Consider the following 96230-nt stretch of genomic DNA (forward strand, 5'->3'; position numbering starts at 1 on the left):
CAGAGCGGTGGAATTTTAAGTGAATCAGGTTTACTTAAAACCCGCCAATAAATACTGCTCAAAGGCACCACCGCTCCCCTCGGCCAACAAACGCTCCCGAACTTGGAGATAACTTGCGAAGGTCAGCTTCGAAGCGGAGATATCGACCCACGCCGGCATCTTCGAAGCCTGCGCGAGCATAACGTCGACTATTCCGACCGCAAACGCCCTCACCTCGTCAAGGGTGGTTGCATCCCGGGACTGCCATTCAACGTATTTTTTAAGTGCGCTATTCCTCACCTGGCGAGAGAGATACCCCCCGCGAAAACTTGAAGACTGAAGCGGCCCCTTCGTCGCAGGGATTTGACGTGGCTGAAGTATTTCCCGACAAAGGAAGTCACCAACCGACCGATCACCGTCGAGGCGGCCATTTTCGTTTAGATCTCCGGCGTCCAAGTCAATGACGTTTAAGACCCTGCCCTCCGAAAGTGAAAACTGGGCGATTGATAGCGCCGCCTCAGCCGCCTGGCTAGCCTCAGGCGGCTCGTGCCGTAGCGACCCAGCTACGGAATTGAGAAGACTTCCTAGATTGCCTTCAAGTTCCGGCGCACAGCTTTGGTTCGCACCCACGCGTTCGTCAAAAAGAGCGCGAAGCCCCTCTTTTACCGCCTTATTCCTCGCTGCGGGAGTGGTGAATTTTCCGCCCTGTTCAATCGAATTCATAACACCGCCAATCCACGGGGCTTTATGCTGTCTTCCGTCCGGGCCATTGCCTTGACCAGAGCTGATCCGACTGCCTTGGCCAATGGAACCGGAACAGCATTACCTATCTGGCGATATATGGACGATCGTCCGCCACACCATGACATATCCAAAGAGAACCCCTGGACCATGGCAGCTTCTTGGTAGGTGAGCCTTCTCGCTCCGGCGACAATCCCGCGTCGAGGCGCACCACCCGCGAGCAAATATGCATGGTAATCAGGCACAATATTGCCCCCGTCCAACCACGGAGTCTTATTGCCGCCCATAGACGCGAGCAGCGTAGGTACGAGGCCATCTGGATTAATAGGGCGACCTCCGCCATTCCAAAGGTGCCCATCCCACGGCGAGGGCCGCAAATCCGGGCTCTTCGCGTAGGTAATTATGGCATTGTTGAGATCACCAATCGGTCGCGACGCATCCAAAACTTCTCGCGCAGCAACCCAGGCCCGGGAGGTATCAGCACCATGCGTGGGTTTAGGCCACTTGAAATTAGATTTTCGAGTGCCCACGACGAATAGTCGTTGTCGACGTTGCGATACACCAAAATCCGCTGCGTGGAGAATTTTCCAAGTCACAAGGAACCCCAACTCGCGGAATTTTTCAATCGCCCTCTTCAGGACTGGCAACTGAGTGCCTCGCGCTAACCCCGGTACGTTTTCCATTAGAAACGCTTCTGGCATCACTTCACTAACGACCCTGACGAATTGAGGAATCCCGTCACGATCATCGGCTACTCCTCGACGCAGGCCACCGAGAGAGTATGGCTGACATGGAGGCCCTCCCGCCACCACTGCAATTTCGCCTTTCAAAGAACGAAATGAGTGCCGTCCTACGTCGCCTTCGAATAGCTCAAGTGAGCTCTGAGGAAGGCGTGATAGATGTGATGATTTATACGTTTCGAGAGCATCGTTATCCATCTCTGATGCGCCCACTACCGTCAATCCTGCCGACGCCATCCCTTGACTGAGCCCTCCAGCCCCCGCAAAGAGATCCAGAGTAGGAAAATCAACCACAACAATCACCAGATCCTTCGACATTTCGGCCCCTGGCAGGTCAGGATGCCACAGGGGTACGACAAATACCCGTGCGCACATCTGATCGATGCCTACCTCAAGAGTATGCAGGCGAGACCGACCGATCCAGCCCCCGGGGACCAGCCTAGAATCGACCAAGCATAGTATCGTTAGCTCACAGGCCACCGGGGCCGTTGATCCTGGCGGACGGTGACGTCGATGTTGCGCGGGGACGCGGTGGTGCCGATCGGCGATGCTGAGTCCGTGGCGGAACTGTCGCGCGCGTGGTCTGTGATTGGGCGAGCCGGCTCAAACTGTTGCCCGGCTCGCGTACGTGACGGGTCGGCTTCGTAGTCGTCATTGATTCTTCCCGACGACCGCCACCTACCGTCCCTTTACCTCCGGCCGGCAGCTCACCATCAGGTCGATCCGGCCGCTCTGCACAAGCTTGTCGTCGGCGCCGAAGAGTTCGAAGCGCCGCTCCAGCACGCCCGTCTCCCCCGATGACGTGAGGCGAGTCCCCGTGATGGTGATCTCCGCACGCACCGTGTCCCCCGCCCTGATCGGCAGGTGGAACCTCCAGGCGTCGATCCCGAGCAACGCCACCGAACAGCCGTCGAACACCCCCACCCGCGACGCGAGGCCCAGCAGGACCGACAGGCCCAGCATCCCGTGCGCGATCGGGCCCCCGAAGCGCCCCTCCGCGGTGGAAACGGCGTCCGTGTGCACGGGATTGGTATCCCAGCTCCACCCGGCGAACGTCACCAGGTCGGCCTCGGTGATCGTGCGCCCCTGTGTCCGGAACACCTGCCCCTCGGAGAAGTCCTCGAAGTACCAGTCGGTGGGCATCTTCGGCGTTGTGGTCATGGGTGCGCACCTCTGCTCTGCCCGGCGCCTCGGCTGTCGCGGACGCGAGCGTCGTCGATTGGTTTGGCCGCGAGTGTTCCACGGCGCGCCGCCCGTTACCGCGAAAGTGGGGGCGGCACCTGCTCCCGGGGCTGCGGTGACTCCATGCCCGCGGGGCACGCGCCCGGAACGGCCGGGGCATCGGCGGACCGGTCGCAAACCCACTGGCGGGCTCCTAGCGTGGCTGGTGCTTGAACCGGCTACCCAGGGAGTTCTCCATGATCGACAAGGAACAACTCGATCGTTTCTATGGCACGGTCGTCTACGACAGTTCGGGAGAGAAGATCGGCAAGCTCAACACCGTCTATCTCGACGACCGCACTGATGAGCCCACGTTCGCCACCGTCTCGACCAGCATGCTCGTGACAACCGAGAGCTTCGTGCCGCTGCGGGGCGCCCGCGTCGACGGCAGCGAGATCCACGTGCAATTCACCAAAGAACAGGTGAAGAACGCACCGCGTGTGGAAGTCGGCCGCGATCTCACGCCCGCCGAGGAGAACCGCCTGTACGAGTACTACCAACTCGACGGCGGCGGCACGGACGCGGCCGGATCAGCCCGGCCGGCCGGACCGGCACTGGAGGCCGAACGCGCGCGGTTGCGCAAACACGACCACCGGCGTGGAGACGACTGAGGGCCCGGACGGCCAGCCCGCCTCATCGCGGGCTCATCCACGTAGCAGGAACTCCCGCGCCTGGCGCTCGAAGGCCTCCTTCTGCTCGATCATCACCCAGTGCCCGCAGTCCGGCAGGATGTGCACCTCCGCGTCCGGCATGAGGCGCATCGGCATGATCGCCATGTCCACCGGGGAGACGCGATCGTCACGGCCCCAGAACAGCAGCGTCGGCGCGGTGACGTCGGCCAGGTCGAAGGAGACCTCACCGCGGGAGACCTTGGCGATCGCCGCCGGGTTGTAGAGGGACTTCATCGACTCGATGACACCCGGCTCGTTGACCTGCGCCCACCGTTCTTCCAACAGCTGCTCGGTGACCAGAGCCTGATCGAAGACCATCGACCGCAGCCACCGGCGCAGCGCCGGCTTGTCCGGCTCGGCCAGAAAGTCCATCAGCAGGCGGATCCCCTCCGCCGGGCCCGGGCTGAACAACGTGGTGCCGACACCGCCGATGCAGATGAGTCGATCCACGCGGTCGGGCTGCTTGGCCGCCAAGCCGGCGCCGACGATGCCGCCCATCGAGTTCCCCACGATGCTCGCCCTGTCGATACCCAGGTGGTCGAGGATCTCCACGCAACTGTTCCGGGCGTCGACCACAGGGTGGCCGCCGCGCACGTCACTGATGCCGAATCCGGGAAACTCCAGGACGATGCAGCGGAACTCGTCAGTGAACGCGCCGACGGTCTCCGAGTAGTTCCGCCAGCCCGTGACTCCCGGCCCCGAACCGTGCAGGAACAGCACCGGCCTCCCTTCGGGATCACCCAGAACCCGGTAACCCAGACGGCCTCCGGGGACATCAGCGAACCGGACATCAATGCTGCTCATGAGGACTCCAGTGGATCGGCAACCCGGCCAGCGGATCCGGGCCGGTGGGAGGCATCCTCGTCGTCGTCGTCCCGTCCCCTCCCGGGCGTTTCCGCTCAACGGAAACCCCCACCCCCTCACCTCCCACTCACCGGACTACAGTGACCCTCATCACAGCGCGACGTCCCCGCTTCGCGCGGCGTGAACGGAGAGACACAGTGACAACTGCTACGACCCAGCCGGACTCCCTCACCGGCATTCTCGACAGAGTGGACACGATCCTCGACGCCATCGCGACCGAGGGATCCATGAACCTCACCGAGATCTCCAAGGCCACCGCACTTCCCCGCACCACGGTCCACCGACTCCTCGAGCAGATGGTGGCCCGGCGGTGGGTCCTGCGGATCCGCAACGAGTACGAGATCGGCGTCCGCCCCTTCCACCTGGGCACCCTCGCCCGGCAGGGCCACTGGTACTTCCGCCTGGCCCGTCCCCACCTCGAGGCCATGCACGAACGCACCCGCCTGGTGGTGCACCTCGGCTACCTCGACGGCACCGACGTGGTGTGGTGGGACAAGGTCGGCGACACGCGACTCAGCGTGGTCCCCACCTACGTCGGCGGCCGGCATCCGGCATTCAGAACCGCGGCCGGCAAGGCGCTCCTGGCGTCCGAGGGATCCGACTACCTCGACGAGCACTTCGCCCCGCGGCTCGAGCTCACCACCCCCGAGAGCCTTCACACCCGCGAGGAACTCCGAGCCGAGATCGGCGCTGTACAGGACGACGGCCTGGCCTATTCGCGCGGCGAACTCCTCCCCCACCTCGCCTGCGTGGCCACTCCCGTCACCGTACGACCGGTCGCGACAAGTGACGGGCACCAGACCAACACCGCGGTCTCGGTATGCGGCCCGCTCGACCGGGTCGAATCCGACAAGACGCTCATCCAGGCGCTGCGCACGTGCGCGATGGGCATCCTGGCCGACATCTCCCATTCCCCCAAGGCCCCCAAGGACTAGCCGCTTTCCGACCACCGGAAATCGCCGCCACGTGACGCGGATCACGCTCCTACGGTGTGGCCCACGGTCACAGAACGAAGGGAGCCCCTGATGACCCAGACCCCTGTTTCCCCGAACGCCGATACCGCGATCCGCGAGATCGAGAGCGCCGGCAACCCCACCCGCTTCGCACGTGGCTGGCACTGCCTCGGCCTGATCGACCAGTTCCGCGACGGCAAGCCCCACCAGGTCAAGGTGTTCGGCACCAGCCTCGTCGTCTTTGACACCTCAGACGGGCTCAAGATCCTCGACGGTTACTGCCGACACATGGGCGGCAACCTCGCCAAGGGCACCATCAAAGACGACTCGATCGCCTGCCCGTTCCACGACTGGCGTTGGGGCGGCAACGGCAAGTGCACAGCCATCCCCTACGCCAAGCGCGTACCGGTGGCGGCCAAGACCCGCGCCTGGCCGTCCATGGAACGCAACGGCCAGCTGTTCGTCTGGCACGACCCGCAGAAGTCACAGCCCACCGCGGACGTCACCATCCCCTACATCGAGGGCTGGGACGAGGGAGAGTGGAGCGACTGGTCCTGGCAGACCTTCCTCGTCGAGGGCGCGCACTGCCGCGAGATGATCGACAACCTCGTGGACATGGCGCACTTCTTCTACGTGCACCTGGTGTCCCCCAAGTACTTCCGCAACATCTTCGAGGGCCACATCGCCACCCAGATCATGCACAGCCAGACCCGGCCCGACATCGACCCGGACCAGTCCTATGGCGACTCGGACACCTATCTGAGGTCCGAGGCCAGCTACTACGGGCCGTCGTACATGATCAATCCACAGCAGCTCACCCTCGGCGGCAAGGACGTCGAGGCCGTGCTGATCAACAGCCACTACCCGATCACCGAGAACTCCTTCCTCATCAACTTCGGGATCGCCACCAAGCACCGCCTCGGCGTTGACCCCGTCGAAGCCAAGGCGGCCGCCGACGCCATGACCACCGGGCTCGCCTACGGGTTCGGACAGGACGTGGAGATCTGGCGCGACAAGGCACGGATCGACAACCCGCTGCTCACCGAGCAGGACGGCCCCGTCTACCAACTGCGCAGGTGGTACGAGCAGTTCTACGTGGACGTGGAGGACATCCAGCCCGACATGGTCGAGCGAGTCGAGGTGGAGATCGACACCGACCACGCCGTCGCGCACTGGGAGACCGAGATCGCGGCGAACCTCGCCGCGATGGGCCGCTGATGGCACGCACCACGCCCTTCACGTGCCCCCGATGCTCCACGTGCGTCGAGGTCACCAAGTTCTCCCGAGAACACACCCTCACCCGCTGGATCGACGGGCACGCCAGATGCCCCGAGCTCGACGTCGAGCCGGAGCGCTTCGGCACCGGGCGATGCGAATCCCTGACGCGGGCCGTCCGAGCCGCGTTCGACGACGGGCTGATCGAGGCCCGCGAGAGGGTCGCCGGCACCTGAGCCGTCGCGAAGAGGCGAACGTCCCGCACACATCACCGTGTGCGGGACGTTCGTTCGTCGAGCATGTGTGGCCCTTCGAGCCGCCGATGACGAGAGAAGGTCCGTGCCCGGCCCTCCCGGACACATCATGCGCCGCTTCCAGAGATGGCGGCACCGACGTTCCAGGAGTCGGCCGCTGGCGTCGAGGTGGGCGATGGCGTCGGCGTTCCAATCGACGTGATGATCGAACGCGAGCGCCATGTTCGCCAGGACACCCGGTCCTCTCCTACCTGGGCAACAAGTGCCCGACCGGATTCTCACTCGCGTGCGTGGCCGCGATCCACCCGAACACCATCGCTGGTCCGATGGTGGCGCCGGGGCCGGCGTAGTCGTGGCCCATCACCGCCGCCGAACAGTTGCCCGTCGCGTAGAGGCCGTCGATCACCGAGCCGTCCTCGCGCAGGACCCGCGACGACTCGTCGCACCGGAGCCCGCCCTTGGTACCCAGGTCACCGGCGACAACGCGGATCCCATAGAACGGTCCGTCCGTCACCTCGTCGAGCACCGGGTTGGACAGGCTGTCGTCGCCGTAGTAGCGGTCGTAGGCACTCTCACCGCGTCCGAAGTCCGAGTCGCGCCCGGAGCGGGCCAGCTCGTTGTACCGCGCCAGTGATAGATCCACCTGCTCCGGTGGCAGACCGATCGACCGCGCCAGCGCGGCGGGGGTGTCCGCGCGGTGCACCAGACCACTTCGGTACCACGCCTTGGGGAACGGCTGTCCGGGCATGATCCCGCCGAACTGATATCGACGCTTCGCGGTGGCGTCCATGATGAACCAGACCGGATCATGCCCGCCCTCGATCTGCGTATGGACGAAGTTGACGTACGGCGACGCCTCGTTGGTGAACCTCCGACCGCTGCCGTCGAGGATCAACGCCCGCGGAATGGCCCGCTCCGAGACCAGACAGACCACTGAATCGTCGGGGAGCCGAATGGCGGGCATCCACCACGCGTCGTCCATCAGTGCCAGATCCGCGCCCACCGCCGTGCCCGCGGCATGCCCGTCACCGGTATTCGACGGGGCACCCGCACTGAAGTTCTCCACCCCACCGGCTGGCAGGTGCTGCGACCGCAGGTTGTCATCGAACTCGAAACCGCCCGTCGCCATCACCACTCCGCGGGTCGCCCGGATTCTGTGCGCCACCCCGTGGCGCACGATCTCCGCCCCGATCACGTCGCCGTTATCGCCTGTCACCAGCGCCGAGAGCGGCGACCCAAGCCAGAGTGGTACGCCCTGGTCCCGCAGAGCCAGTCGCAACCGGGTGACGAGCGCCGTGCCGAGCGCCACGATCTTGCGCCGCCGGAACAGCCCCGTCGCCATCCGACACGCGGCCGTCAGCGCCATTCGGCGCCCCTCGCCGGTGCGCATCATCATGGTCATATCCCGGAATTCGCGCTGCGTCATCCACAGTCCCGGCGGAATGGCGAGGTCGGCTTGACGAAGCCTGTCCGCGTCCTCCCCCAGCTCCAGGATGTCGATCGGCTCGGGTTCGACCGACCGTCCATCCGGGCGGCCACCGGGATTCTCCGGGTGGTAGTCGCTGTAACCACTGCACCAGACGAACCGCATGTGCTCGCTGGCCTCCTGCAGGAAGCGGAACGCATCGGGCCCGGTCTCCACGTAGGCGCGCAGTCGCTCCTCCGGCACTACGCCGCCCGTGATGCTTCTGAGGTACTCGAGTACCGAATCCGCGGGGTCGACGATCCCCTCGGCGGCCAGTACCGGGTTGTTGGGGATCCACACTCCACCGCCGGACAGCGCCGTGTTGCCGCCGTACACGTCGGCCTTCTCCACGATCATCGTTGACATTCCCCGCGCCGCTGCTGTGAGAGCGGTCGTCATCCCACCAGCTCCGCTGCCCACCACCAGCAGGTCGACCGTCGTGTCCCATTCCTGATGCGCCATGGCTTCTCCTCATCTCCCGTCGGAACATTCGCAACCTAGGAGAAGTGACGTGAGTCACGCAGGCGTCTATTCCGCTGATCGGAATGGTCAATCGAGTCGGTAGACCCGCCGCGCATTCAGCCCGAACAGCGATTCCTGATCAGCGAGCGCAAACGGGGCCGCGGCGGCGCGATACCCGTCGTAGAGTCGGTCGAACTCGCCGTACATGCGGTCCACCGGAAAATTACTGGCGAACATCGCACGCCGTGGACCGAAAACCTCGAGGCACCGCTGCACCCAGGGCTCCTGAACGGCGGCATCGAGGGTGTGCAGGGTCATCCCGAGCCCCGAAATCTTGCAGTGCACGTTCGGTAACTCGCCGAGTAGGCCCAGGCCGGTCGACCACGATCCGAAATCGTCGACGGAGATCGGCCAACCGGCATGCTCGAGAACCACGGTCAGGTTCTCGTACGCACGCAGGGCCTCCGCCCAAAGAGGCATCGAATGCGGGTGTGCGACGAGGTCGAAGACCAACGAATGCATGGCCAGGTAGGCCAGTAGTCTCGCGGTGCTCCGAGCTGAGGGATCCAGTCCACGCAGAACCCGGATGCCGCGGAAGAGCGGGCTGCGACGCTGACTGTCCAATTCGGTTTCGATCCGTGCCCAGCCCGCGTCGGGAGTGACGGTTCCGATCGCGGCGGCCGGGTGGCCGTCGACGCCGGCCACCCGGTCGAGCCATGTCAGCTCGTCGAGGTGGGAGCCACGGCGGCTGGTCGCCGAGACATGCACGAGCGCGGTCACGTCGAACCCGGCACTGTCGGCCAGGTAATCGGCCGCGGTGTAGTCGTGAGCCATCCGTCGAAGGTCGCCCAGCGTGGACGGCCGGGACGGGTCCGGCTCCTGCATCAACGGGTACCAGCGCCGAGTCGACGGCAACCAGAAGTGGACGTGGGGATCGACAATCGGAATCTCCGTCATTCGAGCGAGCGTCCTGCGCTCAACTCCGACCGGCAAGCCAACCATCCGGTGAGCGGACAGGCACGGGTCGCGTCCGCGGCAGGGACTCTCGAGCCCGGCGCTGCACTCCTGGGGGACTTCCGACGAATTAGCCCGCGTCCACGGGTTCGCTGTTCCATTCCACGATGCGCCAGCCAACGTCCGGCGATCCTTCCAGAGTCACGATCCCAGCGTTGCGCAAGGTGTCTGCTCCCCAGATGTCAAGGTCGTGTCCAGGATCGTTGAGCAACGTTCCGAGCATGATCGACGCGGAGTGCGCATACACGACACTGTTGTTGTTCCCGCTTCGGTAGATCTCCTCCAACGCACCATTGAATCGCGCCCGGAACTCATGTCCGCTCTCACCTGGTTCGTCGAACTCGGCGTTCAAATTGCCGGCACGCCATCCCCCCAGCACCTCGGCCAACACGTCAGTGACCTCGGCCTGCGGAATCCCGTCGAGACCGAACTGGATCTCTTTGACCCCGTCGATGACGTCGACCTTCATGCCCTCCTCCCGTGCGAGATATTCGGCGGTCTGCTGGCTGCGAGGCATCACCGACGCGTAGATCGCCTCGAAGTCGCGGTCGGCGAGGTCGGTCGCCACGTCAGCCGCCTGCCGGTGACCGAGTTCTGTGAGCAAAGGCCCCGGGACCGACGTGTTGATCACCTCGCTGACATTGCCGAACGACTCCGCATGTCGAACGAAGCTGATGGTGATCTCCCGGCCATCGCCCGATGAGCTCCCCGGCGCAGAGCTGCCCAACGATGAGGCCTGCGCGGCACCTCCCCCGGTGACGACAACCACCGCGATGAGGGCGCCTGCGAGGCGCGCCCGGGACCGCCTTGGCCTAACAGGCAATGCAGAAGCAGATTTCATGAGAATTGCACTCCTTATGGAATGGATCGTGGCCGAGAGAAACCGCGGGAACCGACCGCACCTCTCCGTGACGTGGGTCACGTTCGCGACGTTACGGCGGCGGGCACAAACCCGGCTGTTGTGTATCCCGCTGGATGGAAGAGTTGCGTTCCGGTATGCGGTCAGTGCTTTCGCCGAATGTGGTGCGTCGCCACCACGTTTTCCACTCTCCGGGAATCGGCCTCCGTGATCTGCGCCATGGTCGCTACATTCGGGGCCCACTACGCACGGACGGATGTACTCAGACCACAGCAGCTCACGCAGCGCGATAGAGGCGCCGCGGTCAAGGCACCGACATCCGCCGCACGAGTCGGCCGGACTTCCCCGATCGACGCCGCCCCTACCGAGAAGGAAGCCATGCCTGCACCCGACGTCAGGAACGTCATCGAACGCTATCTGGCGACTGTCGCCAACGGTTCGGCCGCCGAGGTGGCTGCGCTGTATGCCGAGGACGCGACCCTGGAAGATCCCGTGGGGTCGGATGTGTACCGGGGCAGAACTGCGATCAAGGAGTTCTATAAGGGTCTCGAAGGCGCTCAGCTCACCACTACATTGCACGTTGCACGCGTGTGCGGACTGGAAGCGACGTTTCATTTCCGCGTGGTCACCGAAGCCGGAGACAAGAAGTACGTCGTGGAACCCATCGACGTCATGACGTTCGACGACACCGGCCAGATCACGTCGATGCGCGCGTTCTGGGCGCCGGAAGACATGACCACCGGTTCCTGACCCCGAACAGCCTGAATTCCCGCAGATGACGAACAGTCATCCGCGGCCATCTACTCAGCGTCCGTTAAATCACGAGGAATGAGATTCGATGCCAGTCAATTGGACGGAAGAATACGACGTGGTGGTCGCCGGCTCCGGCGGCGGAGGAATGTCGGGAACCTACACGGCGGCCCGTGAAGGGCTTTCCGTGCTTCTCCTCGAGGCCTCCGACAAATTCGGTGGCACCACCGCCTACTCCGGCGGCGGCGGAATGTGGTTCCCCTGCAATCCAGTGCTCCAACGCGCCGGCACGGACGACACCATCGACGACGCCCTCACCTACTACAGGGCAGTCGTGGGCGACCGCACGCCGCAGGAACTCCAGGAGACCTATGTCAGGGGTGGTGCCCCACTCATCGAGTATCTCGAGAAAGACGACAATCTCGCGTTCGAGATGCTGCCGTGGCCCGACTACTTCGGTAAAGCCCCGGGAGCGCGGCTCGATGGACAGAGACACACCATGCCTTCTCCGCTTCCGGTCTCAGAGGCCCCGGAGCTGCGCGACATCGTGCGCGGGCCGCTGGATGTGGACCGGCTCGGCGCGAGCACTCCCGACGACTACTTCGTCGGCGACCGTGCTCTCGTGGCGCGTTTCCTCAAAGCCATCTCGGCTTATCCGGACGCGACCCTCAGCCTGAACAGCACGCTCGTCGAGCTGGTCACCGAGGGCGGCCGAGTCACCGGCGCGATCGTCGAACGCGGCGGCGAGACCGTGGCCATCCGCGCCCGCAGGGGAGTACTGCTCGCGGCGGGCGGTTTCGAGGGCAACGAGGAGATGCGCGCGCGCTACGGCGTCCCCGGACTCGCGCGCGACACGATGGGCCCGGCGAGTAACACCGGCAAGGCACATCAGGCAGGAATGGCCGTTGGCGCGGACACCGACCTCATGGACCAGGCGTGGTGGTCTCCGGGGCTCACACATCCCGACGGCCGGTCGGCGTTCGCGCTCTGGTTTACCGGAGGCATCTTCGTCAACCAGAACGGCGAGCGATTCGTCAACGAGTCGGCCCCGTACGACCGTCTCGGCCGAGCCGTCATCGATCAACTCGACGACGACGCTCTCTCACTGCCGTTCTGGATGATCTACGACGACACCGAGGGTGAGATCCCGCCGGTCAAGGCAAGCAACGTCTCGTTCGACGAGACCGAGAAGTACCGCGCTGCCGGACTCTGGCACACCGCGGAGACCCTCGACGAACTCGCCACGAAGATCGACGTGCCCGCTGACGCTCTGATTGCCACGGTCGAGCGCTTCAACTCGATGGTCGACAGAGGCTCCGACGAGGATTTCGGCCGCGGCGACGAAGCCTACGACCGCGCGTTCTCGGGTGGCGAACTCCCCTTGACGGCCATCACGCGCGGCCCGTTCCATGCTGCGGCGTTCGGCATCTCCGACCTGGGCACCAAAGGCGGCCTGAGAACGGATTCGCACGCTCGCGTGCTTGATTCCGCCGGCACGGTTATCCCGGGTCTTTACGCCGCAGGGAACACCATGGCCGCACCGAGTGGCACCACCTATCCCGGCGGCGGCAACCCGATTGGCACGTCGATGCTGTTCAGCCATCTGGCGGTTCGTGACATGGTCGACGAGTAGCGTCAGCAGAGCAGCGCTCGCAGCTGCTCCCACATGTCCTCCTGGGCCTGCCGCGCCACGGTCAACGCCGAGATGGTGGCGAAGCCGTGGAAGGTGCTCGGGTAGCTGCGGTACCAGCACTGGACGCCGGCCCGCTCGAGCGCGCGTGCGTACACGTCGGCGTCATCGTGCAACGGGTCGCAATCCGCACTGACCATCACCACCGGCGCCACGCCCGCGAGGTCGGCGGACACCGGTGAGAAATACGGACTCGGCTCACCGGACGAGCCTTCCGGCAGGTACTGGTCCCAGTACCAGTCGGTGGCCGCGGCGGTGTTCGCGTACCCCTCGCCGAACCGGTGATACGAGTCGCCGTGGTGCCCGGGCACCGTCATCGGATACATCAGCAACTGGGCGCGCACAGCCGCTCCGCCGGTGTCTCGCGCCAGCAGCGACGCACACGCCGCGAGGTTGCCGCCTGCGCTGTCCCCCGCCAGCACCAGCCTCGACGGGTCGACCCCGAACTCATCGGCCCGGTCGGTCACCCACCGCGCCACGGTGTGGACGTCGTGGAGCGCAGCCGGATAGCGGTGTTCCGGTGAAAGCCGGTAGTGCACCGCCACCACCACAGCGCCGAGCCCTCGACACATGCGTCGGCAGAAGTCGTCGTGGCTCTCGAGATCGCCAAAGACGAACCCGCCGCCGTGGGCGAACACCACGACCGGGACCGGCTCCCTGGGGCCGGGAACAGAGCCGACGGGTCGGTATACGCGCACCGGAATCTCGTGGTCGCCCTCGCCGTACTCGGTGGCGGGGACGGCCGTGTTCTCCACCCCACCCACCTCGACGGGCTCAGCCGGGCGCTTCTGCCGCGCCTTGAACGCGGCGCGCACCTCGGCCGCAACCATAGACTCCACCTGCGGATATCCCTTTTCGACCAGCTCAAGTAGTGCGGCCACCTCGGGGTCGGTGATCATGGGTTCGTTCCTCTCATCAGTCGGCACGGTGAGGTCGGCGGGGTGCAGCGTCTACGCCGTCGTGAGACCGGCGTCCACGGCGATCTGCTGCCCGGTGATGAATCGCGATTCGGGCCCGGACAGGAACAGCACCACTTCGCTCACGTCCTCGGGCTCAACCCACGGCACCGGCAGCAGGTTGCGGGCGGCGAGCGCCTCGGCGGCGTCCTCGCGGGTCGGGTTCTCGAGGTCCGGCCGGAGGCGCCGATAGATCTGCTCGTTGAGGATCATCGGCGTGGCCACCGACCCCGGGTGCACCGTGTTGACGCGGATCGACCGCGGCGCCAGTTCCATCGCCAGCGTTCGGGCCAAGCCCACCAGCGCATGTTTGGCCGCGACGTACTGCCCGGCTCCGCGGATGCCCTTGAGCCCCGCGGTCGAGCTCACCAGCACGAGAGACGCGCCGTCGGCGAGGTGCGGTTCGGTGGCGCGAATCGAGTTCCAAGCGCCGGTGAGGTTGACGTCCAACGAGCGGTTCCACACGTCGTCGTCGATCTCCCAGGCCGGCCCGGGGACGTCGTACACACCGGCGTTGGCGACGACCGCGTCCACACGGGGCGCCCGTCCCGGGCCGCCGCCGAGCTCCGCCAGCCCGTCTGTGACGGCAGCGCCCAGCTCGCTGATGTCGCGGATGTCGGCGGTCCGCCACGCCGCGCGCCCGCCGTCCGCGACGATCCCCTCGACGATCTCGGCGAGCCGCGCGGTGGTGGCCGAGGACTCCAGGTCCAACGCCAGGATCCCGGCGCCCTCCCCGGCGAGCCGCCGGCAATGGGCCTCACCCATGCCTCCGGCAGCCCCGGTGACGACGACGACGAGGCCCTCCATCCGCCCCTGTGTACTCATCGCAGCGCGAACCCTTCATAGCCGGCATCGGTGAGTTCCTGCACGACCTTGCGGTAGTTGCCGAATCCGCCCGGGTACAGCATGAACACTCTCGGTTTCCCGGGGATGTTGGCGCCGAGATACCAGGAGTCGGCGCGGGGGAAGAGAGTCTGGTCGGCCAGGCGGGCGCATTCCGCCATCCAGTCGTCCTGCGCGTTCTCGTCGGGTTCGATCGAGCGCCTGCCGTCCGACCTCAACTGCCCGATGGTGTCGGCGATCCAGTCCACATGATGCTCGGAGGCGAGCACCATGTTGGCCAGCACACCCGGGCTGCCGGGTCCGTTGACCAGGAACAGGTTCGGGAAGCCTGCCACCATGAGCCCGAGGTAGCTGCGCACGCCGTCCGACCACGCGGCGGAGAGGCTGCGATGGTCGCGACCGCGGGTGTCGATCGCGTCCATCGCGCCGGTCACCGCGTCGAAGCCGGTGGCGAAGATCAAGACGTCGAGTTCATGTAGCCGCGCCGCCTCGTCGCCTCCCCCGACCGTCACCGGCCCGTCGGCGGTGATCCGATCGATCGGCGTGCGGCGCAGGTTGACCAGCTCCACGTGGTCGAGGTTGTAGGTCTGGAAGTAGCCCGAGTCGGTGACGATCCGCTTGGTGCCGATCGGGTGGTCCGTGGGGATGAGGTGGTCGGCCACCGACTGGTCAGCAATCACCGAGCGGATCTTGCGCTCGGCGAACTCCCTGGCCAGCTGGTTGGCGTGCTCGTCGCGCATCTGGTCGGGGAACGCCTTGGAGAACAAGACGCCACCGAGGTTCCAAGAGTGCTCATACACTCGCTCGCGCTCTGCGGCGTCCACCTCGAGGGTGTTCTTCTCGTGCGGGATGAACGGGGAGCCACCACCGGAGAGCCGCGACTTTCGCCGACGCTCGCCATACGTGGCCTTCTGCTCGCGGCGCTCGACGTCGTCGATCGGCCGGTTGGCGGCGGGGATCGAATAGTTGGGAGTGCGCTGGAAAACCGTCACCGACGCGGCCTCGCGCGCGACCTCCGGTACCAGCTGGATTCCCGACGAGCCGGTTCCGATCACGCCTACGCGGAGGCCGGTGAAGTCGACGGTCTCATGCGGCCACTGCGCGGTGTGCAGGACTCGTCCGGTGAAGTCGCCCAGGCCAGGTATTTCGGGGAAGTTGGCCACGGAGAGCGAGCCGGTCGCGAACACGCAGTGGCGGCAGGTGAGCCTGCGACCCCTGGCAGCGCCGTCGGTCCTGGCGGCCTCGATCGTGACGTTCCACAGGTCGGTCGCCTCGTCGAAGTGCGCCGCGGTGACGCGGGTGCCGAACTCAATGCTCCGGCGTAGGTCGAAGCGGTCAGCCACATGATTGAGGTATTCCAGGATCTCTGGCTGCGTGGCGTATCGCTCGGACCAGTCCCACTCCTGCTGTAGCTCGTCGGCGAACGAGTACGAGTAGTCCACGCTCTCCACGTCGCACCGCGCGCCCGGGTAGCGGTTGTGATACCACGTCCCGCCCACACCGTCGGCGGCCTCGAACGCCTGCACCGTCAGACCGTCGGTGCGGAACCGGTGGACGGCATACAGGCCGCCGATGCCGGCGCCGATCACCACCACGTCTATGTCGGCAGCGCTACCCGCCTGCTCGTCGTCCGCGATGTCAGCCCCCGTGCCAACTGAAATGTCGGCCCTGACGCCCGCACCTGACGTGCGCTCAGGTTCGTTTTCCATCTGTGACTCCCTTTCCACTGGTCGCGCCTACCCCGTCGGGATCACCGCTGACGCGCTGTGATCCACAGCATATGCCTAGTCGGCATATTTGCAAGCTCGCTTGCGCCTAATCGATATGCCGAGTAGGAATATGGCGTGAGTCACAGACGCCGGCCGGCAGATCCGGCCACGGAGAATCGGGAGCCAGCATCCATGAGTTCCACCGACCGGTCCACGATCACGGACAAGGGCCATCGCACGGACGCCGATCGCGCAGGTCGACTGAACGGGAAGGTCGTTCTGGTCACCGGCGCGGCGCGGGGCATCGGCCGCGCCCAAGCCATCCGGTGTGCCCGCGAAGGTGCCGACGTGATCGCTATCGACCTGTGCGGACCCGTCGACTCGACGGTGACGCCCGCGGCCAGCCCGGCCGATCTCGACGAGACAGCGGCACAGGTCGAGGCCCTGGGCCGGACAGCCAGCACGCACATCGCGGACGTCCGGAATGTAGAGGCCCTCCGTGCTGCCGCCGACGAGGGCGCGCGGCAACTGGGCGGGATCGACGCAGTCTGCGCGACTGCCGGGATCACCTCGTCAGGTCCGGCGCTGGAGCTCCCGGAAAGCGCCTGGCAGGACATGCTCGACATCAACCTCACCGGGGTCTGGAACACCATCAGGGCGGCCGCCCCGTACCTCATCGAGCGGGGCGGAGGCTCGATTGTTCTGGTGAGCTCGATCGCCGGCCTGAAGGGCCTGCGCAGCGTCGCGCACTACTCGGCCGCCAAACACGGGGTAGTGGGGCTCATGCGCACCCTTGCGCAGGAGCTGGCCCCGCACTCGATTCGCGTCAACACGGTCCACCCCACCAACGTGAACACGCCGATGATCCAGAACGAGCACGTCCGCAAAACCTTCGTGCCGCACGCGGAGACACCTACACACGAGCAATTCGCCGACGCGGCGAGAAACATGAACCTGCTGGACATCCCGTGGGTCGAGCCAGAAGACGTCGCCAATGCGACCCTGTTCCTCCTCTCGGACGAGGCCCGATACGTCACCTCGGTGGCACTGCCAGTCGATGCGGGCAGCCTCGAACGATGACAGCACCAGCGAAGCGTTGGTCGAATGCCCTCCAAACACGGCCCACGACGACGAGTCCCGGCCATACCGATTGCTAGAGTTGGCCGTGCCCGAAAATAGCGATTCATCTGCAGAGATCGAGCTCCCAGCGCTGCCCGCCACCGCGTGGGCAGTGCTGGGAACGCTGACCTTCGGCGAGGAACTCTCGGGATACGACATCAAGACGTGGGCCGACTGGTCGCTCAACTATTTCTACTGGAGCCCCTCGTTCAGCCAGGTGTACTCCGAGCTCAAGCGGCTCGAGAAGCACGGCTACGTCCGGTCCCGCAGCACCCCTGGCGACACTCGTCGGCGGCGCGCGTACTCGATCACCCCGGAGGGCCTGTCGGCGCTCCGTGAGTGGACCCGGACCGCCGAAGTCGACCGACCGACACTCAAACACTCAACGCTTCTACACCTGTGGCTGGGGCACCTCAACGAGCCTGAGAATCTCAAAGCCCGGGTCAGGAAGCACATCGAGCAGATGGTCGAACTCCGTGACGGAGCCGCGACCCGCGCCGCAAACTCGAGCGACGAACCCTCGTGGGCGTTCGCGAACATGGTCATGCACTGGTCACGCCGACACTACGAGGCAGAGATCACGATGGCCGAGGAGCTACTCGAGTTGATCGACAGCACGGCCGAGCGCTACGAACACGCCGCCAAGCAACTCGGCACGGGACTGCCGGTCCCCATCGACCCCGGCCGCTGGAAGGATCGCACGAACCGGAGCTAGAACCACGTCCCGGGGCCGGTCGCCGTGAGCAGGCCGGACAGATCCGCCGAGACCGGGATGACCGACTCTCCCGCCAACTCGCCGTATCGGCCCCCGTGGAACAGCAACGGTCGGCGCTCACTCTCCGCCGGCCCGGCCTCGACCACCCGGCCGATCAGAAGGGCATGATCGCCCGCCTCCACCTGACGCTCGAGTATGCATGCGAACCATGCCGGGGCATCGGTGAGCACCTGATGCCCACTGCTCGTCGTCGTCATCGGGATGTGCTCGAACTTGTCCTCGGCTTTGCTACCGGCCATCGCCGACACCGCCTCGTCCCCCTCGCCCAACACGCTCACCGCGAACCGACTGTCCGCCACCAGATGCTGCAGAGTGCGGGAGGTCTTCATCACCGAGATGAGCACCAGCGGCGGCTCCAGCGAGACCCCCATGAATGACTGGCAAGCCATCCCCACCGTCGCGCCAGCGGCGTCGCGGCCGGTCACCACGCACACGCCGGTGCCGAAACGGCCCAGCACATCCCGCAGCGCCCGGGTGTCGGAGAGATCAATCGTCGTGTCCATGCCCCAAGGAGTACCGGCGTAAGAACACCAGAGCCGGTCCCGATTTCCGGTCACCGGAAATCCATAGTGATCCACGACACATCCTCGGTAACAGTGGTGCCATCACCCCAAGGCGGTCCGCCGCCACTGCACCGAAAGGCCCCCCGATGACCGGAACACTCCTCACCGCCGACTCGGTCCTCCCAGCGGTCACCGCCGACCGCGACGCCCTCTTCGCCGAAGGTCTCGAGGCCGACGAGCTCGGCAAACTGCCCGACGCCACCGTCGCCCGCATGAAGGACGCCGGGGTAATCCGCATGCTCCAGCCCCTCGAGTACGGCGGGATGGAGGCGACGCCGCGGCAGTTCGCCGAGACCGTCATGGGCATCGCCGCGATCAATCCGAGCGCCGGATGGGTCGCCGGCATCGTGGGCGTGCACCCCTGGCAACTCGCAATGGCCGACAAGAGCGTCCAGGACGACGTCTGGGGCACCGACCCCGACACCTGGATGGCCTCGCCGTACATGCCCAACGGCATCGCCATCCGCGTGGAGGGCGGCTACCGCATGTCCGGTCGCTGGAGCTTCTCGTCCGGCACCGACCACTGCACGTGGGCGTTCCTGGGCGCCATGGCCCACGACGCCGACGGCAACATGGAACTGCCCCCCCGCATGCTGCACGTCGTGATCCCCCGCACCGACTACGAGATCATCGCCGACTCCTGGGACGTCGTGGGCCTCAGAGGCACCGGCTCCAAAGACCTCGTGGTGCAGGATGCCTTCATCCCCGACGAGCGCGTCATGGAGTACGACCACCTCATCGACGGCTCCCAGGTGGCGGGCGCGGGGCTCGAGCAGACGCTGTACCGCATACCGTGGTCCTGCGCGTTCCCCCTCGGCATCACCGCCGCCACCGTCGGCATCAGCGAGGGACTGCTCGCGTGCGCCCGCGAATACCTCGAGGAGCGCGTGGGCGCCCAGGGCACCGCCATCAAGGACGACCCCTACGTCCTCTACCAGCTCGGGGAATCCGAGGCGAAGATCTACCAGGCCCGTCATTCGCTCATCGCCAACGCCGAAGAAATCTGGGACATAGTGGCCCGAGGCGACGAAGTGAGCTTCGCCAGGCGCGCGCAGGGCCGTCGTACGCAGGCCGAGGCCGCATGGACCGCCGTGCGCGCCGTCGACAACATCTACGCCCGGTGTGGCGGCACTGCCCTGCGCATGGACAAGCCGATGCAGCGCTTCTGGCGAGACGCCCACGCCGGCCTCCACCACGCCATCCACGTGCCCAGCACCGTGTTCCACGCATCCGCGCTCTCGAGCCTCGGCGTGGATCCCGAGGGCCCGCTGCGGGCCATGATCTGACGGCTCCGCCGATCCGTCACCACGCCCGCTCCTGTTCCCGCATTTCCCGAAAGGACCCTCTCATGGGAGAAATCCGCGCACTCGGCTACCTCGCCATCGACACCACCGACCTCGACCGCTGGCGCACCCTCGCGTTCGACGTCCTCGACTTGGGCGAGGGCGCCGACTCCGACGAGAACACCCTCTATCTCCGCACCGACGAGCGCGCCCACCGCCTGGTCGTCCGCCGCGGGGAGTCCGACAAGCTCACCGCGATGGGCTGGGAGGTCCGTGATGAACTCGCCCTCGACCGCGTCCGCGCCGCCCTGACCGAGCACGGCGTCGCCTACCGCGACCTGTCCCACGACGAGGCCCGCGCCCGCAACGTCGACGAACTGATCGCCCTCGACGACCCCACCGGGCAGCCGCTCGAGATCTTCCACGGCGCAGGCCTCGACCACTCGGCGGTGTCTACGAAGTTCCGTACGGAGTTCATCACCGACGAGCTGGGGCTCGGCCACATCGTGGTGCCGTCCACCGACCACGAGGCGACCATCGCCTTCTACCGCGACGTCCTGGGCTTCCACACCCGCGGCGCCTTCCCGTTCCCGCCCATGCCCGGTATGCCGCCGCTGCGCATCCAGTTCATGGGCGTCAACCCGCGCCACCACAGCTTCGCGGTGATGCCCGCCCCGCAGATGGGCCCCGGGATCGTGCACATCATGCTCGAGGTGGCCGAGATGGACCAGGTCGCCCAGGCCATGGAGCGCACGCTCGAGCACGGGTTCACGATCTCATCGACCCTCGGCAGGCACACCAACGACAAGATGGTGTCCTACTACCTGCGCGCCCCCGGGGGCTGGGACATCGAGTTCGGCTATGACGGACTCATGGTGGATGAGAACAGCTACCTTCCGCAGCTCATCTCCGCCGACAGTTACTGGGGCCACGACTGGTCCGGCAGTGAGCCGCTCGCCTGCACCATTCCGCTCGACGACTCCGCCGCCGAGACGGTGGCTGACGACCTCGCCGAGCCCGTGGTCGAGAACGCCTGACCCGGCCCCGGGCGACTGCTCGGCCCGGCCCCCTCACCAGCCGCGTCACTCCAGAGCGCTGATGCTGACGAGCTCCCACTGCTTGACCGGGCCGGCCGAGCGGGCCTGGCACATGGTGAAGATCGGCTCGGAGAAGGTCTCCCGCAGTCGCACCCCGATCGGTCCTCGCGGGCCCTGGAGGGTGACGACGACGTGGCCGCCGTCGTCCGCGTCGGTCACGTCCAGCGGGGCCAAGGCGTCGATGCGCTCGTCTCCGAACGCCGCTCGGGCGTGGTGCTGCGCGACCTGCGCCGCCGCCGGGTAGCTGCTGCGACCCCGGAGGTGGCGCGGGTCGACCCGGCCCTCGGTGTACCGGGTGATGATGTCGGCAGGATCCGCCGCCATATCGACGCGGCCGTAGAAAAGGCCGTGCGGCAGCACGATCATCGTCGCCGCGAACCGGTCTCCGCCCAGGTGCGAACACTCCCACGTCGCCTCCGGGTACCGCTCGGCGATCAGCGTCGTGGCGCGTCGGCCACGGACGGCGCAGCACTGATCGTGCTTGCCGTGCGCGCAGATCGCGACCAGGGGCTCGTCGGACGGAGTGCCCGCGGAGCCGTCGAGGGGAATCTCCGCATAACCGTCGGGGCCGTCCGCCTCGCCCCACAGCAGGGACTCCTGTCCGGGCCGGGCATCGGCCAGTGCCCACCGCCAACGCCGCGGTCCGGTTCGCTTACCCGGGCGACGGATCGCGGCCACCCGGATGTCCTCCGACTGGGCACGCCGAGCGATGCGGCGGCCCAGTTCGGGCGAGAGAAGCCCGGGCGATTCCAGCAACGCCGAATGCCCCCACGGGCCGGCGAGCTCGAGCATGAGCCACCGCATCCCCCGAGACCCCGACCCCTCGAGTGGATCGCCGCGGCGCAGCGCGGAATCACTGCACGGCTCCCAGTCCGCAGGCCTGCTCACAGTGCCACCAGTACTGCCTCCCGCAGCAGGCGGCGGAGCACCACGAGGCCGTCGTCCACATCCAGACCCGGTAGCGAGCCGGCGCTGACGGGACCGCCGTCGAGCACCGCGCGCAGAGCGGGGGCGCACTCCGTCGGAAAGGTGATCGACTTGGTGGGCAGCCGCAGGACCACCGTGGCCGAGTCGGCGGCGACGTGATAGCCGGCCGCGACGTCAGAGCCGGCGGGAGCGGGGTCGATCGAGCCGTGGAGGCCGTCGCGCCACCGAAGAACGGTGTGGGCATCGAGCGCGGCAAGTGCGTCGAGGGTGGCCAGCGGGCGGACCGCGGCGGGTCGCGTCAGGTCGAGGTACCGCGTGGCGAGCGCGTCGCCGGCGAGCGCTCCGAGTTCTTCCTGCTTCTCGGCGATCAACCCGGCCAGCACATCGAGGACCCGGCGGGTGTGCTCCTCGGTCCGAGCCGCCTCGACCGGGGCCAGTCCGAGCGGCAGCGACGCGCGCAACTCTTCCTCCGAGGCCAGTGCCTCGATCACCGCCGTGGCGACGTCGTGTCCGGTGAAGGGGGACACGCCCACGGTGAGGTGAATAGAGGTGTCACCCTGCGCCTCGGCCGAGTGGACCCAGCCGCGCGGCAGGTAGAGACAGTCCCCCGGATCGAGCACCGCGTCGATGACCGGGGCCTGCACCGCGCGAGCGGCGATCGCCTCTCGGTGATCGGTCCACGGCTGGTCGGGAAGCGGGTGGCGATGGACGGGCTCGTGCACCCGCCAGCGTTTGGTGCCGGAGATCTGGAGGACAAACACGTCGTGCACGTCGTAATGCGGATCGAATCCCCGGTTGGCTGGCGGGGTGATGTACGCGTTGGTCTGCACCGGGTGGCCGACGTCCGAGGTCATGCCGCGGACGAAGTCGATGATCGGCGGCCAGAACCGGTGCAGACCCTGCAACACGATCGTCGCCCCGGCGGCGAACTCCGTGAGTACGCCGTCGGGGTCGACCTGGTCGGGCATCAGTGCGCCGAACCCGCCGGTACGGGTGAAGCAGGCCCGGTCGACGAGCGTGCCCTCCCGCGCCATCCGGATGAACGGCGTGCGCAACCCACGTTCGGCGATGATCTCGTCGACCATCGTCGGCGTGAGCAGGTCGGAGAAGTCGCGCGGCAGACGGGCCGCAGGACTCAGCAGGGGCTGCTGACCCCAGTAGTCCGCCGCGAACTCATCCCGGCCGCGTGCGACGCACCGCTCGAGCACCTTCGCTCAGGCCGCGCCGTCAGCGCCGCCGTCGTGCCCGTCCGGGTTGGAGCCGCCGTCGGCAGTGCCCTCGCCGGCTGAGCCGTCAGCGCCACCGTCGTGGCCGCCGGGGTTCGAGCCGCCATCGGCAGTGCCCTCGCCCGCTGACGCGGAACCGTCAGCGCCGCCGTCATGCCCGCCCGGGTTGGAGCCGCCGTCCGCGGTGCCCTCTCCCTGCGCGCCGGAGGTGGTGATGTCGTCGTCGTTGATAGCCATCTGCATTCCTCTCTTCGGTGCAGGCCCAGACCCGTACGGGGTCGAGCTGCGCGATGTCGTGCGATGTGGCCACCTGTCGAGGCTGTAAGCCCGGACACGATGGGACGTGCGGTTCCCACTATGGCACCGGTCCGGCATCGGCACGACCGGTCCGGCCGCGGGCGATAGCCCGCGGTGGACATCTCCTCACAGGCCGAGTAGGGACGAGCCATGGCGAACACATCGGCAGAAGTCACTGATCCCGCCGACGGACACTCGGCGATCGAACACGACGTGGTGATCGTGGGTGCCGGATTCGCCGGCCTCTACGCCGCCAAGCAACTGGGACGCTCCGGCGTGGACGTACTGTTGCTCGACCAGAACAACTACCACCAGTTCCAGCCCCTGCTCTACCAGGCGGCGACCGCGCAGATCGCGATCTCCACCGTGGCGCGCCCGCTGCGCGGCATCCTGCATCGCCAACGGGAACACGTGACCATCCGGACCGCGCGCGTGGCCTCCGTCGACGCCGCCACCAAGACCGTCACCACCGACGACGGGCTGACGTACCGCGGCCGGATCCTCGTGCTGGCCACCGGGTCCGAACCCAACTTCTTCGACACCCCGGGAGCGCGCGAGCTGGCGTACCCGCTGTACTCCGTCGACGACGCCACCAGCCTGTCCTCGGCGATGCTCGGCGCGCTCGAGAGAGCCGCCGCCACCCGCGACGCCGCGGAGCGCCGGGGCACATTCGCGGTGGTTGTGGTGGGGGCGGGCCCCAACGGGGTCGAGACCGCCGGCGCGATCGCGGAGAACATCAAGTTCGTGGTGTCGGAGTACTACTCGGACGAGTTCGCCGCCGCGCAGTGCGAGGTGCACCTGGTCGACATGGTCGACACCGTCCTGCCGCCGTTCTCGAAGCGCTCGCAGAAGTACACCCGCCGCAGCCTCGAAGAGCTCGGCGTCCGGATCCACCTGGGCAGAGCGGTCTCCTCGGTCTCCACCAGCGGCGTGGCGCTCGAGGACGGCACCGAGTTACCTGCCGCCATCGTCATCTGGACGGCCGGGCTCAAGGCCTCCGGTCTGCTCGAGCCCGCCGGTCTGACGACCGGCCGCGGCGGGCGCGTGGACGTCGAACCCGACCTCACCGCCCCCGGCCTGCCGGGCGTGTACGTCCTCGGCGACGCCGCGAACATCACCGATGCGAAGGGCCGCGCACTGCCCCAACTGGGCTCGGTGGCCAAACAGTCCGGCACCTGGGCGGCCGACAACATCTGCGCGGACCTCCAAGGCCGGGCACGGAAGCCGTTCCGTTTCCGCGACATGGGCGTGATGGCCATGGTCGGCCGCGGCCACGCGATCGCGGAGATGGGCCCGCGCCGGTTCCAGATCCAGGGCATGCTCGCCTTCCTGGCCTGGCTCGGAGTGCACCTCGTCCTGCTGTCGGGCTGGTCCCAGCGCGCCGCCGCACTCGTGTCGTGGTTCCGCGACTACCTCACCCGGAGGCGCACGCAGGTCGTGGTGCACCAGCCGGACGAGTACGCGCGCGCCCGCAGGCAGGGCACCACCGAGCCCGCCGCACCCACCACCGGCACCAGAACCGGCACCAGCGGCGAATCCACGACCAGCACCACGATAGGCCCCGGGGCCGCCACCCCGGGCGAGAGGAGTCAGTCATGACGGACATCACGAACGTCACCGTGTTCGGAACCGGCGTACTCGGTTCCCAGATCATCATGCAGGCGGCCTACCACGGGAAAACCGTGACGGGCTACGACATCTCCGACGAGCTCCTGGCCAGGCTTCCGGAGCGGTGGGAATGGATGCGCGACTACTACAGGCGCGACCTGCCGGACTTCGACGAGAAGAGATTCGACGAGGCCATCGCCTCCATCCGCACCACCACCGACATCCCCGAGGCCGTCGCCGACGCCGACCTGGTGATCGAGGCCGTGCCGGAGAATCTCGACCTCAAGAAGGACGTGTGGACGAAGATCGGCCAGAGCGCGCCCGAGAAGACCATCTTCGCCACCAACACCTCCACCCTCCGCCCCAGCGACTTCGCGGCCGAGACCGGACGACCCGAGAAGTTCCTCGCCCTGCATTTCGCCAACCTCGTCTGGCGCTACAACACCGGCGAGGTGATGGTCCCGCAGCAGACCGACCGGAAGTATTTCGAGATCGTGCTCGAGTTCGCCGCCGAGATCGGACTCGTGCCGGTGCCCGTCCTCAAGGAGACGCCCGGATACCTGCTCAACGGCCTGCTCGTCCCCTGGCTGAACGCGGGCGCCGAGCTCTACGTCAACGGCATCGCCAACCCCGCCGACATCGACAACGTCTGGCGCACCGCCACCGGCTCGCCCGCCGGCCCGTTCCAGGTCTACGACACCGTCGGCTTCAACGTCGCCGCCAACATCGCCCGCGCCTCCGGCGACCCGGCGCGGATCAAGTTCGCCGACCTGCTCCAGAAGGGCATCGACGCCGGTAAGGCCGGCCTCGGCGACGGCGAGGGCTTCTACACCTACGACTCCGACGGCAACGTGCAGGAGCCGGTCATCAGCTGGAACCACACCTGAGCCGAGGCGGGTCGCGACGCGGGAGAGCTTGGCCACATTTCCTTGCACGGCCGTGCAATCGTGCAGTGTTCCTGCAAAACTCCACGGGTCAGCACGTCCCCCGACCCGAGGATCCTGCAGCATGGCGACATTTCTCTACCGCATCGGACGATCGGCCTATCTGCACAGGTGGAGGTTCATCGCCGCGTGGCTGCTGCTGATCATCGGCATGGGCACCGCTGCGGCCACCCTGTCGCAGCAGACGAGCACCACCTTCTCCATCCCCGGACTCGAATCCATCGAGACCCAGGAGGCCATGCAGGAGCGGTTCGCCGGCTCGGAGGATCAACTGCAGGCGCCCACGGGCACCGTCGTGATCCAGGCCCCCGAGGGCACGACGCTCACCGACCCCGGGGTGAGCGAGGACGTCGACGCCTTCCTCGCCGACGTCCGTGAACTCGACTACCTCACCGCGACGGACGCGATCGTCAACCCCGTCCTGGCGGCCGAGGGCATGACCCACCAGATGACGGAGGCCAAGGCCGCGCAGGGGCTCCCGCCCGAGCAGATCGACGCCGACATCGCGGCCCTGAGCCCGTTGAGCGAGGACGAGACGACCGGCACCGTCCAGGTCGAGTTCGCAGCCGAGAGCACGATGGAGGTCGAGGCCGCCGACCAGGAGGCCTTCGCCGATCTCGTCGCCGAGTACCAGGACTCGCTGACCATCGCCTACTCGGGAAACGCGTTCCAGATGAATGAGATCAGCGCGACCGGCGAGATCATCGGCATCGCCGTCGCCGCGGTCATCCTCACCCTGACCTTCGGCTCGCTGATCGCCGCCGGCATGCCGCTGCTCACCGGTGTCACCGGCGTGGGGATCGGCATCGCGGGCATCTTCGCGGCCACCCGGTTCACGGACACCATCAACACCATGACGCCGACGCTGGCGTCCATGATCGGTCTCGCGGTGGGCATCGACTACGCCCTGTTCATCGTCTCGCGCTACCGCACGGAACTCGTCAAGTACATCGGTGGCAACGACCTCGAGCCGCGGGAGCTGGCCGCCAAACTCAAGGAGATCGACTTCCGCCAGCGGGCCCACCTGGCCGGACTCGCCGTGGGTAAGGCCGGTTCCGCGGTGGTCTTCGCCGGGCTGACCGTCCTCATCGCGCTGGCCGCGCTGTCGATCATCAACATCCCGTTCCTCACCGCGATGGCGCTCTCCGCCGCCGCCACCGTCGCGATCGCGGTTCTCGTCGCGATCACGCTGCTCCCGGCCATCCTCGGCGCCGTCGGCACCAAGGTGTTCGGCGCCCGCATCCGGGGCGTCAAGGCCCCGGACCCGGAGGACGAGAAGCCGACGATGGGCCTCAAGTGGGTCCGCCGGGTGCGCGCGCACCCGATCCTCTTCGGCGCGGCGAGCATCCTCCTGCTGATCCTGCTGGCGCTGCCCGCCGTGAACCTGCGACTGGCCATGCCCTCGGACGGCACCATGGCCCCCGACACCCCCAACCGGATCGCCTACGACATCACCGCGGAGAAGTTCGGCCCCGGGCGCAACGCCCCGATGATCGCCTTCGTCGACACCCTCGCGGTCCCCGAGGAGGAGCGGCCCGCGGCGTGGGCCACCGCCGCGACGGACATCCAGTCGATCGACGGCGTACGGAACGCCCAGATCATCGAGCCGAACGAGGCCGGCGACGCGGCACAGGTGCTCATCACCCCCGAGTACGGTGCCACCGACGAACGCGCCGCGGACGTGTTGGAGAGCATCCGCGGCGGAGTCGGTGACTTCGAGGCGCAGACCGGTGGCACCTACTCGGTCACCGGCGTCACCCCGATCTACGAGGACATCTCCGAACGACTCTCCGAGGTCCTGCTCCCCTACGTCGGCATCGTGCTCGCACTCGCGTTCCTGCTGCTCATGCTCGTCTTCCGGTCCATCTGGGTGCCGTTGATCGCCGCGCTGGGCTTCGCCCTGTCGGTGGCGGCCACCTTCGGGCTCACGGTGGCGATCTGGCAGGAGGGCTGGCTCGGGATCGTCTCCGATCCGCAGCCGGTCATCAGCTTCCTGCCGATCATGCTCATCGGCATCGTGTTCGGACTGGCCATGGACTACCAGGTCTTCCTGGTCACCCGGATGCGCGAGGGCTGGGTCCACGGCAAGACCGCGCACAACGCGGTCTCCAACGGGTTCAAGCACGGCGCCCGCGTGGTCACCGCCGCCGCACTGATCATGATGAGCGTCTTCGCCGCCTTCATGACGATCGACGAGCAGTTCATCAAGGTGATGGGCTTCGCCCTGGCGGTCGCGGTGTTCTTCGACGCCTTCATCGTCCGCATGACCATCATCCCGGCCGTGATGTTCCTGCTCGGCGAGAACGCCTGGAAGATCCCGCGCTGGCTCGATCGGATCCTGCCTTCCGTCGACGTCGAGGGCTCGGCCCTGGAAGAGAAGGACGACGACGACACCGTGACCCGCGGACCGCACGAGTCCCGGGACGCCGTCGCCGCCGGTCGACACTCGTCCATGACGGTGGCCGACCAGTCCCCCGCCGCCGGGAAGCACGAGGACCGTGGCGAGACCTCCGACGGGGGTGCCGGGAGCCGGCAGCGTGACTAGTCTGCGCGAGCGCAAGAAGGCCGACACCCGGACACGGCTCTCGGTGGCGGCGGTGGAACTCCTCGTCAGCCACGGCGTGGAAGGGGCCACCGTCGTCGCCATCGCCGAGCGGGCCGGCGTCTCCACGCGGACGTTCCACAACTACTTCGCCCGCCGCGAGGACGCGTTCCTGCACTTCGTCCGCGAACAGGTCGCGCGGTGGGCGAAGCAGGTGGAGAACGCGCCCTCCGACATGTCTGCGTTGCGCATCCTCCACGGCATCCTCAAGGAGGCCTACACCCGGCCCGAGGACGACATCGTCGCCCTCGGAAACCTCGCCGTACTCGGTGAGCGGATCGGGTTCGTCCTGGGCCCGGAGAGGCGACCCGACATCGAGGACATCCTCGGCCCCCTGTACGAGTCAGTCCGTCAGCGCATACAGAACGGAACCGAGTTCCGCGCCCGACTCACGGTGGATCTGAGCATGGCCGCGTGCGGCGCCGCGCTGAGGAAGCACGCGACACGGCAGCGCGAGAGCGACTCCTCCCTGGCAGATCTGCTCGACGAGGCCTTCGAGGTGCTCGCCCACGGAGTCGACGGTTAGCTCCGAGGAGGCCCGGGCGTCCGGCAGTGAGACGCCGGGCCCGTGATCACGTAAGAGCCGCCGCCCGGTGTGCGATACCGAGCGGCGGCTCTCGTCGTGCGGCCGAATCCGTGTTACCCCGCTTCTCCCTCCGGGCTCTGCCGAAGCGCCTCGGTGACGGAACTGAACATCGTGGCCTTGATGGCCCCGAGAGTCTTGCGGTCTTTGCCGAGGATCGGCCGCAGACGCTCCACCGCAGCCGTGATGACCTCCGACTCCGGCGCCGTCGCGTCCACGAGCCCGGCCTCGCTGGCCTCCGGACCGGGGTAGCGGTGCCCCGTGCTCATCGCGGTGATGGCGGTCTGCGGGGAGGTCTTGGCCTGGATGAGCGCGGCCATACCGACGGTGAACGGGATGTTGATGTCGACCTCCGGGAAGCAGAAGTAGCCCCGGTCGGCCCGCATCACCCGGAAGTCGTGGGCCATGGCGAGCATGGCGCCGGCCCCGAAGGAGTGCCCGTTGACGGCGGCGACCGTCGGCAGGGAGAACGTCAGGACGCGGCTGAACAACTGCTGGACCCGGTCGACGTACCAGTCCAGCCGATCCGGGTTGGCCATGAGCCACTCCAGGTCCAGACCGTTCGAGAAGAACTTGCCGGAACCGGCGGTGACCAGTCCTCTCGCGGAGGTCTCCACCTCGTCCAGTCGGGCGTTCACGGCGTCGAGGAAGTCCGGGGACATACGATTCTCGTCGTCCCCGAGCGTCAGGACGGCGACGTCCTCGTGCCAGCTCAGTGTGGGGGTCATTGGTGGTGGTCCTCTCTGTCGATGAAATCCGATGATCGGGTCGGGCCTACCGGGCCGCCCGCGTCGAGTGGCGGTCCCAGGGCGAGCACGGCGCGCACGCAGGCGGCGATCCGCTGGCGGGCCGACGCGTCCGGGTCCCGGCGTCCGCGGAGCAGCAGTGCTGTCGGCAGTTCCACGACGCAGTCCCTCACGACGTCAACGCAGGCCCGGTCGCCTCGGCCCCACAGATCGCTGGACAGCGCCACGAACAGGTCGGCGAGCTCCTGGTCGAGACCGTCCAGTTCCGCAGCCAGGTCGTCGGGCAGGTCGGCGGACCCGAGCAGCTCCGTCCGGCTGACCGCGAGCAGGAACCGCCCCGATTCCGGGCGCTCCGTAAGGAACCGTGCGGGGGCATCCGCTGCAGCGACCACGGCGTCGATCGCTGCGTCGGCCACCGCGTCGACCACCGCCGTCGACCCCGGGCCCGGGCCCGGATCAGGGGTGGACGCCAGGGCAGACGCCCGGGCGGCCCGCACCATGTCCTGCTGCAGGGCGAGAAAGCGCCGGGCCGCGCGGAGCCAGACACGCCCGACCAGACCCGCCCGCGAGCCGAACGCGTTGTAAATGGCGCCGTTGGAGACCGTCGTCAGATCGGAAATGGCGCGAACCGTGACGGCAGCAGGACCGGACTCCAAGGCCAGTCGCTCCGTGGCGTCGAGCAGCCGGTCGAGATCGTGGACCCGTGGGCGAGGCATGCGTCAGACAGTAACAGAGCGACTGCTCTCAAACGGTCGGTGGCCGGGTTACCGACCGGTCCCCCGGCACGGCACGGCCACCGCGCCGCGGACAGACGAGAGCCGCCGCCCGGTACGGATACCGGGCGGCGGCTCTCTTCACGTGGGGACGGGGACGGCCTCGTCGTCGTCCCCTCGGCCCCTCGTTTCCCCCGTCCTCCCCGTCGGCCCAACGAGAAGAGCGCCCCGCGCACGTGCCTCTCGGGCGATGTGCGCGGAACGCTCTTGGCGACGCTCGAAACGCTACTTGGCCAGCAGCTCCGCGATCTGGATGGTGTTCAGCGCCGCACCCTTACGCAGGTTGTCGCCCGAGACCACCAGGTTGAGCCCCTTGTTGCCCTCGATCGACTGATCCTGACGGATGCGACCGACCAGCGACTCGTCGATGCCCGCGGCCTCGAGCGGCGTCGGCACGTCCACGACCTTCACGCCCGGCGCCTTCGACAGCAACTCGCGCGCCTGCTCCGGCGTGATGTCCTCGGCGAACTCGGCGTTGATGGTCAGCGTGTGGCCCGTGTACACCGGCACGCGCACGCAGGTGCCCGCCACGGGCAGCCCCGGAATATCGAGGATCTTGCGCGACTCGTTGCGCAGCTTCTGCTCCTCGTCGGTCTCCTCGGAACCGTCATCGACGATCGCACCCGCCAGCGGCAGCACGTTGAACGCGATCGGCGCCACGTACGGCCCCGTCTCGCCGGCCTGCAGCGCGCCGCCGTCATGCACCAGCTCGTGCCCGGCCGCCACGTTGTTGGTCACCTGGTCGTTGAGCGTGTCCACGCCGGCCAGCCCCGAACCCGACACCGCCTGGTACGTCGACACCACAAGCCGCTTCAGCCCCGCCGCGTCGTGCAGCACCTTGAGCACCGGCATCGCGGCCATGGTGGTGCAGTTGGGGTTGGCGATGATGCCCTTGGGAGGGTTCTTGGCCGCGCCCGGGTTCACCTCGGCGACCACCAGGGGAACGTCCGGGTCCTTGCGCCAGGCGCTGGAATTGTCGACGACGACGGCGCCGGCAGCCGCGAACCGGGGCGCCTGCTCCTTGGACATCGTGCCGCCAGCCGAGAAGAGGGCGATGTCGATACCCTGGAGCTCCTCATCGGTGGTGGCCGCGGTGTCCTCCACGACGATGTCCTCGCCCCGGAACGGCAGCGTGGTCCCGGCCGACCGGGCGGAAGCGAAGAACCGGACCTTGTCGGCCGGGAAGTCCCGCTCCTCGAGCAGGGCACGCATGACGCGCCCCACCTGGCCCGTGGCTCCGACTACGGCGACAGTGGTCATCTGCGAGGTCAACTCCTGAAAGTCTTGTCGTCCCGGCCCGTCGCGGACGGGTGCTCCGCCCTGCGCTCGACCGACCGGCGAGCCATCATCCTACCGACCCCGCGCCTACCGATCTGAGGCGTGCGTCACGGGGCCCGACGGCGGCGCCGAGCAGCGCCCCGTCAATAAGCGGGTTCGGCCCGTCAATAAGCAGGTTCGGCCCTCATCGCGCGAGAAGGTGGTGCGCCGAACTCTCTTGAGGACGGAGGGGCGTGGGGCGAAGTGACGGGAGTTCGTCCCGCGGACCGAATCATCCACAGGCCCTGCACTCTCCACAGACCATGGCCATTCGGGCCAGCGTGGACGGGGTGGTGGCGTTGTCGTCGTCGATCCTTGTCCCATGCGCGACTTTCGGCCACCACAACGGACCCGCGACCTCATCCCCGACCTCGGGCGGCGGCTCGGCACGAGCGGCTACAACCGACTCCACCGGGGACTCTGGATCCCGCACGGGATCGACGAGACGGATCCGATGGTGCAGATCGCCGCGATCTCGGCGCTCTGCCCCGACGCGGTGGTGACCGGCTGGCTGGCCGCCGAAGCTCACGGGCACAGGGGCGCACCGCGCGACTACATCGACGAGTTCGCTTGTGGCACACGACGTGTCGACAGGCCCGGGATGATCGGACGCCAGTACACGATCCCGCGCGAGCACACCGGGACACTGACGTTCGGCCCCGACAGGCTCGGCCGGATAGCCTCGCCGGCGTGGGCCTTATTCGACATCGCACGGCGGGACAATCTGACCAACGCGGTCATCGCCCTCGACGGATCGCCGAGAATCGGCGTCGATCCCGAGCGAGATGTCAGACCGCTCGCAGAGACCCCACGACGCCTGCCGGGCAAGCGGCGGGCCCTCGCTGCGCTCGAGCTCTGTGACACCGGGGCCATGGACTCTCCCTGGGAGACCCGCACCCGACTCTTCCTGCACAGGCACGGATTCGAGGGTTTCGAGACTCAGGTGTCGATTCCCGGACTCCCCTACAGGCTCGACCTGGGGAATCGGCGACTGAAGATCGCGGTCGAGTACGACGGCGAGTATCACCGGGCGCCCGACCAGCACGCCAGGGATCTGACGCGATGGAATCGGATCCGCAAGCTCGGCTGGCTGCACTACCCGGTGACCACCACGATGATCACCCGCGACGAGCATCAGACCGCCGCCGACATCCGGCAGGGCGTCCGAGCTCGCGAGGGCAATCCGCCGGGCGCGACGGGGTGAGCGACCCGGGCTGCCAGGCAGGGTCAGCCAACTCGGACCTGGCCACACCAACGAGCAGAGGGTTCGGCACACACGCACTCGGGCGATGTGGGCCGAACCCTCTGATCGACGGGGCCGCCGTAGGATGCGCCGCCGTAGGACGGGCCGCCGTGGGATTGGCTGCGACGGGAAACCGCCCCAGCCCGCCGAAACCTAGCGGCCGGTGCCGGCGTAGACCTGCGCCTCCTCCTCGCCACCGAGCTCGAAGGCGTCGTGCAGCGCGCGCACGCAGTCGTTGAGCTCCTCCTCGCGGACGAGCGCCGAGATCCGGATCTCCGAGGTGGAGATGAGCTCGATGTTGACGCCCGCCGCGGAGATGGCCTCACAGAACGTCGCGGTGACGCCCGGGTGCGACTTCATCCCGGCGCCGACGAGGGAGACCTTGCCCACGTTGTCGTCGTAGAGCACCTGGTCGATGCCCAGCTCGTCCTTGGCCTTGGTCAGCACCTCTGTCGCCTTGGCGCCCACCTCGAGCGGACAGGTGAAGGTGATGTCGGTCTTGCCGGAGGAGCGCGACACGTTCTGCAGGACCATGTCGATGTTGATCTCTGCGTCGGCGACCATGCGGAACACCTTGGCGGCGTAGCCGGGCTGGTCGGGGATGCCGACCACCGTGATCTTGGCCTCCGAGGCGTCGTGTGCGACTCCGGTCAGCAGTGCGTCTTCCACGGGGATGTCCTCCACATTTCCCGCCACGAGCGTGCCGGGGTCGTTCGAATACGAAGAGCGGACGCGCAGCGGCACCTGGTTGCGGCGTGCGAACTCGACGCTGCGCAGGTTGAGGATCTTGGACCCGACGGCCGCCATCTCCTGCATCTCCTCGTACGAGATGGTGTCGAGCTTGCGGGCGTTGGGCACGATCCGCGGGTCGGCGGTGTAGATGCCGTCGACGTCCGAGTAGATCTCGCACACGTCCGCGCCGAGCGAGGCGGCCATGGCCACCGCGGTGGTGTCGGAGCCGCCGCGTCCCAGCGTCGTGACGTCCCGGGTCTCCCTCGACACGCCCTGGAAGCCGGCGACGAGCGTGATCTTGCCCTCGTCGAGCGCCTCGCGGACGCGGCCCGGGGTGATGTCGATGATCCGGCTGTTGCCGTGCCGGGTGGTGGTGATGATCCCGGCCTGCGACCCGGTGAACGAGTACGCCTCCATCCCGAACGAGCTGATGGCCATCGCGAGCAGCGCGTTGGAGATCCGCTCACCCGAGGTGAGCAGCATGTCCATCTCGCGCTGCGGCGGTGACGGGCAGACCTGGTCCGCCAGGTCCAGCAGCTCGTCGGTGGTGTCTCCCATCGCCGAGGCGACCACCACCACGTCGTTCCCGGCCTTCTTCGTATCCACGATCCGTTCGGCCACCCGTCGGATCCGTTCTGCGGACTCCACGGAGGAGCCGCCGTACTTCTGCACTACCAGTGCCACGCGGTCACACCCTTCCGGTGCTGATCGGCTTTTTCCGGTGTTGTTCGGCCTAACGCGTGCCCACTTTACGGGAGGTGTTTACTCGTCATAGATGACGGAAACCTGGGCGGCAGTTCTCCTGGCCCTCGCGTCCGCCCTCAGCCAGGCCCTCGGGACGGTGATGCGCCACCGGACGATGGACCGCGCGGGGGGCCGGCTCGAGGGCCGGTTCGGCGTTCTCGCCAGCCGTTATTGGTGGTCGGGGATGCTCATCAGCCTGGCCGGTTTCGCGTTCCAGGGCCTGGCGCTGGCGTTCGGTTCGCTGATCCTCGTCCAGACGATCTCGGTCACCTCACTCATCTTCGCGTTGCCGCTGGGCGCGTGGATGAACCACCGCCAGGTGTCCAAGACGGAGTTGTTCTGGGGCCACGTGCTGACGGCGTGCGTGATGGTGTTGGTGATTTTCGGCCGCCCGACCGGGGGTGAGGCGCATCCGACCCTCTGGGAGTGGGTGCTGGCGTGTGTGGGTGGTCTCGTCGTCGTCGGGATCCTCCTGCGCTTCGCGCGGCGCCGGCACTCCAACGGGGGCCGCGCGGTGCTGTTCGGCGTGGCGGGTGGCGCGGCGTTCGCGTACGTGGCGCTGTTCACCAAGGGCGTGACGCAGCGCTGGCACGAGGGTGGCGCGTGGGAGGTGGCCACGACGGGCGAGGTGTACGCGCTGGGGGTCGCGGCGGTGGCGGCGTTGACGTTGCAGCAGATGTCGTTCGAGGCGGGAGCGGTGCACCAGGCGGTGCCGGCGTCGACCGTCACGACGCCGGTGATCTCGCTGGTGTTGGGCGTGCTGGTGTTGGGCGAGCGGTTCCAGGTGGACGGCGCGCACCTGGTGCTGCTGGCGGCGACCCTGGCGGTGATGGCCGTGGCGACGGTCGCCCTGGCGCGCAAGGAGGTCGGCCCGGGGCCGCCCGGGGCCGGCCGTGTCGCCGTGGTGGGAGGTCGACGCAGCGCCGGCGTGGGTGGAGACGGCACCGTGGGCGGAGACCGTGCCGAGCGAGACCGCGCCGTGGGCGGCGACGGTCCCGCGGCGGGTGGCGACGGCCATGACCACGACGACGACAACGCCGCCACCGCCTGAACACGCACTGAGCAGAACGCGGCGGCGGAACTGAACGCCCCCTGCCACCTGCATCGCTCACATACACTGATTTTTATGCGCCCCACACGCCCCAGTGGCATCGTAAGCACCGTTAGTCACACGCGTCCCGCACGCCTGGGTCGACTTGCCGCTGTCGCCTCGGTCGTCGGCGCTGTCGTCGTCGGCACCCTCGTCGCGCCCGTCGCCATCACGGCACCCACCGCCGGCGCTGTGGTGGGCGGCACGGCCTCCGGCCCCGCGCCGTGGGCCGTCCAGATCACCACCTTCCACAACATCCCCGGGACGCCCTGTTCAGGCGTGGTGATCGACCCGTTCTGGGTGGCCACCGCCGCGCACTGCGGCCCGGCCGACCCGCGCGCGTTCACCCTCGGCTTCGGCAACATGGGCACCGTCGCGGGCGGCTTCGCCGAGACCGCCTCGCTCGCGAGCCCGACGATCGTCGGCGGGTTCGGGTCACTGGATACCGGCAGCCTCGGCCGACACACCCCTGCGGCCGCCTACCACGCGCCCGCCGGCGACCTGATGCTCCTCAAGCTCCGCCACCCCGCGCCCTCCCCGGCCGTGCTGCGCGCGGGCGCCGACCCCGCGCCCGGCGCGATCCTGCGCTTCCACGGCTTCGGCGGCGTCGCACCCGGTCCGCAGGCGCCGCGCTCGGCCGAGGTGCTCACCGGCCTGACCCGTCTCGAGCGGATGGAACCCCGCGGCGGTTCCTGGATCGGCCGCTCCCACACCATCCAGGGAGGCTTCGGCTTCGGCGACTCCGGCGGGCCCGTCTTCCACGGGGACCGCCTGGTGGGCATCCACTCCGGCTCCGACCACGCGCGCCGCCGAGCGGACGGCACCAACCCCGCCTGGTACGAGTCGACCCCCGCGCAGAACGGCTGGATCAACTGGATGATCGCCCATCGCTGATGCCGTTCAAAGGAGCCGGCGGAGCCCGCCCACCCGGGCCCACAACCACATCGCCATGTCGAACCGCCGCGGTTTTTGTCACACTGAGCAGATGACCCTGCCGGAGCTCGTGATCCGTCGCGCCTCGCGCGCCGACGTCGACCTCGTGCTGTCCGCCGGCGACCTGCTCGCCACGCCGCCCACCGCCGAGTGGACCCAGGACTTCCTCGACCGCGGCTCGAACATGCTGATCCTGGCCGTGTACGAGGACGTCCCGGTGGGGATGCTCGTTGGCGTGGAGACCGGGCACCTGGGCGAGAGCCCCGACCTGTTCGTCTACGGGATCAGGGTGCGCGAGGACCTCCGCCACCAGGGTCTGGCTCACCGGCTCGTCGACAAGGCCGTCGAGATCGCCGAGGAGGCCGGCTGCACCCGCGTGTGGGGGTCGGTGCACCGCTCGGACGCGGAGAACGAGCGTGAGCTCGGTCCCGGGTCCCCGTTCTCCGCGACCGACGAGGACGCCGATCCGGGCGCGCGGCAGGACAGCACCTCCAACCAGTCCACGACCTTCGTCATCCCGATCCCGTGACGGTTACCGAAACTGTGTATCGTGGCGGTCATGCAGCGCGTGCTCCTTCTTGGGTGCCGCGGCGGGGCCCGCTGAGGCGGACCGGCTCCCCGTCGCGGGATCTTTTCGCGCCGGTCCGGTTCCACTGATCGCACCTCTAGGGAAGTTGAGCCCCCGAAATGAACCCCGCTGACGCGTTCGTCTCCTCGTCGTCGACCATCACTCCCCCCTCCAAGCCCGGTCGCCCCGACCAGCCCGCGTGGAACACCCAGCGCGGCTCGTCCATGCCGTGGCACCGCTACCGTCCGTTCGCCGACGAGGTCGAGGACGTCTCACTGTCCGACCGCACGTGGCCGGACAAGATCATCACCCACGCCCCCCAGTGGTGCGCCGTGGATCTGCGCGACGGCAACCAGGCGCTGATCGACCCCATGAGCCCCGCCCGCAAACGCCGGATGTTCGAGCTGCTGGTGCGGATGGGCTACAAGGAGATCGAGGTCGGGTTCCCGTCGGCGTCGCAGACGGACTACGACTTCGTGCGCGAGATCATCGAGGACGACGCGATCCCCGACGACGTGACCATCCAGGTGCTGGTCCAGTGCCGGGAGGACCTCATCCGCCGCACGTTCGAGGCCTGCGAGGGCGCGACGAACGTGATCGTGCACTTCTACAATTCCACGTCGATCCTGCAGCGCCGGGTGGTGTTCCGTAAGGACCGCGACGCGATCAAGAAGATCGCCACCGACGCCGCCGAGCTGGTCAGCGAGATCGCGCGCGACTACCCCGACACCAACTGGCGCTGGCAGTACTCGCCCGAGTCGTTCACCGGCACCGAGCTGGCGTTCTCCAAGGAGATCTGCGACGCCGTGACCGAGGTCGTGGGCGCGACCCCTGAGAACCCGATCATCATCAACCTGCCGGCGACGGTCGAGATGGCCACGCCCAACGTGTACGCCGACCAGATCGAGTGGATGCACCGGAACCTGGCACACCGCGACGCCACCATCCTCTCGCTGCACCCGCACAACGACCGCGGCACCGGCGTGGCCGCCGCCGAGCTGGGCTTCCAGGCCGGCGCGGACCGCATCGAGGGCTGCCTGTTCGGCAACGGCGAGCGCACCGGCAACGTCTGCCTGGTGACGCTGGGCATGAACATGCTGACCCGCGGCGTCGACCCGCAGATCAACTTCTCCGACATGGACGAGATCCGGCGCACCGTCGAGTACGCCAACCAGCTGCGCGTGCCCGAGCGGCACCCGTACGGCGGCGACCTCGTCTTCACCGCGTTCTCCGGCTCGCACCAGGACGCCATCAACAAGGGCTTCGACGCCCTGCAGGCCGAGGCCGCCACGCGCGGCGAGGATGTCGAGGACGTCACCTGGGAGGTCCCGTACCTGCCCGTCGACCCGAAGGACGAGGGCCGAACGTACGAGGCCGTCATCCGCGTGAACTCGCAGTCCGGCAAGGGCGGCGTCGCCTACATCATGAAGAGCGACTACGGCCTGCAGCTGCCGCGGCGCCTGCAGGTCGAGTTCTCGCAGATCGTGCAGAACGTCACCGACTCCGAGGGCGGCGAGGTCACGCCCAAGGCGATGTGGGACATCTTCTCGCTCGAGTACCTGGACCGCGTCTCGCCCATGGAGCGCATGTCGCAGGTCCTGGTGCCCGCCGAGACCGACGACGGCGAGGACTCGATCGAGGCCGTCGTGAAGTGGAAGGGCGAGACCCGCGAACTGCTCGGCTCGGGCAACGGTCCACTGGCCGCGTTCGTGACCGCGCTCAACGAGATGTTCGACGACGAGGTGCGCATCCTCGACTACACCGAGCACGCGATGACCGCCGGCGACGACGCGACCGCGGCCGCCTACGTCGAGGTGCAGTTCGGCAACCGCGTGTTCTGGGGTGTCGGCCGGGCCGGCTCCATCACCACCGCGTCGCTGCGGGCCGTGGTCTCCGCCGTGAACCGCGCCTACGCCGACGAGGCGGACGCGGATCCGGCGACCATCGGCAGCACCGAGGGCGCGCGCACCTGGGCGCCCTGACGGGCCACTGGGAAGCCCGCGGAGGGTGAGCCCCCCGGCGGGTGAGCCCGCGGCGGGTCTGTGGGGAGCGCCTCGGGAGCCCGCGGCAAGCCCCTTCAGAGCCCCTCGGTGAACCCCTGGCGCCTCATTAGTCACATGTCTCACTTCGGTAACAGAGGTCTCGATTTGGTTACGCCAAGCGCGTAATGTGGCGGCCGTTCGCGCCGATATGCATGGCGTCTGGTCAACGCAACCCGTCTGGAGTTCCTCATATGCCCGTGTCTCGCCGTGGCTTTCTCACCGCCGCATCGGTCGGGGTCGGTGCGGCGGTCGCCTCGACCGTCCGCGGCCCCATCGCCGGAGCCAACCCGTTCGCCACCGGATCACTCGGCGCCGCCCAGGACCTGATGCAGTCGATCTCCACCGGCAGCGGCATGGTCCAGCCCAACGGCCCGCTCGGGTACGTGGGTGTCACCTTCCCGAGCCCCGAGCACATCGCCGGACGCATCCGGTTCGCGTTCCCCGACGGCTCGGTGGGCGACTGGCAGCCGCTCGAGTTGCTGGACTCCGCCCCGGACAGCGGCAGTGTGCCGGCCTCCGAGCTCGTCGCCGCCCCGCAGGGCGCAGTGGGCTACGAGGTGGACGCGGCCGAGGGCGCCGAGGCCACCGTCTTCAGTGACGGTTCGGACCAGAGGCGCGACTACAGCCTCGGCAGCGTCGGCGCCCTCGGCCTGCCCGTCATTCCGCGCGCCGCCTGGGGAGCCGGCGACGTCTCCGGCAACCGCTGGTCGCCGACCTACTTCCCCGCGCAGTCGATCACCATCCACCACACTGCCGGCGCGGTCGGCGCGGACCGGGCGGCCACGGTGCGTGCGACGTACAACTATCACGCCAACACCCTGGGCTGGGGCGACATCGGCTACCACCTGATCATCGACCCCGAGGGCCGGATCTACCAGGGCCGCGGCGGCACTCCGCTCGGCACTCCGGTCTTCCAGGTCCCGCCGGTCGCGGGCATCGCCCCGCCGGTCGTGACCGGCGGGCACGTCGGTGGGTTCAACAACGGCAACATCGGCATCAGTCTGCTGGGTGACTTCACCTGGTCCCCGCCGACCGCGGCTGCCGTGGGCGCCACCATCGACTGTGTGCGCGCGCTCTGCAACGCCACGGGGATCAACCCCCGCGGGGGCATCACCTACCGCAACCCGCAGGGTGGGGCCACGCGTCCGATGCCCGCGGTCTCGGGACACCGCGACTGGGGCGGGACCGCCTGCCCGGGCAACGCCTTCTACCCGCAGATGCAGTTCATCCGCGACCACGCCGCCAACGGCTGGACCCCCCGGGCCGTCTCCTCGGCCGCGTTCGGGTCCTAAGGCACCGCTGGCGTCACCGTCGGTCCGGGGGTCGTGCCAGCGCAGTCCGTCACGCGTCTCGGCCGCTCCCCTGCAGGATCACCCAACCCGCCCGGTTGCGAATCCTGCAGGGGAGCAGTCGATTTCAACGAGGCGGATCCAGTCCTCAGTCGACATCTCGTGTTCACTCCACCGAGAACAACCCGTAGGGGACGCCGCATAATGTCGCATCGGTAAGCGGTACCCGGGCCCGCCGGTGTGCCGATCCGTCTACCGACGAGGTCCCCCACATGCGCAGTACTCGTGCCCTCTTCACAGTCGGAGCCACCGTGCTCGGCTGCCTCCTCACCGCCTCCTCACTCCCCGTCGCCGCAGCCTCGGTCGGCTCGCTCGGAGGCGGAGGCTCGCTGGGATCACTCGATGTGGGCGGCTCGCTCGGGAGCGACGAAATGCGTTTCGACCTGCAAGCTCACCGGGGCGGCCTGGGGCTCAACGTCGAGAGCTCTCCACAGGCCTTCGGTCATGCCCTCGAACTGGGCGTGACCACTCTCGAACTCGACACCCAGGTGACCGCCGACGGCGAGGTCGTGGTGACTCACGATCGCAAGCCCCGGACGGATGTCTGCCAGGACACCGAGCCCGTCGTGGCCGGCGACCCGATGTTCCCCTACATGGACCACTTCATCCACGACCTCACGCTGGAGCAGGTCCGGACCCTCGATTGTGGCTCCCTCCAGCGCCCCGGCTACCCCGATCAGCGCACGCATCCCGGGCAGCAGATGATGCTGCTGTCCGAGCTCTTCGACCTGGTCAGAGCTCATGGCGCCGACGGCCCTAACGGTGTGCGGATGAACATCGAGACGAAGGTCGAGGCCGGCGCCCCGGACGAGACCGCCCCGCGCGAGGAGTTCGTCTCGGCCGTCCACGAGGTGATCGCGGCCTCGGGCCTCGGGCAGCAGGTCACCATCCAGTCGTTCGACTGGGGCGCGTTGATGGCGATGCACGAGCTCGCTCCGTCGATCCCTCTCGTGGCCCTGACCAACCACGACTTCCTCGGAATCGGCGCCGCTGAGCCCTCACCGTGGCTGGGCGGGATCGATATCGCCGACTTCGACGGCGACGGAGTCGCAGCCGCGGCATCCATCGACGGTGTGGTCGCCTACTCGCCGGTCGCCACCCACCCCGATCAGAGCTGCACGATCGGTGCGGGCAGCTGCACGGCCTACGTGACCGCGGAGATGGTCGAGAACGCGCACGCGCGCGGTCTGAAGGTCATCCCGTGGACGGTCCACAATGCCCCCACCATGGAGTACCTCATGGACATCGGCGTAGACGGCATCATCACCGACCACCCGGACATGCTGCGCGAACTCCTCGCTGAGCGCGGCAAGGAGCTGCCGCGGCAGTTCGCCCGTGAGGGCTGACGCGGCCGTCCGGGTCAGCCGCGGACGCTGAGGCCGGGTTCGCGCGCCACCCGCCCCGGCCGGCTTCAGCCATACCGGGGCCCGATTTGGCACCCCACCTCGTCGATAAGAGGATTTCGCACAGGACCACTCGGCCGATACGGGCGAAATCCTCTTATCGACGCGTGGCGGGGGCCGGACTGCGGGGCGGCGGCTAGCGGTCTGGCAGCGGGCGGGCCGAGCCCGTCAGTCGCGGGCGGGCCGAGCCCGTCAGTCGCGGGCGCGGGTGGGCAGGAACATCCCGATCACCCAGTTGACCAGGCCGATCACGATGGCGCCGAAGAACGCCGCCCAGAACCCGCTGACCACGTACTCGGCCCCGAACAGCTGGACCGCGCCGGTGATCCAGCTGGTCAGCATGAGCATCAGCGCGTTCACGACCAGCAGGAACAAGCCGAGCGTGAGAATGGTCAGCGGCAGCGACAGGAACTGCACGATCGGTTTGACCACCGCGTTGACCAGCGTGAACACCACCGCCACGATCAGCAACGCCGTGACGGTGGGCACGCTGATCTGATCCTGGATGGCGCCGGCGCCCGGAGCGTAGATGCCTGCGGTCTCGCGCAGGGAGATCCCCGGCACGATCAGCGTGGCCACCCACAGGGCGAGGGTGTTGACGATCAGTCTCAGCACCAGCACCATCGCCGGATCAGCTCCTCACATACGAGTCCGCCACGTCGAGTGCACGGTCGAAGATGTCCAGTCCCTCGTTCGCCTCGTCCGCGGTGATGATGCACGGCGGGACGACGTGGAACCGGTTGTAGTTCATGAACAGCAGCAGGCCGTCCTTCTTGGCCGCACCGAAGGTCTTGGCCATGGCCTCTGAAGAACCACCGTACGGGGCGAGCGGCTCGCGGGTCTCGCGGTCCGCCACCATTTCGACGGCCCAGAACACACCCAGGCCGCGGACCTCGCCGATCGACGGGTGCTTCGCGGCGAGCTCGCGCAGGCGCGGACCGATGACCTCCTCGCCGATGGTGCGTGCGTTCTCGACGATCTTCTCGTCGCGCATGAGGTTGATCGTCGCGACCACCGAGGCGCACGCCAGCGGGTGCCCGGCGTAGGTCAGACCGCCGGTGTACGGGGTCTTCTCGAAGGAGGCGGCGATCCGGTCGTGCAGGATCACGCCACCGAGCGGCACGTAGCCCGAGTTGGAGCCCTTGGCGAAGGTGATGAGGTCGGGCGCCCAGTCGTCGTCGCCGGACCGGAAGTTGTCCAACGCGAGCCACTCGCCGGTGCGGCCGAAGCCGGACATGACCTCGTCGCAGATCATGACGATGCCGTACTTGTCGCAGATCTCGCGCACACCGCGCAGGTAGTCGGCGGGCGGCACCATGATGCCGACGGTGCCGGGAACGGACTCGATGATCAGGGCCGCGAAGTGGTCCGGCCCCTCGAGGCCTATGAGCGAGTCGAGGTGCTCGAGCGCGCGGTCGCACTCCTGCTTGTCGTTCTCCGCGTAGAACTGCGAGCGGTAGAGGAACGGCGCGTGGAAGTGGACGGCCCCGGTGTTGCCCATGTCGTTGGCCCAGCGACGGGTGTCGCCGGTGAGGTTCATCGAGGTGGTGGTGGCTCCGTGGTAGCTGCGGAACGCCGAGAGGGTCTTGTGGCGGCCCGTGTGGCGGCGGGCCATGCGGATGGCGTGCTCGACGGCCTCGGTGCCGGCGTTGGTGAAGAACACGCGGTTCATACCGGCGGGCGCGACCTCGGCGACGAGGCGGGCGGCCTCGGCGCGGGCGCCGTTGGCGTGCGCCGGGTTGATGGTGCACAGCTCGGCGGCCTGATCCTGGATGGCCTTGACCACGACCGGGTGCTGGTGCCCGATGTTGGTGTTGACCAGCTGTGAGGTGAAGTCCAGCAGGCGGTTGTCGTCTCCGTCGGTGAGGTAGCAGCCCTCGGCGGCGGTGATGACCATCGGGTCGGAGGCGCCCCAGGCCGACCAGGGGGCCAGTACGTGGGCGCGCTCCTTGTCGTAGACCTCGCGGGCGGCGGCGTTCTGCGGAGCGGGCACGGGCATTCCTCTCGTTCGACAGCGATGGCGATTGCCCCCATCATTACAGTCCCGGGCCGTTCCCCCGTCCTCCCGGATCCACGATGCGGAAATGCAGGCCGCACGCGCAGGCTCGGGCGCCGAGCCGGACGCCGAGCCTGGCGTCGACCCGTGCGTCCTGTCAGAAGAGCGACTCCTGCGCGTCGTCGACGGGCCGCGCCGAACCGACGGGCCGCCCGGGCGCGACGTCCGCGAGCATCTCCACCAGCCGGGCCGAGCCCACCAGCTCCAGTCCCTTCTTGCGCGCGAACGCGGCGCGGCCCCGCACCGCTTTCGGGGCGTCGCACACCGCGAGTGAGGTGCGGGAGGTGATCCGGTCGGCCAGGTAGAGACCGGAGTCGACGACGAGACCGACGATCTCCTCGGGATCGCGATCCACGTCCTGGGTGAACACCACCTCCATGCCCTGGACCAGCCCGCCACCGCGCTTCAGCCGCCCGGCCGGACGCCAGAGACGGGGCGCGGCCACCGCCTCCGCCCAGACGGTCGACACCAGGAAGCCGGTCTCGGGGTGCGCGACCATCGCCTCGAGTTGACGCACGGACGGGGCCGCGCCCTTCTGGTCGGCCACCGCACGCAGGCCGGAGAACACGCCGGCCAGCACCAGCGCGTCGTCGTGCGCGTCGTGCGCGGACCGCTGCTCGACCCCGAAGTGCTCGGCGAGCGTCGCGAGTTTGAGGTCCCGGGTCGACAGGTGCAGGCGCCCGGCGAAGTCGAGCGTGCAGACGTACTGCGTCAGAGGCGGCTCCAGGCCCACCCGCCGGGCCTCGGCGGCCAGGAACGACGCGTCGAACGCGGCGTTGTGGGCCACGACCGTGCGGCCCTCCAGCACCCGGGTCAGCTCCGGCGCGATGTCCTCGAAGCGCGGTTTGCCGGCGAGCAGCGCCGGGGTGAGGCCGTGCACATGGACGGGCCCCGGATCGACACCCGGGTTGAGCAGGCTTGTGAACTCCTCGACCACCTCGCCGTCGTCATCCACCACCACCGCCGCCACCGACAACACCCGGTCGACCGCGGGGGTCATCCCCGAGGTCTCGACGTCAACCACCACCCAGCCAGCCATGCGCTCCATCGTGGCACGCGCCACCGACATCCCCGCTTTGCCTCCGCCCGCCGTCCGGATCACTCCATGTCGGACGCATTGGCTAGTCTCGACGCCGATCGATCAGCGCCGGCGGCCACACGTCCGGCCCGGGCTCAGGAGGACGCCGTGTCGCGGTACCGGTCGGACACCCCTGCGGCCCACCTGCGCGACGCCCCGGCACGGGCGCGCCGCCGCACCCGCAGCTGGATCGTCGGGGTGGTCGGCGCGTATCTGCTGGTGTGCCTGGCCGCCCTGCTGGGGGTCGCCGCGACCGCTCCCGGCGCCTCCTCGGGCTCGTCCCAGGCCGCACATCCGAGGGGGGCGGGCGTCGTCCCGGCCGCCGAGCGCGCCGCGCCGGACGGCAGGGTCGAGGACACCTCCCACGCCGTGCGGTGGCTGCCCGTCGGGTGGGCCGACGTGCGCCCGCTGCTGACCGGAACCGTCGCGCAGGCGAGCGACGAGGGCTTCGAACTGGCGGCGTGTGTGCTCGCCATCGACTCTGCCGACGAGCGGGTGGTGTGCGCCGGCAACGACGAGCCGCGCTACGCCGCCTCCGTCATCAAGGTGGCCTACGCGGTGGGCGCGCTCGAGGCGTGGGGCGGCGATCCCGAGGCCGAGACGCCGTACGGCCGGCTGGGGGATCTGCTCGAGGACGCCATCACGGTCTCGGACAACGAGGCCGCCAACGTGTTGTACGAGCTGGCGGCCGAGGGACCCACGGCGCCCGACGTCGGCACCCCGATCGAGGCGATCAACGCCATCGCCGACCGCGTCGGGCTGGCCGACGAGTTCCACACCGGCGGCGCGTTCAACTACGAGTGGACCGGCGACTGGAGTCGGGTGAGCGCGCTCGGCAGCGTCGGCTACCTCAACGAACTGGTCCGGGCCGCCGACGGCCGCGCCGAGACCGGCGAGGCACTGACCACCCCGGCGGTGGCCCGGCAGGTGCTGGCGCTGATGCTCGAGCAGGAGCGGAACTGGAAGCTGCCGGACCGCCTGCCGTCGGGCTCGGTGGCCAACAAGACCGGTGAGACGGACACCGAGTCGCACGACGTCGCCGTCATCAACACCGCGAGTGGCCGGTACGCGGTCGCGGTGATCAGCACCTCGGACGGCATGTACTCCACCCCCGACCTTCTGATGTCGCAGCTCGCCTACGACGTGGCGGACGCGCTCGGCGGTGCGGCGAGGTTCTGAGCCGACTACCGGGGCGTCGAGAAATCCCGGACCCGGTCCGGCGGCCCGCACACCACCAGCACGTCGCCCGGTGCTAGCACCATGCCTTCGGCGGGCGCGGCGTATCCCCCGGAATCTCGCTTGAGCGCCACCAGCCGCACCCCCTCGCGATCCTCCAGCGCGACCGTGTCGATCGGCGTCCCGAGCAGTCGGCCCGGTGGATGGGTCTTTGCCAGGGCCAGCTCGTCGTCGACCTGGGAGTAGTCCAACAGCGAGGCGGTGACCATGTTCCCCACCCGTCGGCCCATCTCCGCTTCGGGGAACACCACGTGCGTGGCCCCCACCCGGTCGAGGATCCGGCCGTGCGTGGCGGTGACCGCCTTGGCCCAGATGTCGGGGATGCCGAACTCTGCGAGCAGGGTGGTGGTGAGGATGGACGCTTCGATGTCCGAGCCGATCGCCACGACGGCGTGCGTGTAGTCGGCCACGCCAGCCTGCCGCAGCGCCTCGTCATCGGTGGAGTCGGCCACCACGGCGTGGGTGAGCACGTCGGCCACGGCCTGCACCTGCTTCGGGTCGACGTCCATGGCCAGGACCTCGATGCCGCGCTCGGTAAGAGTGCGCGCCAGGGCCGTGCCGAACCGACCGAGACCCACCACCGCGACGCGACCGTGGTCGCCGCCGTGTCTGGGAAGTCCGAACATCATGTGCTCCTTCGTGCGGAACGGCCCGGGTCAACCGACCACGACCCGGTCCTCGGGGTAGTCGTAGTGGCGGTGGACGGTGCGTAGGGCCAGGCTCGTGGCCAGCGTGATGGGGCCGAGCCGGCCGATGTACATCAGCAGGATCACCAGCGCCTGCGCCTCCCCTGGGAGCGACGGGGTGATGCCGGTCGTCAGTCCGACCGTGCCGAATGCGGAGATCACCTCGAAGAGGATCTGGTCCAGCGAGTACTCGGTGATGATCGACAAGGCGAGAGTGGCGGCGAAGACCAGTCCGACGGACAGCAATGCCACGGTGACGGCCTGCCGCTGGACGTCGGGGGCGACGGACCGGCGCATGACGTGCACCTTCGCCTCCCCGCGTACCTCCGACCAGATCAGCACGGCGAGCAGCGCGAACGTGGTGACCTTGATGCCGCCCGCCGTACCGGCACTGCCGCCGCCGATGAACATCAGGACATCCGAGACCAGCCAGCTCTGGGTGCGCATCTGGGCGATGTCGAGGGTGTTGAAACCGGCCGTGCGCACGGTGATCCCGTGGAAGCCCGCACCTGTGAGCTTGTCGATTACCGGCCACCCACCGATCGTCCGCTGATTGGTCCACTCCAACAGCACGAACGCCACGATTCCGACCACCATCAGCACGCCGTACGTGGCCAGGGTGAGCCGGGTGTGGACGGAGATCATGCGCCGCGCACCGGCGGTCTCGTATCGGCCGGCGAGCTGCCGGCGGAGTTCGAGCAGCACAGGGAAGCCGAGGCCGCCCACGACGATCGCCGCGGCGATGGGCCAGATCACGAGCGGGTCCGTGGCGTAAGACATCAGATTGTCCGAGCGCAGGCCGAAGCCGGCATTGTTGAAGGCGGAGACCGCGTGGAACACGCCGAACCAGGCGGCCCGGCCCGGGTGCATGTCGTAGCTGAGGTGGAACCGCACGGCGAGCACGAGCGCAATGACCGCCTCTACCGCGAGCGCAGTGCGCAGGATGCCGAGGATCACGCGCCGCAGGTCGCCCAGTCCCTCGCCGCGGCGTTCGCTGAGGACCGTCAACCCCATCCGGAGGCCCAGGCGGTCGGACACGAGCATGCCCAGCAGCGTGGCCAGGGTCATCACGCCGAGGCCACCGACCTGGATGAGGAGGAGGATCACCACGTCGCCGACGATCGACCAGTGCACCGCCGTGTCGACCACCGTCAGGCCGGTCACGCAGACCGCGGAGGTGGCGGTGAAGAGCGCGGGAAGAGGCGCGGTCCAGGTGCCGTCCGCCGAGGAGACGGGAAGCATCAGCAGAAGTGTGCCCAGTACTGCGGCGGCGAGGAATCCCGCCACCACGAGGCGCGCCGGGCGTCGCGCGTCCAGCGCGGTGCCGGCTGGTCGGGGCGACGCGGTTCTTCGCCGGGGGCCCAGCGTGTGTGGTGACACGAACGACGACTGTAGTCCTCCCACGACCGGTCGACGAGTGATGCTGATCACTGCCGGTGGCGGGCACGGTGGAATGGTCATCCGTCTGTCGGCCTCGCCTGCCTAGACTCGTCGCATGAGTTCCCGCGCGCACCCCCGCCCGGCCTTGTCCGACGCGCCCCCCACGGCGCTGACCGCGCGCGGCCGGGCGGCCGTCGCGGCGAGCCGGCTGGCGACGTGGGCGTCGCGGGTGTCGGGCCGCGGGTCGGGCGGGATGATCGGCGGCCTGGTGGCGCTCAAGCTCGATCCGGGCCTCATGGCGCAGCTCGCCACAGGACGGCGGTCGGCGCTGGTCACGGGGACCAACGGCAAGTCGACGACGACGAGAATGCTCACCGCCGCGCTCGCCACCACCGGCCCGGTGGCGTCCAACGCCAATGGCGACAACATGGACGCCGGGATCGTGTCCGCACTGAGCGCCGACCGCACTGCCCGACTGGCGGCGATCGAGGTCGACGAGTTGCACACGCCGGCGGTCGCGGAGAACACGCGTCCCGAGGCGATCGTGCTGCTCAACCTGAGCCGCGACCAGCTGGACCGGGTCGGGGAGATCAACTCGATCGAGCGGCGGCTGCGGGCCGGGGTCGCGGCGCAGCCGCAGGCCACGCTGGTCGCGAACTGCGACGACGTGATGATCACCTCGGTCGCCTACGACAATCCGTCGGTATTGTGGGTGGCCGCCGGCGCTCCGTGGTCGGGCGACTCGGTGAGCTGCCCGCGGACCGGCGAGCCGATCAGCCGCACCGTCGACGGGACGGGCGCAGTGCGCTGGCGGTCGACGGCGCCGCTGCCGGACGGGCGCGAGTTCGCGCGACCGGAGCCGGACTGGTGGGTCGACGACGAGGCCATCCACGGGCCGGACGGGTTCTCGGCGCCGATGCGTCTGGCGATCCCGGGGCGGGCCAATCGCGGCAACGCGGCCCAGGCCGTGGCCGCAGCGGTGGCGATGGGTGCGGACCCGGCCGCCGCCGTGCGGGCGGTGGAGGGCGTCGACGACGTCGCGGGCCGCTACTCGACCGTGGACGTGGACGGGCGCGCCGCGCACCTGCTGTTGGCCAAGAACCCGGCCGGCTGGCAGGAGGCGCTCGGCATGATCGACACCTCCGCCGACGGTCTGGTGATCGCGGTGAACGGTCAGACCGGTGACGGCGTGGATCTGTCCTGGCTGTGGGACGTGCGCTTCGAGAGTTTCGAGGGCGTGTCGGTGTACGCGTCGGGTGAGCGCGCCGCCGATCTCTCGGTTCGGCTGACGTACGCCGGGATCGACCACGTGCGCGAACCGGATCCTCTGGCCGCGATCCGGCGGTGCCCGGCCGGCCGGGTCGAGGTGCTGGCCAACTACACGGCGTTCCGTGATCTGGGCCGGGCGATCGCCGCGGCGGGATTCGGCCCCGCCAACTCTGACGCGAAGGAGCAGCAGCGATGACCGACGACCAGAGCATTCCCCGCCCGGCCGCGGCCCGCGGAGCTGACGCCGACGCGGCCCCCTCGCCATCCACCGTCTCCCCGCTCGACACCGTCTCCCCCGCCTCGCAGCGGCCCACCGAGTCGACGGTGCGGATCGGGCTGGTGTTGCCGGATGTCATGGGAACCTACGGAGACGACGGCAACTCCCTCGTCCTGCGCCAGCGTCTGCGGTGGCGGGGCTACGACGCCGAGATCGTGCGGATCACCCTCGACGACGAGGTCCCCGACTCCTGCGATCTCTACACGGTCGGCGGCGGAGAGGACTCTGCACAGAAGTTGGCCTCCCGGCACCTGACCGGGTCGCCCGGCCTGCAGCGTGCGGTCGAGCGTGGCGCTCCGGTGCTTGCGATCTGCGCCGGGATGCAGGTGTTCGGCGAGTGGTTCGTCGTCTCGGACGGCTCTCGCGCGCCCGGCCTCGGCCTGCTCGACATCACCACGTCGCCGCAGGCGAGCCGCTCGATCGGTGAGCTGGTGGTGGACCCACAGCTCGGCGGGCTGTCGCAACCGTTGACGGGTTTCGAGAACCACATGGGCGCCACCGTCCTCGGCCCTTCAGCCAAGCCGCTCGGCCGCGTCGTCTCGGGTACCGGCAACGGAGTCCCGGCCGGCTCCTACGACGTTGACGGTGCCGCCTCCGGCCCTGGCGCCGGCCAGCGGGTCGAGGGTGTGGTGCAGGGGTCGATCATCGCGACCTACATGCACGGTCCCGCGCTCGCCCGGAACCCGGAGCTGGCGGATCTGCTGCTGTGTCGGGCGCTGGGCGTGGATTCGCTGCCGCCGATAGACATCGCCGCCGTAAAGCAGTTGCGTCGCGAGCGCATCGCGGCCGCCCGGCGGTGATCGGCTGACCCGCCCCGGTTCACAACGACGACGGGGGTGAGCGGACGCTCCGGGTGACCGATCCCGGGTGCTGCCGAGCCGCGCTGACCTACCCTCTGGAACATGTGTGATCACCACGGCCCAGCATCCCTTACCGGCACCGTGACCCCTCCCGATCCCGCGGTCGAGGCAGCGCAGGTGTGCGCCCTGTGGGAGCCGCTGGGCCTTCCGGGAATCATCGACGTCCACACGCACTTCATGCCGAAGAACGTGATGGACAAGGTGTGGGACTACTTCAGTGCCGCCGGGCCGAAGATCGGCCGCCCGTGGCCGATCACCTACCGCGAGGCCGAGGACGCACGTGTCGAGCGTCTGCGCTCCTACGGGGTACTGGCGTTCTCGTCGATGCTCTACCCGCACAAGCCGGAGATGGGCGCGTGGCTCAATTCGTGGTCGGCGGAATTCTCCTCACGCCACCCCGACTGCCTGCACACGTCGACGTTCTTTCCCGAGCCGAGCGCCGGGGATTACGTCCGCGACGCGATCGACGCCGGCACGAGGGTGTTCAAGTCCCACATCCAGGTGGGCGAGTACGACCCTCGCGATCCGCTGCTCGACCCGGTGTGGGGACAGCTGACCGAGGCGCAGGTGCCGACGGTCATCCACTGTGGCGGCGGCCCGGTGCCGGGGACGTTCACCGGGCCGGAGCCGATCGCCGCAGTGCTCGAGAGGTTCCCGACGCTGCCGCTGATCATCGCCCACATGGGGATGGGCGAGTACTCGGAGTTCCTGGATCTGACCGAGAAGTACCCGAACGTCTACCTGGACACGACCATGGCGTTCACCGACTTCGTCGAGGAGACCCTGCCGTTCCCACCGGCGGAACGCGGACGGCTCGCGGACCTGGGTGACAAGATCCTGCTGGGAACGGACTTCCCGAACATCCCGTACCCGTACGCCGAGCAGCTCGAGGCTCTGATCGGGCTCGGGCTGGGCGAGGACTGGCTACGGGCGGTGTGGCACGGAAACGCCGCCCGGCTGTTCGACCTCTGACGAGGCCTGACCCGGGTAGCTGATGTCCGGGCCGGTCCCGGACTCCTGCTCGGACGCCTCCGGCGACCCAGCCGTCGGCTCTGCCGACGACGCATCCCGCGACCGGGGCGGGGTATCCACCTGCTCGGGCTGAAGCACTCCACCCGACCGCGAAACGGCCTGGCCGGGTGTTCCGGAGAGGATGCGCCGCCCGGACAGCGCGCTGCCCAGGGTGAGCTCGTCGGCGAACTCGAGGTCCGCCCCCATCGGTAGGCCGGAGGCCAGGCGGGACACCACGAGATCGGGGAACGGACGCAGCAGTCGCGCGAGGTACGTGCTGGTCGCCTCGCCAGTGGTGTTGGGGTCTGTGGCGATGATGATCTCGGCGATCTCGGCACCCTCGAATTCCTGGCCCACGCGGCGCATCAGTCCGGCGATCCGCAGTTCGTTGGGCCCTATGCCGTTGATGGGATCGAGTGCGCCGCCGAGGACGTGGTACAGACCGTGGAACTCGCGCGTCCGCTCGATGGCCTCGATGTCCTTGGGCTCTTCGACGACGCACACGAGGCTGGGGTCGCGGCGGGGGTCGGAGCAGATGCGGCAGCGTTCGGCGGCGGCGACGGTACCGCAGATCTCGCAGTAGGTGACGCCCTCCACGACGGCCTGGAGCGCCGAACGGAGGCGCTCGACCGACTCCGGCTCGGCCTGCAGCAGGTGGAACGCCAGGCGTTGTGCCGACTTCGGACCGATGCCCGGCAGCTTGCCGAACTCGTCGATCAGATTCTGAACCGGTCCTTCGTACATCGCGCTTCCCGTGATCTTGCTGTCCCGGCGGCGAGAACACCGTCGGGTTGCGGGACCCGGAACATTCCGGGCCCCGCAGGCTCACATTCCGAGGCCGCCCATCATGTCACCGAGGCCGCCGCCGGAGGCCAGCGGGCCGAGGCGGTTCTCGGCGAGCTGCTGGACCTTGACGTGAGCGTCGCCGAACGCGCCGACGAGGAGGTCCTGCAAGGTGTCTACATCCTCCGGGTCGACGACCTTCGGGTCGATCGCCACGCCGGTGACCTCACCCGTGCCGCGCATGGAGACGGTGACGAGCCCGCCGCCGGCCTGGCCGTCGACCGTGCTCGCGGCGATCTCCTGCTGCGCCTCGGCGAGCTGGGCCTGCATCTGCTGGGCCTGCTGGAGGAGTGCGTTCATGTCGGGTCCGGGCTGCATCTGGGGGTCCTTTCGGCGGTGTACTGGGCTCTGCCTGTTCCTGCCCGGGGTCGGCCCCGGTCGGTCGGCACCCAGCGTAACCGTCCGATCGGACACAGTGCCGTGCCCGCGCCGCCGCGGGTGGGTCAGCGGTCGATCGGGCGAGCCCCGAGGTGCTCCTTGAGCAGGGCCAGCGCGATGTCCTCACCGGTGCGGTGGTCGAGATTCTGCGGGCCGCTGCTGCGGGCCTCGTCGACCATCTCATCCTCGGAGATCGGCGCCGCTGGCGGCGCGTCGGGTTCGCCGGGTTCCGGTTCGGGCTCCTCGGGCGGCGGCGGGATGTCGTCGTACCCGCTCTGTCCGCCACCGGACTGCCCCTCGGTGCGTCCCTGGAGCCGACGCTCCCAACCCCGGGGTTCGGCCTGCGGGGGCGCTCCGGCAGCCCCGCCGGCCGGGCCTGCGGCGCCTCCCCTGGCCGCCGACTGATCGGAGGCGGGGGCTGCGCCACCTGCGGGCATACTGCCGGAGGTGCACTCGATGGTCCACTCGCCGCCCACGACCTCGGTGATCGAGTCGGTGATGGCGGTGGCGTTGTGCGGCTGCGCCAGTCGCTTGGCCAACGGTGCGTAGTCGTGGACCAGGTGGATCATCCGGCCGTTGACCGCGGCCACGGTCGCACCGGCGAGCATGACCTCGACGGTCCTGGTCCGCTTACGCACGGCGTCACGGATGGCGGGCCAGGCACGGCGGATGTCCTCGGCCTCGAGACCCGCACCCGTGCCCGCGTCGGCAGCAGCGGGAGCAGCGGGAGCAGCGGGAGCCGACTCTGCCGGGGCCGGTTCTGTAGCAGGTGCCGCAGGCGGGGCGGGCTGCGGAGCGGCGCCCGCCCGAGGTGACTGCTCGGGCATCTCAGGCTGCTGTGGCCGGGCCCGCTGCTCGGCAGGGGACTTCCCCGCCGTGGTCTGCTCGTGCCACGGATCGTCAGTCGGTGCAGACGGCCGCGCGGCCCCCTGCTCGGCCTGCGAAGTGTCGGACTGCTCCTCAGCCGGCACAACCGCCGGGGGTGCGTCGTGCTGAGTCTGGTGGTCGGCCTGTTGCTGTGCGACGGATTCGCCGGGAACCACCGGCGCCGCGGGGTTCGGAGCGGCAGCCGGCTCGTCCGCGGGCTCGGGTTCCCGGGGCTCGGCGTACGGCTGTGGGGGCTCTGCCTGATCGGCTGGAGCCTGCGACTCAGGAACCCGGGGCGCCCGCGCCTGGCCCGGCGCCTGCTCTGCGGCAGGCTCGGACTCGGGATTCTGCGTGGCCGGAGCAGGCTCGGGACTCTCCGTGGTCGGAGCGGGCCCGGTCGCCTGGGCGGCCGGAGCGGCGGGCGGCACAGGAGTCGGCGGAGTGGGAGTGGGCACTGCCGCCGACGGGTTCGCCGCAGCCGCGCCGGCCGCGGCATCGGCGGCCTGCTGCTGCGACCGGCGGACGAACTTCGGCCGGCCTTCGGCGGGAGCCGCAGCGCCGGAGGACTGCGCCGCGGGCGGGTGACCGGCGGGGGCGGGGGCGGCGTTGTCGTCGTCAGGCCCGCTCCCACCCGGGGCGGAACCTCCGCCACCACCGGCGCCCGCGGTGGCGGCCGGGGCACCTCCCCCTACGGCGGGCCGCCCGGCCTCGAGCGACTCGACTCGCTGGAGCAGCGCGGCCACGGAATCATCCGCCGACGGCAGCAAGAGCTTGGCGCAGAGAATCTCGAGCAACAGCCGCGGCGAGGTCGCCCCACGCATCGACGCCATTCCCTCGTGCACCATGTCTGCGCAGCGGGCGAGCGTGGCGGGCCCGATGTTCTCGGCCTGGCGGCGCATCGTGTCCGCCTGCTCGACGGGCGCGTCGACGAGCCCGCGCTCGATGGCCTGCGGCACCGACTGCACCATGATCAGATCGCGCAGCCGCTGCAGAAGGTCGGCCGCGAACCGGCGCGGATCGTGTCCGGCCTCGACCACCTTGTCGACGGTCCGGAACAGTGTGGCCCCGTCCCCGGCCGCCAGCGCGTCCACGGAATCGTCGATCAGCGCGACCTCGGTGGCGCCCAGCAGCGCGACGGCCCGGGGGTAGGTGATTCCCTCGTCCCCGGCGCCGGCCATCAGCTGGTCCAGCACACTGAGGGTGTCTCGCGGCGACCCGCCACCGGCCCGGATGACCAGCGGGAACACCGTCGGGTCGACGTTCACGCCCTCCTGCTCGCTGATCCGCTCGACCAGCCCGCGCATCGACGACGGCGTGAGCAGCCGGAACGGGTAGTGGTGCGTGCGCGAGCGGATGGTCGGCAGGACCTTCTCCGGCTCGGTGGTGGCGAAGATGAAGATGAGGTGCTCCGGCGGCTCCTCCACGATCTTGAGCAACGCGTTGAAACCCGCGTTGGTGACCATGTGGGCCTCATCGATGATGAGCACCCGGTACCGCGAGGACGCCGGCGCGAAGAACGCGCGTTCACGCAGGTCGCGCGTGTCGTCCACGCCGCCGTGGCTGGCCGCGTCGAGCTCCGTGACGTCCAGGGTGCCGTTGCCTCCGGGCGCGAGCGCGATGCACGAATCGCACTCACCGCACGGGTCGGGCGTGGGCCCCTGGACGCAGTTGAGCGAGCGGGCGAGGATCCGCGCGGACGAGGTCTTGCCGCAGCCGCGCGGCCCGGAGAACAGGTAGGCGTGGTTGATACGACCGGAGGACAACGCCACCGAGAGCGGATCGGTGACGTGCTCCTGCCCCACTACCTCGGCGAACGAGGCGGGACGATACTTCCGATAGAGAGCCACGCCTAGAGGGTACCGAGGGGGTCTGACAACCACGATGGGGACGGCGACCGGGCCATGCGGCCAACGTGGCGTGTGGGGAAATGACCGGAGGGGCCGCGCATGCGCAGCCCCTCCCGACGTCCCTCGCGCGGCGATAGGCCCCCTCAGACCCCGCGGCGCGGTTCCCGAACCGGGTCATCGGCGCCGGCCCCTCGCAGCCCCTCAGCTGCACTCCGGCACCCGACCCGTGCGGCTCGGACGAGTTTGATACAACCAGACCGCCACGAGGGGTTCAAGGTCTTCACCCTATTGACGACTGATCAACAATCGGGCCCCGCGGAGTTATCGCACGTCAAGACCGCAGACACCCGTCAGTCCCGGCACGCTTGATTTTTATAACGTGTCCCAGATCACCGCGCTGGAGATGCGCAGGTCACCCCGAGGGGCCCGACCTCTCACGCGAACTGACGCACCGACAACAGTTGACCCCCGGCCCGGTAACGATGCCGGACCGGTTGTTACACGCGCCGGAGGACGTGGTTGTCGGGTCAGCCAGCAGCGCGGCAGGCGGCGAGCAGCACGCACAACCCCACGACATCCATCGCGGTCTCTACCTCCACCAGCGGAGGCAAGGTCGGCGCCAGGCGGATGTGGCGATCATCCGGATCGTTGCCGTACGGGTAGGCCGACCCGGCGGGCGTCAGGGCCACGCCGAGCTCCTTGGCCAGGCGCACGGTCTCGGTCGCGGTGCCGTCGACCACCTCGAGATCGATGAAATAGCCGCCCTCGGGCATCACCCAGCTCGCGACGCCGTACTCACCGAGCCGGCGGGTCAGCGCGGCGTCGGCGGCCTCGAACTTCGGCGCGACGCTCTCGCGGTGCCTGAGCATGTGCGAGCGAACCCCGTCGGCGTCGCCGAAGAACCGGGCGTGCGCCAACTGGTTGACCTTGTTGGGGCCGATGGACCGGATCCCGGTGTGGCCGAGGTACCAGTCGAGGTTCGCCCTGGACGAGGACAGGAACGACACGCCCGCCCCGGCGAAGGTGATCTTGGAGGTCGAACAGACCTGCAGGAAGCGATTCGGGTACCCGGCCTCGGCGGCGATCGTGTCGACGTCCGGCACCTTGGGGAAGTCGTTGGTGAGGGTGTGGACGACGTAGGCGTTGTCCCAGATCACCCGGAAGTCGGGGGCGGCGGTGGCCATACGGGCCAGACGGGAGACCGTGTGGTCGTCGTAGACCGCGCCCGTGGGGTTGGAGAAGATCGGCACGCACCACATGCCCTTGATCGACGGATCCTCGGCGACGAGCCGCTCGACCTCGTCCATGTCCGGACCGGTCGGGCCCAGCGTCACCGGCACCATCTCGATGCCCAGCGCCTCGGTGATCCCGAAGTGGCGGTCGTAACCGGGCACGGGACACAGCCAGCGCAGCTGCGGCTCGTCCTTCCACGGCCGGAGGGAGTCGGGCGTGCCGAACAGCATCGCGAACGTCAGCAGGTCGTACATGATCGACAGGCTCGCGTTGTCCTGCGCGATCACCCGGTCCACAGCCACGCCCAGCAGCTCGGCGAAGATCGACCGCAGTTCGGGCAGACCCGCACCGCCGCCGTAGTTGCGCACATCGGTCCCACCGGCCATGTGGTCGCCCTCGCCGGGCAGGGAGAGCAGCCGCTCGGACAGATCGAGCTGCTCGGGCGAGGGCTTACCGCGCGTCAGATCCAGACTCAGCCCTGTCGCCGCCAACGCGTCAAACTCCGAGAACAGTTGCGACTCGAGCTGAGCGAGATCGGCGGTGGAGAGATCGGACAGCGCCACGGTGGCCTCCGTCGGGTTCGGCAACTGGGGTGATGGTGGTGCCCTCTAGATATAAGGGGACCCCGCGCACCCGCCAGAGCCCGCTGACCCTTGCTGCCTTCCGGCCCTGGGGGAGTTCACAGGATGGACGCCGCGCGGGGTCCGTGGACGAGTCTAGCGGTGCGACCCCCGAGCCCGCACATGACCCATCCCGCGACGCGCGTCGTCCGCCACCCAGGCGCCGCCCGCGCCACGCCCGCCGTGCCGTGGTTTGCCTCCGATCAACCGGGCTGGGTAAAGTGCTCCACGGAGGATTCGCCTAGTGGCCTATGGCGCTCGCCTGGAACGCGGGTTGGGGTTTATAGCCCCTCAGGGGTTCAAATCCCCTATCCTCCGCCGCAGACGCGGCCCGGAGCTCTCGAGCCCGGGCCGCGTCTCTCATTTTGGGCCCACCAGCGTGATCGCCCCTGTGCCGCCATCGACGTGGACCACTGCGTCCGCCGCGAGTCGGGCCGTCGCGGCCTCCACCCCGAGCACCGCCGGGATCCCCACCTCCCGCGCCACGATCGCCGCGTGCGAGAGCACCCCGCCCGTCGCCGTGATGACCGCCGCCGCGACGGTGAACAGCGGGGTCCACGCCGGATCGGTCTCACGGCAGACGAGCACGTCCCCCGGCCTCACCCGACGAAAGTCCGCCGGCCCCCGCACGTGACGGACACGTCCGGTGGCCGTCCCCGCCGCGCCGGCGACCCCGCGCAGCACATCGCGCCCCGGGGCCTGCGGCGCAGGAGCCGGCGCCGGCAACTCCGCGGTCACCGGCCGCGCCTGGAGGACCCGGATCCGGTCGCCTTCGAGCGCCCACTCCACGTCCCTGGGACCACCGAGCACCTGCGAGATCCGGACGCCGAGCCCGTGCAGCGTCCGCACGTCGTCGTCGCGGAGACACGGCCGGGCCCGGTCCGCCGCGGGCACCGGGGAGGTGACGATCCGCCCGCCGACCCGATCGCCACGTTCAGCCTTCGCCCCGATCCGACGAGCGAGTACGCCGGTCCCGTCGACGGTCCAGGAGTCCGGGGTCACCCGCCCGGAGACGAGCCCGTCGCCGATCCCCCACGTCGCCTCGATCACCGTGACCGCACCCGAGCCGCCGGTCGCCTCGGGCCACGTGAACATCACTCCGGACACCTGCGGGTCGACCCACTCCTGTACCAGCACGGCCATCTCCCCCGCGTCCGCGCCGGCGCCCTCATCGCTGCGGGCGCCCCCGTTGCCGCGGGCCACATGCGCGCGGTAGGCGACGGCCCGCTCGTTCCATGTCGACGCCCAGCACGCCCGGATCGCGTCGCGCACCCCGACGCGACCCCGCACGGCGAGCGCGCTGTGGTGCTGCCCCGCCGCCGAACGCCGGTCGGTGTCCTCCGATGACGACGACGAGCGCACCGCCACGCACCCCGAAGTCGATCGCCCGGTGAGACGGTCAAGCGCACGGACGGTGGCGCCGTCGACCGAGGGGGGCAGTGCGGTGGCGAGGAGCTTCTCGCGGGCCTCCTGCGTCGGCCCGGCGATGCCGAGACCGGCGACCACGTCCCGGAAGACGCACCTGGGGACCACGAATCCGGGTGGGACGTCGAACCCGGCGCGCAGCAGTTCCGCCAGCGGCGCCGCCTTACCCCCGACCTCCGGGCCGTGCGCCTCGGCGAGGTCGACCAGCCGTTGGCGCCCCGGGTCCGATCCGCTCCCCTCTGGTCTGCCCCTCCCCGTACCGCACCGTCCCCCTCCGGCGGTCTGGCCTCCCGGCGCAGTGGTCATCGACGTTCCCGGCCCAGTCCGGAGATGAAGTCCTGGTGCAGTTCGGCCCACACGGCGTGGCAGGACGGAATCCCGATCCCGGCGATCCACTCGTCCTCACCTGTCCGGGCCCTGTCGACTGCGCTCGCGAACTGCCTCGGGTAGCGACCGTATCGCGGCACCGCCCCAACGAGTTGCTCCATAAGTTCGTCGAACTCGAGATATAGGTCGCCGAGCTCTGAGATCACCCGTTCCCGCGCCTTGCTCCGATCACTGTCCACCCCCGCCAGCTGCCACTCGGTCACCACCCGAACCAACCGGGGGTTGACCTGCTCGAACTCCGCGGCGGCCGACTCCACGAGACCTCGGATTCCCGGGCCGGCCATCTCGTCCGCCTGCAGCCGAGCATCGTGCATCCGTCCGCCCTCGGTAAGGATCCAGCCCCCGGAGCCGGTGAAGTCCATGAACTCCACGTATCCCCGCGACTCCAGTTCGCGCAGGGTTACTTCGACCGCCGGACCCGGCAGCATCGCACGTTCGGCAACCCGCTCCGAGTCGGCGAATCCCCCGAGCCTGACCGCGTGCAGGACCGGGAAATCTGCGGCGGTCATTGGCGGACCGCCTCTTCGTCGTCGGCCTCGTCACCCCCACCGGCGCCCTCCCTGGCGGCCTCCACGCGCGTCGACACCCGGCGGAAACGCTGCTGTGCCGCCTGCGGCGTGCGCACCCTCAGCTGGCGGGCGATGTCCGGCCAGGTCAGACCCTCGGCGCGTGCGATGAGGATGAGCGCCGATTCCAGCGCGTCCAGGTCCTCCCGCGCGGTCTCGACCAGGGCCAGCGCGGCGCGAACATCGGCGTGCTCGACCCGCCCCACCCCGGCACCCGCCTGGCGCACAGCGAATCTGAGCAGAGTCGCGTCGTCGGGCGGGGCCCAGCTCGGCTGCCACGGCTGGCGCGCCAGCCGGTCGGCCCCCGCCTCGAGGAGATGTCGTCGTGCCGCGTCGACCTCGGCGGCCTCGCGTGCCTCACCAGTGGGTTCCATGGGCCCCACACTCCCCGATCAACATTGTGTTGTCAACACAATATTGACCCAACCTCGGAGGGCGAGAATGCGAGCCAGCTGACGCGAGTGCGGCATCACGCGGTGGAGGCGCCAGAGTTGCTACCGCGCACCGGCCGAACTCGCAGCGCCTCAGCCACTCCGGACTCGCTCTAGTCCGCCTCTCGCTCACGAGCGAAGGCCGCCGCCCGGTCGACGTACCACAGCAACGTGTCCGGCTCGTCTGTCACCGTGAGACTCACTGCGTCCGGGTCCGCACCTTGATAGATTTGCTTGACCGGCACCTCCATCAACTTCCCGGTGCGGGTCCGTGGCACCGACGGTGCGGCGATGATCTCGTCAGGTACGTATCTCGGCGACACCTTCGACCGAATCTCGGCCACGATGGCGTTCCGTAGATCATCGTCGACCACAACGCCGTCATCGGGCACAACGAACAGCGGCATGTAGTAATCCCCTCCGCTGAGTTCGGCGCCGATCACCATCGACACACGCACACCCGGAACCGAATCCACCACCTCGCAGATATCAGCCGACCCCATCCGGATCCCGCCGCGATTAATCGTGGAATCAGAGCGCCCGTGGATGACGAAGGATCCCTCTGCCCGCCTGGTCGCCCAATCCCCCTGACGCCACATCCCGGGAAAATCCTCGAAGTAGGCGCTGCGGTACCTGCTTCGGTCGGGGTCGTTCCAGAAGGACACCGGCATGGACGGCAAAGCCTCGGTTATCACCAGTTCGCCGACCTCCCCGACCACGGGACGCCCCTCCGAATCCACAGTGTCGGCAGCAACACCCAGATAAGCCCCCTGGAGCTCGCCGACAAAGGTGGGATCCAGCGGATTCGACCCAACGATCCCCGAAGCGATATCGGTCCCGCCGGAATCGGAACCCAAATGCACATCGCGCTTCATTTCATCGTGGATCCACAGCCAGGTCGATTCCGGCAACGGCGACCCGGTCGACAGAATCGAGTCGAGCGATGAGAAGTCGTAGTGGTCACGAGGCGAGATACCGGAGCGCTCAATCCCGGTCAACACCGCGGCGCCGACACCGAGAAACGTCACCCTCTCTTCCGCGCAGATCTCCAGATGCCTGGCCTGCGTGCCGAACGCCGGCGCTCCGTCATAGGTGATGATGGTTGCCCCGCGCATCATCGAATCGACCAGCATGTTCCAGGCCACCCACGTGGTCGACACCGCGAAGTACACCCGGTCGCCCAAGCTGAGGTCGTACTGGAGCCCGTTGGCCTTGTTGACCTCGAGGACAACTCCACCGTGACCGTGGACGATCCCCTTCGGCTTTCCGGTAGTCCCCGAGGAGTACAACACCCACAGCGGATGGGAGAACTCGACCCGCTCGTACGTGGGCTGCGCAGGAACCGACATGATCGCCGACAACCGGATGCTCGGCACGCGGATCGCCGGGGACTCGCGGCTCGAGACCCCCCGAGTGTCCACCATGACGTGATGCTCGATCGACGGCAGGGCGTCGACAAGTTCCGGGAGCCCCTCTGTCATGTCGCGGTAGCGTCCGTTGAAGTCGTAGCCGTCGACCGTGAGCAGGACCTTCGGGGCGATCTGCGCGAAGCGATCGCTGACTCCCCGGACGCCGAAGTCGGTGTTGACCACGGACCAGATTGCCCCAACGGATGCGGTAGCCAACAATGCGATGATCGTCTCCGGGATGTTCGGCAGAACCGCGCACACCACGTCACCCGGTCGCACGCCGAGCGAGCGGAAGTGCGCGGCGAGCGATGCTGTCCGCTCCTCGAGTTCTCGCCAGGTCACGGCCTCGCGATCCCGGGATTCGTGCAGTCCGACGACAGCCTCCCGGTCTGGATCCATGGCAGCGAATCGCAAGAGGTTCTCCGCGTAGTTCAGACGTGCCCCCGGGAACCAGGACGTCTCGGAGATGGACGCCCCGTTACGAACGGGACCCGCTCCGCGCTCGCCGATGACGTCGTAGTACTCCCATACCGACTCCCAGAAGTCGTCGATGTTCTCAACGCTCCATCGGTGGAGTTCAGCGTACGTTCTCGGAGCCCCCCGCGTTTCGGCCAGCTGCACTCCGCGGACGTCGTGTAGCCAGTTCTGGAATGCCCGGATATCCGACCGCTCGACCCGCTCAGCTGACGGCGCCCAGGTTTTAACGCGCGCGACTGTGCGTTCCGTGTGCCTGTCCATCATCTGCCGTTCACCACCCGAGGACCGGGACGAGCAGGAAGATAGCCGAGCAGATCACCATAAGAACCACCATGGCCGTCATGCAGTAGCCCCAGATGTCCTTGAGCCCCAGGCCGGACAAGCCGAGCGCGGCGAGCACGAAGAACGGCTGCAGGAGGTTGGTCGTCATGTCGCCGACTGACACCGCATTGACGAGAGTCGCAGGGGAAACGTTCATGGCGCTGATCGCTTCGAGCATCACAGGGCCCTGGATCTGCCACTGGCCGCCAGCCGAAGGGACGAAGACGTTGATGATCATCGCCGAGACATAGGCGAACAGCGGGAATGTCGCCTCGGTGGAAATGGATGCGAACCATCCGCCGATCAGAGCGATCAGCCCCGCACCACCCATCATCCCGATGATTCCCGCGTAGAACGGGAACTGCAGCACGATCCCCGATGCCGCGGGGATGCCATCAGTGATGCACTTGGCGTACTTCGCCGGACTCCCGTGGAGAGCGATACCGACGATGAGGAAGATAAAGTTGATGATGTTGAGCTCGAGGTTGAAGCCCTCTGCGACGAAGTACGTGCCGATGCCGATAAGACCGAGGACCACGATGATGTAGTTGATGATCCGGCTGTTGTTGATGCGCTCCGAAACGGGCTTCTCCCCCGGGGACTGAGACGGGTCCGGAGCCTGCTCCGGCTCGGAAATACCCGAGAACGCGACCACGTCCTCACTCTTCGGCGCCATGAAGATGAAGGCGACGAGCACGCCGATGAAGCCGAACACAGCCGCGCTGATCATCGTCGGGCTGTACAGCGTCTCGGTGACCGGGATCAGCCCAATCTCAGCCTCCAGGCTGTGCCCGGGCGTGTTGACCAGCAGCGGAGCGGTGAGCGCGATCGATACCGGCTGGGTGGCGATGACAGCTGTGTACGAGGCAGCGACCAGGAGTCGGAAGTCCGCAACCTTGACACGCTTTGCCACCTCGATCGCGACGAGCGTGCCGCCGACGAAGCCCAGGCCCCAACTGACGATGCCCAGTGCCGCCGAGACGCACATCGTCAAGACGAGTGCGGCGAGCTGGGTCTTCGGAATGCCGGCCAGGCGGGTGAGGAATCGGTTGACCAGAGGAGCCTTCGCGAGCGCGTAACCGGTGACCAGTACCACCACCATCTGCATACCGAACTCCAGGAAGCCCCAGAATCCGCCGTACCAGTGCTCGGCCATCTCCGGCAGAGACTGACCCCCGAGGGTCATCCCCATGATCAGGGTCAGGACGGTCAAGATCAGGGCGAACAGGAATGCGCTGGGAAGGTACTTCTCGACGAGAAGGTTGAGATAGCGCGACAGTACGCGCATCGGCGGTTTTCCTTTTGAATAGGGGAGGGCGAGGGCGCCCCGGCACTCGAAGCATTCTGCTATCGCCGGTCACAAAAGATGATGGACGCCAGCCCGAAATTGTTGCGTCCGTCTCGTTCTGGATTACAAAGATGCAGGGCTGTGGCCGTCACGCGGCGAAGCTGCCGTTCAACCTCGCCTCAGCTCCCCACTCCTGGCGCACAACTCGAAGTACCACTGCAGCGAGGTAGCGGTCTCCGTGTCGTCGACCGAGCAACCGGTGATCTCCGCAAACCTGGAGATCCGGTACCGCAGGGTATTCGGATGACAGTTGAGTTCTCTCGCGGCGTTCCTGTACGAGCGATTCCGGCTCAGATACACCTCGACACTGTGCAGGGTCGAGGCCGCATCGATCTGGGCCGAGAGGAGGGGTTGCCGAAAGCGCGCGTCGAAGAGATCGACGACCGGAGACTCCGGATCGACGGACACCCGCCAGCCCACTTCCTCGAGGTGGTGATTACCCGCTTGAAGTGCGGTGGATGTGCTGGCCACCCGTCGGGCGATCTCGAGAGAGTCCTCGATGTTCTGAAGGGGACGGGGCCGCCCGTAGGACACAGACAGACCGTCGCCCGTGTCGAAGACGTCCCGGCAGATGCCCACGATGACGTCTCCACGAATCGCACACACCCCCCGATGACCGAAGATCTGGGGCTCCAGTGTCGCGAGCAGCGAATAAATGTCGTGCTCGGTGTCTCCCACCATCGCGGCAACGAAGCCCCGATAGTCAACGTCGGCGCGGAGCTGGAAGTGGGTCTGGGCCGTGGCGAGCACGCTGTCGTCGAAGTCTCCGGAGCGTAGGCGGTCGATGAAGTCGTTCTTGATGGCATGATTCCGCGTGTCGAGCTGCAGCTGATGCTGCCGGTAGACCTCGACGAGAACGGCCGAGTACACGTCGCTTACCATCCAGATCTGCCGGTACGCGCGGAGGCTCTCGAAGGGCGAGACGCCGTGCGCGTCGAACAAGTCAGTCAGAGCATCGGCGATGAGCCCGATGCTGTGCTTGTACGACCGGATGAGATCCTCCACGGGGACACCCTGCTCGAAGCGCTTCCTGGCGATCTGCGCATGTGCACGCAGCTTGTGGCTCCGGGGCCTGGGCCCGTCCACCACCCCGCGGATGCACATGTCGATGTTCTGGCTGAAAGAGGAAGTGAGGACGTCGTCCGACACCGACTCGTAGGTCGGATACGTCTGCCGGACGTAGGATATGACCTGCTTGATGAGAACCTGCTCGCGCTCGATGAGAGCGTTAATGGCAGCGCCACGCGCGTCACCCGAATCCATGTAGCGGATTGTGACACGGCCGCGAAATCCTCCGCGATACGCTCGGACGATGACCGACACCTCACGCGATGAAGTCAGTCTTCGCGTGCTCGTCTACAGCAACGACACCAGCACCCGTGGCCGCGTCATCTCCGCCCTGGGCACGCGCCCGCACCCGGATCTGCCGCGGCTGGACCACGTCGAGGTGGCCACCTCCGCTGCCGCGATCGCCCACCTGGACGCCGGCGGGATCGATCTGGCGATCCTCGACGGCGAGGCCGCCCCCACCGGCGGCCTGGGCCTAGCCAAGCAGCTGCGCGACGAGCTCGACCACTGCCCGCCGATCCTCGTCCTGATCGGCCGGGCCGACGACCGCTGGCTCGCGGACTGGTCCCGCGCGGACGCCTCCGTCGCCCACCCGATCGACCCACTGACGCTGCGCGACACTGTCAACGAGCTCCTCGCCGGGTCCCGACCACACCCCTGACACGCGGTCTGACCGAAGTGCCGACACCCGTCGAAGCTATGTGAGTAGAGTCACAGTCAGTGACCGGTGAGAACCGGATCACCGGGGAGACGGGGCCCTGGAGAACCCACCACGACAGGCCTCCCGGACCCCCTGCGGTTGCAGGAGAGGTGTGCCCACAGGCACGCCCTCGACCAGGCGCGAGGGAGTGACACCGACGTGAACGAGTATGTGCCCATTCTGGTCCTCGGGGGCCTGGCCGTCGCGTTCGCCGTGTTCTCGTCGTTCGTCTCGTCACTGGCGGGGCCGAGCCGCTTCAACCGGGCCAAGGTCGAGGCCTACGAGTGCGGCATCCAGCCCACCCCGCAGCCGGCGGGCGGCGGCCGTTTCCCGGTGAAGTACTACCTCACGGCGATGCTCTTCATCATCTTCGGCATCGAGATCCTCTTCCTGTACCCGTGGGCCGTCTACTTCGACGAACTGGGCCTGTTCGGCCTGGCCGCGATGGCCCTGTTCGTCGTCAACGTCTCCGTCGCCTACGCCTACGAGTGGCGGCGCGGCGGATTGAGCTGGGACTAGACGGCAGCGTCCGCGACACGCGCGGACGCACGCGAGATACAGGAAAGGAGCACGGCCATGGGACTCGAGGAGAAGGTGCCGGCCGGGTTCCTGCTGACCACGGTCGAGCAGCTCGCCGGATACTTCCGCAAGGGGTCGCTGTGGCCGGCCACGTTCGGGTTGGCGTGCTGCGCGATCGAGATGATGGCCACCAGTGGCGGCCGCTACGACCTGGCGCGTTTCGGCACGGAGGTGTTCCGCGCCTCGCCGCGCCAGGCGGACCTGATGATCGTCGCGGGCCGGGTGAGCCAGAAGATGGCCCCGGTGCTGCGCCAGGTGTACGACCAGATGGCCGAGCCCAAGTGGGTGCTGGCGATGGGCGTGTGCGCGTCGTCCGGCGGGATGTTCAACAACTACGCGATCGTCCAGGGCGTCGACCACATCGTGCCCGTCGACATCTACCTGCCCGGCTGTCCGCCGCGCCCGGAGATGCTCATGCACGCCATCCTCACGCTGCACACCAAGATCGAGTCGATGCCGCTGGGCGTCAACCGGGTGGAGGCGGTGAAGGCCGCCGAGCAGGCCGCCCTGGACGAGCGCCCGTTGATCCCGGTCGAGGGGATGTTCCGATGACGGACACCCCGGACCGCGGCGACGCACCCGATCGGCGTGACGCGCCCGACCGACGTGATGTACCCGGCCGCCGCGACGCCCCCTCTACAGCCGGTGAGTTCGCGGTGCCCGATACGCACCGCGCCGGGCCGGAGCTGGTCGGCGAGCGCCGCGGCATGTTCGGTGTCCGCGGGTCGGGGGACACGTCGGGGTTCGGCGGCCTGGTCCGCCCGACGGCACTGCCGGGCGGGTCGGAACCGCCGTATGAGAACGACGACGACAACGCCGTCATCGAGGGCCTCACGGCAGCCCTGCGGCGGCAGGGTGGGCCGGGCTTCGACGAGGCCGTCGAGCGGGTCGCGGTCCACGCCGGCCAGCTGACCCTGCACGTGGTGCGTGAACATTTGCCGACGGTGGCCCGGACGCTGCGGGATGATCCGGCGCTGCGGTTCGAGATGTCGCTGGGCGCCAGCGGGGTGCACTACCCGGACGCGACCGGCCGCGAGCTGCACGTGGTGTATCCGCTGCAGTCCATCACCCACAACCGCCGCGTGATGCTGGAGACGTGCGCGCCGGATTCGGACCCGCACGTCCCGTCGCTGACCCGCGTGTATCCCACGACGGACTGGCACGAGCGGGAGGCCTACGACTTCTTCGGCGTGATCTTCGACGGTCATCCGTCGCTGACCCGGATCGAGATGCCGGACGACTGGGAGGGCCACCCGCAGCGCAAGGACTACCCGCTGGGCGGCATCCCGGTGCAGTACAAGGGCGCGACCGTGCCGCCGCCGGATGAGCGGAGGGCGTACTCATGAGCACCGACCGCAGCGGCGCGCGTCGCACCCGCCGCACCGCCGGCCCGGGCAGCGAGGCCTCCGACACGATCCTCACCGCCTCCGGGCAGGACTGGGACGCGATCAGCGCGGCCGCGCGCAATGCCGACGACGACCGCATCGTGGTCAACATGGGCCCGCAGCACCCGTCGACCCACGGGGTGCTGCGGTTGATCCTCGAGATCGAGGGCGAGACGGTCACGCAGGCCCGCTGCGGGATCGGCTACCTGCACACGGGGATCGAGAAGAACCTCGAGTTCCGCTACTGGACCCAGGGCGTCACCTTCGTCACCCGCATGGACTACCTGTCACCGTTCTTCAACGAGGTGGCCTACTGCCTCGGGGTGGAGAAGCTGCTCGGGATCACCGACCGGGTCCCCGAGCGGGCGTCGGTGATCCGCGTGATGCTCATGGAGCTCAACCGCATCGCCTCCCACCTGGTCGCGGTGGCCACGGCCGGCATGGAGTTGGGCGCCACCACCCCGATGCTGTTCGGGTTCCGCGATCGCGAGCTGATCCTCGACGTGTTCGAGGTGATCAGCGGGCTGCGGATGAACCACGCCTACGTCCGGCCGGGCGGGGTGGTGCAGGACCTGCCCGACGAGGCCGTGCCCATGGTCCGCGACCTGCTCGAGGTGCTGCCGGGGCGGATCCGCGAGATGGAACTGCTGCTGCGGGAGAATCCCATCTGGAAGATGCGGTTGTCCGGCATCGGCTACCTGGATCTGACCGGCTGCATGGCCCTCGGCGTGACCGGCCCGGTCCTGCGCGCGACCGGCCTGCCGCACGACGTGCGCCGCTCCGACCCCTACTGCGGCTACGAGAACTACGAGTTCGACGTGGTCACGGGATCGGCCGGCGACTGCTACGACCGATTCGTCATCCGCATCGACGAGATGAAGGAGTCACTGAAGATCGTCGAGCAGTGCCTGGACCGGCTCGCCCCCGGCCCGGTGATGGTCGACGACCCCAAGATCGCCTGGCCCGCCCGGCTCAAGGTCGGCCCTGACGGCCTCGGCAACTCCCAGGAACACATCCGTCACATCATGGACAGCTCCATGGAGGCGCTGATCCACCACTTCAAGCTGGTCACCGAGGGATTCCCCGTGCCGCCCGGCCAGGTGTACGTGCCGGTCGAGTCGCCGCGCGGCGAGCTGGGCGTGCACATGGTCTCCGACGGTGGCACCCGCCCGTACCGGGTGCACTACCGCGACCCGTCGTTCACCAACCTGCAGGCCGTCGCCGCCATGTGCGAGGGCGGGATGATCGCCGACGTGATCGCCTCCGTGGCCAGCATCGACCCCGTGATGGGAGGGGTGGACCGATGAGCACTCCGCAGCGGTCCCGCGGCGAGCCGGTGTTCCTCCAGTTCGGCCGCCTGGCCGACGAACCCGGCGAGGTCGTCCGGCCGGACGCCCGCCGCGCGTACCCCGCCGACGTGCGGAGCCGCCTCCGGGCCGACGCCGATCAGATCGTCTCCCGGTATCCTCAGGCCCGCTCGGCGCTGCTGCCGCTGCTGCATCTGGTCCAGGCGGAGGACGGGTACCTGACCCCGGCCGGGATCGAGTTCTGCGCCGTCGTCGTCGACCTCTCCCCCGCGGAGGTCATGGCGGTGGCCACCTTCTACTCCATGTACCGACGCACGCCCACGGGCGACTACCTCGTCGGGGTGTGTACCAACACCCTCTGCGCGGTGATGGGCGGCGACGAGATCTATGCCGACCTCGCCGCCCACCTGGGCCTCGACGGGCCCGGCACCACCGACGACGGGCGCGTCACGCTCGAACGGATCGAGTGCAACGCGGCCTGCGACTACGCGCCGGTGGTGATGGTGAACTGGGAGTTCTTCGACGACCAGACGCCCGGCAAGGCGCGGCGCGTCGTCGACGAACTGCGCGCCGGCGAGGCCGTGACGCCCACGCGCGGCGCCCCGCTGTGCACGTTCCGGGAGACCTCCCGCATCCTCGCAGGCTTCCCCGACCCCCGCCCCGGCGCGAACGACGGCGCGCCCGGCGAGGCCACCCTGGCCGGACTGCGCACCGCGCGCGAGCACGACATGCGCGCGCCCGATCCCGGCGGGTCCACACGCGACGACACCGCCCCCACCCCGGACGAGGAGGCCTGATATGGCACTCGCGCCGTACCTCAGCCGCTACTGGGACGCCCCCTCCAGCTGGACGTTGGAGACCTATCTCGCGCACGACGGCTACGCGGGCCTGCACGCGGCGCTGGCCACCGACCCCGACGCGGTGACCTCCACCGTCCTCGACGCCGGACTGCGCGGGCGCGGTGGCGCCGGCTTCCCGACCGGGCGCAAGTGGAGCTTCATCCCGCAGCAGCCGGCCGACGGCCCCGCCGACCCCCACGGGCCGGCCGCCAAGCCCCACTACCTGGTGGTCAACGCCGACGAGTCCGAGCCAGGCACCTGCAAGGACATGCCGCTGATGCTGGCGACGCCGCACGTGTTGATCGAGGGCGTGATCATCGCCGCGTACGCGATCCGCGCCTCGCACGCGTTCGTCTACCTGCGCGGCGAGGTGGTGCCGGTACTGCGGCGGCTGCAGACCGCGGTGGCCGAGGCGTACGAGGCCGGCTACCTCGGCGAGGACATCCTCGGCAGCGGGTTCGACCTGGAACTGGTCGTCCACGCCGGGGCCGGGGCCTACATCTGCGGCGAGGAGACCGCGCTGCTCGACTCGCTCGAGGGCAGGCGTGGCCAGCCCCGACTGCGGCCGCCGTTCCCCGCCGTCGAGGGCCTCTACGCCTGTCCCACCGTGGTGAACAACGTCGAATCCATCGCGAGCGTGCCGTCGATCCTGCAGCACGGGCCCGAGTGGTTCCGGTCGATGGGGTCGGAGAAATCGCCCGGCTTCACCCTGTACTCGCTGTCCGGACATGTCACCCGGCCCGGACAGTACGAGGCGCCGCTGGGCATCACGCTGCGTGAGCTGCTGGAGCTGGCCGGCGGGATCCGCGAGGGACACACGCTCAAGTTCTGGACGCCGGGCGGCTCGTCGACCCCCATCCTCACCGACGCCCACCTGGACATGCCGCTGGACTACGAGGGCTGCGCGGCCGAGGGCACGATGCTCGGCACCAAGGCACTGCAGATCTTCGACGACACCACGTGCGTCGTGCGGGCGGTGCTCCGGTGGTCCGAGTTCTACGCCCACGAGTCCTGCGGCAAGTGCACGCCCTGCCGCGAGGGCACCTACTGGCTCACGCAGATCATGCAGCGGCTCGAGGACGGCACCGCGAGGGAGGACGACATCGAGCGGCTGCTGGACATCTCCGACAACGTCTTCGGCAAGTCCTTCTGCGCCCTCGGCGACGCCGCGGCCACCCCCATCATGTCGTCCATCCGCCTGTTCCGCGACGAGTACCTGGCCCACATCCCCGACGGCTGCCCGTTCGACCACCGTCGCTCCACCGTGTTCGCCAGTCGCGCCACCGCCACCGGGGAGGTGCCCCGATGACCCCGACCGCTGACGAGCAGGTCACGCTGACGATCGACGGCCGCGAGGTGTCGGTGCCCAAGGGCACGCTGATCATCCGGGCAGCCGAGCGGACGGGAGTGGAGATCCCCCGCTTCTGCGACCACCCGCTGCTCGAGCCCGCCGGGGCGTGCCGTCAGTGCATCGTCGAGGTGGAGGGGGCGCCGAAGCCGGTCACCTCGTGCACCACCCCGGTCACCCCGGACATGGTGGTGCGCACGCAGGCCACGTCCGAGGTCGCCGACAAGGCGCAGCGCGGCGTGATGGAGCTGCTGCTGATCAACCATCCGCTCGACTGCCCGGTCTGCGACAAGGGCGGCGAATGTCCACTGCAGAACCAGGCCCTGTCCAGCGGGCACGCGCTGTCGCGGTTCACCGAGTTCAAGCGCACGTTCCCCAAGCCACTGTCCCTGTCCTCGCAGGTGCTGCTCGACCGCGAGCGCTGCGTGATGTGTGCGCGCTGCACGCGCTTCTCCGAGCAGATCGCCGGCGACCCGCTCCTCGACCTGTTCGAGCGCGGCGCCCAGCAGCAGGTCGGCGTGTACGGCGAGGAGGGCTTCGAGTCCTACTTCTCCGGCAACACGGTCCAGATCTGCCCCGTCGGCGCGCTCACCGGCGCCGCCTACCGGTTCCGCGCCCGCCCGTTCGACCTGGTCTCCAGCCCGGCCGTGTGCGAGCACTGCGCGAGCGGCTGCGGCCAGCGCACCGACCACCGCCGCGGGAAGGTGCTCCGCCGCCTGGCCGGCAACGATCCCGAGGTCAACGAGGAGTGGAACTGCGACAAGGGCCGCTGGGCTTTCACCTACGCACGCGCTCGTGACCGCATCACCACGCCGATGATCCGCGGCGAGGGCGGCGGCCTGGTGCCGGTGCCCTGGTCGACCGCGCTGGCGGTCGCCGCGGAGGGGCTCGCCGCAGCCCGCGGCCGGACGGGAGTGCTGGCCGGCGGGCGCCTGACCGCCGAGGACGCCTACGCGTACGCCAAGTTCGCGCGGACCGTCCTGAACACCAACGACATCGACTTCCGGGCTCGCCACCACAGCGCCGAGGAGGCTGATTTCCTCGCCGAGCGCGTGGTCGGCCGGGCGCCCGGTGGCGGTGCGGCGGCCGCGGTCACCTACTCCGATCTCGAGACGGCCCCGGTCGTCCTGCTCGCGGGATTCGACCCGGAGGAGGAGTCGCCGATCGTCTTCCTGCGGCTGCGCCGCTGCGCCCGCGACCTCGGCCTGCCGGTGTTCGCGATCGCGCCCTTCGCCTCCCCGGCGGTGCTCAAGACCGACGCCACCCTGCTGCCGACCGTCCCCGGTGTCGAGCCACAGGTCCTGAACGCACTCGCCGCCGCCGCACCCGACCACGACGTGCTCTCCACGCTGCTGCGCCGGCCCGGCGCGGTGATCATGGTCGGGGAACGCCTCGGCGCGATCCCGGGCGGCCTGTCCGCCGCGGCCGCGCTCGCCGACGCCACCGGCGCCCGCCTGGCCTGGGTCCCCCGCCGCGCGGGCGAGCGCGGCGCCCTGGAAGCCGGGTGCCTGCCGGGCCTGCTGCCGGGAGGCCGGCCCGTGACCGACGTCGCCGCCCGTCACGCGCTCGCGGAGGTGTGGCGTCGCGACGAGCTGCCCACCGCTCCCGGCCGCGCCACCACCGAGCAGCTCGAGGCCGCCGCCGCGGGTGAACTCGACGCGCTGCTCATCGCGGGGGTCGAGGCCGCCGACCTGCCCGACCCGGCCGCCGCCCTCGCCGCCGTCGAGGCCGCCGGGTTCGTGGTGAGCATCGAGCTGCGCCGAAGCGAGATCACCGACCGCGCGGACGTGGTCCTGCCCATCGCGCCCACCGCCGAGAAGTCCGGCACCTACCTGACGTGGGAGGGCCGCCCGCGACCGTTCGCCGCCGCGCTGACCGGCACCGATGCGATGCCCGATCTGCGCGTACTCAATGCCCTCGCCGAAGAGACGGGCGCCTGGTTCGGCCTTCAGGACGTCGAGTCCGCACGCCGGGAGATGGCCGCCGTGCGCGAGGCCCTCAGCCCGGCATCCGCGCGCGCAGATGCTCACGCGCGCACCGATCCCTCGCAGCCGCACGCCGGCCCCGCTGCCGGACCCGGGCAGGCCGTGTTGGCCACCTGGCGGATGCTCCTCGACGCCGGCCGCCTCCAGGACGGGGAGCCGCATCTGGCCGGAACCGCGCGCCGCCCGGTCGCGCGGATGTCGCCGGGCACCGCGGCCGAGATCGAGGCCGTCGACGGCCAGCCGGTGACCGTCTCCACCGACCGCGGAGCGATCACCCTGCCGCTGGCCGTCACCGAGATGCCGGACCGCGTGGTGTGGCTGCCGCAGAACTCGCCGGGCTCGGCGGTGGGCATCACGCTCGGCGCAGCCGCCGGCGACCTCGTGGACATCGCGGCCGGAGGCGACACCCCGGACGGCACCGCCGGGGAGGTGACGTCATGACCGGCCCGCACCTGCTCGCCTCGACCGGCTCGGAACTCGCGACGACCGGCGCCGACCTGACCGCGTTCGGTACGGACCCGTGGTGGCTGGTGCTGATCAAGGTGCTCGGGGTGTTCGTGTTCCTGGTGGTGACCGTGCTCGCGGCGATCTACCTCGAGCGCAAGATCCTCGCCTGGATGCAGATGCGGATCGGCCCCAACCGGGTCGGCCCGTTCGGCATCCTGCAGAGCCTGGCCGACGGCGTCAAGATCGCCCTCAAGGAGGGGCTGATCCCCAAAGGCGTCGACAAGCCGATCTTCCTGCTCGCCCCGGTCATCGCGGTGATCCCGGCGTTCATGGCGTTCGCCGTGATCCCCTTCGGGCCGGAGGTCTCGATCTTCGGCCACCGGACCCCGCTCCAGCTCACCGACCTGCACGTGGGCGTGCTCTACATCCTCGCCGTGACCTCGATCGGCGTGTACGGGATCGTGCTGGCCGGCTGGTCGTCCGGCTCCACGTACCCGCTGCTCGGCGGGCTGCGGTCCACGGCCCAGGTGATCAGCTACGAGATCGCCATGGCGCTGTCCTTCGTGGGCGTGTTCCTGTTCGCCGGCACCATGTCCACCTCGGGGATCGTCGACGCGCAGTCACGGGTGTGGTTCGTGTTCCTGCTGCTGCCGTCGTTCTGCATCTACGTGATCTCGATGGTCGGCGAGACCAACCGCGCCCCCTTCGACCTGCCCGAGGCCGAGGGCGAGCTCGTGGGCGGCTTCCACACCGAGTACTCGTCGCTGCGGTTCGCGATGTTCATGCTCGCCGAGTACGTCAACATGACCACGGTCTCCGCCCTCGCCGCGACCCTGTTCCTGGGCGGCTGGCGGGCCCCGCTGCCGTTCTCCCTCCTCCCCGGCGCCGACTCCGGATGGTGGGCGCTGTTGTGGTTCGTCATCAAGGTGTGGGGCTTCCTGTTCGTGTTCATGTGGCTGCGCGCCACCCTCCCGCGCCTGCGCTACGACCAGTTCATGGCCTTCGGCTGGAAGGTGCTCATCCCCGTCTCCCTGGCCTGGGTGATGGTGGTGGCCGCCATCCGGGTGATCGTCGGCCCGGAGTCGGCGCTGCTGACGCCCGCCATGGTGATCGCGGGGCTGGCCGCGGTGGCCGTCATCGTCGTCGTCAGGCGTGTCCATTCCCGTCGCGGCGCCGCGCACGACGGACCACGGCCCGGCCCGGCCACCTCCGCCCTCGGCTCCGGCGCCTCCGATCGGGCCCGGCCCGACCCGTCCTCATTCGACCCGGCCCCGTTCGACCCCACCGCCGGCGGGTTCCCCGTCCCGCCGCTCCCCCACCAGCGCTCCGCCGCGCCCCCGACCAAGGAGGCCCGCAATGCCTGAGGTGCCCAGGTTCCTCGAGCCCCTCGCCGGGTTCGGGGTGACGTTCGGGACGATGTTCAAGCCCGCCCACACCGAGCAGTACCCCGAGGAGAAGGTGCCGGTCGCGCCCCGCTACCACGGGCGACACCAGCTCAACCGGTACGCCGACGGGCTCGAGAAGTGCATCGGCTGCGAGCTGTGCGCGTGGGCGTGCCCGGCGGATGCGATCTTCGTCGAGGGCGCCGACAACACCGCCGAAGAGCGCTACTCCCCTGGCGAGCGGTACGGGCGGAACTACCAGATCAACTACCTGCGCTGCATCGGCTGCGGGCTGTGTGTCGAGGCGTGCCCGACCCGCGCGCTGACCATGACGAACGACTACGAGATGGCCGACGACAACCGCACCGACCTCATCTACACCAAGGAGGACCTGCTCGCGCCGCTGCGCACCGGCATGGTCCCCGCGCCGCACGACCTGTACCCGGGCGCCGACCACGGCGACTACTACCGCGGCGAGATCACCGGCTCCGCGCCCGAGCAGGGCGAGCCGTACGACGGGGAGGCGAGCTGATGTCCGGCGGCGAGTCGGTGCTGTTCTGGGTCCTCGCGGTGATCGCGGTGGCCGGGGCGCTGGGCGTGGTCTCGGCGACCAAGGCCGTCTACTCGGCACTGTGCCTGGCGGCGACCATGGTGTCGCTGGCCGTGATGTACATGGCGCAGGGCGCGGTGTTCCTGGGGGTGGGGCAGATCGTGGTCTACACGGGCGCGGTGATGATGCTGTTCCTGTTCGTGGTGATGCTCATCGGCGTGGAGTCCTCGGACTCGCTGGTCGAGCGGATCCGCGGGCACCGGGTCGCGGCGATCGTGGCGGGGCTCGGGTTCGGCATCCTGCTGGCCACCGGCCTGGCGCGGGCGCAGCTGGGGCCGTTCGCCGGCTTCGGGCCCGGCCACCAGGACGTGCCCGCGCTCGCCGAGCTGCTGTTCACGCGGCACGTGTGGGCGTTCGAACTGACCGGCGTGCTGCTCATCATCGCCACGCTCGGCGCCATGGTGCTGGCGCACCGCGAGCGGTTCACCGGCCGGCTGACCCAGCGGCAGCTGTCCGAGCAGCGGTTCCTGGACTGGCAACACGACGACTCCGCCCGCGTCACCCCGCTGCCCAGTCCGGGCGTGTACGCGCGGCGCAATGCCGCCGACCAGCCCGCCCGACTTCCCGACGGCTCCGACGCCCCCGACTCGGTCAGCGACGTGCTGCGCCGGCACAGCGATCGCGCGGCGGCCGGCGGCGAGCTGGAATCCGGCGAGGCGGGCGAGTCCGGCTCCGGCGAGGCGGCCGGGCCCCGCGCCGCTCGGGGCCGCCGAGGCGGTGCGCGGCGATGAGCCCCGAGTACTACCTGTACCTGTCCGCGATCCTGTTCACGATCGGCGCCGCCGGCTTCCTGCTGCGCCGCAACGCGATCGTGGTCTTCATGTGCATCGAGCTGATGCTCAACGCCACCAACCTCGCGTTGGTGACGTTCGCGCGGATGCACGGCGACGTCACGGGCCAGGTCATCGCGTTCTTCGTGATGGTGGTCGCCGCCGCGGAGGTCGTGATCGGGCTGGCGATCATCATGTCCATCTACCGTTCGCGCAGGTCGGCGTCGGTCGACGACGCCGACCTGCTGAGGTACTAGGGGGACGACGACGATGACATCCACCGCCCTCGCGCACACCCTCGCGCCGGCCGGCGCCGACCCCACCCTCTGGCTCGTCCCCGCACTACCCCTGCTCGGCGCGGTACTCCTGCTGCTGATCGGGCGACGCGCGAACGCATGGGGCCATCTGCTCGCGTGCGCGGTCGCGCTGGCCGCCTTCGCGGTGGCGCTGTGGCAGTTCGTCGAGATGACCGGCCGCGGTGCCGGCGAGCGGGCTGCCACCCAGACCCTGTTCACATGGATCTCCGTGGGCGAGGTGCACGTGGATTTCGGGCTGCGGTTGGACCAGCTGTCGATGGTGTTCGTGCTGCTCATCACCGGCGTGGGCCTGCTAATCCACATCTATTCGATCGGCTACATGGCCACCGATCCCGCGCGGCGCAAGTTCTTCGCCTACCTCAACCTGTTCCTCGCGGCGATGCTGCTGCTGGTCATGGCAGACAACTTCCTCGTCCTCTACCTGGGCTGGGAGGGCGTGGGCCTGGTCTCGTACCTGCTGATCGGGTTCTGGCAGCACAAGCCCTCCGCCGCGACCGCGGCCAAGAAGGCGTTCCTCGTCAACCGCGTCGGCGACATCGGGCTGGCCATCGCGCTGTTCGTCATGGCCACTCAGCTGGGCACGCTGAGCTACGAGGGCGTGTTCGCGGCGGTCGATGGCAGCAGCGCGGGTCTGGTCACGGCGCTCGGTCTGCTGTTGCTCGTGGGCGCGTGCGCCAAGTCGGCGCAGGTGCCGCTGCAGTCCTGGCTCGGCGACGCGATGGAGGGCCCCACCCCGGTCTCCGCGCTCATCCACGCCGCGACCATGGTCACGGCCGGCGTCTACCTCATCACCCGTGCGAACCCGATCTACGACGCCGCCCCCACGGCCCGGACCGCGGTGATCGTCGTGGGCGCGGTGACGCTGCTGTTCGGCGCGATCGTCGGCTGCGCGAAGGACGACATCAAGAAGGTGCTGGCCGCCTCCACCATGAGCCAGGTCGGCTACATGGTCATGGCCGCCGGCTTCGGCCCCGCCGGGTACGCGCTGGCGATCATGCACCTGCTCACCCACGGGTTCTTCAAGGCCGGGCTGTTCCTCGGCGCGGGCTCGGTGATGCACGGGCTCGACGACGAGGTGGACATGCGTCGCTACGGGGCCCTGCGCGCGGTCATGCCCATCACCTTCGTCACGTTCGGCCTCGGCTACCTGGCGATCATCGGCGTCCCGCCGTTCGCCGGCTTCTACTCCAAGGAGGGCATCATCTCCGCGGCGTTCGACCTGGGCAGCACGGCGGGGGCGGGCTCGGTCGGCGGCTACCTGCTCGGGGCGCTCGCGCTGCTCGGCGCCGGACTGACCGCCTTCTACATGACCCGCGTGATGATCCTGACCTTCTTCGGTCCCGAACGTTGGCACGCAGGGGCCCACCCGCACGAGTCGCCGCCGTTGATGACCGGGCCGATGATCGTGATCGCGATCGGCTCGGTGCTCGCGGGGCTGGTGCTCGCCATCGGCGGCCGCCTGCAGGCCTGGCTGGCCCCCGTCGTCGGCGAGCACCACACCACGCACGTCCTACCGGTGTGGCTGGTCACCACGCTGTCGCTGGTCGTGGTGGCGCTCGGCGTGGCCGTGGCGGTCGGTCTCTACGGCCGCAGAGCGGTGCCGGTGACCGCGCCCGAGGGCTCCGTGCTCACCCGGGCCGCCCGGCGCGACCTCTACGCCGACGACCTCAACGAGTCGCTGTTCATGCGGCCCGGCCAGGCGGTCGTGGCCGGCACGGCCGTCGTCGATCGCACCGTGGTCGCGGGCGCGGCCACCGGGGTCGCGGCGGCCGTCGGGGACGCCTCCGCCCGCGGGCGCCTCCTGCAATCCGGACTCACCCGGACCTACGCCCTGTACATGCTGGCGGGCGCCGGCCTGGTGATCGCGGCCATGCTCGTGGGAGGTGCGCTGTGACCGGCCCCGGACTGCTCACCGCCCTGTGGCTGACGCCCCTGGTCGGCGCCGTTGTCGTCGTCGTCCTGCCCCGGGGAGCGGCCCGCGCGGCGAGGCCCCTCGCCCTGCTCACCTCCCTCATCGCACTCGGCCTCGCGATCGCCGTGGCGGTCGGCTTCTCACCCGGCGGCGAGCGCTACCAGTTCGTCGAATCCCGGCCGTGGATCTCCGCGTTCGGCGCCACCTACTCGCTCGGCGTGGACGGCGTGGCGCTGGTCATGGTGCTGCTCGCGACCGCGCTCATGCCGCTGCTCCTGCTCGCCGGGTGGCGCGACGCCGACGGGTCCGACAGTCGGCGCGCGCAGGCCTACCCCGCGCTCATGCTGGCCACGCAGGCACTCGCGCTCGTGGCGTTCCTCAGCCTCGACGTATTGCTGTTCTACGTGACGTTCGAGGCCATGCTCATCCCGCTGTACTTCCTCATCGGCATGTTCGGCGGCGGCACGGAAGACGGGGCGGAGCGGGCGCGCGCGGCGGTACGTTTCCTCATCTACAACCTGCTCGGCGGGCTGGTCATGCTTGCCGCGGTGATCACGCTGTACATGTACACCTCGTGGTCCGGGATCGGGCCCGACGGCGGCGGCACCTTCGACTACCGGCTCATCACCGCCGCCGTGGCCGACGGCAGCCTCACAATCCCGCCCGGTGCGATGCTGTGGCTGTTCGCCGGGTTCACGCTCGCGTTCGCGATCAAGGCGCCGCTGTGGCCCTTCCACACCTGGCTGCCCGGCGCCGCGGTGGCCGCCACGCCCGCCTCGGCGGTGCTCATGATGGCCGTGATCGACAAGGTCGGCACCTTCGCAATGCTGCGCTACAGCCTCCCGCTGTTCCCCGAGGCCGCGCGGGCCGCGGCGCCCGTGCTCATCACGCTCGCGGTGATCAGCATCATCTATGGCGGGCTCATGGCGATCGCCCAGACCGACCTGCTGCGGCTCATCGCGTACGCGTCGATCTCGCATTTCGGGTTCATCGTGTTGGGCATCTTCGCCGGGACCGAGCAGGCCGCCGCCGGGTCCACGCTCTACATGGTCAACCACGGGCTGGCGACGGCCGCGCTGTTCCTCGTGTCCGGGTTCCTCGTGCGGCGGCACCGGATGCGGGAGATCGCCTACTACGGCGGCGTGCAGCAGGTGGCGCCCGTGCTGGCCGGGGTGTTTCTCATCGCCGGGCTGGCCACGCTGTCGCTACCGGGGCTCGCGCCGTTCATCAGCGAGTTCCTCGTATTCGTCGGCACATTCGGTCCGTACCCCGTGGCCGCCGTGCTCGCCACCGCGACCTTCGTCCTGGCCGCGGTCTACATCCTGTGGACCTACCAGCGCGTGATGGGCGGGCCGGTTGCGCCGGGGCTCGAGTCGACCCGCGACCTGGGCGTGCGCGAACGTGTGGTGCTGGCGCCACTCGTGGTGGCGCTGGTCGCGCTGGGCTTCTTCCCGCAGCCCGCGCTGGACGTGATCGATCCGGCGGTCGCCGCGACCGTCGCCCACGTGGAAGGTGCCGACCGATGACCCCGGACATCGACTACCAGGCCGTCCTGCCCCTGCTCGTCGTGCTGGGCACGGCGATCGTCTCGGTGCTCGTCGAGGCGTTCGTGCCGGCGCGGGCCCGGTACGTCACTCAGCTGGCGCTATACCTAGGCGGGCTCACCGCCTCGCTGGTCGCGGTGCTGCTGCTCGCCGGCACGCAGGTCGTCACCGCCGAGGGCGCCGTGGCCGTCGACGGGCCGGCGCTGTTCCTGCAGGGTGCGACCGTGGTGGTGGCTCTCGGTGCCGGGTTGCTCATCAGCGAACGCGGCCGGACCGGCGTGGCGACCGCCTCCGGACGGGTGGGCGCGGGCGCGGTGTCGGCGTTGTCGTCGTCATCGTCTCTCGGAGCCCGCGCGGGCACCTCCCGCGGGCCCGTCCTCGCCGGCTTCGCGCCCCAGGCCGCTCTGGCGCCGGGCGGCGACAACGAACGGGCCGCCGAGCGCGCCGGCGTCACCCAGACCGAGGTGTTCCCGCTGGTGCTGTTCGCCACCGGCGGCCTCATGCTGTTCCCCGCCGCGAACGACCTGATCACGCTGTTCATCGCGTTGGAGGTGTTGTCGCTGCCGCTGTACGTGCTGTGCGGGATGGCCCGACGACGACGACTTCTCTCGCAGGAGGCGGCGCTCAAGTACTTCCTGCTCGGCGCATTCTCGTCGGCGATCTTCGCCTACGGCATCGCCATGATGTACGGCTATGCGGGGACGGTCGACTTCGACGGGATCGCCGCCACCGTGCGGGCCCAGGGCGGCAGCGCCCTGGCGCTCATCGGGGTGGCGCTGATGTCGGTGGGGCTGCTGTTCAAGGTCGGCGCCGCGCCGTTCCACAACTGGACCCCGGACGTCTACCAGGGGGCGCCGATCTCGATCACCGCCTTCATGGCCGCCGGGACCAAACTGGCGGCGTTCGGGGCGATCCTGCGGTTCTTCTACGTGGCCGTGCCCGGTCTCGAGTCGCAGTGGGTGCCCGTGCTGTGGGCCGTGGCCGCGCTGACGATGGTCGTGGGCACCGTGGTGGGCGTGACGCAGAACGACGTCAAGCGGCTGCTCGCGTACTCGTCGGTGGCGCACGCGGGTTTTCTGCTGACGGCGATGGTCGGGCCGGTGGAGGTCGGGGTGACGGCCACGCTGTTCTACCTCGCGGTGTACGCCGTGAGCACCGTCGGGGTGTTCGCTGTGGCGGGCCTGGTGCGCGACTCCGAGGGCGCCGAGATCACCGACCTGCGCTCGTGGGCGGGGCTCGGGCAGCGGCAGCCGGCGATCGCGGGGGCGTTCGCCGTGCTGCTGCTGGCGCTCGCCGGAATCCCGCTGACCAGCGGGTTCATCGCCAAGTTCGCGGTGTTCTCCGCCGCGGTCGACGCCGGCGCGGTGTGGCTCGTGCTGATCGGTGTGCTCTCCAGCGCGATCGCGGCGTCGTTCTACGTGCGCGTGATCGTGGTGATGTTCTTCCGCGAGACGCCTGGTGGGACGGGTGCGGGAGCGCCGGCCGCGCACGGGGATGTGGGCGCGGGGGCCGCGCAGGCGTGTTCGGGCGCGGCGGCCGCGCAGGCGCGCGACGTGGCGGGCGCGGGGGCAGGGTCTCCCGACGTGGCGTTCGCGCAGCGGCCGGCCACCCTCGCGGTGGTGGGCGTGTCGGTGGTGGTCACGCTGGTTCTCGGGATCGTCCCGCAGCCGCTGTTGGATTTGGCGGGCGCGGCCTCGGCGTTCGCGACCGGGGCGTGAGTCATTCCGCCCGCCGCTGGGTCCGTGCATCCGCCCCGCCACCTGCCCTCATCGAAAAGCGGAAAACGCTCGCATCGCTCGAGTGGAATTGCGCCAAACCCTCTTCGCGATGAGCCGGCCCCGACCGGGCCGCCGGGCGGACGAGCAACCCGGCGAGCAAGCCCGGCGAGCGGACCCCCGACCGCCGGCCTCAGACGTCGTCGACGCCCAGCGGGGTCGCGTCGAACTCGCCGGACAGCGCCGACACCGCGCGTGCGAGCCGCAGGTCCCGCTGGGTGACGCCGTCCACGTCGTGGCTGCGCAGGTCCAGAGTCACCTCGTCGTAGCTCCACAGCAGGTCGGGGTGATGGTTCTGGCCGTTCGCCGCCTGCCCGATGGCGGAAACCAGGTCGATCGCGGCCTGCGGCGACTCACACACCGCGGTGTAGGTCAGGGACCCCTCCGAGAACGCCCAGCCGGGAAGGTCGGCGAGACCTTCCTCGATCTGCTCCTCGGTCAGGCGGGTGTTGTCGTCTGCGTCTGCGCTCATGCCGCCAAGTCTGTCAGTTTCCGGGTCAGGGTGCTCGCCTCCACCACCCACACCCCGGCAACGCGGTCACCGGCCGCACCCCGCCTACCCTGGGAGCGTGGAACCCACCGTCACCCCGCAGCCGATCGGCGCCGGCCGCTACGCCCCCAGCCCCTCGGGCGACCTGCACCTGGGAAACCTGCGCACGGCGGTCATTGCCTGGCTGCTCGCGCGCGACTCGGGCCGGGCGTTCCGGATGCGGGTCGACGACCTCGACACCGCCCGTGCCCGCCCCGGCGTCGCCGAGCGTCAACTGGCCGACCTCGCTGCGATCGGCATCGACTGGGACGGCGGCATCATGTGGGAGTCCGAGCGCTTCCCCGCCTACGCCGCCGCAGCCGACCGGCTCGCCGACCACGGCCTGGTCTACGAGTGCTACTGCTCCCGCCGCGAGATCGCCGAGGCCCCGCGCGCCCCGCACTCCCCGCCGGGTTCCTACCCGGGCACCTGCCGCGACCTTCCCGAATCCGAACGCGCCCGCCGCCGCGCCACCCTCGGGCCGGGGCGGGTCCCCGCATTGAGGCTCCGGGCCGAGGTCACCGAGCTGACGATCACCGATCGGGTGCACGGCGTCTATACAGGTGTTGTGGATGACGTGGTCCTGCGCCGGGGCGACGGCGTGTGGGCGTACAACCTCGCCGTCGTCGTCGACGATGCCGCGCAGGGCGTGGACCAGGTCGTCCGCGGCGAGGACCTCCTGCCCTCCACGCCGCGCCAGGCCTACCTCGCCGACCTGCTCGGCCTCGCGCGCCCCGAGTACGTGCACGTGCCGCTCGCGGTGAACGCGGCCGGGGAGCGGCTCGCCAAGCGGGACGGCGCGGTGACGTTGGCCGACCTCGCCGAGGCGGGGACGACGACGAGGGCCGCCGTCGCCCGCATCGTGGCCTCGCTGGGTGGGCCCGAGGGCTCGGACTCGATCCACGACCTTCGGGGCCGGGTCACTTTCGAGGCGTTGCGATCCGGGCCCTGGGTGTTCGGCTGACCGGCGGGCCGATCGTCGGCTGGTCGCTGGCCGATCGCCGGCTCTGTCCCACACGGCCACGCGCCCACGCCCCCGCTCACCCCGGTTGCAAGACACCGCCATGCAGTTGCCAGACAAAATGTGCGTTCCAAGGGCGAGAAAACGCACCGGATGTCTTGCGACCGGAGGGGCGTGTCTTGCAACCGAGGGTGGAGGGTGGTGGCCGGGCTAGGCGGGGCGATGGCGGGGCGAGCTCGATCGGCTGGGCGGGCCACGAATTCGCCACGCACAGACCTCGGCGCGGATAATCGACGCCCGTGACCACTTCATCGCACAAGAATCCAGATCCGCTCGGGACTGGGCGGCCGGACGGGAACACTCCCGAGCCGGCGCGCAGCACCCCCTCCGCCCGCGACCGGGCCGTGTTCGCCGCGGTCGCCAGCCCCTACTACGGCTACCTCATCGCCCTGTTCGTCGGCGTGATGCTCATCAGCAACGTCGCCGGGACCAAGGGCGTCCTCCTCTTCCCGGACCTGGGCTTCGAGCTCGGTTTCCTCTCGCTCGACGGGTTCGTCACCGACGGCGCCTTCCTGCTCTTCCCGCTGGCCTACGTGCTGGGCGACGTGATCAGCGAGGTCTACGGCTTCCGCGCGATGCGCCGCGTCGTGATCTCCGGGTTCGCTGTGCTCGCCCTGGCCGCGCTGACGTTCACCATCACCACGCAGCTGCCGCCGGCCCCGTTCTATGAGAACCAGGACGCGTTCGAGGCGGTGGCCGGCGTCGTGCCCCAGTTCTTCCTCGCGGGCCTGGCCGGTTACGTGGTGGGCGAGCTGCTCAACTCGTACGTGCTGGTGTGGATGAAGCGCCGCACCGGCGAGAAGAGCCTGTGGGCGCGACTGCTCGGCTCGACCGTGGTGGGCCAGCTCGCGGACACGCTGGTGTTCTGCACGATCGCCGCGCCGGCGCTGGGCATGGTGCTCGGCTCGGGCGACTACTGGAACTACGTGGCGATCGGTTTCGTCTGGAAGACGCTGGTCGAGGCTGTCCTGCTGCCGGTGACGTACCTGGTCATCGGCTGGATCAAAAAGCGCGAGCCCACCTACCAGGCGGCACTGGCAGGCTCGGCGGGCTGAACTTGCCCGGCGACGCTGGCAGACTCGGTGGGATGACCTCGCGCGACCACCCGGGCGGCGGGCGCGGTGTGTCCGACGCCCGCGTGCTGGGCCCGACCGTCGACGACCAGACCCGCTGCGTGCACTACGCGGGTCCGCTGGATGTCATCGCGATCCGCTTCCACTGTTGCGGCGAGTTCTATCCGTGTTTCCGCTGCCACGCCGACACCGCGGACCATGCGGTGTCGGCGTGGCCGAGGGCCGAGTTCGACACCCACGCGATCCTGTGCGGCGTCTGCCGCGCCATGCTCGCGATCAGCGACTACCTCGAGGCCGACGCCTGCCCGTCGTGCGCGTCGCCGTTCAACCCGGGCTGCTCGCTGCACCACTCGATCTACTTCGAGTAACGGCCCCCGCCCCCACCACCTCGTCGAGTGGTCGCAGATCCGGCAAATCCCGAAGGCGCCTTTGGGAGAACGCGAGGGGGTGAGACCACTCGGCGGCGCGCCGACTGCTGCACACCGCCCGGGGAGTCAGGGATTGGATCCCTTCACCAGCCGCGTGGCCAGATCGAGATGCGCTCGGATCACGGCCACCCGGTCGTTCTCGGTGGTCTCGCGCGAGAGGTCCCGCGCTCTAGTGCCTGCCGTGAGCCGGGAACGCCAGCCTGGCCGTCACCGCTTCTGCGCGTAGTACCGCCCCATGAACTCCGTCTTGTAGGCGAGGTACTCGTCGGGCCCGGCGGCCATCGCGGCGCGCACGTCGTCGACGAGCCGCACCACGAACGCCAGGTTGTGCAGGGTCAGCAGGGTCTGACCGAGGAACTCCTTGGCCTTGAACAGGTGGTGGATATAGGCGCGCGAGTACTCCCGCGACACCTCGGAGAAGCCGCCCGCGTCGAGGGGCGAGTGATCGTGGCGGAACTGCGCCCGCGTCATGTTGACGCGCCCGTCCAGCGTGTAGATGCCACCGTGCCGCGCGAGCCGGGTCGGCGCCACGCAGTCGAAGGTGTCGGCGCCGTTCTCCACCGCGGTGAAGATGTCGTCGGGCTCGCTGATCCCCAGCAGGTGCCGCGGCCGGTCCTCGGGCAGCTCCTCGGTGCACCAGCCCACGATCGTGCCGAGTTTCTCCTTCTCCAGCGCCCCGCCGATCCCGTAGCCGCCGAACCCACGCCGCCCCTCGGACTCGGCGCGATCGCTCATCTCGACGAGACCCCGCACGGCCTGCCGCCGCAGGTCCTCGAACTGGGCACCCTGCACGACGCCCCACAGCGACTGCCCCGGCCGGTGCGTGCGTTCCAGCGACAACCGCTGGTGCTCATCGAGGCACCGCTGCGCCCAGCGCCGGGTCCGCTCCACCGAGCTCTCCTGGTACCTGCGCGTGTTCATCAGCGTGGTGAGCTCGTCGAACGCGAAGAGGATGTCGGCGCCGAGCCCGTGCTGGATCTGCATGGACACCTCCGGCGAGAAGCGGTGCCGGGAGCCGTCGAGGTGGGAGGTGAAGGTGACGCCGTCCTCGTCGACCTTCGCCAGCCGCCCCTGTCCCTTGTTCGTCGCGGAGTCGTCGGGTTTGGCCGCAGCGCCGGCGGACATCTCGATCACCTTCTTGAACCCCACGCCCAGGCTCATCACCTGAAAGCCGCCGGAGTCGGTGTACGTGGGCCCGGGCCAGCGCATGAACTCGCCCAGGCCGCCGGCGGCGTCGAGCACGTCGTGGCCGGGCTGGAGGTACAGGTGGTAGGCGTTGGCGAGCACGGCCTGCGCGCCGGTCGAGCGGATCTGTTCAGGAGTCAGCGTCTTGACGGTGGCCTTGGTGCCGACGGGGATGAACGCCGGCGTGGCGATGTCGCCGTGCGGGGTGCGGATGACGCCCGTCCGCCCGCCGGCGGTGCCGTCGAGAACCATCCGCTCGCCCACGTCGAAGGTGGTGGGGCGGGTCGAGGAGGGCGCGTGGTCCGACATGCGTCCATCGTGGCACGTCGGGCGGGGCGCAACGGCCGTGCCCCTAGGATGACCGGTGGTGTCCGGACCCCGAAAACGCGAAGGTGGGAACCGAGGCGCTGGAATCGACGACCAGCGAGATAGCCAGGACGACTGCGAGAACGACGACGAAGACGACGACAAGGTGGCCGATGACCTCAGTAGGGAGCCGGAGACTCTCTCGGCAGGAACGCAGAGCCCAGCTGGTCGGGTTCGGGATCCGACTGCTGGAGACCACGCCCTTCCATGCTCTGTCGCTGGACGACGTGGCCGAACGCGCCGGCGTCTCCCGAAGTCTGATGTTCCATTACTTCCCCACGAAACTGGACTACCTCACCGAGGTCGTCCGGTCAGCGGCCGATCACGTGCTGTCGCTGACCGAGGTTCCCGAGGGCACGCATGCGGACGGCGGCACCCGGGCGATCATCACCGCGCTGGTGCGCTTCATCCAGCGGCGCCGCGACAACTACGTCGCGGTCCTACGGTCGGGTCGTGCTGTCGATCCGGCGCTGGAGCGGGTCATCAACAGCATGCACCGCACCATCTGCTTGCGCATCCTCGCGAGCGTCGGCGTTGCCGACCCCCAGCCGATGACGTTGGTCCTCACCCGCGCCTGGCTGGCCGGGATCGAGGAGCTCGCGCTGCTGGGCGAGGAGTCGGGGCAGCCGCAGAAGTCGATCATCGACTCGGCGCTCACCACGCTGTTCGCTGTGGCGACACTGCCGGACTTCGCCGACCCCGTCTACGCCACGGACAGCCCCTCGGCCTGAGCCACCGCACCCCGCGACCGCGCCGCCGCGGATAGCCCGGCTGGGACGACGAGAGCCCCGGACCTCTGAACGAGATCCGGGGCTCTCCCCTTGGCGGTGGCGGTGGGATTTGAACCCACGGTTGGGGGTTACCCAACAAAGCATTTCGAGTGCTTCACCTTCGGCCGCTCGGACACGCCACCGCGAAGTACGTTACTAGAAACCGGCCCCGTCGCGAAAATCGCCGGGACATCCGCCGACCGGCGGCCGGTCAGAGCCTGTTCAGGGCGGGTTCTGACCGGCCGAAAGACGGAGTCAGTCCTTGTTGCCGGTGATCTTGCCGGCGACCTCGTTGGCCTTGTCCTTGAGCTTCTCGGCGCCCTGCTTGAGGTTCGCCGAGCCCTGGTCGGCCTGGCCCTCGGCCTGCAGATCGCGATCACCGGAAGCCGCTCCCGCGGACTCCTTCGCGCGCCCGGCCAGCTCCTCGGCCTTGTTCGAGAACTTATCTCCCACTCCCATGTGGTGCTCCTCTCGATCGCGGCGCCGCTGTCTCGGCGCCTCGTGAGGCCCACCGTACGTAGGCGAGGTGAACGACTCCACCGCTCGCAGGTCACGATCGGATCACCGTCGGGCGCGGAAGAAGTCCTCGAGGAGCGCGGCACACTCGGCCTCGAGAACGCCTCCGCGTACCTCCGCCCGGTGCACGAGCCGTCGGTCGCGGACCACGTCCCACAGCGACCCGCAGGCTCCGGTGCGCGGCTCCCAGGCGCCGAAGACGATGTGTCCGACCCGCGCCGCCACCGCCGCCCCGGCGCACATCGTGCAGGGCTCCAGCGTTACCACAAGGGTGCAGTCCTCGAGCCGCCAGCCGTCGCCGAGGACCCGGGCGGCCTCCCGCAGCGCGAGCACCTCGGCGTGGGCGAACGGGTCGCCGTCGGCCTCGCGCCGGTTGGCGGCGGCGGCAAGCTCACGTCCGTCCGGCCCGAGCACGATCGCGCCGACGGGCACGTCCCCGGCCGGCGCCCCGGCGGCAACGGCGAGCGCCCGGCGGACCAGCGCCTCGTCGGCGGCTTGGCGCGACGGTGAACTCACGAGTCGGGCAGGTGCCGCTCGAGCTCGTCGGCGAAGTCCATCCGCTCGGCCACCGACTGCAGCTGCTCGTCGGCATAGAGGTCGGTCTCGGAGACGATGATCTCGAGCACCCCCTCCGGCAGCCCGAGATCCTCGAGGATCGCCATGTCGCCCTCACCCCACGGGTCGGTGTTCTCGAGCTCCTCGTCCGACAGGTCGGGCACCTCCACGTTGAGCTCGTCGAGCACATCGGCGGCGAGGTCGTAGTCCAGCGCCGCGGTGGCATCGGACAGCAGAAGGCGCATCCCGGACGGGCCGGGCCGCAGGATCACGAAGAACTCGTGGTCCACGTCCACCAGCCCGAACGAGGCCCCCTCGGTACGCAGCGAGCGGACCTGGCGGGCGGCGTCATCGAGGCTGGTCAACGCCGTGTCGGCCAGGCGCGTGATGTGCCAGGCCCCACCCTCCTGCATGACGCCGAGGGCGTAGCCGGTCACGGCGTCGTCGCCGGCGTCACTCCCACTGTCGCGGGAGCTTCGGTCGAAGGTGCTGGCCATGGGCTCAACCGTAGTCGGCTGTGAGAACCTTGTCAGGTGACGGATGCGAGGAACGTGTGCGTGCTCGGCGTCGGTCTGATCGGCGGCTCGCTGATGCGGGCGCTCGGGCCTGACAGGGCGTTCGGATGGAACCGGTCGGCCCCCACCGCGGAGGCCGCCACGGCGGCGGGTTTCGACGTCTCCACGGATCTGGCCCACACCCTCGGTCGGGCCGCGCGGGAGGACGCCCTCGTCGTCGTCGGCGTCCCTCTCCCCGCCCTCGACGCGACGCTGGACGCGGTGGCCGAGCACGCGCCGGGCGTCGCCCTGACCGACGTGATCAGCGTCAAGGGGCCCGTCCTCGAGGCGGTGCGGCGGCGCGGCCTGGCGGCGCGGTTCGTCGGCGGGCACCCCATGGCGGGCACCGCACACTCGGGCTGGGACGCCACGGGTCCGGACCTGTTCCGCGGCGCGACCTGGCTCGTCGCCGCCGACGACGACGCCGACCCCGACACCTGGCAGCGCGTCGCGGCGATGGCCGGCGACTGCGGGTCGCGCCTGGTCTCGGCCACTTCCGCCGAACACGACGCGGCGGTCGCCCGGATCTCCCACGTCGGGCACGTGTTGGCCGAGGCGCTCGCGCTGGCCGGGGCGCGCGGCGGCGACCTCGCGTTGGCGCTGGCGGCGGGCTCGTTCCGCGACGGCACCCGCGTCGCCGGCACCGCGCCGGACCTGGTGCGCGCGATCTGCGAGCCCAACCGCGACGCGCTGCTCGGCGTGTTGGACGAGTGTCTGGCCGACCTGACCGCCGCGCAGGAGTCGCTGGCGACGGACGGGACGCTCGGGCCGCTGATCGACGACGGCCACCGCGCGCGCCGCGCCTACGAGGACGTACAGGCGGGCCGGGGTGGCGCCGGAGGAGACGATGACGACGACAACGCCGTCACCGACGAGGCGATCACGATCCGTCCCGGCGCGCCGGGGTGGCTGGACGTGCTGCGGGCAGCGGGTTCGCAGGGCCGGGCGGTGCGCCTGGCCGACTGATCCGCCCTTCAGATCGAGGGGCGGGATCCACGGGGCGCGCGGGCGCGCGCATCGAGATACTCAGGCGCGCGGCAACCGGGCCGATGAGTTCCGGCTCAGGCGGGGATACTCAGACGCGCCGGCTCAGACCCGGCACGTCGAGGATCATGCCGTCGGCGTCGACCGTAGCGCTGGTCGAGGCGGTGGCGGTGATGCCGTGGATGTGCTCGTCGTCGGAGGACATGGTGACCGTGTCCTCGGCGACCTCGAGCGTCAGCGAGTCCACCGACAGTACGCGCGCCTCCGCGGAGCCCTGCTGGGTGTTCAGGCCGAGGCGGCGGATCATGAGGCTGGCAAAGAACACGCTGTAGGTGACGTCGACGTCCTTGACGCCCTCGCCGCCGACGCGGGATCGGGTGTCGGTGGGGTCGTCGAGCAGCCACGACCCCTCGGCGTCGCACACCAGGTCGATGGTGCGCTCGTACTCCTCGGTGGTCACGGTGAGACGCACGCGGCGCGGCGAACAGTCGGCCGAGATCTCCGCCTCGTACTCGACCGTAAAGGCGTCGTGATCCGAGTGGGTCGCCGAGACGATGCGCCCCCGGGCGCGGGTCGCGTCACCCTTCGGGAGGACTCTGACCTGCTCGATAACCCTGCCGGTCTCAGAGATCCACGTGTACATGCGGGGAGCCGACGCACGCTGTGCTTCGGACAGCGGCGCGGGCGACTGAGAAGCGTTCACAGACTCCACGGTAGGGAAAGTGACACCGAAACGCACATCAGTCCACGTTCCGGGCGCCCGCCACCGGTTGATTTCCCGCCGTCGACGTGGCCTCGACCACCTCGGGGACGTGCGCACGGGTATCGGAGTCAGCGCGCCTGCAGCTCCACGCGGGCCCGCCGCCACGGGTACAGCGTGACGTTGCGCGAACGCGGCCACTCCCGGCCGCGGCCCACCGGCACGAGCCGGTACCGCTGCAGCACCTGCTGGAGGATGACCTGCCCCTCCATCATCGCGAACGAGGCCCCGATGCAGCGCCGCGCGCCGCCGCCGAACGGCAGCCAGGTGGTGGGCGTGGGCACGTCGCCGAGAAAGCGTTGCGGGTCGAAGTCCTGCGGCGACGGGTAGGAGTCGGCCGACCGGTGCGCCAGGACGATCGACGGCGAGATCGTCACCCCGCGCGGGTACTCGCGCCCGCCCACGGTGGCCGGCTCCTGCAGCTCCCGCATGACCATCGGCACCACCGGGTGCAGGCGCAGCACCTCCTTGATGACGGCGTCGAGGTATTCGGTGTCGGCGGCGGCAGCCCCGTCCTCGTAGGCGTCGACCGCAGCCATCTCGTCCACGCAGCGCTCCTGCACGCCCGGGTGGCGGGCCAACTCGAGCATCGCCCACGCCATGGCGGTGGCCGTGGTCTCGTGCCCGGCGGCCACCAGCGTCATGAGTTGGTCGCGCAGCTCCGCGTCGGTCAGACCCTGCGCGTCCTCTGCGGAGGCCCGCACGAGCAGCGCCAGCAGGTCGCGACGCTCGGCCAGCGCCGGGTCGCGGCGGGCCTGCTCGATCTCCTCGCCCAGGAACTCGTGGATGGCCGCCAGATCGCGGACCTCCCGCTTCCACGGACCGATCCCCCGCAGCGCGGGCATCCCCAGGCCGATCATCACCACGGGGCCGGCGTCGACGGCGCGGGCCACGATCGGTCGCATCCGATCGAGCCGCGCGGTGTCGGAGACACCGAACACCACCCGCAGGATCACCTCGAGGGTCAGCTCGTTGAGCAGCACGTGCGCGCGCACCCGCCCCGAGCGCGGCCACCGGCCCAACTGCTGGGCCGTGACCTGCTCGACGAGCCCGCGGTAGCCGGCGATCTCGCGGCGCCCGAACGCCGGCGCCAGCAACCTCCGGGCACGGGCGTGGTCGCCGCCATCCTGGAGTAGCAGCGAGTGCACACCGAGGAGCGGCCGCAGCAGGTCATTGCCCTTACCGGCGTGGAAGACCGACGGCGAGCCGGCGAACACGTCCTTGACCTGCGCCGGCTCGGAGACCGCCACGATCTTTCGCCGCTGCGGCAGCATCGTGAGCGTGAACGGCACCCCGTACCGCTTCGCCGCGGCGGGGAAGAGAACGACAGGTGCCGACAGTGCGAGCAGTGCCTGCAGCAGATTCGGCAGCCGTGGACCCGGAGGAAGACGAACGTCCATGTCGGCTACCGTACGAGCGGCGACCGTCCGCCGCAGCCGGTCGGGCCAGACCGCGTCAGCCGCCCGGCGGAAACCGGCGGGTCGCCGGACGTTCATCACAATGGTCTCGTCGTCGTCGCCCTGTGCGCCTACCGTGGGGTACATGGCTCTGCTCCCCGTGGACATGGACGCCACGCCCGAGGACCTCGTCTCGCTCCTGGCCGTGGACGCCGCCGTGCGCGCCGCGGTCGGACTCGAGCACCACCGCCCCACCGCCGCCGCCCTGCACTGGGTCGGCGATGAGGACATGTGGATGGCGCTCGTGCGCCCCGGCGACGGCCGCGCGCTGCTCGCCGGTTGGCACCACGAGTTCTCCCTCACCGAGGGCAGCGGCCGCGGCGGCGAGGCCGGCACCGACCTGGTGGGCGACGCCCCCGGATGGTGGCGACGCGGCGTCGAGCACGCGCGCTCCCACGACACCTACCTGGGCTTCCTGTACGGCTGGGACGGCAGCCGGTGGTGGCGCCTGGACCAGCCGGTCGACGACGGTTTCGACCCCGAACTCTTCCCCGCCACGCCGCTCGCGCTGCGCGACATCATCGACGGCCTCGCCGACGACACCCTGCTCGACGCACCCGACCGTGACGCCGTGGACGCGCTGATCGCCGCCGGCGCCGAACTCACCGCCGAGCAGCTGACGGCCGTCCTCCACGCCCCCGACGGCTGGCCCGAGGTCGACATCGAGGCCGGGGTGCGCGCCGCCCGCGACTTCCGCACCGCCGTGCCCGCCTGAAGCGGTCTCTCGCGAGGCCCCGGGTGCGGCCGGTCCCCCGCTCGCGCGCAGCCACGGCGGATTTTCTGCCACGATGGTCCCCGTGAAACGACTCGGCTACGTCGCGATCAAGCGGCTCGCCCTCGAGACCCTGGGATGGGCGCTCGTGGTGCTCGGCATCGCGGCGTTGTTCCTGCCCGGCCCCGGTCTGCTCATGTTGTTCGCCGGGATGGTCGTGCTCTCCCAGCAGTACGCCTGGTTCGAGAAGCGCGTCGACCCCGTCAAGCGGCTGGCCATGGAGGGCGCCTCGCGTGGCGTTCAGACGTGGCCGCGCATCGCCGCATCGCTGCTCGGCGTGGCCTGGCTGGCCGGGATCGGCGTCTTTTGGGGGATCCACCCGCCCGCGCCCGCGTGGTGGCCACTGTCGCCGGAGTTGTGGCTCGTCGGCGGCTGGGGCACCGGTGCGACGCTCCTCTTCTCCGCGGCCCTCGCCCTGGCGCTGCTGATCTACTCGTTCCGCCGGTTCCGCGGCAGCCCGTACGACCACGCGCTGGAGGTCGAGCGCGAGAACCAGCGCCACGCCGCCCGGCGGCTCGAGCGGCAGCAGCGCCGCGACGCCCGACACGGTGCCGAACCGGCGCACGCCCCGAGTCGCCCCGGATCGTCACCTCACTGATACCCGGCAGGCCCGGCAATTGGCTATGATCTAGATCACAGTCGGGACGGTCCGGGCCGCGCCGCGTACCCCCTTGTCGACCGCCCCGTCGAGAGAAGGGGCTTTCGTCGTGACCGTTCAGCTCATCGAGATCACCGAGGACGTCGCCGACCGCATGCAGGTCCTCACCACTCCGACGCCCAGCCAGGTGGGCGACGCCCGGATGATCATCATCGACCTGCTCGGCTCGGGGCCGTCGTGGCCGCTGGCCGTGCTGGTCAACCACGTATGCACCGCGTACGAGGCGCCGGACGGCGAACGCCTCATGGTCGACCTGCGCGACCGCGAGGAACTGGCCGACGACGAGCTGCGCGACGAGCCCGCGCTCAAACACGTGCGCTGGGTCCGCGCGACACGGACAGCGCTGCACGAGCTCACGTCGGCGCGCGAGGTGGTGTGGAGCCTGCCGTCGGACGACCCGGACGAGGTCGACCACCCGGAGGTGGAAGTTCTCATGTCCGGGGCGAGGCCCCGCGCGTTCCGGATCTACGTCGGCGAGCCGCTGCCCGACGGGTCCGTGTCGCTGCGGTAGGGGTTGCCCGCCCAGCCCTGGCCGCCGCCGGGCGCCCACGCACCCGCCGCCTGCCCGGCCGGGCCACCGCCCTCGGCGGGTGACGGGTCGGCGCCGGTGGGGACAGCGGCAGTGTCGTCGTCCCCTCCCCGGTAGCGCACCGCCACGGCCAACATGACCGCGCCGACCACGATGAACGACAACACCCGGAACAACCCGGGCAGCGTCGCGAGGTCGAGGAACAGGAGTTTGGCGAGCGCGAGCGCGCCCAGCACGAACCCGAGCTTGCGCGCGTCGGCCACGCGCGGGCTGTCGGTGAGCACGAGCCACGCGGCGCAGCAGATCCACAGCACGGTCACGACGAGGTGCGCGGCCAGGAAGCCGTTGCGCGGATCGCCGGCCAGGTCGCCGAGCACCACGCCGGCCGCCACCAGCATCACCGACAACGCCGCGAGCGCCACCACGGCCCCGACCATCACCGCGCGCGAGGATGCGCCGGGCAGTCGCCGCCCGAGCCACCAGGTCACCACGACCGCCAGCACCGCGAGGGCGAACGAGGCCGCCACGTCGACGTAGGTGAACTCGCGCACCGCCAGCCGTTCGCTCAGTGCGAGCTGCGGCTGGTTGACCCCCAGGTACACCAGCAGGGCGAGCCCCGCGACGATCCCGGCGACCCACTCCAGCCAGGGCCGCGCCCACTGCCCAGCGGCGAGCACGTACGCGATCGCCGTGAGCGTCAGCGCAAGACCCGTGGTGGCCTGGCCGTCGAGCGATCCCCAGGCGGCCACCAGCAGCACGCTGCCGACGCACCCCGTCACCGCGGCGAGCAGCAGGCCGGCCCCGCGCCGCACATCGCCGGCGGCCACCGCCGCCCGCCCGAAGACGTAGGCCAGGACCAGGTACACCGCGGCGAGAACGACCCCGACGGGCCAGCCCGGCTCGAGGTAGGTGAGGACCTGGAAGGTGAGCAGGGGGACGGCGCCGGGGACGACGACGAGGGCGGCGTACTCGGCCACCGGCTCCCTGCGGGACGAGTCGTACCAGGCCACCGCTACTGTCACGACCGCAAAGACGAGCGCGGCCACGATCAGGCCGATCTGGTCACCCTCGGGGCCGGTGTCGGAGGAGGCGAGGTAGCCGGTGAGCATGAACGCGGGCGGGACAGACCAGATCAGGCGGACCACGAGGCCGAGCTCGGCGGCGAGCACAGCGGTGGCGATGCCGACTATGACGAAGAAGATCGGCAGCTCGGGGCCGCTCGAAATGAGTGGGGACAACGCCATCGTGCCGGCCGCAACCAGCCCGGCCAGCACCGCGGACCTCCAGCGCTGGGCCAGGGTCATCCCGACCAGCGCGAGGCCGCCGACGAACATGTAGGCGGCCGGCCCCGGGATCCACTGGTAGAGCACGGAGCTGGCGATCACGTCGAGCATCGCCGCGGCGAGGCCGGTCCCCACCAGTGCCAACGCGCCCGGGTTGACCGGCCGGCCCTCGGTGGCCTCGTGTCGCGACTGCAGCCGCAGGCCCAGCCCCACCAGGATGACGGCCAGGACCGCGGCGCCGATCACGCGGGCGATCGGCGGGAACAACCCGGCCTGGATGGCCACGACCAGCAGGAACGCGACTCCCGCGAGCATGATGGCGCCACCGATGGCGGCGATGACCATGGCGGCGTTGATGCGCGAGGGCCGGGCGGGCCGACCCTGCGCCGGCACGGGCCGCCACGGCCGGTCGCCGGGCTGCGGCGACCGCGGGGTCCGGGAGCGGGTCTTCGACATCCGTAGTGGGC

Annotated in this window: 88 protein-coding genes, 2 tRNA genes, 1 other RNA gene and 1 pseudogene; 49 read left to right on the forward strand and 43 right to left on the reverse strand. The window is 69.4% G+C overall.

Translation table 11 applies throughout. The features are described from left to right. Positions 1–30 precede the first annotated feature (30 nt). The 3 genes from K3888_RS14825 to K3888_RS14835 all read right to left on the reverse strand — a co-directional run bounded on the left by K3888_RS14825 (position 31) and on the right by K3888_RS14835 (position 2621). Positions 31–702, reverse strand: coding sequence for a hypothetical protein (locus K3888_RS14825; protein ID WP_230931055.1), 672 nt, complete (start codon positions 700–702; stop codon positions 31–33). Then, complete coding sequence (locus K3888_RS14830; protein ID WP_230931056.1) at positions 699–1778, reverse strand: DNA cytosine methyltransferase; 1080 nt, start codon at positions 1776–1778, stop codon at positions 699–701. The genes K3888_RS14825 and K3888_RS14830 overlap by 4 nt, the downstream gene beginning before the upstream one ends. Positions 1779–2138: 360 nt before the next feature. Beyond that, on the reverse strand, positions 2139–2621 hold the full coding sequence (locus K3888_RS14835) for a MaoC/PaaZ C-terminal domain-containing protein (RefSeq protein WP_230931057.1): 483 nt from the start codon (positions 2619–2621) through the stop codon (positions 2139–2141). Positions 2622–2878: 257 nt separating this feature from the next. Between K3888_RS14835 and K3888_RS14840 the strand changes: the two genes are divergently transcribed. Further along, positions 2879–3292 carry a PRC-barrel domain-containing protein gene (locus K3888_RS14840; protein ID WP_230931058.1) on the forward strand — a complete coding sequence of 138 codons (414 nt, stop codon included), beginning with the start codon at positions 2879–2881 and terminating at the stop codon, positions 3290–3292. 33 nt (positions 3293–3325) lie between these two features. Here K3888_RS14840 and K3888_RS14845 read toward each other — a convergent pair whose 3' ends face one another. Next, entirely contained in the window at positions 3326–4156 is an 831-nt protein-coding gene (locus K3888_RS14845; protein ID WP_230931059.1) for an alpha/beta fold hydrolase, read from the reverse strand. 197 nt (positions 4157–4353) lie between these two features. Between K3888_RS14845 and K3888_RS17920 the strand changes: the two genes are divergently transcribed. From K3888_RS17920 to K3888_RS14860, 3 genes are all read left to right on the forward strand, one after another. After that, the gene (locus K3888_RS17920; RefSeq protein WP_230931060.1) at positions 4354–5151 is read left to right on the forward strand and encodes an IclR family transcriptional regulator; all 798 of its coding nucleotides are present in this window, start codon (positions 4354–4356) and stop codon (positions 5149–5151) included. A 90-nt stretch (positions 5152–5241) separates the two neighbouring features. Beyond that, complete coding sequence (locus K3888_RS14855) at positions 5242–6387, forward strand: 3-ketosteroid-9-alpha-monooxygenase, oxygenase component (RefSeq protein WP_230931061.1); 1146 nt, start codon at positions 5242–5244, stop codon at positions 6385–6387. Continuing rightward, positions 6387–6620 (forward strand): hypothetical protein, encoded by a 234-nt coding sequence (locus K3888_RS14860; protein ID WP_230931062.1) that lies wholly within the window; start codon positions 6387–6389, stop codon positions 6618–6620. The genes K3888_RS14855 and K3888_RS14860 overlap by 1 nt, the downstream gene beginning before the upstream one ends. 265 nt (positions 6621–6885) lie before the next feature. Here the strand turns inward: K3888_RS14860 and K3888_RS14865 are convergent, their stop codons facing one another. The 3 genes from K3888_RS14865 to K3888_RS14875 form a co-directional block, all read right to left on the reverse strand. Further along, the gene (locus tag K3888_RS14865) at positions 6886–8565 is read right to left on the reverse strand and encodes an FAD-dependent oxidoreductase (protein ID WP_230931063.1); all 1680 of its coding nucleotides are present in this window, start codon (positions 8563–8565) and stop codon (positions 6886–6888) included. An 87-nt stretch (positions 8566–8652) separates the two neighbouring features. Continuing rightward, positions 8653–9522 carry an amidohydrolase family protein gene (locus tag K3888_RS14870; RefSeq protein WP_230931064.1) on the reverse strand — a complete coding sequence of 290 codons (870 nt, stop codon included), beginning with the start codon at positions 9520–9522 and terminating at the stop codon, positions 8653–8655. A gap of 127 nt (positions 9523–9649) precedes the next feature. Continuing rightward, complete coding sequence (locus tag K3888_RS14875) at positions 9650–10348, reverse strand: histidine phosphatase family protein (protein ID WP_230931065.1); 699 nt, start codon at positions 10346–10348, stop codon at positions 9650–9652. A 468-nt stretch (positions 10349–10816) separates the two neighbouring features. Between K3888_RS14875 and K3888_RS14880 the strand changes: the two genes are divergently transcribed. Continuing rightward, positions 10817–11188, forward strand: coding sequence for a nuclear transport factor 2 family protein (locus K3888_RS14880; protein ID WP_230931066.1), 372 nt, complete (start codon positions 10817–10819; stop codon positions 11186–11188). An 88-nt stretch (positions 11189–11276) separates the two neighbouring features. After that, entirely contained in the window at positions 11277–12821 is a 1545-nt protein-coding gene (locus tag K3888_RS14885) for an FAD-binding protein (protein ID WP_230931067.1), read from the forward strand. A 2-nt stretch (positions 12822–12823) separates the two neighbouring features. Here the strand turns inward: K3888_RS14885 and K3888_RS14890 are convergent, their stop codons facing one another. The 3 genes from K3888_RS14890 to K3888_RS14900 are packed head-to-tail and all read right to left on the reverse strand — an operon-like array spanning position 12824 to position 16386. Then, entirely contained in the window at positions 12824–13777 is a 954-nt protein-coding gene (locus K3888_RS14890) for an alpha/beta hydrolase (RefSeq protein WP_230931068.1), read from the reverse strand. A gap of 51 nt (positions 13778–13828) precedes the next feature. Continuing rightward, positions 13829–14659 carry an SDR family oxidoreductase gene (locus tag K3888_RS14895; RefSeq protein ID WP_230931069.1) on the reverse strand — a complete coding sequence of 277 codons (831 nt, stop codon included), beginning with the start codon at positions 14657–14659 and terminating at the stop codon, positions 13829–13831. Further along, positions 14656–16386, reverse strand: a complete 1731-nt coding sequence (locus K3888_RS14900; protein ID WP_230931070.1) for a flavin-containing monooxygenase — start codon at positions 16384–16386, stop codon at positions 14656–14658. Before K3888_RS14900 ends, K3888_RS14895 begins: the two co-directional genes overlap by 4 nt. A gap of 261 nt (positions 16387–16647) precedes the next feature. Here K3888_RS14900 and K3888_RS14905 point away from each other — a divergent pair, with 261 nt between their 5' ends. Beyond that, the gene (locus K3888_RS14905) at positions 16648–17466 is read left to right on the forward strand and encodes a mycofactocin-coupled SDR family oxidoreductase (RefSeq protein ID WP_230931136.1); all 819 of its coding nucleotides are present in this window, start codon (positions 16648–16650) and stop codon (positions 17464–17466) included. Between the two features lie 85 nt (positions 17467–17551). After that, entirely contained in the window at positions 17552–18220 is a 669-nt protein-coding gene (locus K3888_RS14910; protein ID WP_230931071.1) for a PadR family transcriptional regulator, read from the forward strand. Here K3888_RS14910 and K3888_RS14915 read toward each other — a convergent pair. Continuing rightward, on the reverse strand, positions 18217–18783 hold the full coding sequence (locus tag K3888_RS14915) for a flavin reductase family protein (protein ID WP_230931072.1): 567 nt from the start codon (positions 18781–18783) through the stop codon (positions 18217–18219). The genes K3888_RS14910 and K3888_RS14915 overlap by 4 nt on opposite strands. Positions 18784–18929: 146 nt before the next feature. Between K3888_RS14915 and K3888_RS14920 the strand changes: the two genes are divergently transcribed. Both K3888_RS14920 and K3888_RS14925 read left to right on the forward strand, forming a co-directional pair. Further along, on the forward strand, positions 18930–20129 hold the full coding sequence (locus tag K3888_RS14920) for an acyl-CoA dehydrogenase family protein (RefSeq protein WP_230931073.1): 1200 nt from the start codon (positions 18930–18932) through the stop codon (positions 20127–20129). Positions 20130–20191: 62 nt separating this feature from the next. Continuing rightward, positions 20192–21163 (forward strand): VOC family protein, encoded by a 972-nt coding sequence (locus K3888_RS14925; RefSeq protein WP_230931074.1) that lies wholly within the window; start codon positions 20192–20194, stop codon positions 21161–21163. Between the two features lie 45 nt (positions 21164–21208). On the opposite strand, the gene K3888_RS14930 is transcribed toward K3888_RS14925, so the two are convergent. The 3 genes from K3888_RS14930 to K3888_RS14940 all read right to left on the reverse strand — a co-directional run bounded on the left by K3888_RS14930 (position 21209) and on the right by K3888_RS14940 (position 23613). Next, positions 21209–22027 (reverse strand): sucrase ferredoxin, encoded by an 819-nt coding sequence (locus K3888_RS14930; RefSeq protein ID WP_230931137.1) that lies wholly within the window; start codon positions 22025–22027, stop codon positions 21209–21211. Between the two features lie 80 nt (positions 22028–22107). Next, positions 22108–23358, reverse strand: a complete 1251-nt coding sequence (locus K3888_RS14935) for a cupin domain-containing protein (RefSeq protein WP_230931075.1) — start codon at positions 23356–23358, stop codon at positions 22108–22110. 6 nt (positions 23359–23364) lie between these two features. Next, positions 23365–23613 (reverse strand): BatC protein, encoded by a 249-nt coding sequence (locus tag K3888_RS14940; protein WP_230931076.1) that lies wholly within the window; start codon positions 23611–23613, stop codon positions 23365–23367. Between the two features lie 210 nt (positions 23614–23823). Here K3888_RS14940 and K3888_RS14945 point away from each other — a divergent pair, with 210 nt between their 5' ends. From K3888_RS14945 to K3888_RS14960, 4 genes are all read left to right on the forward strand, one after another. Then, the gene (locus K3888_RS14945) at positions 23824–25272 is read left to right on the forward strand and encodes an NAD(P)/FAD-dependent oxidoreductase (protein WP_230931077.1); all 1449 of its coding nucleotides are present in this window, start codon (positions 23824–23826) and stop codon (positions 25270–25272) included. Then, positions 25269–26168 carry a 3-hydroxyacyl-CoA dehydrogenase gene (locus tag K3888_RS14950; protein WP_230931078.1) on the forward strand — a complete coding sequence of 300 codons (900 nt, stop codon included), beginning with the start codon at positions 25269–25271 and terminating at the stop codon, positions 26166–26168. Before K3888_RS14945 ends, K3888_RS14950 begins: the two co-directional genes overlap by 4 nt. 121 nt (positions 26169–26289) lie before the next feature. Next, the gene (locus K3888_RS14955) at positions 26290–28770 is read left to right on the forward strand and encodes an MMPL family transporter (protein WP_230931079.1); all 2481 of its coding nucleotides are present in this window, start codon (positions 26290–26292) and stop codon (positions 28768–28770) included. Continuing rightward, positions 28763–29353, forward strand: coding sequence for a TetR/AcrR family transcriptional regulator (locus tag K3888_RS14960; protein ID WP_230931080.1), 591 nt, complete (start codon positions 28763–28765; stop codon positions 29351–29353). The genes K3888_RS14955 and K3888_RS14960 overlap by 8 nt, the downstream gene beginning before the upstream one ends. Positions 29354–29466: 113 nt before the next feature. On the opposite strand, the gene K3888_RS14965 is transcribed toward K3888_RS14960, so the two are convergent. The 3 genes from K3888_RS14965 to K3888_RS14975 form a co-directional block, all read right to left on the reverse strand. After that, positions 29467–30138 (reverse strand): enoyl-CoA hydratase/isomerase family protein, encoded by a 672-nt coding sequence (locus tag K3888_RS14965; RefSeq protein ID WP_230931081.1) that lies wholly within the window; start codon positions 30136–30138, stop codon positions 29467–29469. Next, positions 30135–30872, reverse strand: coding sequence for a TetR/AcrR family transcriptional regulator (locus K3888_RS14970; RefSeq protein WP_230931082.1), 738 nt, complete (start codon positions 30870–30872; stop codon positions 30135–30137). Before K3888_RS14970 ends, K3888_RS14965 begins: the two co-directional genes overlap by 4 nt. A gap of 282 nt (positions 30873–31154) precedes the next feature. Next, complete coding sequence (locus K3888_RS14975; RefSeq protein WP_230931083.1) at positions 31155–32189, reverse strand: aspartate-semialdehyde dehydrogenase; 1035 nt, start codon at positions 32187–32189, stop codon at positions 31155–31157. Positions 32190–32568: 379 nt separating this feature from the next. Between K3888_RS14975 and K3888_RS14980 the strand changes: the two genes are divergently transcribed. Continuing rightward, a complete protein-coding gene (locus K3888_RS14980; protein WP_230931084.1) occupies positions 32569–33450 on the forward strand; it encodes an endonuclease domain-containing protein in 882 nt (293 codons plus the stop codon). 192 nt (positions 33451–33642) lie between these two features. Here the strand turns inward: K3888_RS14980 and K3888_RS14985 are convergent, their stop codons facing one another. Continuing rightward, positions 33643–34905: an aspartate kinase gene (locus K3888_RS14985; protein ID WP_230931085.1), complete on the reverse strand. Its 1263-nt coding sequence runs from the start codon at positions 34903–34905 to the stop codon at positions 33643–33645. Between the two features lie 91 nt (positions 34906–34996). On the opposite strand from K3888_RS14985, the gene K3888_RS14990 reads away from it, so the two are divergent. The 6 genes from K3888_RS14990 (at position 34997) to K3888_RS15015 (ending at position 42293) form a co-directional block, all read left to right on the forward strand. Further along, on the forward strand, positions 34997–36016 hold the full coding sequence (locus tag K3888_RS14990) for a DMT family transporter (protein ID WP_230931086.1): 1020 nt from the start codon (positions 34997–34999) through the stop codon (positions 36014–36016). A 75-nt stretch (positions 36017–36091) separates the two neighbouring features. Beyond that, complete coding sequence (locus K3888_RS14995; RefSeq protein WP_230931087.1) at positions 36092–36949, forward strand: trypsin-like serine protease; 858 nt, start codon at positions 36092–36094, stop codon at positions 36947–36949. A 91-nt stretch (positions 36950–37040) separates the two neighbouring features. After that, complete coding sequence (locus tag K3888_RS15000; protein WP_230931088.1) at positions 37041–37517, forward strand: GNAT family N-acetyltransferase; 477 nt, start codon at positions 37041–37043, stop codon at positions 37515–37517. A 158-nt stretch (positions 37518–37675) separates the two neighbouring features. Further along, the gene (leuA, locus tag K3888_RS15005) at positions 37676–39538 is read left to right on the forward strand and encodes a 2-isopropylmalate synthase (protein WP_230931089.1); all 1863 of its coding nucleotides are present in this window, start codon (positions 37676–37678) and stop codon (positions 39536–39538) included. A gap of 251 nt (positions 39539–39789) precedes the next feature. Continuing rightward, positions 39790–40890: a peptidoglycan recognition protein family protein gene (locus K3888_RS15010; protein WP_230931090.1), complete on the forward strand. Its 1101-nt coding sequence runs from the start codon at positions 39790–39792 to the stop codon at positions 40888–40890. 269 nt (positions 40891–41159) lie between these two features. Further along, positions 41160–42293 carry a glycerophosphodiester phosphodiesterase family protein gene (locus K3888_RS15015; RefSeq protein WP_230931091.1) on the forward strand — a complete coding sequence of 378 codons (1134 nt, stop codon included), beginning with the start codon at positions 41160–41162 and terminating at the stop codon, positions 42291–42293. Positions 42294–42542: 249 nt separating this feature from the next. On the opposite strand, the gene K3888_RS15020 is transcribed toward K3888_RS15015, so the two are convergent. The 3 genes from K3888_RS15020 to K3888_RS15030 all read right to left on the reverse strand — a co-directional run bounded on the left by K3888_RS15020 (position 42543) and on the right by K3888_RS15030 (position 45445). After that, positions 42543–42974: a phage holin family protein gene (locus K3888_RS15020; protein WP_230931092.1), complete on the reverse strand. Its 432-nt coding sequence runs from the start codon at positions 42972–42974 to the stop codon at positions 42543–42545. A gap of 7 nt (positions 42975–42981) precedes the next feature. Continuing rightward, entirely contained in the window at positions 42982–44343 is a 1362-nt protein-coding gene (locus tag K3888_RS15025; protein ID WP_230931093.1) for an aspartate aminotransferase family protein, read from the reverse strand. Between the two features lie 160 nt (positions 44344–44503). Further along, complete coding sequence (locus K3888_RS15030; protein WP_230931094.1) at positions 44504–45445, reverse strand: exonuclease domain-containing protein; 942 nt, start codon at positions 45443–45445, stop codon at positions 44504–44506. A 147-nt stretch (positions 45446–45592) separates the two neighbouring features. Here K3888_RS15030 and K3888_RS15035 point away from each other — a divergent pair, with 147 nt between their 5' ends. After that, positions 45593–46663 carry a serine hydrolase gene (locus K3888_RS15035; protein WP_230931095.1) on the forward strand — a complete coding sequence of 357 codons (1071 nt, stop codon included), beginning with the start codon at positions 45593–45595 and terminating at the stop codon, positions 46661–46663. Positions 46664–46668: 5 nt separating this feature from the next. Here K3888_RS15035 and K3888_RS15040 read toward each other — a convergent pair whose 3' ends face one another. Together K3888_RS15040 and K3888_RS15045 are read right to left on the reverse strand one after the other, a co-directional pair. Beyond that, on the reverse strand, positions 46669–47349 hold the full coding sequence (locus K3888_RS15040; protein WP_230931096.1) for a potassium channel family protein: 681 nt from the start codon (positions 47347–47349) through the stop codon (positions 46669–46671). A 27-nt stretch (positions 47350–47376) separates the two neighbouring features. Further along, positions 47377–48786: a TrkH family potassium uptake protein gene (locus K3888_RS15045; protein WP_230931097.1), complete on the reverse strand. Its 1410-nt coding sequence runs from the start codon at positions 48784–48786 to the stop codon at positions 47377–47379. 115 nt (positions 48787–48901) lie between these two features. On the opposite strand from K3888_RS15045, the gene K3888_RS15050 reads away from it, so the two are divergent. The 3 genes from K3888_RS15050 to K3888_RS15060 all read left to right on the forward strand — a co-directional run bounded on the left by K3888_RS15050 (position 48902) and on the right by K3888_RS15060 (position 52164). Beyond that, entirely contained in the window at positions 48902–50251 is a 1350-nt protein-coding gene (locus tag K3888_RS15050; protein WP_230931098.1) for a MurT ligase domain-containing protein, read from the forward strand. Then, positions 50248–51132 carry a type 1 glutamine amidotransferase gene (locus tag K3888_RS15055; protein WP_269075240.1) on the forward strand — a complete coding sequence of 295 codons (885 nt, stop codon included), beginning with the start codon at positions 50248–50250 and terminating at the stop codon, positions 51130–51132. The genes K3888_RS15050 and K3888_RS15055 overlap by 4 nt, the downstream gene beginning before the upstream one ends. Before the next feature lie 102 nt (positions 51133–51234). Continuing rightward, entirely contained in the window at positions 51235–52164 is a 930-nt protein-coding gene (locus K3888_RS15060; protein WP_230931099.1) for an amidohydrolase family protein, read from the forward strand. 177 nt (positions 52165–52341) lie between these two features. On the opposite strand, the pseudogene recR reads toward K3888_RS15060, so the two are convergent. The 5 genes and pseudogenes from recR to ffs all read right to left on the reverse strand — a co-directional run. Continuing rightward, positions 52342–52947 (reverse strand): annotated as a pseudogene (gene recR, locus K3888_RS15065) (recombination mediator RecR); the annotation flags it as partial. Positions 52948–53028: 81 nt separating this feature from the next. Beyond that, positions 53029–53364, reverse strand: a complete 336-nt coding sequence (locus tag K3888_RS15070) for a YbaB/EbfC family nucleoid-associated protein (protein WP_230931100.1) — start codon at positions 53362–53364, stop codon at positions 53029–53031. Positions 53365–53489: 125 nt separating this feature from the next. Further along, positions 53490–56138, reverse strand: a complete 2649-nt coding sequence (locus K3888_RS15075) for a DNA polymerase III subunit gamma and tau (protein WP_230931101.1) — start codon at positions 56136–56138, stop codon at positions 53490–53492. 527 nt (positions 56139–56665) lie between these two features. Beyond that, on the reverse strand, positions 56666–57934 hold the full coding sequence (locus K3888_RS15080) for an aspartate aminotransferase type Ic (protein ID WP_308282006.1): 1269 nt from the start codon (positions 57932–57934) through the stop codon (positions 56666–56668). 51 nt (positions 57935–57985) lie between these two features. Further along, positions 57986–58080: signal recognition particle sRNA small type (gene ffs, locus K3888_RS15085), an RNA gene on the reverse strand. Positions 58081–58221: 141 nt separating this feature from the next. On the opposite strand from ffs, the gene K3888_RS15090 reads away from it, so the two are divergent. Further along, positions 58222–58309 (forward strand) — tRNA-Ser (locus tag K3888_RS15090). Positions 58310–58351: 42 nt separating this feature from the next. Here the strand turns inward: K3888_RS15090 and K3888_RS15095 are convergent. The 6 genes from K3888_RS15095 to K3888_RS17925 form a co-directional block, all read right to left on the reverse strand. Further along, positions 58352–59722 (reverse strand): PEP/pyruvate-binding domain-containing protein, encoded by a 1371-nt coding sequence (locus K3888_RS15095; RefSeq protein ID WP_230931102.1) that lies wholly within the window; start codon positions 59720–59722, stop codon positions 58352–58354. Continuing rightward, entirely contained in the window at positions 59719–60312 is a 594-nt protein-coding gene (locus tag K3888_RS15100; RefSeq protein WP_230931103.1) for a MarR family transcriptional regulator, read from the reverse strand. The genes K3888_RS15095 and K3888_RS15100 overlap by 4 nt, the downstream gene beginning before the upstream one ends. After that, positions 60309–60743 (reverse strand): hypothetical protein, encoded by a 435-nt coding sequence (locus tag K3888_RS15105; RefSeq protein WP_230931104.1) that lies wholly within the window; start codon positions 60741–60743, stop codon positions 60309–60311. The genes K3888_RS15100 and K3888_RS15105 overlap by 4 nt, the downstream gene beginning before the upstream one ends. A 170-nt stretch (positions 60744–60913) precedes the next feature. Beyond that, positions 60914–62947 (reverse strand): acetoacetate--CoA ligase, encoded by a 2034-nt coding sequence (locus K3888_RS15110; protein WP_230931105.1) that lies wholly within the window; start codon positions 62945–62947, stop codon positions 60914–60916. Positions 62948–62957: 10 nt separating this feature from the next. Further along, positions 62958–64295 (reverse strand): short-chain fatty acid transporter, encoded by a 1338-nt coding sequence (locus tag K3888_RS15115; RefSeq protein WP_230931106.1) that lies wholly within the window; start codon positions 64293–64295, stop codon positions 62958–62960. A gap of 168 nt (positions 64296–64463) precedes the next feature. After that, entirely contained in the window at positions 64464–65678 is a 1215-nt protein-coding gene (locus K3888_RS17925; protein WP_230931107.1) for a PucR family transcriptional regulator, read from the reverse strand. Here K3888_RS17925 and K3888_RS15125 point away from each other — a divergent pair. From K3888_RS15125 to nuoN, 15 genes are all read left to right on the forward strand, one after another. After that, complete coding sequence (locus tag K3888_RS15125; RefSeq protein WP_230931108.1) at positions 65668–66084, forward strand: DNA-binding transcriptional response regulator; 417 nt, start codon at positions 65668–65670, stop codon at positions 66082–66084. The two genes, K3888_RS17925 and K3888_RS15125, sit on opposite strands and share 11 nt — an antisense overlap. 198 nt (positions 66085–66282) lie before the next feature. Then, complete coding sequence (locus K3888_RS15130; RefSeq protein ID WP_230931109.1) at positions 66283–66642, forward strand: NADH-quinone oxidoreductase subunit A; 360 nt, start codon at positions 66283–66285, stop codon at positions 66640–66642. A 57-nt stretch (positions 66643–66699) separates the two neighbouring features. Then, positions 66700–67254 carry a NuoB/complex I 20 kDa subunit family protein gene (locus tag K3888_RS15135; protein WP_230931110.1) on the forward strand — a complete coding sequence of 185 codons (555 nt, stop codon included), beginning with the start codon at positions 66700–66702 and terminating at the stop codon, positions 67252–67254. Continuing rightward, positions 67251–68048 carry an NADH-quinone oxidoreductase subunit C gene (locus K3888_RS15140; protein ID WP_372459581.1) on the forward strand — a complete coding sequence of 266 codons (798 nt, stop codon included), beginning with the start codon at positions 67251–67253 and terminating at the stop codon, positions 68046–68048. The genes K3888_RS15135 and K3888_RS15140 overlap by 4 nt, the downstream gene beginning before the upstream one ends. Next, complete coding sequence (gene nuoD / locus K3888_RS15145; protein ID WP_230931111.1) at positions 68045–69394, forward strand: NADH dehydrogenase (quinone) subunit D; 1350 nt, start codon at positions 68045–68047, stop codon at positions 69392–69394. Before K3888_RS15140 ends, nuoD begins: the two co-directional genes overlap by 4 nt. Beyond that, positions 69391–70191: an NADH-quinone oxidoreductase subunit NuoE gene (gene nuoE / locus K3888_RS15150; RefSeq protein ID WP_230931112.1), complete on the forward strand. Its 801-nt coding sequence runs from the start codon at positions 69391–69393 to the stop codon at positions 70189–70191. The genes nuoD and nuoE overlap by 4 nt, the downstream gene beginning before the upstream one ends. Position 70192: 1 nt before the next feature. Further along, positions 70193–71542 (forward strand): NADH-quinone oxidoreductase subunit NuoF, encoded by a 1350-nt coding sequence (gene nuoF / locus K3888_RS15155; RefSeq protein WP_230931113.1) that lies wholly within the window; start codon positions 70193–70195, stop codon positions 71540–71542. Next, positions 71539–74007: an NADH-quinone oxidoreductase subunit G gene (locus K3888_RS15160; protein WP_230931114.1), complete on the forward strand. Its 2469-nt coding sequence runs from the start codon at positions 71539–71541 to the stop codon at positions 74005–74007. Before nuoF ends, K3888_RS15160 begins: the two co-directional genes overlap by 4 nt. Next, positions 74004–75377 (forward strand): NADH-quinone oxidoreductase subunit NuoH, encoded by a 1374-nt coding sequence (nuoH, locus tag K3888_RS15165; protein ID WP_230931115.1) that lies wholly within the window; start codon positions 74004–74006, stop codon positions 75375–75377. Before K3888_RS15160 ends, nuoH begins: the two co-directional genes overlap by 4 nt. Position 75378: 1 nt before the next feature. Then, positions 75379–75927, forward strand: a complete 549-nt coding sequence (gene nuoI, locus K3888_RS15170) for an NADH-quinone oxidoreductase subunit NuoI (RefSeq protein WP_230931141.1) — start codon at positions 75379–75381, stop codon at positions 75925–75927. Next, positions 75927–76736 (forward strand): NADH-quinone oxidoreductase subunit J, encoded by an 810-nt coding sequence (locus K3888_RS15175; protein WP_230931116.1) that lies wholly within the window; start codon positions 75927–75929, stop codon positions 76734–76736. Before nuoI ends, K3888_RS15175 begins: the two co-directional genes overlap by 1 nt. Continuing rightward, a complete protein-coding gene (gene nuoK / locus K3888_RS15180; RefSeq protein WP_230931117.1) occupies positions 76733–77032 on the forward strand; it encodes an NADH-quinone oxidoreductase subunit NuoK in 300 nt (99 codons plus the stop codon). Before K3888_RS15175 ends, nuoK begins: the two co-directional genes overlap by 4 nt. A gap of 13 nt (positions 77033–77045) precedes the next feature. Continuing rightward, positions 77046–78986 (forward strand): NADH-quinone oxidoreductase subunit L, encoded by a 1941-nt coding sequence (gene nuoL, locus K3888_RS15185; protein WP_230931118.1) that lies wholly within the window; start codon positions 77046–77048, stop codon positions 78984–78986. Next, positions 78983–80530: an NADH-quinone oxidoreductase subunit M gene (locus K3888_RS15190; RefSeq protein WP_230931119.1), complete on the forward strand. Its 1548-nt coding sequence runs from the start codon at positions 78983–78985 to the stop codon at positions 80528–80530. Before nuoL ends, K3888_RS15190 begins: the two co-directional genes overlap by 4 nt. After that, positions 80527–82266, forward strand: a complete 1740-nt coding sequence (gene nuoN / locus K3888_RS15195; RefSeq protein WP_230931120.1) for an NADH-quinone oxidoreductase subunit NuoN — start codon at positions 80527–80529, stop codon at positions 82264–82266. Before K3888_RS15190 ends, nuoN begins: the two co-directional genes overlap by 4 nt. Positions 82267–82456: 190 nt before the next feature. Here the strand turns inward: nuoN and K3888_RS15200 are convergent, their stop codons facing one another. Beyond that, a complete protein-coding gene (locus K3888_RS15200; RefSeq protein WP_230931121.1) occupies positions 82457–82795 on the reverse strand; it encodes a 4a-hydroxytetrahydrobiopterin dehydratase in 339 nt (112 codons plus the stop codon). A gap of 97 nt (positions 82796–82892) precedes the next feature. On the opposite strand from K3888_RS15200, the gene gluQRS reads away from it, so the two are divergent. From gluQRS to K3888_RS15215, 3 genes are all read left to right on the forward strand, one after another. Continuing rightward, positions 82893–83816 carry a tRNA glutamyl-Q(34) synthetase GluQRS gene (gene gluQRS / locus K3888_RS15205; protein WP_230931122.1) on the forward strand — a complete coding sequence of 308 codons (924 nt, stop codon included), beginning with the start codon at positions 82893–82895 and terminating at the stop codon, positions 83814–83816. A gap of 296 nt (positions 83817–84112) precedes the next feature. Continuing rightward, a complete protein-coding gene (locus tag K3888_RS15210; RefSeq protein WP_230931123.1) occupies positions 84113–84928 on the forward strand; it encodes a queuosine precursor transporter in 816 nt (271 codons plus the stop codon). Between the two features lie 32 nt (positions 84929–84960). Beyond that, positions 84961–85314, forward strand: a complete 354-nt coding sequence (locus K3888_RS15215; RefSeq protein ID WP_230931124.1) for a CHY zinc finger protein — start codon at positions 84961–84963, stop codon at positions 85312–85314. 267 nt (positions 85315–85581) lie between these two features. On the opposite strand, the gene tgt is transcribed toward K3888_RS15215, so the two are convergent. After that, positions 85582–86868: a tRNA guanosine(34) transglycosylase Tgt gene (gene tgt / locus K3888_RS15220; protein ID WP_230931125.1), complete on the reverse strand. Its 1287-nt coding sequence runs from the start codon at positions 86866–86868 to the stop codon at positions 85582–85584. A gap of 170 nt (positions 86869–87038) precedes the next feature. Between tgt and K3888_RS15225 the strand changes: the two genes are divergently transcribed. After that, the gene (locus K3888_RS15225; protein ID WP_230931126.1) at positions 87039–87656 is read left to right on the forward strand and encodes a TetR/AcrR family transcriptional regulator; all 618 of its coding nucleotides are present in this window, start codon (positions 87039–87041) and stop codon (positions 87654–87656) included. Between the two features lie 91 nt (positions 87657–87747). Here the strand turns inward: K3888_RS15225 and K3888_RS15230 are convergent. From K3888_RS15230 to K3888_RS15245, 4 genes are all read right to left on the reverse strand, one after another. After that, positions 87748–87838, reverse strand: a tRNA-Ser gene (locus K3888_RS15230). A 112-nt stretch (positions 87839–87950) separates the two neighbouring features. Beyond that, the gene (locus K3888_RS15235) at positions 87951–88154 is read right to left on the reverse strand and encodes a CsbD family protein (protein ID WP_230931127.1); all 204 of its coding nucleotides are present in this window, start codon (positions 88152–88154) and stop codon (positions 87951–87953) included. Positions 88155–88256: 102 nt separating this feature from the next. Continuing rightward, on the reverse strand, positions 88257–88727 hold the full coding sequence (locus tag K3888_RS15240; protein WP_230931128.1) for a nucleoside deaminase: 471 nt from the start codon (positions 88725–88727) through the stop codon (positions 88257–88259). After that, positions 88724–89263 (reverse strand): tRNA adenosine deaminase-associated protein, encoded by a 540-nt coding sequence (locus tag K3888_RS15245; protein ID WP_230931129.1) that lies wholly within the window; start codon positions 89261–89263, stop codon positions 88724–88726. Before K3888_RS15245 ends, K3888_RS15240 begins: the two co-directional genes overlap by 4 nt. 36 nt (positions 89264–89299) lie before the next feature. Here K3888_RS15245 and K3888_RS15250 point away from each other — a divergent pair, with 36 nt between their 5' ends. Then, positions 89300–90286, forward strand: coding sequence for a prephenate dehydrogenase (locus K3888_RS15250; RefSeq protein WP_308282005.1), 987 nt, complete (start codon positions 89300–89302; stop codon positions 90284–90286). 109 nt (positions 90287–90395) lie between these two features. Here K3888_RS15250 and K3888_RS15255 read toward each other — a convergent pair whose 3' ends face one another. After that, positions 90396–91007 (reverse strand): putative glycolipid-binding domain-containing protein, encoded by a 612-nt coding sequence (locus tag K3888_RS15255; RefSeq protein ID WP_230931130.1) that lies wholly within the window; start codon positions 91005–91007, stop codon positions 90396–90398. 128 nt (positions 91008–91135) lie between these two features. Beyond that, positions 91136–92608, reverse strand: coding sequence for a cytochrome P450 (locus tag K3888_RS15260; RefSeq protein ID WP_230931131.1), 1473 nt, complete (start codon positions 92606–92608; stop codon positions 91136–91138). Here K3888_RS15260 and K3888_RS15265 point away from each other — a divergent pair. The 3 genes from K3888_RS15265 (at position 92607) to K3888_RS15275 (ending at position 94462) form a co-directional block, all read left to right on the forward strand. After that, a complete protein-coding gene (locus K3888_RS15265; protein ID WP_230931132.1) occupies positions 92607–93236 on the forward strand; it encodes a hypothetical protein in 630 nt (209 codons plus the stop codon). The genes K3888_RS15260 and K3888_RS15265 overlap by 2 nt on opposite strands. Positions 93237–93309: 73 nt before the next feature. Next, a complete protein-coding gene (locus tag K3888_RS15270; protein ID WP_230931133.1) occupies positions 93310–93891 on the forward strand; it encodes a PGPGW domain-containing protein in 582 nt (193 codons plus the stop codon). Between the two features lie 109 nt (positions 93892–94000). Next, positions 94001–94462 carry a hypothetical protein gene (locus tag K3888_RS15275; protein ID WP_230931134.1) on the forward strand — a complete coding sequence of 154 codons (462 nt, stop codon included), beginning with the start codon at positions 94001–94003 and terminating at the stop codon, positions 94460–94462. Here the strand turns inward: K3888_RS15275 and K3888_RS15280 are convergent. Then, positions 94417–96230 (reverse strand): DUF2339 domain-containing protein (locus tag K3888_RS15280; protein ID WP_230931135.1); only part of this gene is annotated, 1814 nt, incomplete at its 5' end. The genes K3888_RS15275 and K3888_RS15280 overlap by 46 nt on opposite strands.

It is taken from the genome of Dietzia aurantiaca (assembly GCF_021033825.1).
In the GTDB taxonomy this organism is placed as follows: domain Bacteria; phylum Actinomycetota; class Actinomycetes; order Mycobacteriales; family Mycobacteriaceae; genus Dietzia; species Dietzia aurantiaca.

Coding starts and splice junctions, on each gene's coding strand:
- K3888_RS14825 (WP_230931055.1), bottom strand. CDS start 702: ATGAATTCGATTGAACAGGGCGGAAAATTCACCACTCCCGCAGCGAGG.
- K3888_RS14830 (WP_230931056.1), bottom strand. CDS start 1,778: ATGTCGAAGGATCTGGTGATTGTTGTGGTTGATTTTCCTACTCTGGAT.
- K3888_RS14835 (WP_230931057.1), bottom strand. CDS start 2,621: ATGACCACAACGCCGAAGATGCCCACCGACTGGTACTTCGAGGACTTC.
- K3888_RS14840 (WP_230931058.1), top strand. CDS start 2,879: ATGATCGACAAGGAACAACTCGATCGTTTCTATGGCACGGTCGTCTAC.
- K3888_RS14845 (WP_230931059.1), bottom strand. CDS start 4,156: ATGAGCAGCATTGATGTCCGGTTCGCTGATGTCCCCGGAGGCCGTCTG.
- K3888_RS14855 (WP_230931061.1), top strand. CDS start 5,242: ATGACCCAGACCCCTGTTTCCCCGAACGCCGATACCGCGATCCGCGAG.
- K3888_RS14860 (WP_230931062.1), top strand. CDS start 6,387: ATGGCACGCACCACGCCCTTCACGTGCCCCCGATGCTCCACGTGCGTC.
- K3888_RS14865 (WP_230931063.1), bottom strand. CDS start 8,565: ATGGCGCATCAGGAATGGGACACGACGGTCGACCTGCTGGTGGTGGGC.
- K3888_RS14870 (WP_230931064.1), bottom strand. CDS start 9,522: ATGACGGAGATTCCGATTGTCGATCCCCACGTCCACTTCTGGTTGCCG.
- K3888_RS14880 (WP_230931066.1), top strand. CDS start 10,817: ATGCCTGCACCCGACGTCAGGAACGTCATCGAACGCTATCTGGCGACT.
- K3888_RS14885 (WP_230931067.1), top strand. CDS start 11,277: ATGCCAGTCAATTGGACGGAAGAATACGACGTGGTGGTCGCCGGCTCC.
- K3888_RS14890 (WP_230931068.1), bottom strand. CDS start 13,777: ATGATCACCGACCCCGAGGTGGCCGCACTACTTGAGCTGGTCGAAAAG.
- K3888_RS14895 (WP_230931069.1), bottom strand. CDS start 14,659: ATGAGTACACAGGGGCGGATGGAGGGCCTCGTCGTCGTCGTCACCGGG.
- K3888_RS14900 (WP_230931070.1), bottom strand. CDS start 16,386: ATGGAAAACGAACCTGAGCGCACGTCAGGTGCGGGCGTCAGGGCCGAC.
- K3888_RS14915 (WP_230931072.1), bottom strand. CDS start 18,783: ATGGACACGACGATTGATCTCTCCGACACCCGGGCGCTGCGGGATGTG.
- K3888_RS14920 (WP_230931073.1), top strand. CDS start 18,930: ATGACCGGAACACTCCTCACCGCCGACTCGGTCCTCCCAGCGGTCACC.
- K3888_RS14925 (WP_230931074.1), top strand. CDS start 20,192: ATGGGAGAAATCCGCGCACTCGGCTACCTCGCCATCGACACCACCGAC.
- K3888_RS14930 (WP_230931137.1), bottom strand. CDS start 22,027: ATGCGGTGGCTCATGCTCGAGCTCGCCGGCCCGTGGGGGCATTCGGCG.
- K3888_RS14940 (WP_230931076.1), bottom strand. CDS start 23,613: ATGGCTATCAACGACGACGACATCACCACCTCCGGCGCGCAGGGAGAG.
- K3888_RS14945 (WP_230931077.1), top strand. CDS start 23,824: ATGGCGAACACATCGGCAGAAGTCACTGATCCCGCCGACGGACACTCG.
- K3888_RS14950 (WP_230931078.1), top strand. CDS start 25,269: ATGACGGACATCACGAACGTCACCGTGTTCGGAACCGGCGTACTCGGT.
- K3888_RS14955 (WP_230931079.1), top strand. CDS start 26,290: ATGGCGACATTTCTCTACCGCATCGGACGATCGGCCTATCTGCACAGG.
- K3888_RS14965 (WP_230931081.1), bottom strand. CDS start 30,138: ATGACCCCCACACTGAGCTGGCACGAGGACGTCGCCGTCCTGACGCTC.
- K3888_RS14970 (WP_230931082.1), bottom strand. CDS start 30,872: ATGCCTCGCCCACGGGTCCACGATCTCGACCGGCTGCTCGACGCCACG.
- K3888_RS14975 (WP_230931083.1), bottom strand. CDS start 32,189: ATGACCACTGTCGCCGTAGTCGGAGCCACGGGCCAGGTGGGGCGCGTC.
- K3888_RS14980 (WP_230931084.1), top strand. CDS start 32,569: ATGCGCGACTTTCGGCCACCACAACGGACCCGCGACCTCATCCCCGAC.
- K3888_RS14990 (WP_230931086.1), top strand. CDS start 34,997: ATGACGGAAACCTGGGCGGCAGTTCTCCTGGCCCTCGCGTCCGCCCTC.
- K3888_RS14995 (WP_230931087.1), top strand. CDS start 36,092: ATGCGCCCCACACGCCCCAGTGGCATCGTAAGCACCGTTAGTCACACG.
- K3888_RS15000 (WP_230931088.1), top strand. CDS start 37,041: ATGACCCTGCCGGAGCTCGTGATCCGTCGCGCCTCGCGCGCCGACGTC.
- leuA (WP_230931089.1), top strand. CDS start 37,676: ATGAACCCCGCTGACGCGTTCGTCTCCTCGTCGTCGACCATCACTCCC.
- K3888_RS15010 (WP_230931090.1), top strand. CDS start 39,790: ATGCCCGTGTCTCGCCGTGGCTTTCTCACCGCCGCATCGGTCGGGGTC.
- K3888_RS15015 (WP_230931091.1), top strand. CDS start 41,160: ATGCGCAGTACTCGTGCCCTCTTCACAGTCGGAGCCACCGTGCTCGGC.
- K3888_RS15020 (WP_230931092.1), bottom strand. CDS start 42,974: ATGGTGCTGGTGCTGAGACTGATCGTCAACACCCTCGCCCTGTGGGTG.
- K3888_RS15030 (WP_230931094.1), bottom strand. CDS start 45,445: ATGGCTGGCTGGGTGGTGGTTGACGTCGAGACCTCGGGGATGACCCCC.
- K3888_RS15040 (WP_230931096.1), bottom strand. CDS start 47,349: ATGATGTTCGGACTTCCCAGACACGGCGGCGACCACGGTCGCGTCGCG.
- K3888_RS15050 (WP_230931098.1), top strand. CDS start 48,902: ATGAGTTCCCGCGCGCACCCCCGCCCGGCCTTGTCCGACGCGCCCCCC.
- K3888_RS15055 (WP_269075240.1), top strand. CDS start 50,248: ATGACCGACGACCAGAGCATTCCCCGCCCGGCCGCGGCCCGCGGAGCT.
- K3888_RS15060 (WP_230931099.1), top strand. CDS start 51,235: ATGTGTGATCACCACGGCCCAGCATCCCTTACCGGCACCGTGACCCCT.
- K3888_RS15070 (WP_230931100.1), bottom strand. CDS start 53,364: ATGCAGCCCGGACCCGACATGAACGCACTCCTCCAGCAGGCCCAGCAG.
- K3888_RS15095 (WP_230931102.1), bottom strand. CDS start 59,722: ATGACCACTGCGCCGGGAGGCCAGACCGCCGGAGGGGGACGGTGCGGT.
- K3888_RS15100 (WP_230931103.1), bottom strand. CDS start 60,312: ATGACCGCCGCAGATTTCCCGGTCCTGCACGCGGTCAGGCTCGGGGGA.
- K3888_RS15105 (WP_230931104.1), bottom strand. CDS start 60,743: ATGGAACCCACTGGTGAGGCACGCGAGGCCGCCGAGGTCGACGCGGCA.
- K3888_RS15110 (WP_230931105.1), bottom strand. CDS start 62,947: ATGGACAGGCACACGGAACGCACAGTCGCGCGCGTTAAAACCTGGGCG.
- K3888_RS15115 (WP_230931106.1), bottom strand. CDS start 64,295: ATGCGCGTACTGTCGCGCTATCTCAACCTTCTCGTCGAGAAGTACCTT.
- K3888_RS15125 (WP_230931108.1), top strand. CDS start 65,668: ATGACCGACACCTCACGCGATGAAGTCAGTCTTCGCGTGCTCGTCTAC.
- K3888_RS15135 (WP_230931110.1), top strand. CDS start 66,700: ATGGGACTCGAGGAGAAGGTGCCGGCCGGGTTCCTGCTGACCACGGTC.
- K3888_RS15140 (WP_372459581.1), top strand. CDS start 67,251: ATGACGGACACCCCGGACCGCGGCGACGCACCCGATCGGCGTGACGCG.
- nuoD (WP_230931111.1), top strand. CDS start 68,045: ATGAGCACCGACCGCAGCGGCGCGCGTCGCACCCGCCGCACCGCCGGC.
- nuoE (WP_230931112.1), top strand. CDS start 69,391: ATGAGCACTCCGCAGCGGTCCCGCGGCGAGCCGGTGTTCCTCCAGTTC.
- nuoF (WP_230931113.1), top strand. CDS start 70,193: ATGGCACTCGCGCCGTACCTCAGCCGCTACTGGGACGCCCCCTCCAGC.
- K3888_RS15160 (WP_230931114.1), top strand. CDS start 71,539: ATGACCCCGACCGCTGACGAGCAGGTCACGCTGACGATCGACGGCCGC.
- nuoH (WP_230931115.1), top strand. CDS start 74,004: ATGACCGGCCCGCACCTGCTCGCCTCGACCGGCTCGGAACTCGCGACG.
- K3888_RS15175 (WP_230931116.1), top strand. CDS start 75,927: ATGTCCGGCGGCGAGTCGGTGCTGTTCTGGGTCCTCGCGGTGATCGCG.
- nuoK (WP_230931117.1), top strand. CDS start 76,733: ATGAGCCCCGAGTACTACCTGTACCTGTCCGCGATCCTGTTCACGATC.
- nuoL (WP_230931118.1), top strand. CDS start 77,046: ATGACATCCACCGCCCTCGCGCACACCCTCGCGCCGGCCGGCGCCGAC.
- nuoN (WP_230931120.1), top strand. CDS start 80,527: ATGACCCCGGACATCGACTACCAGGCCGTCCTGCCCCTGCTCGTCGTG.
- K3888_RS15200 (WP_230931121.1), bottom strand. CDS start 82,795: ATGAGCGCAGACGCAGACGACAACACCCGCCTGACCGAGGAGCAGATC.
- K3888_RS15215 (WP_230931124.1), top strand. CDS start 84,961: ATGACCTCGCGCGACCACCCGGGCGGCGGGCGCGGTGTGTCCGACGCC.
- tgt (WP_230931125.1), bottom strand. CDS start 86,868: ATGTCGGACCACGCGCCCTCCTCGACCCGCCCCACCACCTTCGACGTG.
- K3888_RS15225 (WP_230931126.1), top strand. CDS start 87,039: ATGACCTCAGTAGGGAGCCGGAGACTCTCTCGGCAGGAACGCAGAGCC.
- K3888_RS15235 (WP_230931127.1), bottom strand. CDS start 88,154: ATGGGAGTGGGAGATAAGTTCTCGAACAAGGCCGAGGAGCTGGCCGGG.
- K3888_RS15245 (WP_230931129.1), bottom strand. CDS start 89,263: ATGGCCAGCACCTTCGACCGAAGCTCCCGCGACAGTGGGAGTGACGCC.
- K3888_RS15265 (WP_230931132.1), top strand. CDS start 92,607: ATGGCTCTGCTCCCCGTGGACATGGACGCCACGCCCGAGGACCTCGTC.
- K3888_RS15260 (WP_230931131.1), bottom strand. CDS start 92,608: ATGTACCCCACGGTAGGCGCACAGGGCGACGACGACGAGACCATTGTG.
- K3888_RS15270 (WP_230931133.1), top strand. CDS start 93,310: ATGGTCCCCGTGAAACGACTCGGCTACGTCGCGATCAAGCGGCTCGCC.